Source organism: Nocardia pseudovaccinii, assembly GCF_050942345.1.
In the GTDB taxonomy this organism is placed as follows: Bacteria; Actinomycetota; Actinomycetes; order Mycobacteriales; family Mycobacteriaceae; genus Nocardia; species Nocardia pseudovaccinii.
In genome coordinates this window covers 5,443,714-5,559,056 of record NZ_CP192074.1, presented here as the reverse complement: position 1 = coordinate 5,559,056, position 115,343 = coordinate 5,443,714, and the positions used below count along the sequence as shown (strand labels likewise).

73 protein-coding genes and 10 pseudogenes (1 of these 83 running past the window's edge) are annotated in these 115,343 nt (G+C 64.5%); 48 read left to right on the top strand and 35 right to left on the bottom strand.

What is annotated here, in order from left to right; translation table 11 throughout:
* Positions 1–172 precede the first annotated feature (172 nt).
* From arc to ACQPZ2_RS24970, 4 genes are all read left to right on the top strand, one after another.
* Positions 173–1,933 (top strand): proteasome ATPase, encoded by a 1,761-nt coding sequence (gene arc / locus ACQPZ2_RS24985; RefSeq protein ID WP_433520669.1) that lies wholly within the window; start codon positions 173–175, stop codon positions 1,931–1,933.
* An 835-nt stretch (positions 1,934–2,768) separates the two neighbouring features.
* Entirely contained in the window at positions 2,769–3,419 is a 651-nt protein-coding gene (locus tag ACQPZ2_RS24980; RefSeq protein ID WP_433520668.1) for a TetR/AcrR family transcriptional regulator, read from the top strand.
* Positions 3,397–4,917 (top strand): ArnT family glycosyltransferase, encoded by a 1,521-nt coding sequence (locus ACQPZ2_RS24975; RefSeq protein WP_433520667.1) that lies wholly within the window; start codon positions 3,397–3,399, stop codon positions 4,915–4,917. Before ACQPZ2_RS24980 ends, ACQPZ2_RS24975 begins: the two co-directional genes overlap by 23 nt.
* 111 nt (positions 4,918–5,028) lie before the next feature.
* The gene (locus ACQPZ2_RS24970) at positions 5,029–5,466 is read left to right on the top strand and encodes a VOC family protein (RefSeq protein ID WP_433520666.1); all 438 of its coding nucleotides are present in this window, start codon (positions 5,029–5,031) and stop codon (positions 5,464–5,466) included.
* A 19-nt stretch (positions 5,467–5,485) separates the two neighbouring features.
* Here ACQPZ2_RS24970 and ACQPZ2_RS24965 read toward each other — a convergent pair whose 3' ends face one another.
* Positions 5,486–6,634 (bottom strand): lipase family protein, encoded by a 1,149-nt coding sequence (locus ACQPZ2_RS24965; RefSeq protein WP_433520665.1) that lies wholly within the window; start codon positions 6,632–6,634, stop codon positions 5,486–5,488.
* Between the two features lie 147 nt (positions 6,635–6,781).
* On the bottom strand, positions 6,782–7,657 hold the full coding sequence (locus ACQPZ2_RS24960; protein WP_433520664.1) for an LLM class F420-dependent oxidoreductase: 876 nt from the start codon (positions 7,655–7,657) through the stop codon (positions 6,782–6,784).
* A 164-nt stretch (positions 7,658–7,821) separates the two neighbouring features.
* On the opposite strand from ACQPZ2_RS24960, the gene bla reads away from it, so the two are divergent.
* Positions 7,822–8,730, top strand: a complete 909-nt coding sequence (gene bla, locus ACQPZ2_RS24955) for a class A beta-lactamase (protein WP_433520663.1) — start codon at positions 7,822–7,824, stop codon at positions 8,728–8,730.
* Positions 8,731–8,780: 50 nt separating this feature from the next.
* Here bla and ACQPZ2_RS24950 read toward each other — a convergent pair whose 3' ends face one another.
* Positions 8,781–9,500 carry a peptidylprolyl isomerase gene (locus tag ACQPZ2_RS24950; RefSeq protein ID WP_433520662.1) on the bottom strand — a complete coding sequence of 240 codons (720 nt, stop codon included), beginning with the start codon at positions 9,498–9,500 and terminating at the stop codon, positions 8,781–8,783.
* A 402-nt stretch (positions 9,501–9,902) separates the two neighbouring features.
* Here ACQPZ2_RS24950 and ACQPZ2_RS24945 point away from each other — a divergent pair, with 402 nt between their 5' ends.
* Positions 9,903–11,645 (top strand): CocE/NonD family hydrolase, encoded by a 1,743-nt coding sequence (locus ACQPZ2_RS24945; RefSeq protein ID WP_433520661.1) that lies wholly within the window; start codon positions 9,903–9,905, stop codon positions 11,643–11,645.
* On the opposite strand, the gene ACQPZ2_RS24940 is transcribed toward ACQPZ2_RS24945, so the two are convergent.
* Positions 11,642–13,093 carry a PLP-dependent aminotransferase family protein gene (locus ACQPZ2_RS24940; protein WP_433520660.1) on the bottom strand — a complete coding sequence of 484 codons (1,452 nt, stop codon included), beginning with the start codon at positions 13,091–13,093 and terminating at the stop codon, positions 11,642–11,644. The genes ACQPZ2_RS24945 and ACQPZ2_RS24940 overlap by 4 nt on opposite strands.
* Before the next feature lie 122 nt (positions 13,094–13,215).
* Here ACQPZ2_RS24940 and ACQPZ2_RS24935 point away from each other — a divergent pair, with 122 nt between their 5' ends.
* The 11 genes from ACQPZ2_RS24935 to ACQPZ2_RS24885 all read left to right on the top strand — a co-directional run bounded on the left by ACQPZ2_RS24935 (position 13,216) and on the right by ACQPZ2_RS24885 (position 24,329).
* On the top strand, positions 13,216–14,052 hold the full coding sequence (locus ACQPZ2_RS24935; protein ID WP_357475590.1) for a nitrilase-related carbon-nitrogen hydrolase: 837 nt from the start codon (positions 13,216–13,218) through the stop codon (positions 14,050–14,052).
* A gap of 16 nt (positions 14,053–14,068) precedes the next feature.
* Complete coding sequence (gene hydA, locus ACQPZ2_RS24930; protein ID WP_433520659.1) at positions 14,069–15,490, top strand: dihydropyrimidinase; 1,422 nt, start codon at positions 14,069–14,071, stop codon at positions 15,488–15,490.
* Positions 15,491–15,528: 38 nt separating this feature from the next.
* Positions 15,529–16,566, top strand: coding sequence for a TIGR03842 family LLM class F420-dependent oxidoreductase (locus tag ACQPZ2_RS24925; RefSeq protein WP_433520658.1), 1,038 nt, complete (start codon positions 15,529–15,531; stop codon positions 16,564–16,566).
* 79 nt (positions 16,567–16,645) lie between these two features.
* The gene (locus tag ACQPZ2_RS24920; RefSeq protein WP_433520657.1) at positions 16,646–17,536 is read left to right on the top strand and encodes an ABC transporter permease; all 891 of its coding nucleotides are present in this window, start codon (positions 16,646–16,648) and stop codon (positions 17,534–17,536) included.
* A complete protein-coding gene (locus ACQPZ2_RS24915) occupies positions 17,533–18,441 on the top strand; it encodes an ABC transporter ATP-binding protein (RefSeq protein ID WP_433520656.1) in 909 nt (302 codons plus the stop codon). The genes ACQPZ2_RS24920 and ACQPZ2_RS24915 overlap by 4 nt, the downstream gene beginning before the upstream one ends.
* The gene (locus ACQPZ2_RS24910; protein ID WP_433520655.1) at positions 18,438–19,214 is read left to right on the top strand and encodes an ABC transporter permease; all 777 of its coding nucleotides are present in this window, start codon (positions 18,438–18,440) and stop codon (positions 19,212–19,214) included. The genes ACQPZ2_RS24915 and ACQPZ2_RS24910 overlap by 4 nt, the downstream gene beginning before the upstream one ends.
* Positions 19,211–20,353, top strand: a complete 1,143-nt coding sequence (locus ACQPZ2_RS24905; protein WP_433520654.1) for an ABC transporter substrate-binding protein — start codon at positions 19,211–19,213, stop codon at positions 20,351–20,353. The genes ACQPZ2_RS24910 and ACQPZ2_RS24905 overlap by 4 nt, the downstream gene beginning before the upstream one ends.
* Positions 20,354–21,661: an aspartate aminotransferase family protein gene (locus ACQPZ2_RS24900; RefSeq protein ID WP_433520653.1), complete on the top strand. Its 1,308-nt coding sequence runs from the start codon at positions 20,354–20,356 to the stop codon at positions 21,659–21,661. It begins immediately after the preceding gene.
* Between the two features lie 39 nt (positions 21,662–21,700).
* Positions 21,701–23,233 carry an ArnT family glycosyltransferase gene (locus ACQPZ2_RS24895; RefSeq protein WP_433520652.1) on the top strand — a complete coding sequence of 511 codons (1,533 nt, stop codon included), beginning with the start codon at positions 21,701–21,703 and terminating at the stop codon, positions 23,231–23,233.
* A 13-nt stretch (positions 23,234–23,246) separates the two neighbouring features.
* Positions 23,247–23,621, top strand: coding sequence for an arsenate reductase family protein (locus ACQPZ2_RS24890; RefSeq protein WP_433520651.1), 375 nt, complete (start codon positions 23,247–23,249; stop codon positions 23,619–23,621).
* A 27-nt stretch (positions 23,622–23,648) separates the two neighbouring features.
* The gene (locus ACQPZ2_RS24885; RefSeq protein WP_063037160.1) at positions 23,649–24,329 is read left to right on the top strand and encodes a TIGR00266 family protein; all 681 of its coding nucleotides are present in this window, start codon (positions 23,649–23,651) and stop codon (positions 24,327–24,329) included.
* A gap of 214 nt (positions 24,330–24,543) precedes the next feature.
* Here the strand turns inward: ACQPZ2_RS24885 and ACQPZ2_RS24880 are convergent, their stop codons facing one another.
* A complete protein-coding gene (locus ACQPZ2_RS24880; protein ID WP_433527517.1) occupies positions 24,544–25,053 on the bottom strand; it encodes an NUDIX hydrolase in 510 nt (169 codons plus the stop codon).
* Positions 25,054–25,127: 74 nt separating this feature from the next.
* Positions 25,128–26,183, bottom strand: a complete 1,056-nt coding sequence (locus tag ACQPZ2_RS24875; RefSeq protein ID WP_433520650.1) for a tyrosine-type recombinase/integrase — start codon at positions 26,181–26,183, stop codon at positions 25,128–25,130.
* Positions 26,184–26,473: 290 nt separating this feature from the next.
* Between ACQPZ2_RS24875 and ACQPZ2_RS24870 the strand changes: the two are divergent.
* Positions 26,474–26,842: pseudogene (locus ACQPZ2_RS24870) on the top strand (transposase family protein); the annotation flags it as partial.
* A gap of 101 nt (positions 26,843–26,943) precedes the next feature.
* Here the strand turns inward: ACQPZ2_RS24870 and ACQPZ2_RS24865 are convergent.
* From ACQPZ2_RS24865 to ACQPZ2_RS24855, 3 genes are read right to left on the bottom strand one after another with little or no spacing between them, the layout of a single operon-like run.
* Positions 26,944–27,933, bottom strand: coding sequence for a tyrosine-type recombinase/integrase (locus ACQPZ2_RS24865; protein WP_433520628.1), 990 nt, complete (start codon positions 27,931–27,933; stop codon positions 26,944–26,946).
* Positions 27,930–28,868, bottom strand: coding sequence for a tyrosine-type recombinase/integrase (locus ACQPZ2_RS24860; RefSeq protein WP_433520629.1), 939 nt, complete (start codon positions 28,866–28,868; stop codon positions 27,930–27,932). The genes ACQPZ2_RS24865 and ACQPZ2_RS24860 overlap by 4 nt, the downstream gene beginning before the upstream one ends.
* Positions 28,865–29,935 carry a tyrosine-type recombinase/integrase gene (locus ACQPZ2_RS24855; protein WP_433520630.1) on the bottom strand — a complete coding sequence of 357 codons (1,071 nt, stop codon included), beginning with the start codon at positions 29,933–29,935 and terminating at the stop codon, positions 28,865–28,867. Before ACQPZ2_RS24855 ends, ACQPZ2_RS24860 begins: the two co-directional genes overlap by 4 nt.
* A 332-nt stretch (positions 29,936–30,267) precedes the next feature.
* Here ACQPZ2_RS24855 and ACQPZ2_RS24850 point away from each other — a divergent pair.
* Positions 30,268–31,315: pseudogene (locus tag ACQPZ2_RS24850) on the top strand (ISL3 family transposase); the annotation flags it as partial.
* 76 nt (positions 31,316–31,391) lie between these two features.
* Here ACQPZ2_RS24850 and ACQPZ2_RS24845 read toward each other — a convergent pair.
* Both ACQPZ2_RS24845 and ACQPZ2_RS24840 read right to left on the bottom strand, forming a co-directional pair.
* The gene (locus tag ACQPZ2_RS24845; RefSeq protein ID WP_433520649.1) at positions 31,392–32,150 is read right to left on the bottom strand and encodes an FAD-dependent monooxygenase; all 759 of its coding nucleotides are present in this window, start codon (positions 32,148–32,150) and stop codon (positions 31,392–31,394) included.
* Positions 32,042–32,761, bottom strand: a complete 720-nt coding sequence (locus ACQPZ2_RS24840) for an FAD-dependent oxidoreductase (RefSeq protein WP_433520648.1) — start codon at positions 32,759–32,761, stop codon at positions 32,042–32,044. Before ACQPZ2_RS24840 ends, ACQPZ2_RS24845 begins: the two co-directional genes overlap by 109 nt.
* 57 nt (positions 32,762–32,818) lie before the next feature.
* On the opposite strand from ACQPZ2_RS24840, the gene ACQPZ2_RS24835 reads away from it, so the two are divergent.
* The 10 genes and pseudogenes from ACQPZ2_RS24835 to ACQPZ2_RS24790 all read left to right on the top strand — a co-directional run bounded on the left by ACQPZ2_RS24835 (position 32,819) and on the right by ACQPZ2_RS24790 (position 38,534).
* Positions 32,819–33,529, top strand: a complete 711-nt coding sequence (locus tag ACQPZ2_RS24835; RefSeq protein WP_433520647.1) for a TetR/AcrR family transcriptional regulator — start codon at positions 32,819–32,821, stop codon at positions 33,527–33,529.
* 532 nt (positions 33,530–34,061) lie between these two features.
* The gene (locus tag ACQPZ2_RS24830) at positions 34,062–34,559 is read left to right on the top strand and encodes an ABC transporter ATP-binding protein (protein ID WP_433520646.1); all 498 of its coding nucleotides are present in this window, start codon (positions 34,062–34,064) and stop codon (positions 34,557–34,559) included.
* Positions 34,560–34,589: 30 nt separating this feature from the next.
* A complete protein-coding gene (locus tag ACQPZ2_RS24825; RefSeq protein ID WP_433520645.1) occupies positions 34,590–34,769 on the top strand; it encodes a hypothetical protein in 180 nt (59 codons plus the stop codon).
* A gap of 47 nt (positions 34,770–34,816) precedes the next feature.
* Positions 34,817–34,960 (top strand): hypothetical protein, encoded by a 144-nt coding sequence (locus ACQPZ2_RS24820; protein ID WP_433520644.1) that lies wholly within the window; start codon positions 34,817–34,819, stop codon positions 34,958–34,960.
* A gap of 13 nt (positions 34,961–34,973) precedes the next feature.
* A complete protein-coding gene (locus ACQPZ2_RS24815) occupies positions 34,974–35,654 on the top strand; it encodes an ABC transporter permease (RefSeq protein ID WP_433520643.1) in 681 nt (226 codons plus the stop codon).
* Positions 35,651–35,815 (top strand): hypothetical protein, encoded by a 165-nt coding sequence (locus ACQPZ2_RS24810; RefSeq protein WP_433520642.1) that lies wholly within the window; start codon positions 35,651–35,653, stop codon positions 35,813–35,815. The genes ACQPZ2_RS24815 and ACQPZ2_RS24810 overlap by 4 nt, the downstream gene beginning before the upstream one ends.
* Complete coding sequence (locus ACQPZ2_RS24805) at positions 35,815–36,084, top strand: hypothetical protein (RefSeq protein ID WP_433520641.1); 270 nt, start codon at positions 35,815–35,817, stop codon at positions 36,082–36,084. Before ACQPZ2_RS24810 ends, ACQPZ2_RS24805 begins: the two co-directional genes overlap by 1 nt.
* 18 nt (positions 36,085–36,102) lie before the next feature.
* Positions 36,103–36,813: pseudogene (locus ACQPZ2_RS24800) on the top strand (sensor histidine kinase); the annotation flags it as partial.
* Positions 36,814–36,849: 36 nt separating this feature from the next.
* The gene (locus tag ACQPZ2_RS24795; RefSeq protein WP_433527516.1) at positions 36,850–37,473 is read left to right on the top strand and encodes a response regulator; all 624 of its coding nucleotides are present in this window, start codon (positions 36,850–36,852) and stop codon (positions 37,471–37,473) included.
* Positions 37,474–37,853: 380 nt separating this feature from the next.
* Positions 37,854–38,534 (top strand): TetR/AcrR family transcriptional regulator, encoded by a 681-nt coding sequence (locus tag ACQPZ2_RS24790; protein WP_433520640.1) that lies wholly within the window; start codon positions 37,854–37,856, stop codon positions 38,532–38,534.
* Here ACQPZ2_RS24790 and ACQPZ2_RS24785 read toward each other — a convergent pair.
* The 4 genes from ACQPZ2_RS24785 to ACQPZ2_RS24770 all read right to left on the bottom strand — a co-directional run bounded on the left by ACQPZ2_RS24785 (position 38,522) and on the right by ACQPZ2_RS24770 (position 40,932).
* Complete coding sequence (locus ACQPZ2_RS24785; RefSeq protein ID WP_433520639.1) at positions 38,522–38,773, bottom strand: hypothetical protein; 252 nt, start codon at positions 38,771–38,773, stop codon at positions 38,522–38,524. The two genes, ACQPZ2_RS24790 and ACQPZ2_RS24785, sit on opposite strands and share 13 nt — an antisense overlap.
* The gene (locus ACQPZ2_RS24780) at positions 38,749–39,069 is read right to left on the bottom strand and encodes a hypothetical protein (RefSeq protein ID WP_433520638.1); all 321 of its coding nucleotides are present in this window, start codon (positions 39,067–39,069) and stop codon (positions 38,749–38,751) included. Before ACQPZ2_RS24780 ends, ACQPZ2_RS24785 begins: the two co-directional genes overlap by 25 nt.
* Before the next feature lie 627 nt (positions 39,070–39,696).
* Positions 39,697–39,918, bottom strand: a complete 222-nt coding sequence (locus ACQPZ2_RS24775) for a DUF732 domain-containing protein (protein WP_433527515.1) — start codon at positions 39,916–39,918, stop codon at positions 39,697–39,699.
* Positions 39,919–40,107: 189 nt separating this feature from the next.
* A complete protein-coding gene (locus tag ACQPZ2_RS24770) occupies positions 40,108–40,932 on the bottom strand; it encodes a transposase (RefSeq protein ID WP_433520637.1) in 825 nt (274 codons plus the stop codon).
* A 382-nt stretch (positions 40,933–41,314) separates the two neighbouring features.
* Here ACQPZ2_RS24770 and istA point away from each other — a divergent pair.
* A pseudogene (gene istA, locus ACQPZ2_RS24765) lies at positions 41,315–42,088 on the top strand (IS21 family transposase); the annotation flags it as partial.
* 6 nt (positions 42,089–42,094) lie between these two features.
* On the opposite strand, the gene ACQPZ2_RS24760 reads toward istA, so the two are convergent.
* The 3 genes from ACQPZ2_RS24760 to ACQPZ2_RS24750 form a co-directional block, all read right to left on the bottom strand.
* Positions 42,095–44,194 (bottom strand): recombinase family protein, encoded by a 2,100-nt coding sequence (locus ACQPZ2_RS24760; RefSeq protein WP_433520636.1) that lies wholly within the window; start codon positions 44,192–44,194, stop codon positions 42,095–42,097.
* A gap of 287 nt (positions 44,195–44,481) precedes the next feature.
* Positions 44,482–44,967, bottom strand: a complete 486-nt coding sequence (locus tag ACQPZ2_RS24755; protein WP_433520635.1) for a helix-turn-helix domain-containing protein — start codon at positions 44,965–44,967, stop codon at positions 44,482–44,484.
* 189 nt (positions 44,968–45,156) lie between these two features.
* Positions 45,157–45,405: a DUF5372 family protein gene (locus tag ACQPZ2_RS24750; protein ID WP_433520634.1), complete on the bottom strand. Its 249-nt coding sequence runs from the start codon at positions 45,403–45,405 to the stop codon at positions 45,157–45,159.
* A gap of 41 nt (positions 45,406–45,446) precedes the next feature.
* Here ACQPZ2_RS24750 and ACQPZ2_RS24745 point away from each other — a divergent pair.
* Together ACQPZ2_RS24745 and ACQPZ2_RS24740 are read left to right on the top strand one after the other, a co-directional pair.
* A pseudogene (locus tag ACQPZ2_RS24745) lies at positions 45,447–46,235 on the top strand (Mu transposase domain-containing protein); the annotation flags it as partial.
* Between the two features lie 49 nt (positions 46,236–46,284).
* A pseudogene (locus ACQPZ2_RS24740) lies at positions 46,285–46,614 on the top strand (ATP-binding protein); the annotation flags it as partial.
* Positions 46,615–46,690: 76 nt separating this feature from the next.
* Here the strand turns inward: ACQPZ2_RS24740 and ACQPZ2_RS24735 are convergent.
* From ACQPZ2_RS24735 to ACQPZ2_RS24725, 3 genes are read right to left on the bottom strand one after another with little or no spacing between them, the layout of a single operon-like run.
* Positions 46,691–47,134 (bottom strand): DUF6262 family protein, encoded by a 444-nt coding sequence (locus tag ACQPZ2_RS24735; protein WP_433520633.1) that lies wholly within the window; start codon positions 47,132–47,134, stop codon positions 46,691–46,693.
* Positions 47,131–49,290: a tyrosine-type recombinase/integrase gene (locus tag ACQPZ2_RS24730; RefSeq protein ID WP_433520632.1), complete on the bottom strand. Its 2,160-nt coding sequence runs from the start codon at positions 49,288–49,290 to the stop codon at positions 47,131–47,133. The genes ACQPZ2_RS24735 and ACQPZ2_RS24730 overlap by 4 nt, the downstream gene beginning before the upstream one ends.
* The gene (locus ACQPZ2_RS24725) at positions 49,287–50,468 is read right to left on the bottom strand and encodes a tyrosine-type recombinase/integrase (RefSeq protein ID WP_433520631.1); all 1,182 of its coding nucleotides are present in this window, start codon (positions 50,466–50,468) and stop codon (positions 49,287–49,289) included. Before ACQPZ2_RS24725 ends, ACQPZ2_RS24730 begins: the two co-directional genes overlap by 4 nt.
* Positions 50,469–50,592: 124 nt before the next feature.
* Between ACQPZ2_RS24725 and ACQPZ2_RS24720 the strand changes: the two are divergent.
* From ACQPZ2_RS24720 to ACQPZ2_RS24700, 5 genes and pseudogenes are all read left to right on the top strand, one after another.
* Positions 50,593–50,772: pseudogene (locus ACQPZ2_RS24720) on the top strand (ATP-binding protein); the annotation flags it as partial.
* 306 nt (positions 50,773–51,078) lie between these two features.
* Positions 51,079–52,149, top strand: a complete 1,071-nt coding sequence (locus tag ACQPZ2_RS24715; RefSeq protein WP_433520630.1) for a tyrosine-type recombinase/integrase — start codon at positions 51,079–51,081, stop codon at positions 52,147–52,149.
* Positions 52,146–53,084: a tyrosine-type recombinase/integrase gene (locus ACQPZ2_RS24710; RefSeq protein WP_433520629.1), complete on the top strand. Its 939-nt coding sequence runs from the start codon at positions 52,146–52,148 to the stop codon at positions 53,082–53,084. The genes ACQPZ2_RS24715 and ACQPZ2_RS24710 overlap by 4 nt, the downstream gene beginning before the upstream one ends.
* The gene (locus ACQPZ2_RS24705) at positions 53,081–54,070 is read left to right on the top strand and encodes a tyrosine-type recombinase/integrase (RefSeq protein ID WP_433520628.1); all 990 of its coding nucleotides are present in this window, start codon (positions 53,081–53,083) and stop codon (positions 54,068–54,070) included. The genes ACQPZ2_RS24710 and ACQPZ2_RS24705 overlap by 4 nt, the downstream gene beginning before the upstream one ends.
* A 124-nt stretch (positions 54,071–54,194) precedes the next feature.
* Positions 54,195–54,452 (top strand): annotated as a pseudogene (locus ACQPZ2_RS24700) (ATP-binding protein); the annotation flags it as partial.
* Positions 54,453–54,528: 76 nt separating this feature from the next.
* On the opposite strand, the gene ACQPZ2_RS24695 reads toward ACQPZ2_RS24700, so the two are convergent.
* The 7 genes from ACQPZ2_RS24695 to ACQPZ2_RS24665 all read right to left on the bottom strand — a co-directional run bounded on the left by ACQPZ2_RS24695 (position 54,529) and on the right by ACQPZ2_RS24665 (position 60,107).
* Positions 54,529–54,744: a hypothetical protein gene (locus ACQPZ2_RS24695; protein ID WP_433520627.1), complete on the bottom strand. Its 216-nt coding sequence runs from the start codon at positions 54,742–54,744 to the stop codon at positions 54,529–54,531.
* A 1,082-nt stretch (positions 54,745–55,826) separates the two neighbouring features.
* Positions 55,827–56,054 carry a hypothetical protein gene (locus ACQPZ2_RS24690; RefSeq protein WP_433520626.1) on the bottom strand — a complete coding sequence of 76 codons (228 nt, stop codon included), beginning with the start codon at positions 56,052–56,054 and terminating at the stop codon, positions 55,827–55,829.
* A gap of 44 nt (positions 56,055–56,098) precedes the next feature.
* A complete protein-coding gene (locus ACQPZ2_RS24685; RefSeq protein WP_433520625.1) occupies positions 56,099–56,872 on the bottom strand; it encodes a MerR family transcriptional regulator in 774 nt (257 codons plus the stop codon).
* Between the two features lie 33 nt (positions 56,873–56,905).
* Positions 56,906–57,676, bottom strand: coding sequence for a hypothetical protein (locus tag ACQPZ2_RS24680; protein ID WP_433520624.1), 771 nt, complete (start codon positions 57,674–57,676; stop codon positions 56,906–56,908).
* On the bottom strand, positions 57,673–58,764 hold the full coding sequence (locus ACQPZ2_RS24675; protein WP_433520623.1) for a hypothetical protein: 1,092 nt from the start codon (positions 58,762–58,764) through the stop codon (positions 57,673–57,675). The genes ACQPZ2_RS24680 and ACQPZ2_RS24675 overlap by 4 nt, the downstream gene beginning before the upstream one ends.
* A 550-nt stretch (positions 58,765–59,314) precedes the next feature.
* Complete coding sequence (locus ACQPZ2_RS24670; RefSeq protein ID WP_387282948.1) at positions 59,315–59,815, bottom strand: YbaK/EbsC family protein; 501 nt, start codon at positions 59,813–59,815, stop codon at positions 59,315–59,317.
* Positions 59,805–60,107, bottom strand: a complete 303-nt coding sequence (locus ACQPZ2_RS24665) for an ArsR/SmtB family transcription factor (protein ID WP_433520622.1) — start codon at positions 60,105–60,107, stop codon at positions 59,805–59,807. Before ACQPZ2_RS24665 ends, ACQPZ2_RS24670 begins: the two co-directional genes overlap by 11 nt.
* A 146-nt stretch (positions 60,108–60,253) precedes the next feature.
* On the opposite strand from ACQPZ2_RS24665, the gene ACQPZ2_RS24660 reads away from it, so the two are divergent.
* From ACQPZ2_RS24660 to ACQPZ2_RS24645, 4 genes and pseudogenes are all read left to right on the top strand, one after another.
* Positions 60,254–61,171 (top strand): helix-turn-helix domain-containing protein, encoded by a 918-nt coding sequence (locus tag ACQPZ2_RS24660; protein ID WP_433520621.1) that lies wholly within the window; start codon positions 60,254–60,256, stop codon positions 61,169–61,171.
* Between the two features lie 72 nt (positions 61,172–61,243).
* The gene (locus ACQPZ2_RS24655) at positions 61,244–61,855 is read left to right on the top strand and encodes a dihydrofolate reductase family protein (protein ID WP_433520620.1); all 612 of its coding nucleotides are present in this window, start codon (positions 61,244–61,246) and stop codon (positions 61,853–61,855) included.
* A 399-nt stretch (positions 61,856–62,254) separates the two neighbouring features.
* Positions 62,255–63,172, top strand: a pseudogene (locus ACQPZ2_RS24650) (IS5 family transposase).
* Between the two features lie 488 nt (positions 63,173–63,660).
* Positions 63,661–63,939: a hypothetical protein gene (locus ACQPZ2_RS24645; RefSeq protein ID WP_433520619.1), complete on the top strand. Its 279-nt coding sequence runs from the start codon at positions 63,661–63,663 to the stop codon at positions 63,937–63,939.
* Positions 63,940–64,595: 656 nt separating this feature from the next.
* Here the strand turns inward: ACQPZ2_RS24645 and ACQPZ2_RS24640 are convergent.
* Both ACQPZ2_RS24640 and ACQPZ2_RS24635 read right to left on the bottom strand, forming a co-directional pair.
* Positions 64,596–65,411 (bottom strand): annotated as a pseudogene (locus ACQPZ2_RS24640) (DNA-directed RNA polymerase subunit beta); the annotation flags it as partial.
* A 383-nt stretch (positions 65,412–65,794) separates the two neighbouring features.
* Entirely contained in the window at positions 65,795–68,356 is a 2,562-nt protein-coding gene (locus ACQPZ2_RS24635; RefSeq protein WP_433520618.1) for a helix-turn-helix transcriptional regulator, read from the bottom strand.
* A gap of 719 nt (positions 68,357–69,075) precedes the next feature.
* Here ACQPZ2_RS24635 and ACQPZ2_RS24630 point away from each other — a divergent pair.
* Complete coding sequence (locus ACQPZ2_RS24630; RefSeq protein ID WP_433520617.1) at positions 69,076–69,270, top strand: hypothetical protein; 195 nt, start codon at positions 69,076–69,078, stop codon at positions 69,268–69,270.
* Positions 69,271–69,370: 100 nt separating this feature from the next.
* On the top strand, positions 69,371–69,955 hold the full coding sequence (locus ACQPZ2_RS24625; RefSeq protein WP_433520616.1) for a dihydrofolate reductase family protein: 585 nt from the start codon (positions 69,371–69,373) through the stop codon (positions 69,953–69,955).
* A gap of 287 nt (positions 69,956–70,242) precedes the next feature.
* Here the strand turns inward: ACQPZ2_RS24625 and ACQPZ2_RS24620 are convergent, their stop codons facing one another.
* The 3 genes from ACQPZ2_RS24620 to ACQPZ2_RS24610 all read right to left on the bottom strand — a co-directional run bounded on the left by ACQPZ2_RS24620 (position 70,243) and on the right by ACQPZ2_RS24610 (position 75,330).
* Positions 70,243–73,041 (bottom strand): helix-turn-helix transcriptional regulator, encoded by a 2,799-nt coding sequence (locus ACQPZ2_RS24620; protein ID WP_433520615.1) that lies wholly within the window; start codon positions 73,039–73,041, stop codon positions 70,243–70,245.
* 306 nt (positions 73,042–73,347) lie between these two features.
* Positions 73,348–73,797: a pyridoxamine 5'-phosphate oxidase family protein gene (locus ACQPZ2_RS24615; protein WP_433520614.1), complete on the bottom strand. Its 450-nt coding sequence runs from the start codon at positions 73,795–73,797 to the stop codon at positions 73,348–73,350.
* 414 nt (positions 73,798–74,211) lie between these two features.
* Positions 74,212–75,330: a CBU_0592 family membrane protein gene (locus ACQPZ2_RS24610; RefSeq protein WP_433520613.1), complete on the bottom strand. Its 1,119-nt coding sequence runs from the start codon at positions 75,328–75,330 to the stop codon at positions 74,212–74,214.
* A gap of 1,106 nt (positions 75,331–76,436) precedes the next feature.
* Here ACQPZ2_RS24610 and ACQPZ2_RS24605 point away from each other — a divergent pair.
* The gene (locus ACQPZ2_RS24605) at positions 76,437–77,045 is read left to right on the top strand and encodes a dihydrofolate reductase family protein (RefSeq protein WP_433520612.1); all 609 of its coding nucleotides are present in this window, start codon (positions 76,437–76,439) and stop codon (positions 77,043–77,045) included.
* A 316-nt stretch (positions 77,046–77,361) separates the two neighbouring features.
* Positions 77,362–77,886, top strand: a complete 525-nt coding sequence (locus ACQPZ2_RS24600; protein WP_433520611.1) for a hypothetical protein — start codon at positions 77,362–77,364, stop codon at positions 77,884–77,886.
* 228 nt (positions 77,887–78,114) lie between these two features.
* On the opposite strand, the gene ACQPZ2_RS24595 is transcribed toward ACQPZ2_RS24600, so the two are convergent.
* Positions 78,115–78,879, bottom strand: coding sequence for a hypothetical protein (locus ACQPZ2_RS24595; protein WP_433520610.1), 765 nt, complete (start codon positions 78,877–78,879; stop codon positions 78,115–78,117).
* A gap of 600 nt (positions 78,880–79,479) precedes the next feature.
* Between ACQPZ2_RS24595 and ACQPZ2_RS24590 the strand changes: the two genes are divergently transcribed.
* Genes ACQPZ2_RS24590 through ACQPZ2_RS24580 form a run of 3 tightly spaced genes read left to right on the top strand, consistent with a single transcriptional unit; the run spans position 79,480 to position 115,047 of the window.
* Positions 79,480–80,106 (top strand): hypothetical protein, encoded by a 627-nt coding sequence (locus ACQPZ2_RS24590; protein ID WP_433520609.1) that lies wholly within the window; start codon positions 79,480–79,482, stop codon positions 80,104–80,106.
* A 9-nt stretch (positions 80,107–80,115) separates the two neighbouring features.
* The gene (gene ribA, locus ACQPZ2_RS24585; RefSeq protein WP_433520608.1) at positions 80,116–113,892 is read left to right on the top strand and encodes a GTP cyclohydrolase II RibA; all 33,777 of its coding nucleotides are present in this window, start codon (positions 80,116–80,118) and stop codon (positions 113,890–113,892) included.
* A gap of 18 nt (positions 113,893–113,910) precedes the next feature.
* Positions 113,911–115,047: a hypothetical protein gene (locus tag ACQPZ2_RS24580; protein WP_433520607.1), complete on the top strand. Its 1,137-nt coding sequence runs from the start codon at positions 113,911–113,913 to the stop codon at positions 115,045–115,047.
* Here the strand turns inward: ACQPZ2_RS24580 and ACQPZ2_RS24575 are convergent.
* Positions 115,007–115,343: the 3' portion of a type II toxin-antitoxin system VapC family toxin gene (locus ACQPZ2_RS24575; protein WP_433520606.1), read on the bottom strand. It continues 83 nt past the right edge of the window; the window shows 337 of its 420 coding nt (coding positions 84–420); the start codon falls outside the window, past its right edge — the gene reads right to left on this strand; its stop codon occupies positions 115,007–115,009. The two genes, ACQPZ2_RS24580 and ACQPZ2_RS24575, sit on opposite strands and share 41 nt — an antisense overlap.

The following is a 115,343-nucleotide window of genomic DNA, read 5'->3' as shown; positions in this document are numbered from 1 at the left end:
AACCTTTCGGTTCGGTCGGCGAAGCACGTCGCCGTGGACTGGTTAGGGCAGGCTAACATGGTGTATCCGCCGTCGACCGCAGCCCAGATGTGATCACGACGAAACCATGTCGGAAAGCGAGAACGGTTCGCGCCCGGTAGCGTTAATAGACCGGGACTGGGAGGAGCAGCACATGAGCCCCATCGAGAATTCGGATTCGGCGGCCTGGAGAGAGCTCGAGGCGGTACGCGCCGAAGCGGCTGCTCTTCGAAGGCAACTCGCCGATTCGCCGGATCGCGCACGGGAATTGGAAGCCCGCATCGATTCGCTGACCATTCGCAACACCAAGCTGATGGACACCCTCAAGGAAGCGCGCCAGCAGCTGGTGGCCCTGCGCGAGGAGGTCGATCGGCTGGGTCAGCCACCGAGCGGGTACGGAATTCTGATCGGTGTGTACGAGGATCAGACGGTCGACGTGTTCACTTCGGGCCGCAAGATGCGCTTGACGTGTTCACCCAATATCGACACCTCGACCCTCGAATACGGTCAGACCGTCCGTCTCAACGAGGCGCTCACGGTCGTGGAGGCCGGAATCTTCGACGCTGTCGGTGAGATCGGGACCCTGCGCGAGATCCTCGACGACGGACGCCGGGCGCTGGTCGTCGGGCATGCCGACGAGGAGCGCGTGGTGTGGTTGGCGGGTCCGCTGGCCAAGGTCGCCGAGGTCGATGATCTCGACGATCCCGATTCGCCGATCCGCAAGCTGCGGCCGGGTGATTCGCTGCTCGTCGACACCAAGGCCGGTTTCGCCTTCGAGCGGATTCCCAAGGCCGAGGTCGAGGACCTGGTACTCGAGGAAGTCCCCGATGTCGACTACAGCGATATCGGTGGTCTCGGTCGGCAGATCGAGCAGATTCGCGATGCGGTGGAATTGCCGTTCCTGCACAAGGATCTGTTCCGCGAATACGCGCTGCGCCCGCCAAAGGGTGTGCTGCTCTACGGTCCGCCCGGTTGCGGTAAGACGTTGATCGCCAAGGCCGTTGCCAACTCGCTGGCGAAGAAGATCGCCGAGGCGCGCGGTGAGGATGCCAAGGAAGCCAAGTCGTTCTTCCTGAACATCAAGGGCCCCGAGCTGCTGAACAAGTTCGTGGGTGAGACCGAGCGCCACATCCGGATCATCTTCCAGCGCGCACGAGAGAAGGCGTCCGAAGGTACGCCGGTGATCGTGTTCTTCGACGAGATGGATTCGATCTTCCGCACCCGTGGTTCGGGCGTGTCCTCCGATGTGGAGACCACGGTCGTGCCGCAGCTGCTCTCGGAGATCGACGGTGTCGAGGGTCTCGAGAATGTCATCGTGATCGGTGCGTCCAACCGCGAGGACATGATCGACCCCGCGATCCTGCGGCCGGGCCGTCTCGACGTGAAGATCAAGATCGAGCGGCCGGACGCGGAATCGGCACAGGATATCTTCTCGAAGTACCTGGTCGAGGACCTGCCGTTGCATGCGGACGATCTCGAAGAGTTCGGTGGCGACAAGGGTCTGTGCATCCGCGCGATGATCGAACGGGTCGTCGACCGGATGTACGCCGAGAGCGAGGACAACCGCTTCCTGGAGGTCACCTACGCCAACGGTGACAAGGAGGTCCTGTACTTCAAGGACTTCAACTCCGGCGCCATGATCCAGAACATCGTGGACCGCTCCAAGAAGTACGCCATCAAGGCCGTACTCGACACCGGCAACCCGGGCCTGCGCATCCAGCATCTCTACGATTCGATCGTGGACGAGTTCTCCGAAAACGAGGACCTGCCCAACACCACGAATCCCGATGACTGGGCCCGCATTTCGGGTAAGAAGGGCGAGCGGATCGTCTACATCCGCACCTTGGTCACCGGTAAGAACGCCAGTGCCAGCCGCTCGATTGATACCGAGTCGAATACCGGGCAGTATCTGTAGGTCGGTTGACTTCGAGGGCTGTGCTTCCAGTTGGGGGCACGGCCCTCGATTGGGTTCGGGCGAGCGGATCGTCTACATCCGGCTGCGTCTGATTCACCGGTAAGAACGCCAGTGCCAGCCGCTCGATTGATACCGAGTCGAATACCGGGCAGTATCTGTAGGTCGGTTGACTTCGAGGGCTGTGCTTCCAGTTGGGGGCACGGCCCTCGATTGGGTTCGGGCGAGCGGATCGTCTACATCCGGCTGCGTCTGATTCACCGGTAAGAACGCCAGTGCCAGCCGCTCGATTGATACCGAGTCGAATACCGGGCAGTATCTGTAGGTCGGTTGACTTCGAGGGCTGTGCTTCCAGTTGGGGGCACGGCCCTCGATTGGGTTCGGGCGAGCGGATCGTCTACATCCGGCTGCGTCTGATTCACCGGCAAGAACGCCAGTGCCAGCCGCTCGATTGATACCGAGTCGAATACCGGGCAGTACCTGTAGGTTTCGAACCGAGGGCCGCGCATCCATTCGGGAGCGCGGCCCTTCGGCGTTTCGGGGTTCAGTCTTCTGCGGTGTAGTCGCGAATCACGCGGCCCTGTCCCGCACTTTCTGTGCCGACGCGGCGTCGAATTCGGTGCCTAGTTTTGTCGATGGCGGGCAGCCCGGCGATCGCGGAACCGTGTGCTCCCTCCAGTCAGCGGTAGATCGACCAGGGGGGTGGGGCCACCCTCTGGGCGCGCTACTGAGCATGCTGGGGTGACTCCAGGTGATTTCGAAGTCATCCCTGCGGGGTAGGCGGGGGTCATTCTTGGGGTTGATGTGGGGGTTTGGGCGGACGGGTTAAAATTTGGCCATGCGGCCAGAAAATGAGACGGGTGGTCGGCAGCGGTCGTTCATCGAGGAGGCGCGGCGGCGGCAGATCATTGCCTCGGCGGTGGAGGTGATTTCGGAGGTGGGGTACGGGCGGGCTTCGCTGGCGCGGATCGCGAAGCACGCCGGGATCTCCAAAGGTGTCATTTCGTATCACTTCGCCGGGAAGGACGAGCTGATGGAGCAGCTGGTGATCCAGCTGTATGTGTCCGGTGGCGAGCACATAGCGCCCGCGGTGATGGCGGCGGACGGGGCCCGCAATCAGCTGCTCGCCTATATCGGGGCGAATCTCGGCTTCATCGATGCGAACAAGAAGTATGTCGCGGCGCTGACCGATGTGGTGCTCAATCTGCGTGATGCGGATGGAAAGCCACGGTTCGCTTCGGCGGAGGGAGAGCAGGAGATCATCCAACCGCTCATCGACATCATGCGGGAAGGCCAGCGCACCGGCGATTTCGGCGAATTCGATCCGGCGGTCATGGCCAAGTCGATTCGCGATGCCATCGATGGCGCGGCCGGACGGGCGATTCGGGAGAAAGACTTCGATATGACGACGTACTCGGCGCATGTGTGCCGACTATTCGATTTGGCGACCCGGAAGGGGGGACGTGATGACCACCGTGGTGGAAAGTAAAGTGCGACAGGAAGGCAACGCCGGAGCGACACCGCCGTTCGCGTGGCTCGGTGTCGGCGCGATCGCCGTGTTGTCGGCGATCATGCTGTTCGCATCACTCGGACGGTACGGATACTTCGGTGACGAACTGTATTTCCTCTCGGCCGGGCGTCGGCTCGGATTCGGCTATGCCGATCAGGGCCCGCTGCTGCCCGCGATCGCCCGCCTGATGGATGTGCTGGCACCGGGATCACTGGTGGCACTGCGGATTCCGGCCGCACTGGTCACCGTTGCCGCAGTGCTGATCAGTGCCCAGATCGCCCGGGAGTTCGGTGGGTCGCGGACCGCGCAGGTATTGAGCGCGACCGCGTATGCGACCTCGCCGTTCCTGCTCGTGCAGGGAACTCAGTTGGCCACCAATACGATTGATACCGCATTGTGGGTGGTGATCAGCTGGCTGCTGATCCGGTGGGTGCGCACCCGCCAGGACAGTCTGTTGCTGTGGGCCGCGCTGGTCACGGCGCTGGATATGCAGGTGAAGTGGCTGATTCCATTCTTCTGGATCGCCGTCGCCATCGGAGTGGCGATCTACGGACCGCGCGAGTTGCTGCGGCGGCCGGTGCTGTGGGTGGGCGCGGCTTTCGTTGTCCTGGTCATGGTGCCGACGCTGATCTGGCAGGCCCGGCACGACTGGCCGCAGCTGCGATTGGGTGCGGTGGTCGCGGCGGAGCAGGCGACGATCGGTGGCCGCTACACCTGGCTGCCACTGGCGCTGATCGCGGCCGGGCTGTTCGGCGGTGTGCTGTTGGTCGTGGGAATCTGGGCGCTGTTTCGCTCGGAGGCGTTGCGGCCGTACCGATTCCTCGCGCCGCTGCCACTGCTGCTGGCCGTGGCATTCGTCGCGACCAACGGTCGCCCCTACTACGCGGCGGGCTGCTACGCGGCGATCATGGCGGCGGGCGCGGTGCGCTGGACCGAGTACACCCGACGATGGCGAATCTATGCGACTGTGCCGCTGGTCGCGACTTCGGTGGCGATCGCGGTGTTCACGATGCCGTGGCAATCCGAGTCGTCCATCGATCCGGTCGACAGTCAGGCCGATGCCGGTATCGAAATCGGCCTGTACGGCAAGTTCGGCTGGCCCGAGCTGCGCGAGGCGACCGCCGACGCATACCGGGCTCTCCCACCGGCCGAGCGTGCGAATGCGGTGATCGTCACCGATTCCTATTGGCAGGCAAGCGCTTTGGATGTCGACCGGAATCGCTTCGGCCTGCCCGCCGTCTACAGCCCCAACCGCGGCTTCGGATACTTCGGCACCCCACCGGATTCCGCGACAACGGTGCTGTGGGTCGGCAATGCCGAAGACGAAATGCGTGCCACCTGTAGCGAACTGACCCCGGTCGGTCGGGTCGACGCACGCCTGGGCTACCCGGACGTCACCCGCAATGTCACCATCTGGCGCTGCACCCCAGGTCAGCACTGGTCACAGGTCTGGCCCGATCTGCTTCGCCTCGACTGACCAGCCGCATTGTCCGATTCGTTCAAGATATCCGAACACCACCCGCGTTGACTGAACCATGGCCGGGGCCGAACCGCGCCGAGCTATGGTTCGAGGATCAGGAGGATCGGTATGAAAACGAATGTCCGCGCGATCACCTTGGCGGTAAGCGACCTCGAACGGTCGCTGCGCTTCTACCGTGACGGCCTCGGTCTCTCCTCACCGGGCATTATCGGCACCGAGTTCGTCCGCGACGAGCGGAACCCCGGTGGGGCGGTCGCCATGTTCACCCTCGACAACGGCCTGATCCTGTCCCTCTACTCGCGCACCGACCTGGCAATGGATGCGGGCGTCGCTCTCGACCGAGTCACCGGCTCGCCGATGAGTCTCGGCTTCTTCGCCGACTCCCGCGCGGACGTCGATCGCATCCTGCAACAGGCCGAACAAGCAGGCGGGACCATCGTCCGCCTGCCCCTGACCCGCCCATGGGGCATCTACGCGGGCTACTTCGCCGACCCCGACGGTCACCTGTGGGAAGCGGTGTACTTCGTGAAAGGTATTTCGGATTGATATCCGTTGTGCCACCGTGCTATTCGGTAGTGAACAGACCGGTGAGAAACGGGATCAGCTGGGGCCAGGAGGCTTCGACGATGCCCAGGTGGTCGGTGGGGTAGCTCTGGAACCGGTATCGGGTTCCGGAGGCGCTCAGCTGGCCCAGGAGGACGGCGGTCGAGGGGAAGGGGACGGTGGTGTCCTGCTCGCCCTGGGTGATGAGCAGCGGCTGTCGGTAGCCGGAGGTCGGTACGGCCAGGTAGCGGGTGAGTAGAGCGGTGAAGTCGGCGGTCAGCAGCGGTTTGTTCAGCAGCGCACCAAGGGACAGGCCCTGGACCTGGGCGGGCCAATTCGATACGCACGAGGTGGCCAGGCGTTCCATCGCGGCGATACCCGTTGGGGTGTAGTAGCTTTCGATATCGGCAGCAGGGTAGGCAATGCGCATGCCCTCGAGTACCGCGGCGACGTTATCGATGAAGTCATCGAGGACGGGGACGCGGGGTATGTAGGGACCGGCGAGTGCGATGGCCTGCTCCACGTTGGCGGGTGGTGCGAGCGCGGCGGTGCCACGGAAGTCGAGTTCGGGCGCGTAGGTCGGGGCGAGGGCCCCGGTGTTCAAGGCGGCGTGTCCGCCCTGGGAGACGCCCACGACCGCCCAACGCGTCGACAGGTCCGTATCGGCGGTGCGCGCGGCGCGGACGAGGTCGATGGTGGCGGTGGCTTCGGTGCGGGATTGCAGGTAGGGATGCGGTGTCGCGGCACCGGCATTCAGGCCGACATAGTCGGGTGCGACCACCGCATAGCCTCGGTCCAGCAGACGATGCAGATACGAGGCATCGGGCCGGGCCTTCATGGTGGTGATTCCGCACTGCGGGCCCAAGCCGCTGGTGCCGTGATCCCATGCGATCACCGGCCAACCCCCAGGCGGCGGTGCCCCGTTCGGGGTGAGCAGCAGTCCGGTCGCCGTCGTGGCTGCGCCGGTCGGGCCCTCGGTGACGTATTCGAGCACCGAGACCCGATCGAACCCACCCCAACCCGCTGGCTGTGCGGTCGAGGACACCAGTCCGCCCACCGTATCGGCGGCATGTGCGCCACCCGCGCCCGTTACGGCCAGTATCGCGGCTGCCAGCGCTGTGAGACCCGCCCGCAGGGGAATGCGATCGCTGTTCCGACAGTTCGCACGCATAGCTGCTCCTCTGCTCGGTACAGGATGTCAGCAGACTATCGAGAACCCGCCATCGGCGGTAGGCGAAGTCGGGTCGCTTGCCCGCATCGAGATCGGATACGGCACATGCCCTTTCGCATTGTGAAAGAGCATGTGCCGTAAGGGCGCTTAACCGAGCTCGGCCAGTTGGGTTACCGCCGGTGCCATGTCCTCGATCCACGCCGCTGGGGACCCGGTGGTCGGGATAATGATCACGGTGTGCACGCCGAGTTTGGCGTAATCGGCCATCTGACGGACGAATTCGTCGCGATTGTCCGGATTCGGACGCGGATTATTGGCCATGATGGTGATGCGGATATCGTCGAAATCGCGCCCGACATCGTCGCAATGGCGGCGCAGGACGTCGAGTTTGTGGCCGACATCCTCGGGGGCGGAACCGAAGAGATTGCAGGCGTCGCCGTACTGCGCGACCAACCGCAGCGTTTTGCGTTCGCCGCTACCGCCGATGAGCACCTTGGGCCGGTTGATCGGCTGCGGCGAGCACAGCGTCTCGGCCAGCTGGTAGTGCTTGCCGTCGAAGGGTCCGTTGTTCTGCGGGTCCCACATCTGCTGACAGATGCGCAGCGTCTCCTCGAGGCGCTCGAACCGTTCGGCGATCGGCGGGAACTGCACACCGAGGCCGCGATGCTCGCGCTCGAACCAGGCGGCGCCGAGGCCGAGTACCGCGCGGCCGCCCGACAGGACATCGAGGGTGGTGACGATCTTGGCGAGCAGACCGGGATGCCGGTAGGTCACGCCGGTGACGAGCAGGCCGAGGTTGATACGGGAGGTGTGCGCGGCCAGATAACCGAGGGTGGTGTAGCCCTCCAACATATTGGACTCGGCCGGGAGGCCGGTCGGCTCGATCTGGAAGTAGTGGTCCATGAACGACAGCCAGGTCGCACCGGATGCCTCCGCCGCGGCGCCGACCCTGGCCAACTCACCGGCAATGGCGGTGGTGCCGCCGTCGATATCGAAGATCGGTAGGTGAAAACCGAGTTCCATGAAGTGATCCCCTGGTACTAGACGATTTTGCACTGCCAACGCTATGACCTGGAGTGCACTCCAAGTCAAGTCTGGCAATGTGGAATTGTTGCCGACGCAGGAGTTCGGGTATTGATGGGATGACCACCGTAGATGGCTGACCCCGCCGCAGCGGAAGGAAGGCGATGACGCTGATACGACCGACCATCAGCCGCCGCACGCTATTCGCGGCGGCGGCGTTGCTGCCGTTGGCCGGATGCGCGACTGACGAGGGTGCTTCGCTTCCCGCGTCCATCGGGCCCACCGAGAATCACCACGATCACCTGACCGAGCTGGAGCGAAAGTTCGACGCACGTCTCGGCGTGTATGCGTTGGCCACCGGCACGGGCAGGACCATCGCCTATCGCGCGGATGAGCGTTTTGCATTCTGCTCGACCTTCAAGGGCTTGGCGGCGGCAGCCGTTCTGCAGCGTAATCCATTGTCGCACTTGGATACTGTCGTCACCTATACCGAGGCCGATCTCCTGAAGAATGCCGCCATCACCCCGCAGCATGTGGCATCGGGCATGACGATCCGCGAGCTGTGTGACGCCGCCGTCCGGCATAGCGACGGTACCGCGGGCAATCTTCTGCTCCGTGATATCGGTGGACCGGGCGAACTGACCGCGTACGCGCAAAGCCTCGGCGACACCGTCACCCGAATGGACCGAATCGAACCCGCGATCACCGAAGCTACCCCGGGTGACCCGCGAGATACCAGCTCACCGAGGGCATTCGGCACCGACTATCAGAAGATCGTGCTCGGCGACGCCCTACCGGAGGATAAGCGCGTTTTTCTGCGTGGTCTGCTCGAACGCAATGCGACCGGCGCTGGCGCCCAACGCATTCGAGCCGGGGTACCACAGGGTTGGATCGTTGCTGACAAGACGGGGACGGGCGACTACGGCACGCTCAACGACATAGCGATCGTGTGGCCGCCGAACGCTGCTCCGCTTGTTATCGCGATCATGTCCAGTAAGGCCAGCAGGGACGCCGAGTACAACCAGGCTTTGATTGCCGAGGCCGCCGCATACGTCGTCGCCACACTCGGCTGAGCGGCGGTGGCGGTGTCGCCGGAGACGACACCGCCACCAGCTCATGTCGATCAGCCCTGAGCGGTGGTCACCGAATTCAGGACGACATCCGCGTTCGGGCGACCGTCTTCGCCGCCCACGGCGCCCGCATTGGCGACCCGCGCCAGAACATCCATACCGCCGGTGATCTTGCCGAACGGAGTGTAGTTCGGCGGCAGCTGCGAATCCTTGTAGACCAGGAAGAACTGGCTGCCATTGGTGTCGGGACCGGCGTTGGCCATGGCGACCGTACCGGCCGGATAGGTGGCGCCGTCCAGGTTCTCGTTCGGGAACTGGTAGCCCGGACCGCCTGTTCCGGTGGCGGTGGGATCACCGCACTGCAGGACGAAGATGCCCGCGGTGGTCAGGCGGTGGCACTGGGTGTGGTCGAAATATTTCTGCCCGGCCAGGAAAACGAAGGAGTTCACCGTGCGCGGTGCGCGAGCGGCCTCCAGGGCGATATCAACTGTGCCGCAGGTGGTTTCCAGCTGCGCGGTGTACTTCGCGCCCGTGTCGATCGCCATCGCGGGCTCGCTGGCCCACTGCTTGCTCTCGGGCTTGGCCGAATCGGGGGCTACGCATCCGGCGACCGGTGCGCCCGGATCCGCCGAGACCCCGCCCGCCGCGAAGATCGCGAGAGTGGTGCCGACGGCGAGTACACCGAGGCCCCGTAGCAGGGCAGTCCCGACTCTGCGATGCTGCCTGATGGGCTGATGGTGGTCGAATTGCCGCACCTGCACTTCGCTGCTCACCGGTCAGGATCTCCTTCTGTTGTGTATCGCATCGGGTGATGCTGAGCGGATCATTCCATCTCGACGCTTCCAGCGGAACGAGATGCGTATTGCGACTGTGTGGCAATGGAAATCCGCGGATGTGCGGCGGGTGGTCGGTTAGCATGGCTGCGGAGGCGCATCTGATCGGCTAACTGGTTCGGCACGCATCGACTCCGGCTATGACATCGCCTCCACGGGAGGTGTATCAGCTTGTCCGGATACGTATTTCGCTGGTGTACCGCGGTGGTGTGTGTAGGCGCACTAGTGGGTGGATGCACGGCCAGCACCGAGACGAAATCGACCTCGCAAACAGGTGCCTGGCCACCCGACGATGACCGCGGCACATGTGCGGTCGACAAGCAGGCCGACGTTCCGGCAACGATGGGTGACGGCACGGTGCTGCGCGCGGATGTGTACCGCCCGCAGACCAGCGATCCGGTGCCGGTGATCCTGATGCGCACCCAGTACGGCAAGGCCGCCGCGCAGATCCAGCCCTCGCGCTATCGCACACCCGACTGGTTCGCCTCGCACTGCTACCTGGTGGTCATCCAGGACATCCGCGGTATCGGCAGCTCCGACGGCACATTCACCGAATTCGGCAATGACACCCACGACGGCTACGACTCCGTGGAATGGGCCGCGCGACTGCCCGGTTCGAACGGCAAGGTCGGCATGTACGGCTCGTCATATGTCGGTGCGACACAATGGCTGGCGGCCATCGAGACGCCGCCGCATCTGACCACGATCGTGCCCGCGAATACCGCCTCCGACTACTACGACGGCTGGACCTACGAGGGCGGCGCCTTCCGACTCGGCTTCGTCGAACCATGGGCCATGGGCACCATCGGCGCGGAATCCGCCGACCGACGTGACGACAAGGCCACCGCCGACCAGCTGCGCACGGATCTGCGGAACATCACCTCGTGGCTGAATTACCGTCCTTACAAAGACTTTCCGCCGCTGCAGCCGAATAATCCGGCCGTCGCTCCGTGGTACTTCGACTGGATCCGGAACTCTACGCGCAACGACTATTGGAAGCAGTGGAGCATCCGCGACCGCTATCCGAATGTGCGGGTGCCGGTGCTCGATATCGAGGGCTGGTACGACGCATTCCTCGCGGGCGGCATCGAGAACTTCACCGGCATGGTCGAGCGCGGCGCCGGCCCGGCACGGCAGGACCAGCGATTGGTGATCGGTCCCTGGGACCACCTCGGCTGGGGACGACCCACCTCGATGATCGCACCCCGGCTCGAGCAGCTCGGACCGGTCGGTGACAGCCCGATCAACGAGTTGATGCTGGCGTGGTTCGACCACTTCCTCAAGGGCACGGATAACGCAGTGGCGGGCAAGCCTCGTGTCGACTATTTCCTCATGGGTGCCAATCGATGGAAGTCGGCACCGGGTTGGCCGCTACCGCAAACACAATGGAAGGAATACTTCTTCGCCGACAGCGGCGCCAACGCTGTTGTCGGTCGGGTCGGCAAACTCGTCGATCACGCGCCGAGCGGGCCCGCTCCGGTCGACCGGTATGTCTACGACCCGGCCGCGCCCGCACCGAGTATCGGCGGACATTCGTGCTGCTCGGTCGGATCGGGTCCGCAGGGCCCGTTCGACCAGACCGCGGTCGAGCAGCGTTCGGATGTGCTCACCTACACCACCGACCCGCTCGGCGCCGATACCGAGGTGACCGGCCCTATTGTCGTGAAACTGTGGGCCTCGTCCACCGCGCCGGATACCGACTTCGTCGCGCGGCTGGAGGTCGTCGCACCCGACGGATCGGCCGTCAACCTCAACAATGGGATCATCCGTGCCGCGTTCCGGGATTCGTTATCGGATCCGACCCCGCTGGTGCCCGGCCAGCCCTATGCGTTCACCATCAAGATCTGGCCGACCAGCTACCAATTCAAGGCGGGCGATCGAATCCGGGTGGCCATCAGCAGCAGTGACTACCCGCAATATGCGCCGAACCCGAATACCGGCGAACCCTTCGGCGACAGCGCCCGCACGCAGCCCGCGACGCAGACGATCTTCAAGGATGCCGAGCACCCGTCATCGGTGCTCGTGCCGGTAATCCCAGCCGGTGACAATGGCGCCACCAGCTTCGATATCGAGCCCGGATCCTAGGCGCGGCGAACGCGGCGATAGGTGGGGGCCGCGGTGGTCGCGGCGGCGAGCTCGCCGGTGAGCCAGCCCAGCTCGCCGTCGGTGATCGCGGCGACGGTGATGCGCAGGTGGTCACCGTGCGGGTGATCCTCGACCTCGAAGGGGCGGCCGGGTGCGGCCTTGATGCCCGCGGCGGCCAGGGAGATCATGGCCGCGTTCTCGTCGGTGACGGGGAGCCACAGGTTGATGCCGTCGCCACGGGCGACGGCGACGCCCTTGCGAGCCAGCGCGCGGCGGAGTTCAGTTGCGCGCCTGCGGTATTCGGTGCGGGCGGCGGCTACGGCGCGGACAGCGGTGTCGTCTTCGAGCATGGTGAGCAGCAAGCGTTGGAGCAGTCGGCTGGTCCAGCCGGGGCCGAGCATGCGCCGCTCGATCATCGGATCGAGCAGTTCCGCGGGGCCGCCGACCACCGCGAGGCGCAGGTCCGCGCCGTGCGATTTGGAGTAGGAGCGTATGTGTACCGTGCGGCTCGGCAGTCGCGCGCCGAGGGAGCGCAGTGTGGTGGATGCGATGCCCGCGGAGTGGTCGTCCTCGATGACGAGAGTGTCAGTACCGGTCAGGATTTCGGTCAGTTCGCGGGCGCGTGCGGCGGTGAGCGAGACGCCCGTCGGATTCTGTGCGCGCGGCTGCAGGATCAGCGCTGCGGCGCCACGTGCCCGCTCGAGATCCGCTGGCAGTAAACCGGATTCGTCCATGCGAACCGGAAGAGGCCGAGCCCCGATCCGGGCGAGCAGGTCGAGAAAAGGTGGGAAGCAGGGATCTTCGACCGCCACCGCATCACCGAGCCGCACATGGGTGGTGAGCAGTCGATCGATGGCATCGAGCGCCCCGTCGACGACCGCGAGCCGTTCGGCGCGGCAGGGCCAATCGGTGCGCACCTTGGCGGCCAGTTCCGGCAGCACGGCCTCGCCGAGATAGTCCGCGGCGAGATCATTGTCGCGTCCATGCTCGGTGATCGCGCGCAGCGCGGCGATCAGATCCGGTAGGAGCTGCGGATCGGGGGTACCGCGAGACAGATCGATGCGGAAGGCGCTGTCCGAAGGCGGGTGCAGGCGCTGATAGCGGCCGGTAGGCGGGGTCGCGCGGGAGGTGCTGCGTTCGCCGACGAAGGTTCCGGCACGTCCCCGCGCCACGATCGCGCCGGTGGCGGCCAGCGCGCGCCAAGCCTGGTTGACGGTAGCGGGGGACACCCGCAACTCGCGGGCGACCTCACGCACGGTCGGCAGCCGCGATCCGGGTTCGATTGCTCCGGAACGTATCCGGCGGCTCACCGCGGCCGCGATTCCGGCGGGGGTGCGATCTTCGAGATCCGCGTTGAACAGGCCGGACCGAGCCGCGCCGGTGGCGGGCGCGGTGTCTCGCAGGTCGTCTGCGGGCACCTGCGGCGCGGTCGTCGGATCGAAGTTCACAGCGTCATTCTGCGTCGGGCACAGCGCCGGAACGAAGACCGGCCCCAAGGTTTACGGCTACGAAACTGTTTCCGCAATCTTGTAACACAACCGAATTGGATCTCGGTGAAGTATAACAAAGCATGGGAATCGTTCGAGCGGCGCTCGTCCAGACGAACTGGACGGGTGATAAAGAGTCCATGATCAAGGCGCACGAGGACTACGCACGCCAGGCCGCCGCACAGGGCGCCAAGGTGATCTGCTTCCAGGAGTTGTTCTACGGCCCGTACTTCTGCCAGTTGCAGGACACGAAGTTCTACGACTACGCGGAATCGGTGCCGGGGCCGACGACGGAGCGCTTCGCCGCCCTGGCAAAGGAATTGGGTTTGGTAATGATCCTGCCGGTATACGAGCAGGAACAGCCCGGGCTGCTCTACAACACCGCGGCGGTCATCGATGCGGACGGCAGCTACCTCGGCAAGTACCGCAAACACCATATTCCGCACGTCAACGGCTTCTGGGAGAAGTTCTACTTCCGGCCCGGAAATGTGGGCTGGCCGGTCTTCGATACCGCCGTCGGCAAGGTCGGCGTCTACATCTGTTATGACCGGCATTTCCCGGAGGGCTGGCGCGCCCTGGGCCTGGCCGGCGCGGAAATCGTCTTCAACCCCTCCGCGACCTCGCGTGGCCTGTCCGGTTACCTGTGGAAGCTGGAGCAACCGGCCTCCGCGGTCGCCAACGAATACTTCATCGGCGCCATCAACCGGGTCGGCATCGAGGAATACGGCGATGACGATTTCTACGGAACCAGCTATTTCGTGGATCCGGAAGGTAAATTCGTCGGAGACGTCGCCTCGGACACCGATCCCGAACTGGTGATCCGTGACCTCGATATGGATCTGATCAAGGTGGTGCGCGACCGCTGGGCGTTCTATCGCGATCGCCGCCCCGACGCCTACGGACCGATGGTGGCTCCCTGAGGCTGGTGATATCGATATGACGAAGACATTCATTCACGGCGGCACGGTGGTCTCGGCCACCGGATCGCAATTGCTCGATGTGCTCGTCGACGGCGAGACCATCGTCGCGGTCCTGCAGCCTGGCGCCACCGCATTGGGCGCGGATCTCGCCGGGTCCGCCGATGCGGTCATCGACGCGACCGGCAAATATGTGATTCCCGGCGGTGTGGACGGCCACACCCATATGCAGCTGCCCTTCGGTGGCACCGAGGCCTCCGATACCTTCGAGACCGGCACCCGCGCGGCCGCCTGGGGCGGCACAACGACCATTGTCGACTTCGCGGTGCAGAAGCCGGGGGAGCGGGTGCAGGACACCCTCGGCCTGTGGCACGAGAAGGCCGCGGGCAACTGCGCGATCGACTACGGCTTCCACCAGATCATCGGTGAGGTGAACGACGAATCCCTCAAGGGGATGAGCGAATTGGTGGCCGAGGGAGTCACCAGCTTCAAGTTGTTCATGGCCTATCCGGGTGTCTTCTACTCCGATGACGGTCAGATCCTGCGGGCCATGCAATCGGCGGGCGATCTGGGCGCGCTGCTGATGATGCACGCGGAGAACGGCATTGCCATCGATGTGCTGGTCGAGCAGGCACTGGCCCGCGGTGAGACCTCGCCCTATTACCACGGTGTCTCCCGGCCGTGGCAGATGGAGGAGGAGGCCACCCATCGCGCGATCATGTTGGCGCAGTTGACGAATGCGCCGCTGTATGTCGTGCACGTCTCGGCCAAGCAAGCGATGGAGCAGATCGCCGCCGCGCGGGCTAACGGGCAGAACGTCTTCGGTGAGACCTGTCCGCAGTATCTGTATCTGTCACTCGAAGAGCATTTGGGCGCACCGGGTTTCGAGGGTGCGAAGTGGGTGTGCTCGACGCCGCTGCGATCGAAGGCGGAGGGGCATCAGGACGAGCTGTGGCGCTATATCCGCACAGGTGATGTCACATCGGTGAGCACCGACCACTGTCCCTTCTGCATGAAGGATCAGAAGGAGTTGGGGCTCGGCGACTTCAGCAAGATTCCCAACGGGATCGGCGGTGTCGAACATCGGATGGATCTGATGTTCCAGGGCGTCAAGAACGGGCTGATATCACTGGAGCGCTGGGTCGAGGTCTGTTGCACCACACCGGCACGCATGTTCGGCATGTATCCGCGCAAGGGCGTCATCAGTCCGGGCGCCGACGCCGACATCGTCATCTATGACCCGAACGGGCACACCAGCATCGGGTTCGGCAAGACCCACCACATGAATATGGATCATTCGGCCTGGGAGGGCTTCGAGATCGATGGACACGTCGACACGGTGCTCTCGCGCGGCCGCGTGATCATCGACGACGGCTCGTATCTGGGCAGTGCCGGTCACGGCCGGTTCATCGCCCGCGAACTGTCGCAGAACCTGATCTGACCCGATTGGCCTGATTTGACCTGATTGGAGAGTGCCGCATGGATATCGGTGTGGTGCTGCAATGCACACCGCCCGCCTCGCGGGTGGTCGAACTGGCCAGACAGGCGGAGACACACGGCTTTTCGCATGTATGGACCTTCGATTCGCACCTGCTGTGGCAGGAGCCCTACGTCATCCACAGCCAGATTCTGGCCGTCACCCGCAAGGTGGTCGTCGGCCCGATGGTCACCAACCCGGCCACCAGGGACTGGACGGTGACCGCGTCGACCTTCGCGACGCTCAACGATATGTTCGGCAATCGTACCGTGTGTGGTATCGGCCGCGGTGACTCCGCGGTGCGCACCCTCGGCGGCAAACCGACCACGCTGGCGACATTGCGGGAGTCCATCGAGGTGATCAGGGAACTCGGCAACGGTCGTAGTGCCCGCATCGGCGACACCGTGGTGCGCTTCCCGTGGGCGAGTGCGTCGCGGCTCGAGGTGTGGGTGGCCGGATACGGTCCGCGCGCACTCGATCTGACCGGCGAGGTCGCCGACGGATTCATTCTGCAACTCGCCGACCCGGATATCGCCGCGTGGACGATCGCCCGGGTGCGGGCGGCCGCGGAGAAGGCGGGGCGCGCGCCCGGATCGGTGAAAATCTGTGTGGCGGCACCGGCCTACGTCACCGACGGATCCGATGCCGCGACGGCGCATGCCCGGGAACAGTGCCGCTGGTTCGGCGGCATGGTCGGCAATCACGTCGCCGATATCGTCGCGAAGTACGGTACCGACGGCGATATTCCGGACGCGCTCACCGACTACATCGCGGGTCGTCAGGGCTACGACTACAACGAGCACGGCCGTGCGGGCAATACCCATGCCGAGTTCGTGCCGGACGCCATCGTGGACCGCTTCTGTGTCATCGGCACGCCCGATGAGCAGTTGGCTCGGCTGCACGAGCTGGAGAAGTTGGGTGTCGACCAGTTCGCGGTCTATCTCCAGCACGATGCCAAGACCGCCACATTGGACGCGTACGGGGAGTCGGTGCTGCCCAGGCTGGCGCATCCGGTCACGGCGACGGCGGGTGTCGAGTGATCGCCTCGGCAGCGGCGGGGTGCTGTGAGCTGGTCGAGAGGCGTCTCGCGGAGCCGGTTCCGGTGTCGGCGGGTGATCGATGAGAGCGGGAGCTTTGCGGGCACGGCAGGTCGGCTACGCGGTCGGTGCGCTGGTGCTGGTGGTCGCGGTGTGGGAACTCGTCAAGTACTTCGTGCCCGAGCGCGGGGTGAGTGTCGGCGACACCCGGATTCTGCCGCGCACGAGCGACGCTGCGTTGCCGCACGTCTGGTCGGTCATCACCGTGCTCGGTGACAAGGACGGCGCAGGCACGGTCGGCGGAACACTGCTGCGCACAGCGGGATTCACCTTCGGGCTCGCGCTGCTGGCATTGGCGATCGGCACGGTAGTCGGTATCGCGCTCGCGGTGGTGATGCAGCGTTTCTCCTTCGTCGAGCGCGGATTGCTGCCCTACATCGTTGTCTCGCAGACGGTTCCGTTGATCGCCCTGGCGCCGCTGGTGGCCGGGTGGGGCGGGAAGATCGTCATTGCCGGTGATCCGTGGCGGCCATGGATGAGTATCGCGGTCATCGCCTCGTATCTGGCCTTCTTCCCGGTGGCGGTCGGGATGTTGCGCGGATTGCAGGCGCCGTCCAAGGCATCGGTGGAATTGCTGCACAGCTACTCCGCCAATTGGTGGGAGACATTGGTGCACTTGCGGTTTCCCGCCGCAGTGCCGCATTTTCTGCCCGCCCTGCGCCTGGCCGCCGCGGCATCGGTGATCGGTGCCGTGGTCGCGGAGATCTCGACCGGCACCGCGGGTGGCATCGGCCGCCAGATCATCGTCTTCTCCCAGCAGGCCACCGGCGACGCGGCCCGGCTCTATGCGGCTGTTCTCGCCGCCGCACTGCTCGGTGTCGCCGTGACCGCCGTCGTCGGCTTGGCAGAAGTGGCACTACGTCGTTACAGCCGTCCCGCCGGGACGCGCGGTTCTTCAGGAGGTACCCGTTGACCGGGAAAGTGGAATCGGCCACCACGGGTAGCGATGCGGCCGACGAGCAGATCCAGGCGCCGGATCCGGGTTTCGTCGTGGCGGAGGCCGAAGGCGTCGCGGCGGTCGATCTCACCGATGTCGGCAAAATCTTCGACGCGGGTTCGGTGACCGCGCTCACGGGTGTCTCGCTGAAAGTCCTTGCGGGGGAGTTCGTCTCGCTGATCGGTCCTTCGGGCTGCGGCAAATCCACCCTGCTGCGCATCATCGCCGATCTGGAACGACCGAGCAGCGGCACCGTGACCGTGCACGGCAAGTCCGCGCGGCAGGCCAGAATCGACCAGGATTACGGCATCGCCTTCCAGCAGGCGGGTCTGCTGGACTGGCGCACCGTCACGGCCAATGTCGAATTACCACTCGAGTTGCACAAGGTTCCGAAGGCCGAAAGGCGCTCTCGCAGTGCGGAGCTCCTCGAGATGGCCGGTCTCACCGATTTCGCACACCGCTATCCGGCGGAACTGTCCGGCGGTATGCAACAGCGCGTGGCGATCGCCAGGGCGTTGGCCCGTAAACCTTCGCTGCTGCTCATGGACGAACCATTCGGGGCGCTGGACGAAATGACCCGTGAACGCATGCAGGGAGAGTTGCTGCGCATCGCCGGAGAGACCGGTGCCGCAGTGGTTTTCGTGACGCACTCCATTCCGGAGGCGGTGTTCCTGTCCGACCGCGTGGTGGTCATGTCACCGCGGCCCGGCCGTATCACCGAGATCGTGCCGACCGGCGGCTGGGGCCGGGAGGCGGGTGTCAGCGGTGACGATATTCGTTCCAGCGAGGCGTTTTTCGAGGCCGTCGCCGTCGTCCGCACCGCACTGCGCGGCGGACACGAGACCGCCGACATCATCGTGGCGGGACAGGATCCGCAATGAAGACGTGGCTACCACCGGTGGTATTCGGTGTCGGCGGATTGGCGCTGTGGCAGGTGCTGACCGTCGTGGCGGGTGTGCCGCCTTTCCTGCTGCCCGCGCCGACCGCGATCGCGAAACAGTTCACCGAGAACTTCGACCGCATCGTCGATGCCGCGACCGCGACCGGTACGAACGCTCTCATCGGCCTGCTGATCGGTACGGTCCTCGGCATCGTGGCGGCCATGGTCGCGGTGCGGTTCCGGCTGGTCGAGGGGCTGTTGACGCCGCTGGCCGCCGCGGCCGCCGCGGTGCCGATCGTCGCGCTCGCCCCGCTGCTGAATTCGATGTATTCGACCACCACCGATACCCCGCGCCGCATGGTCGTGGCCATCGTGGTGTTCTTCCCGATGTTCGTCAGCACCGCCCGTGGCCTGCGGCAGGTGCCGCAGGTGCACGCCGATCTGATGACCTCGTATGCGGCGGGCGGCTGGCAGATCACCCGCACGGTGCGGTTGCCCGCGGCACTGCCCTACCTGTTCACCGGTCTGCGCATCGCGGCGCCGGGCGCGGTGATCGCGGCCATTATCGCCGAATACTTCGGCGGCCTGCAGAACGGCCTCGGCAGCCGAATCACCTCCGCCGCGGCGAATACCGCCTATCCGCGCGCGTGGGCCTATGTGGTCGGCGCCATGATCGTCGGCCTGCTCTTCCTCGCCGTCGTCCTGATTCTCGAACAACTGACCCGCCGACCCCGGACCATCCTGATCCGCGACATCTTTGGGAGATCGAAATGAGAACTGCCACAGGGCGTTTACGCGCTTGTCTCGCGCTTGCCGCATTGGCGGCGGCCGCGCTGACCGGCTGCAGCACCACCGACAATGGCTCGGGAACCACCGCAGACGGCCTGACCAAGGTCCGCCTGCAGTTGCAGTGGTTCAAGCAGGGGCAGTTCGCGGGTTATCTGGCCGCCGTGGATCAAGGCTTCTACAAGGAGCAGGGCCTGTCCGTCGAAATCCTCGATGGCGGAACCGATATCGTGCCGCAGACGGTACTGGCCCAGGGACAGGCCGATTACGCGATCGCCTGGGTACCCAAGGCGCTGGCCTCGCGCGAGGCCGGAGCGGGTATTACCGATGTGGCGCAGGTTTTCCAGCGCTCGGGCACCAAGCAGGTGTCGTTCAAGTCCGACAACATCACGGGCCCGGCCGCGCTGCGCGGTAAGACCGTCGGAAACTGGGGCTACGGCAACGAATTCGAGCTGTTCGCGGGCATGACCAAGGCGGGCATCGATCCGTCCAAGGATGTCAAGCTGGTCCAGCAGCAGTTCGATATGAACGCCTTCCTCGCCAGGGACATCGCTGCCGCCCAGGCCATGTCCTACAACGAATACGCCCAGCTGCTGGAGACGAAGAATCCAGGCACCGGGAAGCTCTACACCGCAGACGATTTCGCCACCATCGACTGGAACGACGAGGGCGTGGCCATGCTCCAGGACGCGATCTGGGCGAATTCGGAGAAGCTGAAGGATGCGAAATACCAGGACCAGACCGTCAAATTCATCGCGGCCTCGCTGAAGGGCTGGGCGTTCTGCCGCGACAATGTCGACAAATGCCGCGATATCACCGTCGCCGCGGGCAGCACGCTCGGCGCCAGCCACCAGCAGTGGCAGATCAACGAGGTCAACAAGCTGATCTGGCCCTCGCCCAACGGGATCGGCATGATTGACAAGTCCGCTTGGGACCGCACCGTCAAGATCGCCAAGGAGACCAAGAACCAGGAGGGCGTCACGGTGCTGAAGCAGGATCCCGATGCGGGCGCGTTCACCGGCGAATACGTCACCAAGGCACTGGACTTACTGAAATCCGGTGGAATCGACGTCACCGGAACGGCATTCGCGCCGCAGCAGGTGACACTGACCGAAGGCGGTAAATAGGTGGTCGATCATGTCTTCTATCCCTGGAGCGCCCAGGCGACCCTGAATCCGGTACCGATTGTCGGCGCGTCGGGGTCGTGGTTCTGGGAGGAGAGCGGCAAACGCTACCTCGACTTCTCCTCCCAACTGGTGAATGTCAATATCGGCCACCAACATCCGGATATCGTCGCGGCCATTATCGATCAGGCACAGAAACTCGCGACCATCTCGCCGACCGTAGGCAACGAGGCGCGCAGCGAACTGGCCCGGCTGATCGTCGAACGCGCACCGGGCGAGCTGAACCGGATCCTGTTCACCACCGGGGGTGCGGAGGCCGTCGAACATGCGGTGCGGCTGGCCCGCAGCTACACCGGCCGTACCAAAATGCTCGCCGCCTACCGCTCCTATCACGGCGGCACCGGCGTCGCGATCGGGCTGACCGGTGAGCCGCGCCGCTGGGGTGCCGAGCCGACCAATGTCGACGTGGTCCGCTTCTTCGGGCCCTACCCCTACCGATCCCCGTGGGGCTCGAGCACTCCAGAGGAAGAGACGACGGCGGCGCTGAACCACTTGCGCCAGGTCATCGAATTGGAAGGGCCGCAACACATTGCGGGCCTGATCCTGGAGACGGTGGTCGGCACCAACGGTGTGCTCGTGCCGCCGCCGGGCTATCTGGCCGGTGTCCGGGAACTGTGCGACGAATTCGGCATCGTGTATATCGCCGACGAGGTGATGGTCGGATTCGGCCGGGTCGGTGAGTGGTTCGCGGTCCAGGCCTTCGATGTCGCGCCCGACATCATCACCTTCGCCAAGGGCGTGAACTCCGGTTATGTTCCGCTGGGCGGTGTGCTGATGGCCGAGCGGATCGCGCAGCGCTACGACAATACGGTGTATCCAGGCGGACTCACCTATGCCGGACATCCCCTCGCCTGTGCCGCGGGCATCGCCTCGATCACTGTCTTCGAACGCGACGGCATTCTCGACCATGTGCGCACGGTCGGCGCGGATGTCCTCGGAAAGGGCCTGGCGGAGTTGGCGTCTCGGCATCCGAGCGTCGGCGAGGCGCGCGGCCTCGGGTTCTTCTGGGCGCTGGAGTTGGTGCGCGATCCACACACTCGCGAGCCGCTCATCCCGTTCGCGGCCGCTGGTTCCGGCGCTGAACCGATGAACCGGGTCACCGCTGCCGCCAAGGAACGTGGGTTGTGGCCGTTCAATGCGGGCAACCGCTTCCAGATCGCGCCGCCGCTGACCACCTCGGCCGACGAACTGCGCACGGGCTTGGAGATCGTCGACGAGGTGTTGGAGGTCGCCGACGAATACGTGGGGTGAATCGCCTGCGGTCCACCTCGCAACTCCGCGGGAGCCGACGTGACCGACACCGCCGATCGTCAGGAGCTGACCGCCGCCGAGGCGCGCCCGCCGCTGGCGACCGTGGGCGTCGGTGTCATCGCCGCGGCGTCCGCGGCCGTCTTGGTGTTCTCGACCAGCCGCTATGACTACTTCGGCGATGAGCTCTACTTTCTGGCGGCGGGTCGGCGGCCGTCGTTCGGCTATGCCGATCAAGGTCCGGTATTGCCGATGCTGGCGTGGTCGATGGACACGATCGCACCCGGAAACTTCTTCGTGCTGCGGCTGCCCGTTGTCGCGCTGACCGTCCTCGGCATCGTGCTGTGTGCGGTGATCGCGCGCGAACTCGGCGGCGCGGCGGCGACCCAGGTGCTGGCCGCCCTCGGCTACGCGACCTCACCGTTTCTGCTGCTCCAAGGCAAAATGCTGACCACCAACGCGGTCGACACCGTGCTCTGGGTGATCATCACCTGGCTGGTGGTGCGCTGGGTGCGGACCCGCCGCGATCGCCTGCTGCTGTGCGCTGCATTGGTGACCGCGGTCGATATGCAGGTGAAATGGCTGATTCCGTTCTTCTGGATCGGCGTCGCGGTGAGTTCGCTGATCTTCGGTCCGCGCGAACTGATGCGGCGGCCGCTGCTGTGGTTCGGCGGTGTCATCGTGGTCGCGGCGACCGCACCGTCGCTGATCTGGCAGGCGCGCAACGATTGGCCGCAGCTGTCGATGGGCGAGGTGATCAGCGGCGAACAGGGCATACTCGGCGGCCGGGTGCTGTTCGTGCCGCTCGCGGTGCTGCTGGCGGGGTATCTGGGAGCGGTGCTGTTGGTCTGTGGCGTGTGGGCACTGCTGCACAATGCCTCGCTGCGGCCGTACCGGTTCCTCGGCGTGACTCTGCTGATACTCGTCGCCGTGTTCCTGGTGATCGGTGGCCGGATCTACTACGTCGCCGGAATGTTCGGTGTGGTGCTCGCGGCGGGTGCGGTCGGTCTCGTCGAATTCGCGGGTCGCCTGAATCTCGCACCGAGACGCATGGTCTCGGTGGCCGGTGTGATGCTTGCCGCCATGGCCACGGGCTATGTGCTGTGGTCGACGCCGTGGCGCGATGCCGCGCACGTCGAGCCACCCGCCGATGGAGCCGAGGCCGCCATCAATATCGGCGTGTACGGCGAATTCGGTTGGCCCGAACTGACTTCCGCCGTCCGGCAGGCCAATGAATCACTCAGCGCGGCCGAACGCGCCGACGCCGTCATCGTGACCGACACCTACTGGCAGGCCAGCGCCCTCGACCAATTCGACCGCGATCGCCTTCCACCGATCTACAGTCCGAGCCGCGGTTTCGGCTACTTCGGCATGCCACCGGACAATGCCCCGGCTGTCATTGCCGTCGGCGTGAACGACGCCTTCCTGCACTGGGATTTCGACCACGTCGAACCAGTTGCCAAGGTGGACAGCCGAATCGGCTATCCGGGCAACACCCAGAACGTCACCGTGTGGAAATGCACCGGCCTGCGCCACCCGTGGTCGCAGGTGTGGCCGACCTGGATGCACCTGTAGGTACGCTGCGACCATGACATCTGGGCAAACCGAGATCTGGCACAACCCGCGGTGCAGCAAGAGCCGCAATGCCACCGCACACCTGGACGAGGCGGGCGTGGAGTACACGGTCCGGCGCTACCTCGACGATCCGCCCACGGCGGCGGAATTGCGAACCGTGCTGAAGCGGCTGGGCGCCGAGCCGTGGGATATCACTCGCACCGGTGAGCAGATCGCCAAGGATCTGGGCATATCCGGCTGGGGACACACCGCCGCGGACCGGGAGCGCTGGATCGAGGCGCTGGCGGCGCATCCGCAGCTGATCCAGCGGCCCATCGTGCTCACACCAGACGGCGGCGCGGTCGTCGCGCGCGATGAGCAGACCTTGGAATCGCTGGACCCTTCGTAGCCGAAATAGCCGGTAGGGTCGGCATTTATGAAGGTACAACTGCGTCATAGTCCGGCCTCCGCGGTCGCGCGGTGCTTCCTGGCCGGCGGCGAGCCGATGCGGGTCGAGAGCGGCGCCATGGTCGCGCATTCGGCGGGAGTTTCGTTGCAGGCCAAGGCCGAAGGCGGCATTCTCGCCGGGCTGAAGCGTTCGGTGCTGGCGGGCGAATCATTTTTCGTCTCGACCTTCACCGCACCGCCGCAGGGCGGCTGGGTGGATGTGGCGCCCGCACTGCCAGGCGACATGCTGAACCTGCAGATCACTCCCGATCGGCCGTTCTTCATCAGCCGCGGCGGTTGGATCGCGAACTCGCACGGCGTGCAGGTCGAGGGCAAATGGGGCGGTTTCGCGAATCTGTTCGGCGGCGAGGGCGGCTTCGGTCTGCGCGCGCACGGCGAAGGTGAGGTGGTCGTCGGCGTGTTCGGCGCGATCGATGTGATCGATCTGCAGCCGGGCGAGCCGATCACCATCGATACCGGCCATGTGGTGGCCTATGACCTGGCCATGAACTTCACCATCCGGCGCGCGGTATCCGGGCGTTCCATCCAGTCGCTGAAGTCGGGCGAAGGCTTCGTCTTCGACTTCACCGGACCCGGCCGGGTGTTGCTGCAGACCCGCAATCCGGGCGCCTTCGCGGCCTGGGCGGGGTCGGTGGCGTCCTCGGGTTAGTCGCCGGTTTTCACAACCCTCTTACCTGCTGGACACCTAGCTCATGCAGAATGCAACTTTCATATCGGGTCCAGCAAGGGAATGTACATGGAGCTCCTCGAAGTCGTCGCCAACCTCCTCACCCAGGTCATGGGTGCTATGAGCGGTAGCGCCGCCTGACAGAACGCAGGCTCATCGGCCCATCAGGTCCTCGACCTGGTGGGCCGATGGTGTTTCAGGCCAGCAACCGGTCGGTGAGGATGCGGGTGTCCGGGACGAACGGCCAGGTCGGGTCGTCCAGATGTGCGCGCAGTTCGGCATCGGTCCACCACCAGCCGTCCACGATTTCCTCGGGCTGGTGCCGGATGGGCCCGTCGTAGCGCAATTCGTAGGCGAACAGATGGCAGCGCATCGGTGCGCCATGCCAGATGCCGTCCCAGGACGCGCTGGCCCGCAGGGGGAGCGGTGGTGATTCGACGGGCACGACGATGCCGAGTTCCTCGGCGAGTTCACGCAGCGCGGTCTGCGCCGGGGTCTCGCCGGGATCGACGACACCACCGGCCAGGCAGTCGTGCATACCGGCGAAGACCATCTTGGTATCGGTGCGGCGGTGCACATAGACGCGTTCGCCGTCGCCGGAGCGAACGAGCACACCCGCACTGGCATGCCAGATGCCGTCGCGATAGACGGTGGCCCGGTCGGCCGCGCCGATTTCGCGGCCCGCGGCGTCATAGACCGCGATCATCTCGGACTGAGGGTGCACCGACACCGGTCGAGAGTAACCTGATCTTCGCACGCCACATCAGCGTGTTCATAGCGTCATAGATTACACCCGTCGACCCCTCTCGGAGCAAGCGGATGGCGAACTGTCCGTGCGAGTGGATGCGGCTGTCCGGTCAACGCGACCAAGGCTTCTGCGACCTCCACGATGCTGGCCCGGGTGTATATCGGTGTGGCGCCGCCGTTTCCGGACTGCGCGTGACCGGCATAGGCACGAGCAATGGCTTCGTTGAACTCGCGCTCGACGTAGGTGAGCGTCGTGTGACGGATCCAATGAGCCGATACCTGCAGGCGCGCTGCCCAAGGCAAATGGGCTCGGATCCGCCCGCTCAGATAGTCATAGCGTCGTGCCGTGATCGGGCGCCCGTTCCGGTAGCGCAGAACCCGAGAGGTAGCTCCCTCGCCTCCACGTCTGTCAACGTGCTCGACCAACTTGCCCATCAGAAGAGGCGAGATCGGTTGGCAGCGAACGGTTTCCCCCTTCTCGCGCAAACGGATAAGACAGTCTTGCGGCTCGAGGTCAGGAACCTCCAAGTTCAGAGCGCCTGCTCGTCGACAGGCCGCTTCGACGTGAAGGCGCACAATGAGCGAGTCCAGTTCGGTGTCGTTTCCGGTGGTCGCCGCCACCTGCCCGATCTCGATCACCTGTTCTCTGGTGAGGGCATGCCGCGAGCCATTCAGTCGACGGGGTTTCGCCACTTTCCGTGCGGGGTTGTCCGAAGGACTGATCAGTCTGTCGGCCTCGGCATGCTTGTAGATGCATCGAAACGCCGCCACCATATGGGTTGCCGCGCCGCGTCCATCGCGCGAGTTGGATCGGACGACCGCTCGGCTGCGGTGCTGTTGCACGAGTTCGCTGATCTCGGTCGAGCTGGGTTCATCGAGCCGTTTTGTGCCCCAGGCTGTTTCGATGACACGCCAGTAGGACGCGTAGTTCTTGACCGTCGTAGTGGGCAGCGAGGTGCGCAGCTTGGGGATGTACTCGCCGAATGTCGGCATCTTGGCCGAGCTGCCGGCACTGGTCGAGAGGTGTTGGACACTGACGCCCAGCCGTGTCGCGATCAGCGAAAGCGCACTGGTCAGGTCATCGCTCATGGCGTCCGGGCCAAAGGCCGGGTAGATAATTCCATAACGCCACCGCGACCACCGGAATCGGAAATACCACCAGCATGTCCCGTGCCTGGTCGGCCACGACCAAGGCTCGGTCGTGCGGATTCAGATTGGATTGATGGCGAAACGCTGCTGGAAGCCGTAGATATCCGTTTGCTCCTACAGCCCAACGGCTGTTCCGCACGCATCGAGCAACGACCATCCGATGATCCCCTTCGAACGAAACATTCTGCCCTGCTGCCCATTCGAGAGCTTTGAGGCTTGACCGATCGGACAGGCGGCCGTGGTCATCGACAGTTGCTGTCGAGCAATGGGTGCACGGATACCACCAGCGGACAGTGACGGACGTGCCGATCGACGGTCGGCCGGTGGTTGTGCGAGTGCAGGTTCGTCGGCTGTTGTGCCCAACGGTGGGCTGCCGCAGCACGTTTCGTGAGCAGGTGCCCGGTGTGCTGGAGCGGTATCAGCGTCGCACCGCCCGGTTGACCGGGCAGGTCCGGTCGGTGGTGCGGGAGCTGGCCGGGCGGGCCGGGGTCCGGCTGCTGGTAACGCTTGCCGTGGGCCTGTCGCGTCACACCGCGATACGGGTGCTGCTGGACATTCCACTGCCCGAGCGGCCGGTGCCGGAGGCGGTGAGTGTGGACTTATCCCGAGTCGGGGATTATCCCGATGTCTGGCGGATTGATGTGGGAGTGGTTGTGCGGCGGTGTTTTTCGGATCGGTGGCGTTGTTGGCATCGGAATATTCAGAGGTTCTCCAGGAAGGCGAGTAGGTCGTCGGGTGGCCGGTAGCGGCCGGGCTTCGAGGTGGGTGATGTGGTGCGGGCCAGGGCGCGTTCCTTGATCGCCATGTCGGCGTGCAGGTAGGCGGTGGTGGAACGGGGGTCGGCGTGGCCCAACCAGAGTGCGATGACCGTCGAGTCGACTCCGCTGCGGAGCAGATTCATCGCGCAGGAATGACGGAGGGTGTGTGGTGAGATCTTCTTGCCTTCCAAGGACGAACAGTATTGGCGGGCAATGGTTGTGCAGAGTTTGAGTCGCGCTTCGACGCCGTCGTCGCTGAGGCGGCGGCCTGTGCGGGTGGGGAAGGCGGGCTCGTTGGGGCTGCCGTGCCGTTCTCGAAGCCAGACGCGCAGGACAGCGGTGGTGGCCGGGGTCAGCGGGACGCAGCGTTGTTTGCGGCCTTTCCCGCGGCAGCGCACGTGTGCGCCGGACCCGAGTTCGATGTCGCCGCAGTTGAGTCCGGTCAGCTCCGACAGCCGCAGCCCGGTCTGGACGGCGAGCAGCAGTAGAGCGTGGTCACGGCGCCCTTCCCAGCGGGAGCGGTCGGGCGCGGCAAGTAGAGCGTCGATCTCCTCGGGCTGCAGAAACGACACGACCGTCTTGTCGAAGCGTTTCTGCGGGATAGCGAGCACTTGCTGGATCAACTCGGCATGTTCGGGATGGCGCAGTGCCGCGAACCGGAACAGTGACCGCAGGGCCGCCAGCCGCGTGTTGCGGCTGCGGGCGCTGTTGTGGCGGCCGGTTTCCAGGTGCTGCAGGAACGCCGAAATCACCTCAGCATCAAGGTCTTTCCAGTCCAATGCTGAGGGTGTTTTGCCGGTGCGATCACAGACGAACCGCAGCAGCAGCTGAAAGGTGGTGCGGTAGGAGGTGATCGTGGCCGGGCTGGCTTGGCGCTGGTTGACCAGCCGCTCGAGGAAAAACAACTGCAGAGTCGGGGCCAGGAGAGTCATCGACGGTGTCCTTCTGCATGCTGGTTCTGCAGTCGTTCGGCGGCCAGGGACAGCAATTCCGGTGCGGCGGACAGATACCAGTAGGTGTAGATCGGTGCGCGGTGACCCATGTAGGTCGACAGTCGCGGCAGCAACGCCGTGACGTCGTCGCCGCTGCGATACCAGCGCACGAGTGTGTGCACCGCGAACGAATGACGCAGGTCGTGAATGCGTGGGCGAACCGACGAGCCGGAACCGACACGTGAGGTTTCCACCAGCCGCCGGAACAGCAGGCCGAAGTTGGCGTAGATCATCGCGGTCCCCTTGCCGGAAACAAAGAACGTCCGGCTCACCGGCTGCGGCACCTGCTCGTCGCGAATCGCGGCATAGGCGGCCAACGCGGCCGCCGCGGTGGGGTCGAGTAACACTTCGCGGGTCTTGGTGAATTTCGATGCGCGCACGACCAGCACGCCCTCACCGCAGCCGACATCGTCACGGTCGAGGGCTATCGCTTCTCCCACCCGGATCCCGGTGCAGGCCAGCAGCCCGATCATTGTCTCGACCGTCGCCCTGCGCAGCGGGGATGGCACCACCACCGGCACCGCGCGCAGCAGCGCCTGAATGTCTTCGGAGGAGTAGATGAACGGCGGATTCCAGCGCTGCCGGTGAATCACCAGGCCCAGCGGAGGGATCTCGGTGGCCGGGTCGATGCCCGACATATAGCGGGCGAACCCGCGCACCACCGTCATCCGGCGCGACCAGATCGAGCTGGCCGGGCCGACGTCGCGGCGCCGAACCCAGTCCAGGGCAACAGCAACGGTGATCGTGGTGACTCCGGCCGCATCGAGATGATCGACGAAACGCGGCAGCAGCCGGTGCGCCTCGGCCAGCTCGTGGCCAAGCGCCCGACGCAATTGGAGATAATCGGCGGCGTGAGCGGCGAAGTCGGTGCTCATGATCGCGCCTGCGGCCAGGGTTGCACGACCGCGGCCAACGCGATGCGGTCGATCTTGGCGTAGTCGGAAGTCGTGCCCAGATCCGAGTGCCGCAGCACCTGCGCGATCTCGACCAAACTCACTCCCCGATGCAGCATTTCAGTGGCTAGCCCGTGGCGCAGCCGGTGCCCGCCGACCGGGCTCACCCCGGCGCGGCGACAGGCCCGGTAAACGATCCTGGGGATGCTGCTGGGATGGATCGGCCGTGGCGGCGCATACAAGGTCAAGATCACCTCCGGGCAACTGCAGTGAAGCCGGTCGTGGCGCAGATACTCCGCGACAGCTGCACCCACCTGACTCGGTAACGGAAGTCGATCCACCCGGCGCGCTTTGCCGCGCACCGCGATTTCCCCGTGCCGCCAGTCGATATCACCGAGTTGGAGGGCTGCGACCTCGCCGCTGCGCAATCCCAACCGGGCCAGCAGCGTCAATACCGCGTAGTCGCGGCGCCCGCTGGTCGTCGACCGATCACAGCTGTCGAGCACCGCGTCGACCTCGGCGGCACTCGGGCCGCTGGGCAGCCGGGTGCCCCGCCACGCCGCGACCGGCGGCATCGCCACGCCGAGATCGGCATCGAGCCGGCGCCGCAGATAGAGAAACCGCAGCAACGCGCGCAGGTCGGCGGCTTCTCGTTTCGCCGACTCCACCACCAACCGGGCACCGGCCGCCAGCAGAAAGGCGTTGACTTCCCCGCCGGTCAGGTCCTCGTCGCCGACATCGCAACCCAGTCGCGAAGACCTTTGCGCCAGAAACCGTTTCGCGAACCGCTCGTATCGCAACACCGTGGTCGGCGCCAGACCGCGTTCATCGACCAAATGCTGACGATAGTCGGCCAGCAACCGATCCCGCGCGGTCACCGCCACCGGCACCACGGCTGCGATCACACCCCGGCCCGCCAGAAACGACAGCAGCACCGCCGCAGTCGCCATCGTCGGAACCCGGCGCTGACCCTGACCACGGGCAGCGGCGAAGAACTGCTCGACCACCGCCGGCGTGAGATCCTGCGCAGCCACATCAGCACTGGCCATCCACCGATTCAACTGTCCCATCAGCCTCAAATGCTGGGCAATCGCAGTCGGCTTGTTTCCCCGCTTCTCCAGCTCCCGCTTGAACCCGCCAGCGAACCCCACCAGCGGACCCCCATCGGCTACCCACCTGGTCGTTCCCATTGTTGCTCCTCTCCGACGCGAAGACACCCTGCCTCCGCAACCAAAGAGTGCGACGCCCGAACTTACTCCGAGTGACAAACCACCAACCCGAACCAATCACCCAGTGCTACAACCACTCCCACGTCAATCCCACCAGACATCGGGATAATCCCCGACTCGGGATAAGTCGAGTAATCCCGATCTCGGGATTAGTCGACGATTTCGCGTTGCGGCGCCGCGACCGTTACGGCACCGTGGTAATCGATCCGGTCACTCACGCCCGTATCGACGTGCTGGAGGACCGGAAAGCCGGCACCTTGGCCGAGTGGCTGGCCGGTCATCCGGAGGTGCGGGTCGTCGTTCGTAACGGATCCACCACCTATGCCGGGGCTGTGCGCCGGGCACTGCCGGCCGCAACGCAGGTCAGCGACCGCTGGCACTTGTGGCACGGGCTGGCGCAGGTGGTGGAGAAAACGGTCGTCGCTCACAGTGCCTGCTGGTCGGCCGCGGCACCGAGGTATCGGCAGGTCCAGGGCGGGCTCACTACGCTGCAGCGGTGGCAGGCGGTGCACGAGCTGCTCGATCAAGGTGTCGGATTGCTGGATTGCTCACGGCGGCTTGGTGTTTCGCTGAACACGGTCGAACGCTACACTCGCGCGCCGGAACCGGAGCGGCTGCGGCGCCCGCCGCAGTACCGGGCCGCGTCTGGTCGATCCATACCGCGATCACCTGCGCGCCCGTCGTGCTGCCGACCCCGGCGTGCCGGTCCTGCAACTGCTTGCCGAGATCAAGGCCCTCGGTTATACCGGCGGACAGAATCTGCTCTACCGCTACATCAACCAGGGTCGCCTGGACAGCGACCGGATCTCGATCTCGCCCAAACGCGTGGCCCGATGGCTGCTGACCCGGCCCGATGACCTGCCCGACACCCGCCGCGCCCAGCTTGACCAGGTCACCGCCACGTGCCCGGAGATGACCGCTCCGGCCGAGTTGGTACGCGAGTTCGCCCAGCTCATGGCCGAGCGGCGTGGCAGCGACCTCGACAGCTGGGCCAAACAGGTCCGCGAGGCCGGCCTCACCGAATTCACCCCGTTCCTCACCGGCCTGGACCAAGACCACAACGCGGTGGTCGCCGGCCTGACCCTGCCCTACACCAACGGCCCCTGCGAAGGCGTGAACACGAAAACGAAGCTCATCAAGCGCCAAATGTGCGGTCGGGCAGGCTTTTCGCTGCTTCGACACCGAATCCTATTGGGGTAGAACAGGATCGATCTACTACCACCGAATTTGGGACAGACCCGAATTTGGGACAGAGCCGTTGTTCTTACAGTCCCACTTACGCAGCCGGACCGAACCAGGTTTGCTTGGCTACGTTCAACGTCTCGTACGACCCTCCCGGAGCGACAGCCCATGCGATTACACCGTCCGGGCGTATCAGCGCCGCCTCGAGGTCGGCGCGGCCGGTCGAGACCACGTCCGGGGGGCCGATGTAGAGCGGGCCGCCTGCCCGAGTCAGGTCCGACAGTCGGACATGTGTGCCGTCGGCATATGTCAGTTGCAGGTCAGGGCAATACGTGCCGGCCAGCTTGTGGTCGACCTCGTACGGCAGTTCGTGGCGGATAGTGAGTCCGGACATCAATTGGCCGAAGTACCGGACGACGTCGGGAAAGTCCATGAGGTCGGACATCACATCGCGCAGGGCGTCGGTATGCGGACCCGGCCGCAGCAACGCTGACTGCGCACGAGTGTTGTGGAGCACAGCCGCGCCGACAGGGTGACGTTCGGCGCTGTATGTGTCGAGGATGTCTCGGCCAGCAGCCAGCTTCCAGCCGAGATTCACTGCGTCCATCAAGCCGAGGTTGAGCCCTTGGCCCCCACTGGGCGAGTGGACATGAGCTGCGTCGCCGGCCAGGAACACCCGGGCATTGCGGTAGTCGGTGACTTGACGAGCCAGGTCGGTGAAGCGGATGCCGTCTCCTACATCGGTCACGGTCGCATCCACACCGGTAACCCGTTTGACGCTGGCCTGCAGCTCCTCAGCGGTGATCGGTCCTTCGTAGCGTTGCGGGTCGTCGAAGTCGAACGTGGCGACCATGCCGTGGCCGTAGTAGAGCGTGCCCTGGTCGAGCCGACCCGGGTCCGGCAGTTCCCGCTGACCTGTGCCGCCACCCGTCGTACTGTCATCAATGGTGCAGTGCCAGGGAAGTCGAATCCAGCGAGCTTGCGAACCGTGCTGCGGCCACCATCGCAGCCGACTAGATAGTCGGCTCGTAGCCCGTTGGCGGTGACACCGTCAGCGTCCTGCTTGAGTGAGGTCAGCTCGAATCCGTAGCGGATCGGCACATCGAGACTGCGGGCGTAGTCGAGCAGGATTTTCTCCAGCTCGGATTGCCAGATCATGTTGGCGCGCCGGTCCGGTTCCTCTTGGACGTCTTGGGCGATCTTGAAGATTGACGCGAAGTGACCGTTCGCGCTGCCGTGGTCGCGCAGCTTGTCCGCGCGTCCCTGCTTGTCGTGTACGGCAAGTTCGGGACCGAGGCCTCGGCGCGTGAGCGCCTCGGTGGAGAGCGGTCCGATGCCTCTGGCTCGCGGCTCGCCGGAGGGGCCGTCCAACTTCTCGATGACCACTGGCTCGGCACCCGCAAGTTTCAGTTCCGCGGCTAGAAGCAGTCCCACTGGGCCGGCTCCGACGACGATGACCTTCACGATGGACCTCCCGGGCACAGTGTTCGCAGTTGTCGCAACTAGGCTACACTGTGCGCAGTGGATGTTGTCTGGTCACGGTCCGAGCGAGCCACGCGTGGCCCCAAGCCGGCGCACAGTCGCGCCGAGATCGCTGCAGCGTGCGTATCGCTCGCCGACGCCGAGGGCCTGGACGCAGTGTCGATGCGGCGGGTAGCGAGCAAAATGGGCACCGGAACAACATCGCTGTACCGCTATGTCAGATCGAAGGATGATCTCTTCGACTTGATGGTCGACCAGGTCCTCGGGTCCGAACCCTTGCCGACACCGACCGGCTATTGGCGCGAGGACCTACGGTTTCTCGCACAGTGGAAGCGCAAGCTGATGCTCGATCACCCGTGGATGGCCGAACTGTCCGGCCGGCCGGCCGTCGGACCGAACGGGCTGCGAGTCCAGGAGCGGGGGTTGCGGGCTGTCGACGGCTGGGGCCTATCGATCGATCAGATGATCATCATCGTCGAGTCGATGGACGCCTACGTACAGGGCTACGCGCTGCGCGAACTGGCCGAGCAGGCTGCGACACGGCGCTCTGGGCAGGACCTGGACGCTTGGATGGACGCGCACGAGTCCTACGCGCGAACAGTGATCGAAACAGGCCGGTTTCCACTGGTCACTCGGGCATGGTTAGACGCGCGTGAGCCTCATGCCGCCGACCGCGCCGAACGAGGATTCCATCACGGCGTCGACCGGCTGCTCGACGGCTACGGCGTCAGCATGCGCCACGCCAGATAGCCCCAACTCGATTACACCTACGGAGCAAGGGTAGGGCCTGGGCACGACGGACGACCCTCTCACGGAAGAGACCGGACAGTCTCTTCGGGTCAAGAGTCAACCGAAGCCGGGGCAGTCCCTTTTGCGGCTCGAACGGCGGTACGCGGAGCTGCTGGCCGCCCAGGAAAGCGCCCGGATGGCTTTGCGCCGCGACGCCGCCGACCTTCCGGTCCCGGAGATCGTGTACCGTGCCATCCGAGCACAGCTCGGCACTGTCGAGGTCCTGCCGGACAAGCGGTTCATGGACCTGGGTGGAGTCCGGCAACCGCAGGCCCAGGCCGAAGCATCAGACCTCGACCGCGGGAGATCTGGTCAACCGATCGTTCATGTGTGCGGCCGGGCTCATCGCGGGCACCTCCATTGGTGAGCCTTTCCCACCCGTGGAAGCGGCCACATCAACCGATCGGCTGATGCCGTCCTCCACCCCGGCCCCTACCGTTTTCTAGCCGCGGAGTCGATTCACCGCGCCCGCTCCGGGACCCACACTTCTCCCATGGCAATCATCGAGGTAGACGGCCTCGTCAAACGCTACGGCGACCACACCGCGGCGAACGGGGTCAGCTTCGCCGTCGAGCAGGGCGAGATCTTCGGCATCCTGGGGCCCAACGGGGCCGGCAAGACCACGACCGTCGAGTGCGTCGAGGGGTTGCGCACTCCGAACGGCGGAACGATCAGCGTCTGCGGCCTCGACCCGCAGCGCGACGAAGGCGAACTGCGGCAGATCCTCGGCGCCCAACTGCAGGAAAGCGAACCGGCCGACAAGCTCGAGGTCGGCGAGGCGATGGAGCTCTACAGCTCCTTTTATCGCGAACCGGCCGACTGGCGCGAACTGGTCAACGTCCTCAACCTCGGCGCCAAGCTCGGCACGCAGTTCCGGCGGCTGTCCGGAGAGCGGCTGTCGATCGCGCTCGCGCTGCTCGGCAACCCGAAGGTGGCGGTGCTCGACGAGCTCACCACCGGCCTCGACCCACAGGCCCGCCGTGACGTGTGAGAGCTCATCGAGCACATTCGAGACCGGGGAGTGACGATCCTGCTGGTTACCCACTTTATGGAAGAGGCCGAGCGGCTGTGCGATCGGCTGGCCCTGATCGACTCCGGCCGCGTTGTCGCCGTGGACACCCCCGCCGGTCTGGTCTCGAAGGTCGACGACAGCAAAGGATCCGCTTCCGGCCGTCCGCACCGCTGGACCACTCCGTCCTGACCGCCTTGCCCGAAGTTTCCACCGTCGAGCGGGCCGGGAGCCAGCTCGTGGTGACTGGCACCGGCAACCTGTTGCTCGCCGTGACGACCGTGCTCGCCCGCAACCAGATCACCGTAGCCGACCTGCGGGTCGAGCAGACGACGTTGAACGACGCGTTCGTCGCGCTCACCGGCCGCGCCATCGAATCCTGAGGAGACCCGACCCATGCCTGCCCTGCTCCGGCTCACCGCCACCGAAACGGAGCTATTCTTCCGCGAACTGATCGTCGTCTTCTTCGTGCTGGCCTTCTCCCCGATCCTGCTCGTTATCCTCGGCCTGATCCCCTCGATGCGGGAATCCAACGCGGATCTCGGCGGTGTCCGGCTGATCACCCTGTACCTGCCGATCGTCATCTCAATGGGCATCTCGCTGTTCTCGCTCAGCGGCTTGTCCCAGCTGTTCGCTTACTACCGCGAGAAGGGTGTGCTGCGCCGGATGCGGACCACTCCGGTCAAGCCGTCGGTCATGCTCGGCGCGCAGCTGCTGATGGCCACGGTGCTGTCCATCAGCACGATGCTGATCATGGTCGCCATCGGCCACTTCGCGTTCGACGTGGAGTTCCCGCAGCACCTGCCCGCGTTCCTGATCAGCTTCCTGCTGCTGGCCTTGGCGTTGTTCGCGATCGGCCTGCTCGTCGCCGCGCTCGCGCCGTCCAGCAAGAGCGCCAGCGCGATCGGCTCCCTGGTGTTCTTCCCGCTCGTGTTCTTCGCGGGACTCTGGCTGCCGCGCGCCAGCATGAACAAGGTCCTGCTGACGATCAGTGATCTGACCCCGCTCGGCGCTGGCGTCCAGCGCTACAGGACGCCACCGCCGGTCACAGGCCGCAACTACTGCACCTGGGCGTGATGCTAGGCTGGACGGTACTGGCCGTCAGCCTCGCTGTCACGCTGGTGCAGTTGTTCTGGAAGGTGCCGGACGGCCTCCCGACCATTCTGGGTCTCTCCGCCGCCGCCTTGCTCTGGATGCTGCGACGCTTCGCCCCGAATGGCACCAGAACTATCCGCTGATGGGCCTGTACTACTCCGGGTTGATGATCCTCGTCGCCGGTCTCGTCGCCATCGCTCCTTGGTACGGCTTCTTCGCCTTCGTCGGCTACCCCGAGGCGTTCCAGTACCTCCAGGGACGCTGGCGGTACGCGGGCGCCGCCGCCACCGCGATGATTTCCGCGGCAGCGTTCCTCGGCGGTGCGGCCGCCATCAACGCCGCCGACATGTGGTGGGTGTGGCTGGCCGTTGGCGCGGTGTCGTCGGTGCGCTCTTCTACTTCGTGGAGATGAGCAGCCACCGCAAATGACATGCAGAAACAGGCCCTTCTCGAGCTGCACGAGGTCAACGCCAAGCTGGAGACCGCCCTGGCCGAGAACGCCGCGCTGCAGGCGCAGCTGCTCGTCCGGGCACGCGAGGCGGGCGTCCTGGACGAGCGGCAGCGGATGGCCCGGGAAGTCCACGACACGCTCGCCCAGGGTTTGGCCGGGATCCTGACACAACTCCAGGCCACTGGGCAGACGCTGGGCGACCCTCAGGCGTTGCGGCGGCACCTCGCGAACGCCACCAACCTGACCCGCGAAAGCCTCATCGAGGCCCGCCGCACGGTCCAAGCGGTGGAGCCGTCGGTGCTCGCCCAGGCTCAGCTCCCGGACGCGATCGGCGACGTGGCCCGGCGGTGGTCGGAGGTCAACGACGTCTACGCGGTGCTGACCACCACCGGAGACGCCCGGACGATGCACACCGACGTCGAGGTGGCGCTTCTCCGCACAGCGCAGGAGGCGCTCGCCAACGTGGCCAAGCACGCGCGGGTCGGCCGGGTCGGCCTGACTTTGTCGTACATGGCGGACCAGGTGACCCTCGACGTGCGGGACGACGGGGTCGGATTCGAACCGAACACCAAGCGCGCCAACGGTTCCACGAACGGTGGCTTCGGCCTCGCCGGTATGCGGCAGCGCGTGCAGCGGCTCGCGGGCCGACTGTACATCGAATCGGAACCGGGGCGTGGCACGGCGATTTCGGCGACCGTGCCAGGCCATCCCCGCCGGTGGCGCGGCGTGATCTCCCTATTGATCGTCGACGACCATCCGGTGGTGCGGGACGGGTTGCGCGGGATGTTCAGCGCCGACCCCCGCTTCGAGGTGGTCGGCGAGGTCGGCGATGGCGCCGCGGCGATCGCCGCCGGCGAGCAGCTCCGACCGGACGTGATCCTGATGGACCTGCGGATGCCGAGGACCGACGGTGTCACCGCCATCAAGGAGCTAGCGAAGCGTGGAGTTTCCGCGCGGGTGCTGGTGATCACCACCTACGACACCGACGACGACGTCCTGGCCGCCATCGAGGCCGGCGCCACCGGCTACCTGCTGAAAGAAGCGCCGAACGAAGAACTGTTCCGCGCGGTGGAGGCGGCCGCGCAGGGGCAAGCGGTGCTTTCCCCCACCGTCGCGACCCGGCTCATGGGGCAGGTACGGCAACCCGCGTCCGAACCTCTGTCCCAGCGTGAGCTCGAGGTCTTGGAGCTGGTCGCCGCGGGCTCGACGAATCGCGAAGCAGCCGAACGGCTGTTCATCAGCCAGGCGACGGTCAAGACGCACCTTTTGCGCGTCTACGCGAAAGTCGGCGCCAACGACCGGGCGGCCGCTGTGGCCGCCGCGTTCTCCCAGGGCTATCTGACACCGTAGACGGACTGAGGCTCGTTCGGTTCATGGGCCATGGCCTGGGTGAGCGTCTGAGACCTCTGGTTTCGGGTGTGTGACGCTCGAGATTTGAGTAAACTCTTGGTAGAGCAGTGATTGCTGAGATCAATTGCTGTACCAGGAGTTCGGTTGTCACCATCGAGTATTGCCGTGTGTTCGTCGTGCCCGACTCGCGAAAAAGCACCGGGGCATCGGTGTGGGGGAGTGTTCGTCGTCGACGACTGATGGGCAGTGGGCCATACTCGAACCGCTGCTGCTATCGCCGGGTAATCGGGGTGGAAGGGGTGGGCCTTTACCGGTTGGTGAACGGAACCGCTCGGGTCGCGTGCACGGTGTCGGAGTCGCTGCTGGGTACGGTTGCGGTTGTGCCCCGAGAGACGTTGACCAGAGACCAGATCGTCACGGCGGCGGTGGCAGTGTTGGATGCCGAGGGTGTGGCCGGATTGAACGTGCGCCGGCTCGGCACGCAGTTGGGTGTCGCTGCCACGGCGATGTACTACTACGTCAGGAACAAAGACGAGTTGGTCACTCTCGCTGCCGATTCTGTCTGGCAGGAACTCGAGCTGCCCGACCCTGCGGTGACCGAGTGGCGTTGTGCTGCCACCGTACTGGCCCATGAGCTGCAGTCGATGATCACCCGGCACTTCTGGCTACTACCTGCCATGAGTACGCACTTGATCTACGGCCCGGGTAAGGCCCGGTTCGACGACTGCTGCCTGGCCGTGTTCGAGGGCGCCGGGTTCGCGGAGGCGGAGGCGGACCATGCCGCCGCGACCATGCTGATGTTCGTCATCGGCGCGGCACAGGGATCGGCCGCCGAACGCGCCTGGCAGGCGCGGGTGCGCCGCAGCGGAGTCGACGAAGACGCACGACAGGCCGAGACCGTGGCCTCCATCGTCGAGACCGCGCAGCAGTTCCCCCGACTCCTGGCACGCCTGAAGGCATCGCCGGACAGCGTCGAAACCCTACCCGGCGACACGGGATTCGAGTTCGGGTTACGCACGGTGCTCGACGGTCTGCAGGCTCGGCTGGATCACGAGAAGTAACGGCTGGCCGAGGGCAGGGTGAGCAGCACGATCACCGCGAGCGAGCCCGCGGTGGCCAGCAGCCACCGCGCCACGATCGCTGGTCGATACCACGACGGCAGGGTATCGACTCCCGCTTGCAGCACCGCGCCGATATCGAGTTCCCGGACCCGTGGATCGTCGAGTTCGGCGAACGTGGACACCGTCATCCGCATCGCGAATACCTGCATGGTGGTTATGAAGCCGACTCCGAGCAGCACCAGTGGCTCCGCCCCCACGACAGCACCCGCCCGATCCCGGTCCCGGACAGATTGAGTACCGCCAGCACGACCAAAACAGCCGCGATCGCATACCCCGCGACCAGCGCCCCGCGTCCCTCGTCCAACCGGACCCCGTACTCGGCAAGCACCTCCGGCGCTACTCCACGCCGCACCACTTCCGCGTCCATCGCGCGCTGAGCCCGCGGCCCGGCCGACCGGTAGGAACCAAGCATCACTACGAACAACCCCGCCAACCCCAGCTGCAACAGACACGCCATCGCCACGGCAACAGGCACGGCACCCTCCCGAATAGTTTGAACTAAGATAAAATCGAGGCTACCGGCATTTTTAACTTTGCTCAACTCATAAACCTGCAGACTCGGCATCACTGGAGTTGGACAGCCCTCCGCCGCCGGTTCGTCACCCTCACCGGGCGATGGCGACCGATCACAGCAGTCGACGGAACCGAGTTGTTCAACATTGCCACCGTGATAGTTACTCGATATCGGTGGCGCACCAACAGGATTCCCAACCGGTGGATGACCCTGCAACCAGTCTGACGACAGAAACCGTGGAGAGACCGTTGCGTCGAGAGGCGCACGGCGGGTTCGGCGAGAGGTCCGGGAACGGACCGGGAGCAATCCCGACACCGCGCCCCGGGCGTACTCAGCGGTGACGGATTTGCTGTATCTGGGGCAGTCCCTGGCGACGGCCAGCAGTAGGGGACGCGTTAATGTGCCGGACTCCTGCGGTGTGCCTGTCGGACAAGGGCGCCCGGACCGGTGGCGAGATCCGCATACTGCAGGCTCACGCCAAAGTGGCGCGCCGAATGCGATCCAGGTCTGCAAGCGCGTGAAGCTCAGAGGGACGAAGCCAGCCCGGATGGTGACGACATCCGGGCTGCCCTACAACCGGGCGAACAGTCAGCGTTCCGCGAATCTCGGGCACAGGTCGTTCTCGGCCGCGACGACCCAGTTGGCTGCGGTCTGCATCGTGTCCCCGTTGTCCCGCATCTCTATGACGATATCCGTCGCGGACTTACCGGAACGGCGCTCGTCGCAGATCGCGTACCCGAGTTCTACGGCCGCGTCCTGGACGGCGGCGTTCGGATGATCGAGCACACCCACTGCGATCAAGTCATGGATAAAGTCGGTCTCTGCGATCGGGCGTGCGTCCGCTGTGCCGGCAAGCAGGTCGGAGCGATCGCGAGAGCGATTGCGGCGGCAGCGATGACGACCGCGCGCCAGTTGTTCTTCCTGATCAATTCTCCCTTGAACCGCATCTGGAATGACGCCGCTTCACCCTAGCCTTTGACTCTGATGCTCCTATTCTTGTCATGCGGTAGCGAGCCATGCTCGGTAGGTGTTGGCGAGTTCGTCGTTGCGGGCTTGGCCGCGTTCGATGCGGGACAGGGTTCCTGGCCAGACGCCGAGATGCCTTGCGGCAGCGGTGAGAGTGATGTTGAGTCTCTGGCGTCCGGGACGCAGGTCGGCGTAGTCCGGGATTGAGATGGCGCGGGTCAGCAACCGATAGATCTCGCGGGCGATCGCGCGTTTGAGTAGGCGCAGAATCTCCGGTTTGGATCGGCCCGCTCGCGTCTGCCGGGCTACATATGACTTCGTCGGCTCATGCTTGGACATGCGGACCAGGGCGATACGGTGCAGCGCATTATTGGCTCCACGATCACCACCGCGCGAAAGTCGGTGTCGCGTAGTCTTTCCGGAGGATGCCGGCATTGGAGCTGCGCCGCACAGAGCGGCGAATGAACTCTCACCCCGCAGCCTTTCCGGGTTATCGCCGGCGGTGACGAACAACTGGGCAGCGGTGTCAGGACCGACGCCGAGAGCTGAACGCAGAGCAGGACACAGAACCACGGTCAATTCGTTGAGCTCGGCGGTGAGGGTGTCAACCTGCTCGTTGAGGAAAGCGACTCGATCGGCGAGTGCCTTTGCAGCAGTGAGTATTCCAGAGATCATCTGCTCGGCATGAGCGCTGGGACGGGTGCTGGTGAGCTCGGCGATGAGCTCTTTGGTGGTGTGTCCGCGGAATCTGGCGCGCACCGATTCCGGCGCGCTGACGAGCACCGCCTTGATCTGGTTGATCGAGGCAGTGCGGGCCTTGACCGCCGAGCGCCGCGCACTGAGCAGTGCTCGGACCACGCTGGTCCGCTCGTCCTTGGGCTCTGACCACCATGCCCGGACAACGCGGCCCGCACTGCAGCATAGGAGTCCGGAGTGTCGGACTTACCTTTGCATCGTCGCGCCGCGCGATCCGGACGGCAGACCTCGACAACCGGAATACCCTCTGCAGCAAGGGCTCTGGTCAATCCAGCGCCATAGCTGTCAGCGGTCAAGTAATTCCCCCAGGTGAGGGCGTTGTCCGTCAAGTAATTCCTCCACCGGCGCTACTGGCCGTCACGTAATTCCTCCACCCTGGCGGTGTGTCTGCTGGGGGTGGGCCTCGCACATAGGTTCGCTTCTTCTCGAACGGTTGTTCCCCCGGGCGAGAAGAGGCGGTGAGATGGCGAGGAGAAGTTTCTCTATGTTCGATCTTGTCGAGCTCTACACGCACTGGCAGGCCGGTCGCGGGCAGCGTGAGATGGCCGCGTCGCTGAATATCGATCGCAAGACGATCCGCAAATACACGGCTCCGGCGATCGCCGAGGGCATCACCCCGGGCGTGACGCCGCCGTTGACGGCCGAGCAGTGGGCGGCCAAAGCGGCGGAATGGTTTCCAGCACTGCATGATCCGGCCGCGCGGGCACTCACCTGGCCAGTGATCGCAGAACACTCGGACCAGATCGAGCAGTGGCTCGCTGCCGAGGTGACGGTGGCAACGATCGCACAAAGACTGCGTGACGAGCATGGTCTGGCCGCGTCGGAATCGTCGGTGCGGCGTTGGGTGGCAGTGCATTTCGCCGACGCGCTCGCTCGGGAGAAGGTGACCGTGGCGCGGGGTGCGGTGGAGCCGGACAGCGAGGCGCAGATCGACTACGGCAAGCTGGGCATGTGGTGTGATCCGGCCACCGGCAAGCGAGTGGCGGTCTGGGCGTTCGTGATGGTGCTGTCGTGCTCACGACACATCTTCGTGCAGCCGGTGCTGAAGATGGACCAAACCTCCTGGTGCGCATCACATGTCGCGGCGTTCGAGTTCTTCGGCGGGGTACCCGCCCGGCTGGTGATCGATAATCTCCGCACCGGTGTCGACAAGCCCGATCTCTACGATCCGAAGCTCAACCGCACCTACGGCGAGCTCGCGATCCATTACGCCACGCTGGTGGATCCGGCACGCGCCGGGAAGCCGAAGGATAAACCTCTGGCTTCATACTGCGCTCCTTGTGGTTGATGCGGTGGTTGTTGTGGTGGCGGGGGTTGGTTTGCGGGGTGGGCGTCCGGGTCGTGGTCGGGCGAGGTCGGGGCTGGGGAGTTGGTAGAGGTATTCGCCTTTGTCGTTGGCGCGTTTGCCGGTGAGCAGCCCGCTGTTGCGCCAGGTCTTGACGGTGTTGGGGCTGATGGCCAGGTGGCGGGCGATCTCGTTGAGGGTGAGCAGTCCCTGGTCGCGCAGTCGTTGGGTGTGGCTGCGTAGCTGGTAGGCGTGGCGGATGTGGCGGATGATGCCGAGGTGGAGGGGTCCTCCGGTGCCGCTGGTGAGTCCTTGGTTGGTCAGGATGGCGGCGATCTCGGAGTCGGTGTGTTCGTCGAGCAGTGTGTCGACGGCGGTGACGACTTCGGTGGGGGTTTGGCGGATCTGCCAGGAGGCCAACGGGATTGGCAGGGTCAGTGTGTGGTCCTGGCCGCCGCGGAGTCTGATGTGGACGGTGATGGTGGTGTCGTTGCGGGCGAGCGTGGCGTCGGCGATCAGCAGGCGGACAACGCGTTTGCGTTCGCGCATCGGGGTGTTGGGGTTGTTCCAGAGGGCGGGGAAGTCGGCGGCCAGGGCTGTGATCGCGTCGCGTTGGGCTTGGTCGAGGGGCCCGTTGTGGCTGTGGTGGGCGCGTTCGTAGGTTTCGGTGGCGTCGTTGAGTTCGCGCAGGGCAGCGTTCCAGGCCGCTTCGAGTTGGTCGGCGACCAGGCGGTTGGCGGGGTCGACCGCAAGGTAGCGGCGGCGGGCGAGGTCGGCATGGTATTGGGCGCGTTGGACGGTGGTGGCGCGGATGCGGTCGGCTTCCTCGGCGCGGGCGGCCAGTTCGTCGGAGACCGCGAGGGCGGTCTGCAGGGCCAGTGGGGTGAGGGTGTCCAGCAGCAGTGTGCCGACGGCGGCGTCGATCGAGGCGCCGGGGACGCGCTGGCAGATCGCCTTGCCCCGCGCGATGCCCTCGGACTGGCAGACGTATTCGGGCGTGAGTTGGTCTTTGCGCTGGTGGTAGCGGACGGTCATCCGGCCACCGCACTTGCCGCAGATCACGAGTCCTTGCAGCAGGGCGGGGCCCTCGCGGGGTGGGCTGGCGCGGCGGTCGGTGCCGTGGGCGGTGGCGTTGGCGGCCAGTCTGGCTTGGTTGGCCTCGAACCGTTCCCAGCCGATGTAGCCGACGTGGGCGTCGGTGATCAGCACGGTCCATTCCTCGCGTGGGAGCACGCGGGTGCTCTGCCCGCCGCCGGGCTTGCGCGCGTGGGCGTGGCGGCCGTAAAAGAACGCGCCGGCGTAACGGGGGTTGTGCAGCACCTGCAGCACCCGGGAGTGCTCGAGCTCGCCCCAGGACAGCTCGCCCTTGCGCGGCCCGGTGGCCAGGCGGCGGGGGAACAACAGTTCGTCGGCGGCGAATGCCTTGACCACGGCCAGGGCGGACCCGGTCGCGTCGAAGGTGTCGAACACCCGCGCCACCGCGCCTTGGACGCTGGCGTCGGGATCGAGGGTGACTGTGCCGGTGCCGTCGCGGACCAGGCCGACCGGCAGCGGCATGACCAGCTCACCGCGTCGGGCCTTGGATAGTTGACCGCCCCGCAGCCGCGCTTTGAGAAAGTGCAGTTCGGCCTCGGACATCGTGCCTTTCAAGCCGAGCAGCAGCCGGTCGTTGAAGTCGGCGGGGTCGTAGAGGCCGTCCTCGTCGCAGATCAGGGTGCCGGTCAGGGCGCAGATCTCCAGCAACCGGTGCCAGTCGGTGTTGTTGCGGGCCAGCCGGGACACCTCCAGGCCCAGCACGATCCCCGCTCTGCCCATACCGACCTCGGCGACGAGGCGCTGGAAGCCTTCCCGGTCGGCAGCCGAGGCCCCGGACTGGCCCTGGTCGGTGTCGATGACAATGATCTGCGACTCGGCCCAGCCCAGGGCCACTGCCCGGCCGCGCAACGCGTATTGCCGGGTGGCGGACTCGGTGTTGGTCAGCACTTGCTTGAGGCTGGACTGGCGAACATAGAGGTAGGCGTCACGCCGCAGGTGCTCGTGGCCGACCTTGCCTGCCGCGTTCGCGGCGAGGGTGTGCATCAACTGCTCCTTGATCGTGTGGTGCGCGCAGGCAAGCCAGCGCCATGCCGGCCATCACCCGAACCAACTCATCGGTCCGGCCTGATGGCACGATCGCTTGCCTGACAGGGATATCTCGCGAATTATGTTGCGGGGCAACGAGGATCTGCTGTTGCGTGGTGAGCCAGGCGGCCATGCCGCGCCCGGCCAGCACACCCCAACCCAGCCGGTGCCCACCGGGCCGACCGGACAACACGGCCCGCCGCAGCCGCTCGTATCGTTCCGCGGCGCCCTCGCCCCGCGCGGGTTCAGGGGCCGCTTTTGGGTCCCTCCTCGAATTCGGTGCGGCGGCGCTCGAGCGCCCGCTCGACCGACCGCGGGTGCACCCGGATTCCGAACCGCTGCTCGATCCGCTCGGCCAGTTCGCCAGGCCGTCTGGCAGGGTCGGTGGCCAGCAGCTCCTCCAAGTGGTCGATGACCTCGGCGGTGAGCTTGCGCGGCCCTTTCGGGCCGGGCTTGCCGGGCACCAAGGCGGCCGGGCCGCCCTCGGCCAGCGCGGCAGCGGCCTGGTAGAAGGTCTGGCGGGACAACCCGAACGCCGCCGCCGCGCGGGCGACCGGCACGCCATCGACCTCGACGCGGCGCACCATCTCGTACTTGACCTGCACCATGTCCCGCGCGTCGAAGAACTCCGAGGACGCGAACCGCTCGTCGGACACTACCTCCGGGCGCGGGTTCAGCGTCCGCGACTCCCGCAACGCCCGCGCCTTCTGATCCTCACGCCGCTTGGCCACGCCAACCTCCACCCTTCCATGTGTCAATAGGATTCTGTCAACACGATCAAGGAAGCTAGCCGAGAAGCACTACGAAAGTCCAGTCATATCAAGGAATTACTGCCTGCCATCTCAGAATGTATCGGACGCTATCCAACCTCTCGGCATAATCTTCCTGACACTCGCGGCGTAGTCTGATTGACAGGCCGATCACGCCGAGTGCAGCTGGGAGATCATGACGGCGAGGGCGAGTAGATCGCCGACCCGGAACGCGCAGCGGCCCGCCGCCATGATCACGAACGGGTCCGGCTCGGCCGCGTCGGTCCAGGCAGTGGGCAGGGACTTCAACTCGCCGCGCTCGTCGTGGAAGCACACCCGGTCCTCGCCCCAGTTGTTGCGCAGCGCAACGAACTCGAACTCCCGCCCGCACCACGGATGGAAGGGATGGGTTACACGCACAACACGTCGCGTATCAGGGGCATCGGGTGCATTCGACGACTCGGTCCAAACCGCGGGTGGAACGCCCGATGCAGTATGTTCGCGATTCCTTCTGGCGCGGAAGGGAATTCACCAGCATCATACATATGCAAGCCGAAGCCGTCCGCTGGAGCAGCCAGGTCGCCGGACTGCGGAAATCCCGTGCTCTCGACGGCGGGCAACCAGCGCGGGTGTTCGCCGCGGTCGAGGCCGCCGCGTTGGCGCCGTTGCCGGTGGCGCCGTTCGAGATCTCGGCGTGGTCGACTGGCATGGTGGGCCTGGACACCCACATCAAGATCGGAAAAGCCCTCTACAGCGTGCCGTGGCGGTTGATCGGGCAGAGGCTGCACGCCCGGACCTGCGGCGACATCGTGCAGATCTTCCGAGACCAGCACGTGGTGGCCACCCACGTGTTGCACTTGTCCGGGCGAGCAACGAATCTCGAGCACTACCCGCCGGAGAAGATTGCCTTCCATCTGCAGGGGCCGACCTGGTGCCGCAAGATCGCCGCCGAGATCGGTCCCGCCTGCGAACTTGTGATCGGGGAGTTGTTGTCGCCCAACGCTATCCATCACCTGCGCGCAGCGCAGGGCATCCTGCGGTTGCGGGAGAAACACGGCCTGGACCGGGTCGATGCCGCCTGCGCCCGCGCGATCGAGGTCGGTGACCCGTCCTATCGCACTGTCAAAGGCATCCTCGCCGCCGGCACCGACACCGACGACCCGGTCACCGACCTCGCCAGCCGCCACGTTGCCTCGGTGCCGGCGTTCCTGCGCGGCCCCGACCAGTTCGGCGACCACCCCGCCGCCTGAAACCACCCCCTGTCCGTCAAACACTTTCCACTCTTTTAGGAGAATCCTCATGTCATCCATCAGCGACCCCGGCCTGCGCAACGTGTTACGCGCGCTGAAACTCACCGGCATGCTCGACACCCTCGATGCGCGGCTGGCCCAGACCCGGGACGGGCAGCTCGGGCACCTGGAATTCCTGCAGGTCCTCTGCGAAGACGAGATCGCCCGCCGCGAAACCAACGCTCTCACACGAAGAATCAGGCGAGCCAAGTTCGAAGAACAGGCCACCTTCGAGGATTTCGACTTCGCCGCCAACCCGAAACTCCCCGCCGCTATGATTCGTGACCTGGCCGCGTTGCGGTGGCTGGATTCCGGGGAGTCGGTGATCTTGTTCGGGCCGACCGTTATCATCGGTTTGTTTTGATTTCGGCTTGTTTCCGCAGGTAGTGACCTTCTTTCGATTGATGTGATGATGGTCAGCAGGGGCCGATGGTTTTGGCTCTGGTGTGTGGGGTGGGGTTGCCGCGGCGGGTGAGTTCGCGGCGCAGGTCGAGGTTTTCGCCGTGGGCTTGTTCGAGGGCCTCGCGCAGGGCTTGGATTTCGGCGCGGTGTCGTTTCTTCAGTTCGGTGATCTGCAGGCTGAGTGTCTGGACGAGGGTGTTCTCCGAATCCGTTGGGGGCGTGTCAGTTCGGATCGGTTTCGCATTGGCGCGTAAGCGTTCGATGCGTGCCCGCAGGTCGGGGTGGTTGTAGAGAAAGGCATGGGAGACGCCTGCTTCGCGCTGGACGGCCTGGAAGGTGACGGGCTCGCCGCGTTTGAGCAGACGCCGGATGGCTTGCTCGGCATCGTCGGTCTTCTTGCCGGACTTGGCTTTCGCGGCGGCGACCAAGGCCGCGGTGCGGTCGGATGGGCTGGTCACGGTCGAGTTCTTCCGGGGATGGGGCCGAGGGTGAGTGAGACTGGTCCGGTGGTGCTGTCGCGGCAGCCGCCGCCTTGGACGGCGCGGCCGGGGTCGGCGGGCAGGGCTTCCAGCAACCGGGCCAGAGCCTGCCGCTCGGCGTGACGCTGGGCGAGCCAGACGTTGTCGGCAGGCATCGGTTTGCCGTGCCGGTTGGCGAATTCTGTTGTGGCGCGGTCGATCAGAGTCGTGGTGTCGTCGAGTTGGCGTTGCAGCGCCGCCCGATGGGTGGTGTCGGTTGCGAAGACCGAACACGTCAAGCACGCATTTCCCTTGTCACACTTTTGAAGTGGCGGCAGCAGACACCAGCCGTTGGGCAGGAACCGGTCCGCGCGGTCGAACAGGTGCATGCTGTCGTGATCGTCGCGGGAGAATTGGATGCGGGTGCCATCGGCTTTGAGCTTCACCGTGGCCAGGAACGCCTGCTCGGCGTGCTGTTCGCGGGCCGCGATGTAATGCATGGTCATCGTCGGGGTGGCATGGCCGGCATAGCGTTGCAGCACGTGGATCGGCAGGCCGAGCTCGGCCAGCCGGGTCAGGCGGGTATGGCGGAAGCGGTGGGTGTGGCTGAGCTGGACCGGGCGGTGTTGGCCGTCGGTGATTTGAACCAGGTTGTCGAATTCGCGCAGGATCCAGGCATAGCTGCCCGCTGGGTAGGGTTTGTTGCCGGTTCGGTTGCCGCTGCGTTGCATGAAAAGGAACTGTGGCTGCCGGTCGGGGAACTGTTCCCGGATCCATCGTCGCTGTTCCTCGATGACCTCGACGACTTCCTGGCCGACCAGGATCGTGTCGGGTGCGACGTCGATTTTCGTTTGCGCGTAATGGAATCGGGCGATTCGTTCGCCGTCGGTGTCGGCGACGGTGGATTCCGGTGGGGCGGACAGGCAGTCGAAGGCGCAGGTGCGGATCTCGCTGGAGCGGCGGCCGGTGAGGATCTGCAGCAGGATCATCCGCATGGCCTGCGGGTTGTTCAGGCCGCGGGCGAACACCTGTGTTCCGTCGTCACGGGTGATGGTCATCTGCTCGTCGCGTGGTAACCCGATGACCGGCAACGCTGCTGTGATTTGGGCCAGGGCGTGGTCGTCGACGTAGTGGGCGTCGTTGAACTCTGGGGTGTGGGGAATCCGGGTGACCTGGGCGAACCAGCTGGCGGCATGCGCTGGGGTGATCCGGTCCCAGGGCGAGGGACCGAACATGGCGCGGGTTTCACTGGGGTTGGCGGCGATGAAGGCCATCAGCTCTGCTACTGCCCGCAGGTCGTCGTTGATCAGTCGCGGATGCACCTGTTTGCCGAGATCCAGCCGACTGCCGGGATGACGCAACCGGTTGCGGGGGTCTGCCGCCCAGTGCCGGAACTCCGCTGCCTGGCGCGCCGCGAGGGCCGGGTCGCCCAGCACCGAGGTCGGATCATCGACGCATCCGGTGAGCCAAGTATCGAAGCGACGCAAGCATCTGAGTCGTTCCTGGCTGACGGTGGTCCAGCGCAGCGTCCCAGCCTCCAGCGCGGTTCCTAGATACCACTTCACCGCCGCCCGCAGCCAGGGCTGAGTGATCTCGCCGGGGATCGTGCCGTAATTGGCCAGGGGTTCCCGCTGCGACAGCGGGATCCGTGGATCGCAGCGCGGATGCCAGTAGTCCAGCTCCCACCACGGACCATCGTGGCAACGGGCCAGCAGAGCCAGTCGCGCGAACCGGAACAGGATGCGCAGCCGGGCGCGGACACCCTTGTTCGGCAGCCGTCCCAAGCGGCTGCCGTAATACCAGCCCTGCAGCGTTGATGCTGTGTCCCAATCCATTTCGCGGATCGAGACCGGAAACGGTTGGTCCTTCTTGATCGCGTGGCGAACGATGCAAGCCAGATGATTGATCGCCAGCACCGACGACCGAGTGCCATCCTGCGCCTGCCAATACGCCATCCACGCCAGTTCGGCAGCCATCCGGTCCGGCAGTCCTGTCAGGATGATGTTGTGGTCTTTGAGTTCGGTGAACGCCTCCCAGTTCTCGACCTCGGGTCCGATGATCGGTCCCTGCCATGCCGGTGGGAGCTCACGCCAGAGCCGCCAGATCGGATCGACCGCGTCGACCGGACTCAGGAACGGTGGCCGGGTCGCGTTCACTGATTCACCTGCCAGCCCGCGGCATAGAACTTCCAGTTCGCCGCCGCCCGCAACGCCTCGTCCTCGCAGACCCAACCGTATAGATCGAGAGTGGTCTGAACGTGGGCGTGACCAAGCCGACGGGCCACCACCCAATCCGGCGTCCCCGCCAGCAGCAGAGCGGACGCGTGGGTATGCCGGAACCAATGCGGCGTCCAACCCTTCGGTCCGATTCCTTTGCACCGCAACGCATTCACCTTGTCTCGCACCGTCCCTTCCTGCAAAGGCGCCAGCAGCGGCGGCCGGTGCAGATTCACCAGCAGCGGCGAGTCGACCGTGACGAGCAGGCCGAGATCGGTTGCGCGGCAAGCCAGATAGGTCAGGTAGTCGGCGAGCAGTCGCTCCAGGTCGGCGCCGACATAGACCCGGCGCGGGCGCATCATCTTCACCCTCGCCCCGTTTGCGTTGTCCTCGCGCGGCACGATGTCGACGAACGCGGTGCCGCCCCGACCGAGCACGAAATCGCTGATGGCAAGCCCCAAGACCTCACCGAGCCGGGCGCCGGTCTCGGCGAGAATCGCGAACAGCAGCCGATCCCGCAGGTTCCCGGCCCAATCGCCTGTGGCGTGGTCGGCGACGGCGCAGCCGTCGAGGATGGCCTGGACCTGCTGCGGCAGCAAGATCGGTGGCCGCGCATGGTGGCGTTGACGGCGGACCCGCACCAGCGACGACGGCGCCGGTGCCGAACGGGCATCCAGATGCGCCAGCAGCCCCCGCGCCGGCATCCGCCGCGGCGTTCCCCGCAACAACCGGCCCGCGACTGGGACCCCGAACACTTCCTGCTGCCAGCGATAGAACGAAATCAACGCGGCCAGACGAGCTTCCAGCGTCGCCGCGGACGGCTGCTCCTCAGCGGGAACCAGACGGTACTCGACCGTGCGGCCGTTGCGCAGCCATGACAGGAACCCGGTCACCGCCGGGACACCGACCTCTCGCCACCGGCCGGTCTCGTCGCGATGTTCGAGGAAGGTCCACCACTGCGCCAGCGCGGTCGCATACCCGCGCACCGTGTTCGGCGACCACAGGTGCCGATGAGCCTCGATCCACTCCTCGACCGGGCCGACCGTCCGATACGAAGCGTCGACCACCGTCCACGTCCGCGCACCGCCGGACGGGCGCACCGCAATCCCATAGGCCACCAGAGCCATTCCCTCATCACGTTGTTGAAGCCCTACTGATAAGCAGGCAACAACGAGACCCGATGCCCACCAAAGATGTTCGTCGTGAACATCGATGAGGACGGGTCAGCTCCCGGTGATAACGGTCGGGGTCGGGAAAACCCATGTGGCACAAGCACTCGGACACGCTGTCGCCCGACGCGGCGGCGACGTCCGCTTCGCCAAAACCTCACGGGTGCTGGCAGATCTGGCCGGCGGTCACGCAGATCGTTCCTGGGGCAAACGAATCCGCGAATACACCAAACCCCACGTGCTGATCCTCGACTTATCCCGAGTCGGGGATTATCCCGATGTCTGGTGGGATTGACGTGGGAGTGGTTGTAGCACTGGGTGATTGGTTCGGGTTGGTGGTTTGTCACTCGGAGTAAGTTCGGGCGTCGCACTCTTTGGTTGCGGAGGCAGGGTGTCTTCGCGTCGGAGAGGAGCAACAATGGGAACGACCAGGTGGGTAGCCGATGGGGGTCCGCTGGTGGGGTTCGCTGGCGGGTTCAAGCGGGAGCTGGAGAAGCGGGGAAACAAGCCGACTGCGATTGCCCAGCATTTGAGGCTGATGGGACAGTTGAATCGGTGGATGGCCAGTGCTGATGTGGCTGCGCAGGATCTCACGCCGGCGGTGGTCGAGCAGTTCTTCGCCGCTGCCCGTGGTCAGGGTCAGCGCCGGGTTCCGACGATGGCGACTGCGGCGGTGCTGCTGTCGTTTCTGGCGGGCCGGGGTGTGATCGCAGCCGTGGTGCCGGTGGCGGTGACCGCGCGGGATCGGTTGCTGGCCGACTATCGTCAGCATTTGGTCGATGAACGCGGTCTGGCGCCGACCACGGTGTTGCGATACGAGCGGTTCGCGAAACGGTTTCTGGCGCAAAGGTCTTCGCGACTGGGTTGCGATGTCGGCGACGAGGACCTGACCGGCGGGGAAGTCAACGCCTTTCTGCTGGCGGCCGGTGCCCGGTTGGTGGTGGAGTCGGCGAAACGAGAAGCCGCCGACCTGCGCGCGTTGCTGCGGTTTCTCTATCTGCGGCGCCGGCTCGATGCCGATCTCGGCGTGGCGATGCCGCCGGTCGCGGCGTGGCGGGGCACCCGGCTGCCCAGCGGCCCGAGTGCCGCCGAGGTCGACGCGGTGCTCGACAGCTGTGATCGGTCGACGACCAGCGGGCGCCGCGACTACGCGGTATTGACGCTGCTGGCCCGGTTGGGATTGCGCAGCGGCGAGGTCGCAGCCCTCCAACTCGGTGATATCGACTGGCGGCACGGGGAAATCGCGGTGCGCGGCAAAGCGCGCCGGGTGGATCGACTTCCGTTACCGAGTCAGGTGGGTGCAGCTGTCGCGGAGTATCTGCGCCACGACCGGCTTCACTGCAGTTGCCCGGAGGTGATCTTGACCTTGTATGCGCCGCCACGGCCGATCCATCCCAGCAGCATCCCCAGGATCGTTTACCGGGCCTGTCGCCGCGCCGGGGTGAGCCCGGTCGGCGGGCACCGGCTGCGCCACGGGCTAGCCACTGAAATGCTGCATCGGGGAGTGAGTTTGGTCGAGATCGCGCAGGTGCTGCGGCACTCGGATCTGGGCACGACTTCCGACTACGCCAAGATCGACCGCATCGCGTTGGCCGCGGTCGTGCAACCCTGGCCGCAGGCGCGATCATGAGCACCGACTTCGCCGCTCACGCCGCCGATTATCTCCAATTGCGTCGGGCGCTTGGCCACGAGCTGGCCGAGGCGCACCGGCTGCTGCCGCGTTTCGTCGATCATCTCGATGCGGCCGGAGTCACCACGATCACCGTTGCTGTTGCCCTGGACTGGGTTCGGCGCCGCGACGTCGGCCCGGCCAGCTCGATCTGGTCGCGCCGGATGACGGTGGTGCGCGGGTTCGCCCGCTATATGTCGGGCATCGACCCGGCCACCGAGATCCCTCCGCTGGGCCTGGTGATTCACCGGCAGCGCTGGAATCCGCCGTTCATCTACTCCTCCGAAGACATTCAGGCGCTGCTGCGCGCGGTGCCGGTGGTGGTGCCATCCCCGCTGCGCAGGGCGACGGTCGAGACAATGATCGGGCTGCTGGCCTGCACCGGGATCCGGGTGGGAGAAGCGATAGCCCTCGACCGTGACGATGTCGGCTGCGGTGAGGGCGTGCTGGTCGTGCGCGCATCGAAATTCACCAAGACCCGCGAAGTGTTACTCGACCCCACCGCGGCGGCCGCGTTGGCCGCCTATGCCGCGATTCGCGACGAGCAGGTGCCGCAGCCGGTGAGCCGGACGTTCTTTGTTTCCGGCAAGGGGACCGCGATGATCTACGCCAACTTCGGCCTGCTGTTCCGGCGGCTGGTGGAAACCTCACGTGTCGGTTCCGGCTCGTCGGTTCGCCCACGCATTCACGACCTGCGTCATTCGTTCGCGGTGCACACACTCGTGCGCTGGTATCGCAGCGGCGACGACGTCACGGCGTTGCTGCCGCGACTGTCGACCTACATGGGTCACCGCGCACCGATCTACACCTACTGGTATCTGTCCGCCGCACCGGAATTGCTGTCCCTGGCCGCCGAACGACTGCAGAACCAGCATGCAGAAGGACACCGTCGATGACTCTCCTGGCCCCGACTCTGCAGTTGTTTTTCCTCGAGCGGCTGGTCAACCAGCGCCAAGCCAGCCCGGCCACGATCACCTCCTACCGCACCACCTTTCAGCTGCTGCTGCGGTTCGTCTGTGATCGCACCGGCAAAACACCCTCAGCATTGGACTGGAAAGACCTTGATGCTGAGGTGATTTCGGCGTTCCTGCAGCACCTGGAAACCGGCCGCCACAACAGCGCCCGCAGCCGCAACACGCGGCTGGCGGCCCTGCGGTCACTGTTCCGGTTCGCGGCACTGCGCCATCCCGAACATGCCGAGTTGATCCAGCAAGTGCTCGCTATCCCGCAGAAACGCTTCGACAAGACGGTCGTGTCGTTTCTGCAGCCCGAGGAGATCGACGCTCTACTTGCCGCGCCCGACCGCTCCCGCTGGGAAGGGCGCCGTGACCACGCTCTACTGCTGCTCGCCGTCCAGACCGGGCTGCGGCTGTCGGAGCTGACCGGACTCAACTGCGGCGACATCGAACTCGGGTCCGGCGCACACGTGCGCTGCCGCGGGAAAGGCCGCAAACAACGCTGCGTCCCGCTGACCCCGGCCACCACCGCTGTCCTGCGCGTCTGGCTTCGAGAACGGCACGGCAGCCCCAACGAGCCCGCCTTCCCCACCCGCACAGGCCGCCGCCTCAGCGACGACGGCGTCGAAGCGCGACTCAAACTCTGCACAACCATTGCCCGCCAATACTGTTCGTCCTTGGAAGGCAAGAAGATCTCACCACACACCCTCCGTCATTCCTGCGCGATGAATCTGCTCCGCAGCGGAGTCGACTCGACGGTCATCGCACTCTGGTTGGGCCACGCCGACCCCCGTTCCACCACCGCCTACCTGCACGCCGACATGGCGATCAAGGAACGCGCCCTGGCCCGCACCACATCACCCACCTCGAAGCCCGGCCGCTACCGGCCACCCGACGACCTACTCGCCTTCCTGGAGAACCTCTGAATATTCCGATGCCAACAACGCCACCGATCCGAAAAACACCGCCGCACAACCACTCCCACATCAATCCGCCAGACATCGGGATAATCCCCGACTCGGGATAAGTCGACTAATCCCGAGATCGGGATTAGTCGACGATTTCGCCATGCGCGAGCACACCGCCATGCACGCCGACGACCTCTACGAACTCATCAGCGACCGCGCCATCAACGGCAAACCGCTGATCCTCACCTCGAACCGGGCGCCCAAGGACTGGTATCCACTGTTCCCGAACCCCGTCGTCGCCGAGAGCCTGCTCGACCGGCTCATCAACACCAGCCACCAAGTACTGATGGACGGCCCCTCCTACCGGCCCCGCAAACGACCCGGACGACCCACCAACTAACCCGCCCCAGCAGCCTCGCTACGCTGACATCGAGGCCCGCCAACTGGAGGAATTCCGTGACGGCAGGCCGGGGGAATTACGTGACCGTCCACACATAGCTGCTGGTTCCTTCCACCCCGACCACACGAGGAACGCCATGACGGCTGAGGAACTCGACGGCCGAGCGATAGCCCGATTCGGTCGTCGGGAACTCCCGATCAGCCACCGGCTGACCGGTAACCGAGATTACAGCGAGATGGATTGTGTCGATATAGGTGTCGGCGCCGCCGATGATCTCGCACGGGTCGGTCATATTGCTGGTCCTGCCTTCCGAGATGACGGTGACAGCACACCGGCCACGCGGACAGACAAGACATTGACGAGGCGAAACCAAGCCCCTATTAGGTCATCCCCACGCGGCCGACATGCTCGAAGCGTTTCCGCCCGAGCCGACGGACCAAAGTCAGGACAACCCAGCAGGGCGTCAGTCAGTGATAGAGCAACGACCCGAACGGGAACGCATCACATCATCAATGTCGGTGATCTTGGAATTCAGTGTGTGGCAGCTGGTGGGCTGTCACAGTGCGAGGCGCGAATACTGCTGCGTCCCGTGAAGGAGGTGTGACCGGAATATGGCAGAAAGCGGCAATGGCCTTCTGCCTGGGGGCTGGTCACGAGCTTCGTGCAGCGGTGGGACAGCCGGGAGCGCACCCGCGCCGCCGACTTGCGCTATCCCGTGGACGCCTACCTGCGTCGCGACGGCCGAATCGTGATCCTGGACGGAATCCACCGACTCTTGAAAGCCTCTGGGCCGTCCCCGATGAATAAGACCAGGTGGTCTCGTCATCGGGGACCGCTCACCTCCCTCACAGAACAGGCACATATGCGGGTGCGCGTCCTGGAGCCGCACAGGTTCGACACTATCGCCGTGCCCGCACCATCGAGCGCGGACCCCGGTGACTACTGCCCCGACCGAACCCGACGACATCGCATAGCTGTCAAGGGGCGATCGGGGGGGTAGTGGTCGGCGTTAACGCAGCGACGCCCTGGGGTACGTCCCAGGGCATCGTGAACTGGTTGTGACTGTTGCTGTTTCTTTCCCGCGCTGGCGCTGTTCAAGTTGGCCGCGGACTGTTTCGGTGCCCGTCAGCCGCTGACGTGGGCGGTGCGGTCGGAGTGCTGTCGGTAACTCCAGGATTCGGGAGTTGTTGACAAGTGCAGCATGTGCACGCGAACTGACAAGTAGCTGTGCCGTATCCGCCCGAAATTCGGCCGATATTGCGGCGACACCAGGCGCTCGGTGATCGAACACCTCGTGCGGCCTACACCTCGTGATCATCGGAGCACCGCTCGATCAGCAGCACTCTCGCGCAACGGGCTGTTTCTTGGTTCTTCTCACGGATTGCTGTTCTCGGCGCTGGTTCCCTTGCGGCGAGCGGCGCGCGTTGTCCGGCGTAACCGGATATAGGTGAATACGCCCTGTATTACGACTGCGATCGCCAGGCTCGACACCACACCAGCGGGTGCCGCTCCCGCGGCGACCAGCAGACAGCAGATGACGGCACCCAGTCCTAGCGGCAGCGTCGAGGCGACGGCGACGGACAGGCGAGCCCAGTGATTCATGGAATTCTTCCCTTGCACGGCACAGGATTTCAGTAGGGGCGGTTTTATTCTCGGGTGGGATCGTGGCGCGCGTGGTCGAGGTAGTCCGCCAATGCCCGCCATTCATCGGCGGGTGCGGCGGGATCGCGGGACATGGCAGCCGGGTCGTCACACCAGGCGCCGCGAACTCCCGCCGAGACCCCGGCATCCTCACCGGTGAACAGCGCACTCAACTCATCCATGCGGCGTGCCAGACGCCGAACTCGGTCGTCGGCGGGATCCACCCCTTCCCGCCGGTGCCGATCGGCCCTGCGATAGAGCTCCGGCCATTCGATCTCCAACAGATAGTGTTTCGCGGGGCCGAGCGCCGTCGCCCGATCACCGAGTCGTCGTTTCTGATCGGTATCCAGATGCCGGCTCAGTACCTGCTCGCTCGCCGAGCTTGCACCGCCGATCGTCTCGAGGGCCTGTAACAGTGTCTCGGGTGTCGCGCCCCGTTCGGTCACCATTTCGGCAGCGAGCCGCACCAGTTTCTGCCGCACCGCCTCCAGTGCCGCAAGAGACGCCTCGACACCACGCAGATGGTCACCGATGACCCGGGCCGAATCGACGCCCGCGTCCAGGCAGACAACGATCGTGTCCAGGCTCAACCCCAAACTACGCAGCGCCAAAACCTGATACAGACGAACAAGATCGTCGTCGGTGTACTCCCGATACCCGCTAGGCGTCCGCTGTGACGGACTCAGGACACCGATCGCATCCCAATGATGCAACGTCCGCACCGTCACACCACTCGCCTCGGCAAGCGGTCCGACTGTCCAGCCTCCAGAAGTATTCACCCCCTCACCATGCACCCTCACGCCACGTCAGGGTCAAGCAGCGGGAATCGTTGCGGTGCTGTCGGGCAGCGGGGTTTCGGCGGGGGTGGTGGTGTGTGGTGGCTGGGTCGGTGGGCGTGGTGATCGCTGTGCGGTGGTGTCGCGGTGTTGGGGATTGTGTGGTTCGGGGGCGGGGTGGTGCTCTGGGTGGTGCATGGTGGGCTTCGGGGAGGGGTGGGAATCGGGTTGGTCTGGGTGGGTGGTTTTGTGCAGGAGTGCGTCGATGCGCCAGGTGAGGGCGTTGGTGAGTTGGTCGGGGCGCAGCGGTGTGGTGTCGTCGGGTTGGGCGGCGAGGATGAGTTCGTATGCGGTGGTGAGGAGTTCGGCTGGTGTCCAGTCGGTGCCGGTGGCGCGGTCGATCGCGGCGACCAGGCGCGGCCATGCGGGGTCGTTGATGACGCAGTGCGCAGTGTGCTCGCCGATGATCTGGTGGAGTTCGGTGCTCCAGTCGGGGTTCAGGTTGCCGGTGCTGGTGAGGTCGGCGGTGTGGAGTTCGAGCTCGAGTCGCGACCACAGAGCGGCAGCGGGCATGTCGTCGGGCAACGGTCGTAGCGCGGCGGCGTGGGTCAACCGGGTGTGGATGTCGATTCCGGATCGGTGGGCGACCTCGATCTTGTCGGCGAGGATCGGCCACCACGGGTCGGTGAGGATGCGGGAATCGAGGCGCGTGATCAGCGGCGCCCACTTGTTGGCGGGCAGGTGTATATCGCCGAGGGTGTCGGTGACGCGGGTGTCGAGGAGTTGTTGGTGTTTGCGTTCGCTCACGGGGTAGCGGGCGGGTCCGGTCGGGCGTGGATCGCGGTCGTCGATGTGTAGGGAGGCCCGCCACACGGCGAGGTCTTCGAGCAGGCGTGGGTCGGATCCGACGAACGGGCGTGCCCACTGCGGTGCGGATGCGGGTGTCCAGGTCTGGACGTCGTCACGGATTTGGGTGGCGAGGTCGGGTGACGATGCGAGCGCGGGCAGCGAGTTGGGTGGAGTCGAGTTCCGCGCGCAGCCCGCGGGGGGATCCCGGATACCCACGGCAGTGATGCGTCGGTGGTGGAGTGCGCGCCAGAGGGATCCAGACGCCAGTCCAGCACGGCGGCAACATCATCGGCGGTGTCGAGTTCACGCGTGTTCGCGGCGGTGCGTAAGGCGGTGATCGGGTCCCGCCCGGATAGCGCGATCATTGCCAAGTGTTGACGCAGGACGGGGTAGGCGGGGCTGTCGGTGAGATTGGGATGCACCGCTTCCGCGGCGGCGTCGAGGTGTTCGAGTTCATCGGCGCCGAGGGCCTTTTCGGCGGCGACACCGAGGGTGTCGAGGTAGATATCGAGCGCGCGCCCGATTCGCTGGTGCGGATCGAGGGCGTCGCGCAGCACGGTGCGTGCCGATTTTTGTGCGCCGTCGCGCCCGAAAATGCGCAGTAAGAGCTCGACAGCGGTGCGCGGAAACACGGCCGGTTCACTCCAAAACGAGCTCTCACTGCCATCCAACGCGGTCGGTATATAGACGTGGTTGGCGTGGATACCGCGGGTGAGTGCGACGTAAAGCTGTTGCAGGGATTCGTGTCCGGTGAGCGCGACATGGCACGAGTCGGCGGTGATTCCTTGCGCGGAATCGATCGTTGTCGCGTACCCGAGGCGCACATGCGCGGCGACGTAGTCGGCGGGAAGCCGCACGCTGTGACCGAGTGTGTTGTTCGACCGCAGATGGGTGGCGGTCAGGCTGTCATCACGGTGGACGGCAGTGACGGTCCAGGCGTAGCCGTTGCGGACCCGATCGGTGTCACCGAGGCGCAGTGCCGGTTGTTGCGGCGGGTGCGGATCGTGTCCCCAACCGAGGCGTGAAGCCCGTCGGCGAGAATACATTCCGCGTCCACGACACCGCCGTCGCGGGCGATGCGGTCGGCGCGGGCGCGGGCATTGAGTTCGGTGACGATGTCGTGGGTCGCGGCGAGCATGATGGCATCGCGGCCGGCGAGGTGGTCGGTGATCCAGGCGGTGTAGGCGTCGTCGTGGGTGGCCCCGGAGTGTCCGGCGTGGACGCGGCCGTTGTCCAGATACCAGCCGAGTGCAGCTGGGTCACCTTCGCGTAGTTGCAGACTGGCGGTGGCTTCGGCGTTGGAGGCGAACCGTACGACGTGGGTGCGGGCATGGTCGCTTCGGGTGCTGCGGCGTCCATGTCGGTATCGGCGCCGCCGGCTTCGATTGCCGCGAGCTGGTGTGGGTCGCCGATGCAGCGGATCGTCGCGCCGCGGTTGTGCAGGAATCGCCGATTTGGATCAGCGTCTGGTTGTACCAGGGATGATCGACTTGCTTGATGAGTTGTTGGACATCCATCGTCTGCAACGCGGAAAACATTGGCTCATAATTGATTTGGTAGCCGAAACCGGGCTGGGACACGGAAACTCCTGACTGTTCAGTTCGCGGTGGCGATGTCGGCGATCCGGGGGTTGGCCAGGCGGAGGTAGTCGTCGGTGGCCAGGGCGATCGAACGGTCCAACCGCGCTGCGTTGAAATACAACTCGGGAAGTGCCAGGAGTCCGGTGTCGGCGACGACGTGTAGGTGTGGGTGATAGCTGAACGGGAGAACGGTGCCACTGACCGAGCCGGCCAGCTCCTCGGCCCGATCCTTGCTCGCGAATCCGGCGTAGGTGCCGTCGTGCAGCGCCTTGATCGCCCCTAGGTCGAGCTGGGCGTCGCCGGGCACCACCGCCAGGACGTAGCGGGTGTTCTTCTTGCCCGCCTTGACCATCACCACCAGACACTTGGCCGCCTGGCCCGCATCGTGACCACGCAACGCGCTGACCAGATCGGTGCGGCCTTCGGGCGGATGCTCCAGCACGCGGTATCGCGCGCCGCCGGAATCCAATTCGGCTATCAGCCGCGCGTACAGACCGCCGCCCTGCTCACCACTCACCACTCAACATCTCCTTGATCTGCGCGATACGGTCCTCGTCACGCTGGTAGAAGACCCACTGTTTGATCTTCTTGCCGCGGATCAAGCCCGCCTGGCTGAGCACGCGCAGGTGCTCGCCGCACGTCGGCTGACTCACCTCGAGCTTCTCGGCGATGAACAACGAGCACACCCCGTCCTCGACCAGGTCCCCGTCACGTTGCGGCGGGAAATGCCGCATGGGATCGCGCAACCACTCCAGAACCTGCAGGCGCTTGTCGTTGGCGAGCGCTTTGATGACGTCGGTCTCGATCACTTAGTCATTATGCTAATTAGCTAACCTGCTGTCTATAGGGAAACGCGAGCGACTTCCAGCCGGTGCTGAGCCTGGTCGCCAATCGTGAACGTTTGTCGTGGAGAGGATGTGGCAATGGGTGACTCGATGGTCGCGAGTCGTGGAAGATGGCGGACACGAAAGGGTTCCCACCTGGTATAAGCCGGATGGCGCCGTGGGTGGACTTCGACAAGACTGGCCCTGTGCGCTACGTCGGCCGAGTCCCTGCGCCGCCGCTGGATCGGTTCATCGACGATATCTACTGCCTGACGGGGATGCCGCGGCACCGACGGATGAACGTGCCGCCGATGCCGTCGGCGCATTTGTTTCTCAATCTGGGTGGGCCGATTCGGCTGCGGGATTCGGATTCCTCGGCGGCGCCCGCCCTGTTCGTCGATGGATGGTTCATGGGCGTGTGGACCAGGCGGTTCGTGGTCGAGTATGCCGACTGGGTGCGGGTTGTGGGGGTGCATTTCAAGCCCTGGGGGCTCTCGCCGTTCATCGGTATGCCCGCGACCGAACTGCGGGACCGATGGGTGCCGGTCGATGCTGTCTGGCAACGGTCGGTGGAGCGAATCCGAAATCAGGTCGGTGATGGCACGTCTGCCGATGAGATGCTCGGGGTGGTGGAGCGGGAGTTGCGTTCGCGGCTGCCCGAGGACTGGCCGCGGGGCCTCGACCTGGTCCGGCACACCGGCACCCGGTTGGCGACCTCGCACGGCACGGTGCCGGTCGGCGCGTTGACGGACGCAATGGGCGTGAGCGGCAATCACCTTGCCGAACAGTTCAAATCGCACGTCGGGATCACCCCGAAGCCTATGGCGCGGATCTACCGATTCGCGCAGCTCATCGTGTCCGTCGACGCCGAGCGCCCGGTCGACTGGGCGGAGGTGGCGCACTCGGCGGGCTACTTCGACCAGGCGCATTTCAGTCGTGAGTTCAGGGCCTTCACCGGTCGTACCCCGACCGAATACTTGGCCCTGCGTCGCCGGTTCCCTGTCGATCGGGGCTTCCCGCCGGATCTCGGCCCGATGCCCGCCGATTGATTTTTTACAAGCCGCGCCGCGCCGCGCCCGACAAGATCGGATAGGACAACGCACGAGCCTCGAGGAGCATCAGTGGGTACCGTAATCATGCACAACGTCGTCTCGGTAGACGGTTTCATCGCAGACAAGAACGACGACGTCGGCCCGCTGCACGACTGGTACTTCAATGGTGACACGCCCATCACGGCCGGCATCGACGAAAAGTTCGACCATTCCGGAACCGGCAGCCGCTTCAAGGTCTCCGCCGCCTCAGCCGAATACGTTCGCGCCATGTGGGAATCGATTGGCACCATCATCATGGGCCGCACCCTCTTCGACCTGGTGAACGGCTGGGAAGGCCGCCCGCCCGCAGGGGATCACGTGGTTGTCGTCTCACACCGTCCCAAACCCGAAGGCTGGCACCCCGAAGCCTCCTACCATTTCGTCGACGACGTGACCGCTGCGGTAGCCAAGGCATGCGAACTGTCCGGCGACCGAACCATCGCCGTGAACGCCGGCGAGGTCGGCGGCCAGATCTTCGCCGCCGGCCTCGTCGACGAAGTAGCGATGGACGTGGTGCCGGTCGTATTTGGTTCCGGCAAACCCTATTTCGGCAGCATCGACGGTCAACACCGACTGGAAGATCCGCACGTGATCATCCATGGCGAGGGCGTACTTCACCTGAAGTTCCGAGTCCGCAACTAGCCCGCACACGCACGGGCAACCCGCGCACAATGCCACTGCGGTCTACAGCTCAAACGTTGCCGTCGTGCTAGCACCGGAGTCGTCTACAACCATGCGATGGGACGCAGCTTGGTCAACCAGAGACTCCGCCGCGCCCAACGCGGAGCAATCGACGCAGGACTTAGCGTGATCGAACACGCGATGGTACACGTCTCACCGGTGTCGTGCGGTGCGTTCCAGGCGTGATCAGCCGGTCGCCCGCGCTGGGCTGCGAGCGCATGACCACTTGGGCGTGTGTCGAAGTGAGTTGAAGGGTGGCACCGCTGTGCGGTGCCATTCTTCATTTGTTTTGTGAAAGTGGTTGTCTGCGTTGGCATATGGGTGAGGTCTCCGGTAGATGGTTTGTCGACCAAAACGAACATGAATACCGGAGACCTCGTGGCCAGCGTAGCGGTGGCGGGGCGGGCGGATCTGACCGATGCCCAGTGGGCGCGGCTGGAGCCGTTGCTGCCCCGCGGCAGGAAAGCGGGCCGCCCGCCCGTGTGGACGGAACGGCAGCTCATCGACGGGATCCGGTGGCGAACCCGGGTCGGGTGCCCGTGGCGTGATGTGCCCCCGCAATACGGGTCCTGGTCGGCGATCTACGGGGTGTTCCGGCGCTGGCAGCGGGCCGGTGCGTGGCTGGTGATCTGGAAGTTGTTGCAGGTCTTCGCCGATGCGGTGGGCGCGATCGGGTGGCAGGTGAGTGTGGATTCCACGATCGTGCGGGCCCACCTCCACGCTGCTGGCGCCCGCCGCGAGGGTGCCGGCCAGGCCGAACCACCGGGAGGCTCGAGCCTGCCGATCATGGTCTGGGACGGTCACGGGGCGGTTGGACGAGCAAGCTGCATCTGGCGTGTGAGCAGGGCTGCCGAGTCCTGGCATTACTCCTCACCACTGGTCAAGCTGGTGACAGCCCGCAGTTCACGGCCGTGCTCGACGAGGTCGAGGTCGAGGTCGAGGTCGCCGGTGGACGGCCACGGGTGCGACCGGATCGGGTGCTGGCCGACAAGGCGTATTCCAGCCGCGGCAACCGGGAATGGCTGCGGCGCCACCGGATCAAGGCAACCATTCCCGTCCCGGCCGATCAGGCCGCCCACCGCCGACACCGTGGCCGCGCCGGGGGCAGACCACCCGCATTCGACCCGGTTGTCTACCGCGACCGCAACGCGGTCGAACGGGGCATCGCCCAGCTCAAACAACACCGCGCCGTCGCCACCAGATATGACAAACTCGCCCGTCCGCTACCTGGCCACCATCCACATCGCCGCAATCAACCAATGGCTCCGAACCCAATGAGGGCGGGCCCTCGGCCCGCCCTCACCCACTTCGACACACGCCCTGGCAGAGTCGACTGTAGCCCAACGGTTTGCAGACACCGAGTCACATCAAACGGGGGGCGTCGCGGAGCGATTCATCTGGCGTCGCACCAATGCGGGGCAGCCGCGTTCCATGTAGTTTCTCATCCAAATGCGCTTCAAGCATACGCGTGTGGAACTCGATTACCACGACCATCAAGGGATGGTGTTTGGGTTTTGCAGACCCAATGCCTATGTGGGTGCCAAGGTGGCCATTCAACGCAATATGGGGAATGTCGTCCTGCGGCCGCGATGCCGCAGCCTACTGATTCTCACCGTCGGTCAACGTGCAGTGGTTCTATTGGGCCTACGAATAAAAACCTGATCGACTGAAATCTGTGTTTCTGATCGTGCATTTGGCCATGCGGAACGCATTCTGCAGAGGTCTGGACCATGCGGACCCCGGGGTGTCGGCGTCGCGGACGAGCCTTGGGTCGCGGCGCCGGTGCCAACACCGCCCTGCGCGACGCACAACTGTTGCGCGACAAGCTCGTCGCGGTCCGAAACCGGGATATCGAACTGGTCCAGGCCATCGGTATGTACGAGCAGACGATGCTCCGCTACAGCGCGGTTGCGGTGCGGGAGTCGCTGCAGGGAATGAACGACAGTGGCCTCGATCTCGAGCCGATTCGTCGTACCATGGCAGCGCCGGGATGCGTACCGCGATGCGCGGCGTGGATTGTATGCCCGCGCTCAAACGCCGCATAGCCCGCTCCCTCCAACGCACCCGTGACTGACAAGCCGAGCAGTAGTAGCCCAGGATTGCCCAGTGCCATGAACACGTGGCCTCGCCACCCGAAGGCGAGGCCATGCGGAACGTTGTTATCGCCAGTGAGCAGCCAAAGCCGTGCCCGCCGGGTCATCTGACTTTTATAATCCGCGAATGACTGTGCGACAGCGCATTTGACGAATGCAGTATCTGATCGTTCCTGCATTTTCGCCGCAGAACCGTGAATGATGGACGCAATGCTCGAACCTCACGGGCAGTTGACAATTCGCACTGACCTCGGCATACCCGAAGGTGTTGACGAAGTCCCCTGCAGAACCGCATCTCCGGAGACCTGCTCACCGTCTTCGGTGCGCGGGTGTTGGCGGTGACCCGATCCGGTACTTCTGTGTGCGGTGCCACGGAAGCGATCGGCGCGCATCGAACGGGCGAAATCTATTCGTGGGCAGATCATTTCATGATCACAGCACCCGTGACGACGGAAACCGCGCAGTCTATCGACAGGCATGCGTTCGCCGTTGTAAGCAGGCTCGTCGCCATCGGTGCCTTCGTCACATCCGGTGGCCGCGCGGTGCAACTCTGGCAGTACTGCGCCCCGGGACTGTCAAGGTCGGACGGCCCAGGGGCGATCGTGTGATCAGTTCGCCAGATCGTCGACGGTCGCGGCTTCGTTCCTGGACAGGTTGATGCCCAGGTTCGCGGCCGCGCGCTCCAGATCCTCATCATCGCCGTCGCGCATCTCGATCGCCGCGCCGTCCGAAGACAGCACCTCGACGTTGAGGCACAGCGACTGGAGCTCCTTCAGGAGCACCTTGAACGACTCCGGAATGCCCGGCTCCGGAATGTTCTCGCCCTTGACGATCGCCTCGTACACCTTCACGCGACCGACCACGTCGTCGGACTTGATGGTGAGCAGCTCCTGCAGCGTGTAAGCGGCGCCGTAGGCCTGCATGGCCCAGCACTCCATCTCACCGAAGCGCTGACCACCGAACTGTGCCTTACCACCGAGCGGCTGCTGGGTGATCATCGAGTACGGACCGGTCGAACGGGCGTGAATCTTGTCGTCGACCAGGTGGTGCAGCTTCAGGATGTACATGTAGCCGACGGCCACCGGGTACGGGAACGGCTCACCGGAACGTCCGTCGAACAGCGTCGCCTTGCCGTTGTCGTCGACCATGCGCTCACCGTCGCGGTTCGGCAGGGTCGAGGCGAGCAGACCGGTCAGCTCCTCTTCACGAGCGCCGTCGAACACCGGGGTGGCGATGTTGGACTCGGCCGGGGCCGCCAGCATCTCCTCCGGCAGCGCCCTTGCCCAGTCCGGACGGGAACCGTCCGAGGCACCGACATTCCAGCCCGCCTTGCCGATCCACCCGAGGTGGGTCTCCAAGATCTGGCCGATGTTCATACGACGCGGCACACCGTGGGTGTTCAGGATGATGTCCACCGGGGTGCCGCTACCGGTCAACACCCCCGAGAATCCGGGATACCGGAGAACGTCCGACTCGCGCGACGTTCGCGTTACTGAGGTTGTTCGTCAGAAACCTGTTGAGCCACGCGGCAAGCGGCGAGAGCTTGCTCGCTACGTTCGGAGCGACCGCTTCCCGAACCAACGCGGCGGCCGTCGCCTCCGGTCCCCGTAGCTTACTGAACGCAGCTGCTCCGGCCCCGGCCGTAATCCCTTGCAGGACAGCATCGGCCGTATCGTTGCCACCGGATGCCGGGCCCAAGCCCTGCCTGACCGCCGTACCCGAGCACTGGCCGACGATGGGAATTCGGGATGAAAGTAACTGTCCGGCAATGGCACCGACAGGGCCGCTGAATGCTGCCGACTCCACATTATCGCAGTCTTTGTGGCCGGGGTCGACGTGCCGCCGTGCGAGTGACCAATTCCTGTGCATCGGCGGGGACGAGAGTGATGATATCGGCCCTAGAGTTGATCATCAGCTTGCTGAATATCGAGGCGATCTGGGCGTCCACCGTTTTGTAGGAAGTACCGCGACTGGCGGCTATCGCAGCGTTGGACCAGCCTGCAGCCGCGAATACCGCCACCTCGCGTTCGGCAGTCGACAACTCACTCCACGTGGATGGGCGTTGTTGTCGTACCGGGTGGTCGATGGCCAGCTTCTTCAATGACAAGGTGCCGAGCGCAAGTCGGGCCACTTCATCGAACTCGGGCCGAAGTAGTGCGCCGTCGTGCTCCGCAGCGTTGAAAGCCTGATCGCCGAGGACATCTCGCGCTATAGCGATCGCGTTGTCGGTTTCGGTCGAGAATGGTCCGAGGTTGGCGATCTGCACTCCCATTTGCTGCCGCACTGTACCGGCGCCACCGGTGAGATGTGCAATCTCCGTCGCAGCGTTGAGCACCGACTCGGGTTGGGGGCCCTGCTCGACGCGAGTGTCGGTGACCACCCGTGCCAGTGTCCACGCGCGGATATGAACCGCCCAGACGGCTCCCCAGCGGTCGCCCATCGACAATTGATTCGCCAGTGTGGCACGTCCGATGGCCAACGCATGGTGTGGGTCTCCGTGTTTGGTCAGCGCGATGACCCAGGCCAACTCGGCCCACGATTGGGCCCATCTCGCACCTGATCGGGTAGCACGGTCGAGATAGCCCTGGGCGATCTCCAACGCCTGTGCCGCTGTGCCGAGCAGTCCGGCCGCCAAAGCCTGGAACAATTCGCTCATCGCCGCACTACTACGGTCTCCGACGCCGAGGAAATGCCTCCGGGCGCGAGCGAGCACCAGTACCGAGCATGGATCGCTGGCGAAAAGCAGTTCGGTGCCCCGCGCGAAGTCTACCGGTGCGGGTAGACCGAGGTCTGCGGAAGGATCGTGACGCCAATCAGCATCGTATTTCGCGTTCGCGCAGCAGGTGGCAACGCATTCATCGAGTATGCGTGCGGCGTCGTCGTGCATACCCTGACACATGGTGACCCATGCGGTCATCGCTAGCGCGGCGGTTTGTAGTTCGACCGGCTGCGGGTCGAGGCTGCGGGTTGCCTCCAGGGCGCGCATCGCCCAACGGCGAGCTTCGCGCAAGGACCCCAAGAAGAACGGCAACCGGAGCGCGATCAACCCGGTGGCGATCTCGAGTCCGATGGCGGCGTCCCCCTGCGTCGTGAGGCTACTGTCCATCGCGATGAGCAGGTTGTCCAACGCCGCGCTGGCCCATTCGAGCATCTGTTGTTCATCTGGACCGAACCATTCGGCGCCAGCGTGCACAACCTTGTCTCGGTAGTAACGCCGGTGCCGCGAGGCCAACCGTTGCCACTCGGCGCCCGCCGAGCGTTCACGCAATCGATGCTGGGCGAAGACGCGCAAAGTTTCCAGAAGTGAATACCGGACCTTGCTCGCTGTCATATGCACCGTGACCAGCGATCGGTCCGCGAGGCGGTCGAGAAGTCCCTCGATCTTCTCTCTCGCGATGCCCGTGTCGTCGTCCGCGCATATGGTCTCGATTGCGTCGAGTTCGGCGCCTACATCGCGTCCGGATGTGCCGGGCTCGTTGTTGTGGTTGCTGTCGTAACCGGCTGCAAAGACAGACAGTCTTTCGAAGAGCAACTGTTCGTCGTGACGACACAGATCGAACGACCATGCGATGACATCGTGTATCCGCCAGTGTCTGTCGTCGGCACCGACCCTTGGTTCGTGCGACCAGCTCAAACGTCGGTCGCCTTCGGTGCCGCTGAGATCGCTGAGGATCATCCGCAGCGGTTGGCGCAGCAGCCGGGCCGCAGCGAGTCGGATATAGAGGGGGTGGTTGTGCAGGTGCCGGCAGATGGATTCGGCCAACGCTGCGTCGTCATCATTAACGATGCTGTGACCGGCCAAGGTCGCTCGGGTCCGGAACAAGGCGAGAGCTTGTTCTGGCGAGAGTGCGGGTACGGGCACCATCTGCTCATCGATCCAGCCGATTGCCTCGCGGCTGGTGGCGAGGACCGTCATGGCTGGTACTGCATCCAGCAAGTCGGCGATCACTTGAGCGACACCGGGCAGGACATGCTCGCAGTTGTCCATGACGAGGATCGTCTGCGGAGTCCGGCTCGGGCTATCGGTTCTGGTGAAGGTGTCGATCAGCGCATCCCAGCTTGATCGGTTGGAGAAGTCGACGTCGATGATCGAGTGGGCGAGTTCGTCCTCGACGGCGGTGGCGTCCGCGCCAGCGGGAAGCCGGGCGAGGCGTACCCAGTGGATCTGTACGGGGCGGGCTTTTCGGTAACGGTGGACAGCTTCGGCCGCCAGTCGAGTTTTGCCGATTCCGCCAGACCCGATCAGGGTGATCAGCCGTGTCGACGACAGAAATAGCGTGGCGATCCTTTCCAGCTCACGTTCGCGACCAACGAAATCGCTGGTTGCTGTTGGAAGAGAAGCTCTGACGCGTGGATGTTGCCCTGACACAGCGGCAGATTAACCGGCCGGTCGGCGTGACAGCGATCGAATCACCTGTATATACGCCACGATACCTATGTCCGGCGTCTATCTACCGGTGGCTCGGTAAAGCGGACTCGCCCATCTTGGTAACCAGTGCTCAACACTGTTCGGTCGGCGAGAATTTCCACACAGCACACTACACTTCGGTAATTTGATTCTGTCCGGCTGAGCACAGATATGTATATGCGCACCCGATGGTTCTTCAGTACCTATTCGGCCATGCTTGTCGCAATTCATCGTCCTTGGAGTGGAGCGTTGGTGCCCGGAGAGTTGGAGTTGTTGGTTGCCGAGCGAGATGGCTGTATTCGTCCCGGCCGGGTGGCGGCGACTGGAGGCATGGTTCGCAATGACCGTCATACTGGAGCCCTATCCCCGCGAACGGCTTCCGGTGTGGCTGGCGGCGCATGTCGGTCGTGCCGAGTTGCCGTCGAGACTGTCCCCGGCAGGCAGCGGCCGGGGGCGAAGGCCGACGGGGGTACGCTGTGTACAACACCGGCGCAGAGGCGCCGAACCTTTTTGCGGGCGTACCGGATTGGGTGGCTGATCCGGTGCTCAACGCGCGCGCCGCGACCGGACTGCGCTCGAGTGCGTGAGTACATCGTGAGTCGCGGCTTCGACACCGCCGGGTATCCGCTGCCGGAATTGGCGGCCGATCGGTTCCGTGTCGGCTGGATGGTGTATATGCCGTGCCGCCGGGCCTGATCGTCACGGACCGAACAATCTTCTACGTCGCCGACGACGGCGTGCTCGAAAAAGCGCTGTCATCGGTGAACCCCGCGGGCTTCGTCACCGAGTTCGAGGAACGTTTCCGGCGCTGCCAGGTCGGTGATTGGCTACCGAGAATATACATCGCCATCGAGAAGTGTTGCTCGAGCAGGTGATCGCGAACCTCCTGAATCCCGGCACCGATGCACGGCCATTTCTCGAGGCCAGAGGTTCAGTGCGCGCCACTCAGGCCGCAGCATCGAAAGGAACAAAGTGATGCGCAAGATTGTCGTCACCAACATCATGTCCATTGATGGCTACTACGAGGGCCCTGGCGGCAACGTCATGGCCCTGCCGATGGATGCGTCGTTCGACCGCTACAACCTCGAACGCATCAGTTCGGCCGACACCGTCGTGCTCGGCGCCAATTCCTACACCCTCTTCCAAGGCTTCTGGCCGGATATGGCCACCGATCCGTCTGCCTCACCCACCAACCAGGATTTCGCCAAGCGCTACAACGAAATCGACAAAGTCGTCATCTCCGACCAGGCCGCACCGCCGCCCGCCGATCACGCGTGGGCCACAACCACGCGCATCGTTCCCCGCGCCGAGACCCGCGTCGCCCTCGAGGTCCTGAAAGCCGAATCCGGCAGCGACATAGTGATTTTCGCCAGCCGGACCCTGTGGAACAACCTCATCTCCACCGGCCTGATCGACGAACTCCACCTCATGATCGGTGCCACCCCGCTCGCTGACGGCACCCCAACCTTTACCGCATCCGTCGAAGGCCTGCGCCCCGTCGAAACTCGCACCTTCCCGGACTCCACTAACATCCTTATCCGCTACCAACTCACCCGGTAGCCCTTCATGAAGCGCAGCGGCGCGGACACGCCGGACCAACCTGCTTTCACGAGCGGCGCACCGCGACAGTCCCCACCTCGTGTCCAACCGCAGCTATGGACCACCCGCCAGCCGACGTGGCATGGACCAGCCCTGGGTTTCGAGAGTCCGAAACCCAGGGCCTTCCCACGCCGACTCCCGTGATCAACGAGACATCGTGGTTGCGATGGCTTCATCGAACCCTGCGATGTACCGAGCGATGCGAAGGCAATCTGTCCGGCGCCCAATCCCGCGAGCGGGTGAGATGGTCATGTTCGAGTTCTCGTCCCAGGCAGCGGCATGTAGCCGACAGACCACCGCGGGTCCGCTGGCCGTCGGCTGCCGGCCAGCCGACTGCGAGCTTCTCGCTGGACCACCGATCGTTCAGCGTCGGGAACGAAATGGACGATCTCGCGCCGCGAGGAGACCATCAGTTTGGTTCGAACTGCGGCCATCTGGCCGCGAACGGTACCGATCGAGGTCCCGCGGCGGGCGGCGATCGCCTTGTTCGTCCAGCCCGCTGCGGCCAGGACTGCAATGTGTTGCTCCGCGCTCGTCAGTTCCAGCCATTGCGAATTGCTGGACGTACAGGACGGGTGTGTCTGCTCTTGGCTGTTCCCATCGAGCGGATCTACGACTACGCGTACCAGCCCACGCTGATCGAGAACCAGTCGTGCTCCACTGTCTCGTGCGGACATGAAGGCCTCATGCCCGAGCAGTTCGCGGGCCAGCGAAAGTGCGGCCTCGGCGCATCTTGCGAACTTCACAAGGGGGTAGACCCCGGCGCCGAAGCAGGTCCGCAATGAATCAAGTGCACCGGTCAGCCTGGCGACCTCGGCGGCGTCTGTGATTCGGCGCGGATCTGTATCACTTCGGTTCGTGAATTCCCGGGCCAGCACGCACGCTCGAAGCATGATCGCCCAAGGCGCGCTCCACTGGTCGTCCATCGCTATCAGATAGGGTGCCGACCAATTGATGATGTTCAGAACTCGATCGGGATTGTCTTCGATCAGGTAGACGGCCTCGAGCAGACCTGCCCACGCCATTGCCCAGTGCGAGTTCTTCATTGTGGCGCGAGCATGGAACTGTTGGATGGATCGACGGCCTTGCTCGGCGGTATCGAGATGTATTGCTGCCAAAGTCGCTGAGAGGTCGCACCGCGCAGCAAAACCCGGTTGGCCGTCGCGCTCGAATTTGTCACGGGCGCGGGTCAACACTGCGACAGCGTCGACGTCGTGGTGGACCATCCAGAGCTCGTACCCCCAAGCCAACTCCACCGCTGCCGGCAGTCCGATATCAACAGCTGCGGTATCACGCCACCGCAGATGATCGCTCGATGCGATGTCGCAGGAACTAACGCAATGGTCCAGCAATCGCTGCGCCTCGTCGTGCATACCTTCCTGAAACGCATGCCATGCCAGTAACGTTGCGGCCCGTAGTTGAAGCTTTGTCGGTGCTGCAGCAGCCACCAATCGAGTACCGGTCAGGGCATGTTCTGTCCAGTGCCGGGTTTGCCTCAGCGACGGCTTAGAGGCGGTAGGCAAGGTCAATAGAGCGACGCAGATCTCCAGTCCTGCAGCAGCTTTGGCGGGTGATTGGAAACTCGCTCTTATCGCCAATAGAACATTCGAGCGATTGGATCGAAGCCAATCCCTCAGCTCCTCTTCCCGTGGTCCGAACCAGTCGATCGCGAAATCTGTGAGCCTGTCGCGGTAGTAGTGCAGATGCCTCCGCACCGGATCGCCAACTGCCCGGGATGGACGATCCCGCAGACGTTCGCTCGCAAATACCTGCGAGCACTCCGACAATGCGTAGCGTGGCTCTTGGTGCGAAAGATGCACAGACACCAGTGACCGATCCACCAATCGGGCGAGTAGTCGGCCTATGTCATTGCGTGACAACCGGCCAGCGGTAGCGGACTCGGATCGGGGGTCGGGCATATCGGAGCAAACGGCCTCGATCGCAGCCAATCCGACGCCGACGCCAACATCTGCGGAGGCGTCCTCGGGGTGCACATCGCTGCCCGCAGCGAACACCGCCATACGCTCGAACAGCAAGCGTTCGTCATCGCTGCACAGGTCGTAGGACCAGGCGATCGCATCGCCGATGCCGCGGTGTCGCTTCTCCGCGCCGACGACTGGTGTGCTCGGCCATCGCAACCGCCTGTCTATCTCGATCTCACCGTTGAGCTCATCGAGGATCACCCGGATAGGGCGGCGAACCAGGCGGGCCGCTGCCAACCGTATGTATAGGGGATTGTCGTGCAGGTGACGGCATACTTCGGTCGCTGTCTCGACCTGATCGTCGGCTAGCGGCTGGCCGACGATCTCAGCCCGGTGTCTGAACAACGCCAAAGAATCCCGACGCCGCAACGGCATCACGGGGACCACCTGCTCGCCAACAATTCCAAGCGATTGACGACTCGTTGCGAGCACTGTCAGTCGCGGCAACTCGGCCAGCATGCGCGCGACCACGAGAGCGATTCCTGCGTGCACGTGTTCACAATTGTCGAGAACGAGGAGTGCCTGCGATCGGCCGGCAGTCGGGGGGGTATGGGTGAGCGCGTCGACAATGACGTCCCAAGCCGATCGACCGAAGGGCGAACCCCCGGCCACTACGCCGGCGATCTCCTCCTCCAGCGCAGCAGAGTTCGCCTCCTTCGGCAACGATGCGAGCCAAACCCACCGCACCGGCACGCCAGAGGCCTTGCGGTACCGGCGAATCGCCGCCGCCGCCAGTTGGGTCTTGCCGATCCCGCCCGGCCCGCACAAGGTGATCAGCTGGCGTGTCTTCATCAAGAGCAGAAGTACCGTGTTCAGCTCCGTATCACGGCCGAGGAAACCCGCGCCCACCATCGGGGGTTCGGTCGTGTGGCGAAAGTTCTTGTTCGACAACGCGTCACCCCAGACGCGGTACACCGCGTGCTCGTCTCTGCCCGCACTGCCATAGCGCCGGAGAAGAGACTCGGAGTTCGTTGCCGTTGAAAGCGTGCAGTTCGAGCGTGTAATAACCTTCCGCGGTGAGCTGTCGTGCTTCTCGCATAATTGCAGGTCTCGTCTTTCGCTCATTATGAATTGATACCGAATCCGCAGTGTGTGGCGGTCGGTGTTCTTTCGACCAGCTCGGCGTTATCCGCTGACTGCGGTCTAGTTCGGCCGGGCTGATCGGTTTATGCGTGCTGGCGCTCGTTCGCTATTGACACTCGAGGTCGGGCGACTCATGATGTTCGACGGTGCCCTCAGGGAGAGCGGGTGGATATCGGGGCACAGAGCGTGCGCAGCAGCCCTCGTCGACAGGTAGCGGGTCGGCGCGCACGACTGATATCGCTGGTCGAAGGGAGCCTGGTCCGCGAGGTCTGGCATTCGAGTTCTGGCTTACGGTGTGGCGTGATTCGTGTAGACGCGATTCGGGATGACGAAAACGAGGGTTCCGCGTTTGTCTCGCATCGCCTGGTCGTAGGTCTCCCAGTCCTGGGCGACGCCGGCCTGAGCGAAGATTTCGCGGATAAGAAGCCGGTGTTGTTCGGCGTCGATGCCAGGATGCGGTTCGTCGGGGCCGATCAACTGGGCCGCCCCTTCGACGGTGGTCCACTGCCAGCCGCTTCGGATGGTGAGGGTAATGGTCGGATCCGCCCGCAGGTTGGCAAGTTTGACGGTGGCACTGGGCGATACGAATGCGACGGTGTCTGTTCCGGTGACCGGATGGGGTAGCACGGCGGCATTGACGACGGTGGCGTGCGGTGAGCTGTCCGCGCGCAGGGTGACGGCGACGCACAGGCCGTATTCGAGTGGCACGAGGTCTGCGAAGGACTTCAAATCTGTCACGGATGCTCCTTGGTTGTGGTATCGGGTGGTCAGATCAGGCGGCATCGGATGCCTTTGCCGGGCACCGGCGCCCAGCGAACGGCCATTCTGCGGTATCACCCGGCTCTTGCCGCAAGCCCCCCAGTGCGATATAAGTTGAAGAGGGGAGCAGGGGCTCAAAGACAACGGTGATGCGCGATGTCGACGGCCTCGATTCTGGACACGCCGGTGCCGTAGGCTGTATTCGGTCCGAAAGCAGGCGCTGGCGATTGATATTGCAGATGCGGCTACTTCCGTGTTGGGTGCATCGTTAGGCTGACCGGTCAGGACAGGTCGGGTTGTTCGAACATTCCGCCGGTACGCTCGCCCTGAATGTTCGGTGTCCAGCGGCCGGTAATACTGGGACCGCGAGGACGACTCGGGTCATCGGAGGCGTCAACCTATGTCGGTGATGGCACGGTGTTCGGACTCCGATGGTGTAGCCGAGGTTTCGTTGTCGGCCGCGCGCAATTGCGTGTACAGCGAGGTGATTCGTCGGGTGGTGGCGTCCTGCTCGTTGTCGGGGAGTTGGGTGAGGCGGTCGAGCAGTTCGCCGGCGCAGAGGTATAGCTGATCCAGCGGGTCGAGATAGTGCCCGTCGGCCCACCGGATGCGTGCCTCGGCGCAGCGATGCAGCAGCATGATCTCCCTGGTCGGGCGATTGCCGCTGCTCGGCTGACCGTGCAGCGTGTGCAGCCAATACATTTCGGCGAGTAGCAGTTCCGGCAGCAGGACCCGCGCCATGATCTCGTCCGCGGTGACCGACCCGGCGCGTTCGTGCTCGGCGACGACCGCGAGCGACTGTGCGATTCCGGCGAGTTCTTCGACCGTGGTGCTCGACATCCACAGCCGCAGACCGAGGGCGTCGGCCCGTTGCTCGAGTTCCCGCACGTCCGGCAGTGCGGTGCCGTCGAGGAGGCGGCGCCACCTGGGCACGGAAACCAGGCGGGCGATGTCGGCCATGATCGACCACCACAACCGTAGGTTCATGTTCGCGTGGTTCGTGTGCGCTACCGGCTGCTGGTGGTCGGTGGGTAGCGCCATCTCCGCGGCGCGTCGGGTCAGTTCCGGCGCGGTGAGCACGGCGAGATCGATGCGAATTCTGTTGTCGCGCAGATAGGTGAACATCCACCACAGGACATGCGGCTGCAGCCACTGCCGCCCCTGCGAACACGCGTAGGAATCGCGGAACATGTGGATGATCCGGTCCGGCCTGGTCAATTCGTCTCCGCGCATTCGGACATCACGAGGCTCTGGTGGCTTTGTGCGACGGCCGCCGCCTTGTGTCCCGTGGCTCACTCTGTACAACGAGACGAGCGAAACCGCCGACCAGGTGCCCTCCAACAGGAAGAAGCCCCAACCGCCGTCGCGGAATGCGAGCGCGGCGAGCACGGCGGAACCGGTGGTATTTGCGACCAGGTAGCGAAACGAGGTGTCGCGGGTCGCGCCGACCTGCGCGGCGATGAACGCGCCGAGCAGCAGCAGCGCGCCCGCTATTTGCAGTGCTTGGTTCAATATGATCAGCCTTTCCGGGGCTGATCACTCAGGAGCATCAAATGCAGTACCCAACGACCCGCGCACCCTCTCCACTGACTCATCGTCGAATCAGCACGCGAAAAAGTATTGTTCGGTAGGTATCAGTGCGACATCGGTATGGCCTTAGATGTTTACGCTCCCGGTCTCAGCGTGAATTGTTGTGCTGCTCTTACGATTAGTGTGTGTTTCACCACCATCATGGTGTGGCACTCGCGGGTCGGTGACTTGGGGGTAGCCGTCATGGTCCTCGACGATCAGGGCGTAGGGAACCCAGCCGGGTTTTTCCTTCGCGCCGGGATCGTCGAGACGAGGGTCGATGAAGGTGTAGGCGACGTACCAGTTGTGGTCGACGTACCAGTTGTGGTTGTCCCCCTCCGGGGCCCGGCACGCGGGACAGGTACATCGTGTCGATGGGGCTGGTGGGCAGTGTGATGCCGCCCTCGATCGCGGGTGATAGCCCACGACCAGCGCGCTTCCCGCCATTGATGTCGCCGCTCGATGCTCAGGTGGATTCTCGCGAGACCCTCCACGACGCAGTTGAGCGACGCGCGAAGTTTGCTGGCGCAAGCCGGGACTCGAACGTGGGCCGCGCCGAGTGAAAGCACCTTACATAACACCACGCGGCATGTCGGCGTTCGGAGCCGATGCATGTCGCCGTTGATACTTCCCGCCTGTGCCGACTCGCGGTGCTGTCGATTTCGGGAAGACTGTGCCTCCCCTCTTCAACTTATATCGGACCGGGGGGCTTGCCGCAAGGCCCGGGTTGTACCGCAGAATGTCGGTTCGCTGGGAGTGGTGCCCGGCAAAACAGTCGAAAGCAACGTCTATCCAAAGGAATTCCATGCGGATCCACGCACGTTTGCGCATCAGCGCCCGCGCCTGCGCGACAAAACCCAGTGGCTGGCCGCCGCAGGTAGCGGATCCGGTCCACGCTATCGCTATCGCTATCGCGTCAGTCGCACACCGCGGCCGCAGTGTGGTGAGTGGTTTTGCCGGTAGCGGCATTCATGAATTCGGATCGTCGGACGGCGGTGGGCTCGTGCTGGGCCGTCCCAGCGTGGCATGAAACAAGAGGAGGCTCGGGAATGAGTATCGTGACCGCAAATTTGGCAATTTCTCTGGACGGCTTTACTGCTGGTCCTGGGCAAGACGCCGACCATCCGTTCGGTGTGGGCGCAGATGCTTTGACAGCATGGATGTTCGAAACTGGCCAGCCAGGACGGGAACAGGACGGAAAACTGCTGAACGACCTGCATGCCGGAACCGGTGCGCACATCATGGGCCGCAACATGTTCGGTCCCGGCCGAGGCGAATGGGACTTGGACTGGACGGGATGGTGGGGTCCTGAGCCGCCTTACCACGCACCGGTATTCGTGCTCACGCATTACCCGCGCGCTTCGTTGACGATGCAGGGTGGTACCACATTCACCTTCGTCGACGACGGCATCGAGTCTGCGCTCGAACAGGCACGAGCCATCGCCGGTGGCAAGAATGTCGAGATCGCCGGTGGAGCCGCAGCCGTCCGGCAATACCTCGTAGCTGGACTACTCGATGAGCTGGTCCTGCACCTGGTGCCCACCGTGCTCGGCGGTGGTGAGCGGCTCCTCGATGGCGTAGACGGCGTCGAACTCGAGCCGGTGGAAGTCATCGCTTCCCCCACCGTTACTCACCTGCGGTACCGCGTGCACCCCTGACCCGCACCGAGGCAGCTGCTGAACAGACGCAGAGGACCGCCCGGCCAGCGACTACCGGGCCGGTTCTTGCGATAGTCGCGAAAGGTGATAGGCCGCAACCTTTCCTGATCAGGATGCGGAGTGGTGCGGCAGTTGCTGACGGGCGAGTGCGACTGAGTGGCTGCACGGATTCTGCCGAACCCGCATCCTGTCCTACGGCGACGGGTGACGGGCGACGGCAAGAGATTGCTAAGCCGCCCTGAGTCACGACCTCGATGGAATAGTCCGCACAGCAGCTGAGTTGAAAACCGGTGTCGGCGGTAGGCTGAGGCACGCCATGGAGATCTGCCCACCCACCACGGTAGAGGACGACATCGAGGGCGTTCCGTTCATCGGCATCTTGAATGAACACTCCGACCGAGTCCGCATCAGCCACGACTGCTCGTTCGACCTCCAGCTGCCGGGCCAAGGCGCGGCCTCATCCCGCCAGGTGATCGGGCCGGAAAGTAGCCCGGCGGCGGTCCAGACAGGCCTGCGACGTTTGCGGGAATTGTCAGCGCGGCTCGAGCACGGGCCGTGGTGGCGGTTTTTGCTGTGGTTGTCGGAGTCCGGTGAGACCGAGTTCGGCTACGACTACGGCGACGAGCCGTTCCCGGACGGCCAGCTGTTCGCGCCGGAGATCTACCGTTCGGACTTGGAAGCCTATCCGCGGCAACGACTTCCGGTTTGGTTTGCCGCATATGTCGGTCACGGCGACCGGCAGACGCGTGGTCCGCGGTCGGCGGTGACCGCGGTGCGTGCTGGTGGAGCCGATGGGTGCGGCCGCAGGAGATGTCGAATCAGCTGCCGTATCTGCCGGTGATGTGGGCCAGATGGGCGGTGTTGTCGGCAGCGTTCGCTGCGGTCGGGTCCGCGAAGGCTGCCGTCGTTGGGCTGGTTCGAGAGTTCCGGGCGGGCCGGGTCGACGCTGTACGTGCTCTCGGGGGCGCGTGCGGTGCTGTCGGGCGGAATATGGAGTCCGCCGGAGCTGGACGCCGTGTACAACGAGAACGCGCCGATGCTGCCTGCCGCCATCCACGTCGCGGAAATATCAACCAATGACTCCAAAACCAGTGGTGGCGGGCCAACCGACCGCCGCCACCACTTCGAAACACGCCCTAGTGGCCGGAGCGAAGGCATCGACGAGACCGAGCGAGTTGACGCAGTTGGGTGTATAGGCACCCGATGGTTTGTCACTACCTATCCGGGCATGCTTGTTGCAATTCATTCGGACTGAAGGGGTGTGCGTCGATCGCGATGGGTCGATTGGCAACTGCTGTATGTCCGAAGGCTTGCGTTCGAGGCCGACGATGACGTTTGTGCGAGTGGTGCGGTGTGAGATCGCGATCTGGCGCCTTATCTCCTCTGCCGTCGGCGCCGGTGTCGTAGGTCTTTCGACGTATGGAGGAAGTAGTTTGTCGCGTTCGTCCGCCGGGGACGTTTGTTGTGCGTTGGAGGAGTCGGTGTGAGCGATGAGGTTCGGCTGGATCCCGAGATGCTGCGGCAGGACAGCGCCCAGTTGACCGAACTGAGCGCCCAAGTCAGTCGTATCTACACCCGGTTGCGGCATGGCGCGCACGATGCGGACGGTTGCTGGGGCGATGACGATCTCGGCGTGGCCTTCGCCAGGGACTTCACTCCTCATCTCGATCAGTTGCTGGCCGGTATCCAAGCAATGGAGCAAAACATGCGCGCGACGGGCGAGCAAGTCGCGAACGCCGCCCACGACTTCCGATCCCAGGATCTCGATGCCGCGGATCGAATCCGCCGGACGGCCGACGAACCATTGACCTTCGACAACGGAGCGCAGATGCAACCGAGCTCCATATCCGCGCAGAGCATGGAGCCGGACCTCGAGCGGAAGCATGAGAACTTGCCTGCTGCAACCGTTTCTGCCCCGGCGGCTGCGGACGTTGTAGCGCGGCCACCATCTGTTTCCGATCAAGCTGCACAGTCGAGGTCCGAACCACTACCGGTGAAGCCCGCTGGACCGGCTGTGGCGCAGGAAGGCCCACAGACAGCGGATCGTCGGATACAGCAACCCGATCGGCCGAGTAGTACAAATCGACCGAGTAGTACAAAGCCTGCCTGGGATCCGAATCGCCGGTCCCGGCCCGCGGAGGTGTCGCCGCCGCCCCTTGGACGGGATGTGCCTCGTACCCCGCTCAATGTCGGCTCCGGCGCGACACCCGCGCGAAATCCGAGATCTGGCACCGTTGCGAACCGGGGAGTGCCGTGGGCTGGACCACCCGCGCGGGTGCCTCGCGGGTCCGCGTCCAGTGACCAGGTTCCGACGAGCCCTCGATCCGATGTCCCGCCTCGTTCGCCTCGAGCGGGCCAGCAGCGTAACCCTGCTCAGCGACACGACAAAGAACGGCCGACCGGCGAACGGCGGGCGTCGCCGGTTCTTGTCTGGTTGGCTCGGAGGCTGGCCGACCGGCATGGGGTCGTAGTCGTCGGCTTCGACCTGCCAGACCTGCAGGAAACGCCGGTACGCCAGTTCGCGGCGGCGGTGGATCGAGTGCTCACCGACTACCCGATGATCGAACTCGAGGTCGTCTCGGTGGCCGAGCTGGACGACAACGCCACCGCCCAGTGGCGGCGGGAACGGCATGACTCCGCCATCGCTCGGTCGATCACCCTCGACCAGCGGGTCGCCCGTACACCGGATAGAGGCACCGAAACAACAGTAGCCGGAACCGGTTTCGACGAGCCGACGGTCTACGTGGCGACGGTGCGCGAACTCGGTCTGGCACTGAACGACGCTGGAAACGATGTAGCCCGTTCCACCGCCCAGCGCACCCTTATCACCGAGTACTTCCGGCGGGTGGCGGGGCAATACACAACACTGGCCGAGCTACTGGGTGGGTATCGGCGTTGGCGTGCGGAGCTGTCCGGCGCCACCGGCGAGCACGGTGGCTTCGACATGCGCCGTGCGTTGGGTGCGGCATTCGCTGAAGTTGTACTGCTCGGTGAGCAGGCGAGTGCGCCTGCGAAAGCGTTGTACGGTGCACTGGTCGACGCGGTAGCCCTGTCGGGTTAGGTGGCGCGAGTGAGGGAATTGGAATCGTCGAATCCCGTTGTGGCAGTGCGGGAAACGTTCGAGAGCTTGCCCGAGTTCGTGCGGCGGCCGATCGAGATGGTGGTGTTCGGCGGCGATCTGCCGAGGGCTGATATCTCCCGGATGCGGCAGTTCGCCGCAGAACTGCGGGAGGAAGCCACGGCTTTGGCTGAGCACGCCCAGGATGTGGGGATCGTCGGGACACGGCAGGATTCGGTCGGTGTGTTCGGCGACCGATTGCGTGCAGCATTGCGCTCGCACCAAGACGGCGCGGGCACACTGAGCCAGCAGGCTCTGACGTTGGCGGACCAGATCGGTGGTGCGGCCAATGACGCGGAGAAGACGTTGTGTGTGATGTTCGCGTTCGGTATCGAGTTGGGTTACCGCGTCATCGTGATGGTGCAGGCTGCTTGTGCTGCGGGTCCGGCAGCGCAGGTGGCGGCGGGGCCGGCGGTGCAGGCGGCGTTGACCGAGGGGCGGGCTGAGGTCGAGCTCATGCGTGCCGGGCTGAAGGAGACCTTTGGTCTGCTCGCGGCGAATACGATGGCCCGATTGTCGGCGTTGGGGCCGGTAAGGTTCGCGATGACGGCGGGGCGAGCGGCGCTGTTGCCCGTGGCTGTGGACGGCGGCGTGCAATTGCTGCAGGCCGCGGCCGGATACCGGAATCTGTCTCCGATCGGGGCTGATCGTGCGAACCCGATGGGGATGGACCTGACCTCGATCCTTGTTGCGGGGGTGTCGGGCGCGGGTGGTGCAGTGGGTGGCGCGCTCGCTGCCCGGTTCGCACCGGCGGCGATTCCCCAGATGCAGACCAGTAGAACGCTGGCCGGACTGGTGCACGGGATCGCGGGTGCGGGTGCGGGTCTGGGCGCGGCGGCGATGATTACCGGCTGGCCGCAGGGCTTCGACCATATCCTGGCGCCGCTACTCAACGGCGCATTCGCCGGGACCGTTCATGCCCAACCCGGCGTGCACTCCAGGCCTGGTCCTGATGCGGGCCTTGTGCCCGACGGTAACGCGGCGTTCACCCGGACTGATCTCCCCCTGGCCAAGCCCCCGGTGAAGATCACCGTGGAGTCGAGGCAAGCGTGGGAGACCGCGCGACAGGCATGGACCGGTGCACCGGACACGGCACCGACCCATAGCGTGACGCCACCGGTCGAGGTGGCCCCGGACTCTGTGCTGGTGTCTGCCGGCTCGGTAACGCAGGCAGTCGCCAGCCCGGAAACCGCGGCGCCGCAGCCGGTTTCCGGGCAGGTAACCGGCGACGGGCACGGAATGTCCACCGAACAGGCCCACATCTTGGGGAAGGTTCTTGATGCGCGCAACGCGCTGCTGAATGCACCGGCATCGACGCACCCGATATCGGGCACCGAGACCAGCGGGGCCGGACCCATCGAGGCGCCGCAGCGCCGAGACTCCGCCGAACACACGCCTGCACCCCGGTCGCCGCAAGGTGGGGCCGGTGTGCGTCCACACCCGCCGACGGCCGATACCGCAGCGCACCATCCGACAGACGCCACGACGAGTCGGGCAAACGAAGCCGTCCCACCGGGGGCGGTCACCGGTATGGAAACAACTGTGCCGCAATCGATTTCGATCGAACCTTCCGGGCACGAGGCTGCCGCTCCGGTCACGCAGCAGACAGTGGCCGGGCAACAAACCGGCGGTAACGAGTCCGGCAACGTTGCCGACCACAGCCCGCCACGGGTGGCGGTCGGCGCGGAAACGGCTGAGCCACCGAAGGTTCCAGTGGCCACCGACGAGCACGCAGTCGGCCCGGAAACTGTCGGTACGGACGGCGCAGGTCCGGCCGCCGAAGAGCAAGGCTCCGCCGCGGGGCACGACACGACAGCGGGGGAGTCAACGCAGCGGGTTGCCGCTGATGACATCGGTGCCGAAACGACAGGTGGCGCCGGACGGGAAGCGGCATCTGCTGATGATGCGGGCGTGCATGCTCCCAGTTCTCGCGATCGTGCTGAGGACGTGCTGGCCGATTTTCATGCGCGCTCGGGCGATCATGTCCCGGAGGCGCTGAGGTTGTCGAATCTTGCGGACGAGGTGTTGCAGGCGGGGTTGTTCCACGATGACGCGCACGAATCGCTGATCGCGGGAATGGAGATCATCAGACGGCAGACGGCCGATACGGCACCAGGTGGGATGGTGTTGCGTGGGCCGCAGCTGGAGGGTGGGTTCGAGATGGACCGGCGGCCGGCGGAGTTGAAACCGGGGCAGGGCAAGACGTTGATGTTCATGTCGTATTCGCTGCAGCAGGCGGTGCGTCACGGGTCGGCGTTGCTGGTGACGACCGCGGACGGTTTGGCATACCGGGAGTTCGTCGGATATCGGAAAGTGTTGAGCGGCTACGGGATCGACGTGTTGCGGGCTGATCCGGAGACCGGGTTCGGTCAGGTGACGCCTGGGCGTCCCACGATCGTGGTGGCCACCGGTGAGACCGTCGGGCATCTGTGCAATGCGGGTCATCTGCCGCCGAGGCGGGTGGTGATCGATGAGATGGATGCGATCATCGACCGTGGGGAGAAGACTTTCATTCGCTCCGAGATGGCCGCGCATGCGTCCGAGGCGACCGCGCGGGAGGTGTTCGCGGCGCATGACTTCCTGGCCGAGGCTTTGGCGCCGTCACCCGAGACGGCCGTGTCGGCTGATGGATTGAGGGGGCTGTCGCATGAGGATTTCGGTCTGACCAGGTTGGCTGAAGAGGTCGATGTGGAACTGCCCGACGGAACTTTCGGGGTCGGGACCGAGTATTGGTATGAAGGCCGGGTCGAACTGACCCCTGCAGGCCGCGAGCGTGTCGAAGCATTGCCGGGTGGGTCGCGGTGGTTGGAGGGCATGGGTTCCTCCCGGCTCGAGGTAGCCGCGGCCGCTGAGTTCACGGTCCGTAACAAGACTCATTATGTGATGGACAAGGGCAAGATTGTCATCATCGATCAGGCTGAGCATGGCCTGCAACGTAATCCGAAGACCTCGAGTGAATCACGGTGGAGCGCCGAGCCGGGCAAGGCGAGCCTGGCGCAGGCGGTGGAGGCGAGGGAGATCCGGACAGCGGAGTCGATCGGGGTGAGTGCGGGGTCGCACGGGATCGTGGTGCGTGCCGATCCCGACTCGGCGAAGTCCATCACCGCAGCCGAGATCTATGGTACTGACCGGTTTTTCGATCATGTGACCGGTGCGTCGGGCACCTTGACCGACCTCGGTGACGTCCTCCAGAGCGTGTACGGGCTCGAGGCACCGCACGCGATCGATCCGTTGAAACCGTCGCGGTTGCTGGAGGGCCAGCCCGACATACACGTGGATATCCGGGCAAAGCTGAATGCGATCGCCGGATACGCCCACGAGATGCGGGCCGACGGGCAGGGGCGTTTCCAGCTGATCCTGTGTGATCGCAATGATCTGGTGGACAAGCAGGTTCTGGCGTTGCGGCGGGCAGGGGTGCCGCGTGAGGCGATCGAGGCGGTCGACGCCGATCGGATGAAGAAGTGGGACGACCCGGAAGCCGAGCTGCAGAAGGTGTTCGACGCCGCCGGTGGCCAGGGCAAAATCTTGGTGATCAACCGCCAAGGCCAGCGGGGCGTAGATATTTCGGTGTCTGATGCGGTGCGGGCCAAAGGCGGCATGCATGTGTGGACGACCGAGATTCCTGAGCAGGCCTACATTTATAAGCAATCCACGAACCGCACCGCTCGCAACGGCGACCCCGGTACCGCGCAGGCGATGATGTCGCCGCAGGACAGCCTGATCCGTAACGCCATGCACCTGGACGGGGTTCGCGAGGCGGTGGTCCGCTACGAGCAGGCAGTTGCCGATCATCGTGCCGATCCCACCACTGCGACCCACGACGCCGTCATCGAGTCGAGCGACAAACTCGTCTCACTCGTGCCGATGCTGCAACAGCATGCTCATGAGCAGGCCACCGCCGCGTTCATCAGCCGATACGCTCCGATAGCTGGCGAGCAAGCCGCCGCCCGCCAGCCGTCGTTCTCACCCCATGCAGGCATCAGCGAACCGAATCAGCTCGTCGACCGGCTTGCTGGAATGCTGGAAGAACCGGCTCCGAGTGCCGCTGCGGCCGCAGCGGCCGATCACGACGCCCCGGACTCGGCCGAGACCCACATCGCGGGCACCGACGATGCACTGCCGAACTACCCGCAGTTCGAGTCCGCCACGGTGGAAGCGCTGTGGCAGCAGCTGGCCTCGTCACCCATGCCCGGCGTTCCCTACACGTTCGGCACCGTGCCATATACGTTCAGCCTGGAGACGCAGACACTCGATCAGCTCGTCGCACGCCGTGATGCGCTTGCCGCGCAGCTGGATTGGCGTGGTGACCGGATCGAGGGCGTCGAAGGTATGCGCGATGTCGCGATTGCGCTGACCGGTGCCCAGCGTGATCTCGCCGACGCGATCGGTGTGTTGCCCGCGGAGATCACCCCGGCTGTGGCACAGCGGATTCTCGCTGAAACAGTCGCCGAGCACCTGTCCGGTCTCGACACCGCCGACCACTCGGGCGCCGCGGCCGCCGCTGACGACGCGGCCGTCGCTGATCCGACCGGTCCGGCCGCGCGGGTCGACGCCATGGCTGTCTACTATCTGGCCACCGCGGCCCTGCTCGATCTGGTCACCGAGATCCACCGACGCACACCCAACAGCTGCGTCAACAACGGCGTCGCCGTCATGCGGGTGCTCTGCCCGAAGAACAAGGATCGGTTCGTGATGCCGCCGGGCGGCCTCCCGCTGGCGGGCCACGACAGGGGCGCGATCAGGAGGTCGTTCGCTGGTGTAAAGCCAAGGCAATTCGACTCGTTGGACGACGCAGTCGACTCCTTGAAGCAGCGTTCCGGCGGCATCCAGGTCTTGGTCTACACCTGGAAGCACACCGAGGCAGACGCCGCCGGCGACCATCTAGTTCTGTTGGTCAACGACAGCCAGCCCGGTGAACAACCGAACCTGGTCGTAGTAGACCTCGCGGTAGACGTGAACGGTAACTTCGACTTCGACCCACACGACCTTATCGATCGACGCGCCCTGCTCGACAAAGCCGTCGCACTCGACATATGGAAGAGCCGCCAGCAGAAATTCATCGACGGGCTGCCGGAGTCCCAGCGCGTCTTCTTGTCCATCGACTTCGACCGAGACGGCGAACTCGTCCCCGTCCACGACCTACATACCGACGTGTCTGCGGAGCGGATCCAGGAGATCGACGAGATCGGCGAGGCGGTGTTGTCGACAGCTATGCCGGCGCGGGTCGGCAGTCGGCCACCCGACGATCAAGCCGGTGCCACCACACCAGCGCTGCCGGACTCGACGGCTCGACCCACGACCTCGGTCGCTGACCTCAGAAGGTCACTGCGCGAACGCATCCCTGCTGATGGCGAGGTGATCTACGTCGGTGCCGAGAACGACAACGGCTCCGCCGGATACGAAGTGCGACGTTTCACGGCACCCACCGGCAAGGCCATCTCCGTGCTCACCATCCGTATGTATATCGCGGACGGTGGCGCGGCGACCAGAACCGGACAGCTCGTTCTCGCCCACACGAACCTCGCCGCGGACCTGATCCTCAACCGAGGTGACGAGCTGCTGAGCGGTGATCAACTGCTGGTCGATGTGGTCACCACCGACGATCCCACCGCAGCCCAGCTGAGTATCATCGTCGATCAGACGGCGAACCCGGATACGTGGCATCCGCAGGACACCGTGCCGACCTTGGCGCAGCGGCTGCGCGTCCAGCTCGGCCTCGACCCCGGCACCGGGTCGACGCTGGAACCCGCGGACCTGCGGCGCATCAGCAACGACATCGCCCGCGCCAACACCGGATCGTCATTGCGTGGCTTGCCTGGGACCCGACGCTTCGGTCGCACCGCATTGCGTGCCGCGGCCGATTCGGCCGGCCAGGACGCGGTAGAGGACTCGTTGCGGGACGGTAATCGGTTCCTGGTCGGCGCGGATCCGCGAGACAACGCGTACGGCACCTTGATCAACGCCGGGAACGAGCGCGGCCGCCGGAACAACTGCATTGACGCGGGACTGGCGGGGATCGCGTCCTTCTACGGCGACCCGCAAGCTGCGCTGCCCCTGCACATCGAGGACGGCGACGATGTAGCCGTCGGTGAGCTGCAGGGTGTTGGCCGGGCCCAGCGTTTCCTGGGCGAAATCTTCACCAAGGTCAAAGGCCGCACGATCGAAGCGCAATTCGACGCGCTCCATGACCGCATCGATGACCTGGGCGAACTCGCCTCGGCACTGATCCACATAAAGTTCACCCCAAGTAGCGGCACGCATGTGCTGCTGGTGGTGTATCCACGCGGTGCGCACGGACCGGTGTGGTGGGACCCTCAATCAGGCAACACCTGGGACGAACCGCCGTCGCACCTTGTCGATGTCGCTCGCGAGATGTCATTCATCATCCGCGAGCCGTCCCCTGAGGAATCGGAGTCTGGCACTCGCGATACCGCCCCGCACCGCACCGGTGAACTGGTCGAGCGGGAGGGGACCGGGTCAGGTTCCACCGCATCTGGACAGACACCGTGGAACGATCGAGCTCGGTCCACGCCGACCGAACCCGACGCGGAGGCACACCACAACGGGCATGGCACCGAGCTCGAGGAACCTGGCGGGGGGATCAGTCGTCGCCCGCACGCAGGAGCGGGATGGCGTTCAGCAGAGTCATCGCATCCGGCGCTCGAAGCAAGACTCGCGAGCCTCGGAGATGCCGTGAGAAACGTTGTGGTGGTGGGTAGTTCGGCGATGGCCGCCACTTTCCCCGGTAGGGCGCGACCGCCGCACGATACCGATATCTCGGTCCCGGAAGGCATGCTGGGCCATCTGAGGGAACAAGGGTGGTACGAACGGCGATTCTCAGACGGGTTCGTCCTTGTCACCAACGGTGAGATCGAGGCCGCCGTCGGGTGGACCGGTATTTCCCACGAGGATCTTGCTGCTCGCGGATGGCGAACGGACAGCGGCATCCAGGTCGCCGGCCTGTCCGATGTCACCGCCGCGAAATGGCGACGGGGACTGGGGAAGGACATGACCGACCTGGACTGGATACGGTCGACGCTACTCGATCCGCAACGACCGCCACTGCCGGAGCATGTGCTCGAGCGTCTGATCCGGAAGATTCAGAAGACCCTGCCGGACTGGGTGCTCGAGCATCCGTATGCTCCGGTGGCCGTGCGGCTTGCCGCTGACGGCATGTATGCCATCAACGCGATGTATGGCGATCCTGATATCGGAGTCATACTGCAGATTGTCGGCGAGCTGGAAAAGCCCGAATTCTTGGTGCCCGCCTCATACCACAATGGGCACGGTCTGGAAGAAGGTTTGCGGGGGCTGCGACGTCACATGGACAATATCGGAGCGGGTGCACTCGAACGCCTGCTCGCCGTGGCGGCTGATCTCAACAGTGATTTGAAATTCGGTGGCGGCCGGATGGCGGATAACCCAGAAGCCTATGACGAGCTGGTATCCGCCAAAATCCTGGAGCGCCGAGCGCTCGCTCTTGCTCCAGAGGCACGAGAGGAAGCGCGGATACTATTCGAGGCAGTCGTGAATACCTCGTTCAGCCAAGCCACTGGGGAACAGAAAGGACGTTTTCATCCGAATCCGATTGTGCGAGCAGTATGCGGTATCGACCTGCAACATCTTTCGGAGTATGACGGGCTGGACGCAGCCCGTTCGTTGGCTCCCGAAGATATGGCTTCCCGCCGCACAGCCCGGTTCTACTCGCAGATACTCAGCCGGGCGTTGCGGCAAGTATCAGCCAGACTCGTCACACTCGAAGATGCGTCTCTTTTTCTGCACGAGCATCGCAACCTGCACCCCATCATGGAAGACGGTGCCCGGTCCGAGTTCAGCCTTGGGCAGGCGCTCGGCACCTTCTACCTCGGTAACGCAAAGTTCACGCGCCTGGGATACCAGTATCCGATCGGGTGGACGCTGGGTGATGACCGGGTCCGCGCGTTGCACGCCGAGGAGTCCGCACGCATCGGCGAGAAGCTGTTCGCCAAACGATGGACACCACACAACGCCGACGAGGCGATAGCCGATCACACCGAAATCCTCCGCCGCCGGGCCCTTCATCTGGCGCATTCCGCACCTGTCGTTGCTGGTTTCACGCCGTCCGACACCAAAAAAGCGGTGGAAGCGACACGGGAAGGCACCGGCCGGGCATCGCTCACACCGACACCGTGGAGCCGTCGAGAGGACAGCACGTCAAACCCAGCACTGTCGGCCGACCCTGCGGCCGGCGGTTCGCCCGAGTCGCCGGCAGCTGCCTCTACTACTACGTCCGACACTGAACATGGGGGAGCGGACACTGACCGGCAGCAAGAAGATCCGTCGCGAACCGGTGCTGTCGACCGTGTGAATCCGTTGCTTGTGCGAACCGGTCCGTTCGGTTCGCCGCGGCTCGATCGTGTCGAGGTCGCGGATATGGTTCCGGCGGCCAACCATGCGGTGGAGTTGTGGCGGGCCGATATTGCTCAGATTTTGGAGATGATCCGGAATCCGGAGCGGTGGAGCTTCGATGAGATCTTCGAAAGCTATCTGCGGGCTGGGGCTGAGGTTCGTCGGGTGTGGTTGCCTGTGCGGGCCATCGTGCAGTCGGATCCCTATGGTTTGCCGGGTATTTCGGAGGCGTGGCAGGAGGTGTCGAGGATTGTTGCGGTGGCCAGGTTCGAGATTCAGTCGAATGGAGAGCTTGGTGCGTGGGTTGCGGAGTCGTACCGGAATCGTGCGGTCTTGACTGTTGATCCCCGGAAGCGTGCGTTGCTGGAGCGGGTGTACAACGATTTCCGTGCGGCTGGCTCGGAACTTTCGAGCGAGGACCGAGCGAGGATCGCGTCGATTGATTCGAGGATCGAAGAGCTTCAGGTTCGTTTGCAGGCGAACAAGACCGAGGCGCTCGCCGCGACGGTGGTCGAGATCAGTGAACGCGAGTTGGGTGGTTTGTCCGTCGATGATCCCGGTGTTATCAGAACGGGCCCGACCAGTTATCGTCTTCAGCTCGATACGAATATGACCGGTAGTGGCCAGTCATGGTTGTCGCGGTTGGACAGCAGTGCTGCGCGGGAGCGTGTTTATAGGGCTTCGACGGAATTGTGTCGTGGTGGGGAGTATGACAATACGGATGCCGCCCTCGAGTTGGTCGCATTGCGTGCCGTGCGTGCTGAACTGCTGGGTTTCCCGAATTATAGTGCGTTTATCGCGGATCAGGAACCGGTAACTCCCGATGTGGCCGCAGCAGTCCTGAAGAAGTTGACACCGCACCTGGCGGTTGCGGTTCGTGACGCTCTTGGGGAGGCGGCCGAGGTGGTTGGTCGTGATCATCTCGAACCGTGGGATGTCACCTATGCGCTGGAAGCTGTTGCGGTGAACAGCTCGGGAATCGATCACCGGGCGTTGGCGCCGTATCTGGAGCTGGAACGGGTGCTGAAGAAGGGTGTCTTCGGTCTGTCTGAGCGGCTGTTCGGATTGGAGTTCGTCGAACGTGACGACATACGGGCTCATCATGCCGATATTCGGGTTTTCGAGGTGCGGGACTCGGCGGGCAATCCGGCCGGGCTCATATATTTCGATCCTTATCAGAGGCCGGGTAAAGAGGGTGGTGGAGCTATTACACCGGTCTTGGATAAAGCTGATGCATTGGGTCAGCTCCCGGTATCGCTTGTTTTCACGAGCATCGAGAAGCCGCAGGATGATGCTGTCACTCTGCTGCCGTGGGCTATGGTCGTCTCCGTTTTTCATGAGTTCGGTCACGCGCTCAACGATCTTCTGGGAGAAGGCGCTAACGAGGTTTCGGGCCGGCGGATACCGCGTACCTGGACCGAGTTTCCTGGAATGCTTGCCGAGAGATTTGCATCTCTGTTCCTGTCTGAATTTGCAGTCCATTATCAAACCGGCAAACCGATCCCGGCTGAGATGGTAGACAGAATCGTTGGGTCACATAACGAAGGCCGGCTGTTCGTGCAATCGGAATGGCTGGTGCGTGGTCTTTTGGATATGGCATGGCATGAGCTGACGTCGGGCCGGATACCGTCGGGTATCGATCTGCTATCTGCAGTGAAGAATTTTGAGGATGCTGTTCTGTCGGCCGCTGGCCTGGATCTCCCGGCGCTGCTCGATTCCTGCCCGCTGCAGACCTTCGGACATCTGTTCACGGACTATCCCGGCGCAATGTACACGTACGCGTGGAACGAGATCCTGGCTGAGATCGCGGGGAGGGAGCTCGAGCGTGTGGTGGCGGAATACGGCGGTCTTACTCGTGAGGTAGGTGAGTGGCTGACCGAGAATATATTTCGCCATCAGGAACTGTTGCTTGATCAGGTGATCGCGAACTTCCTGAATCCCGACACCGATCTGCGGCCTTTCCTCGAGGCCAGAGGACTACTCGGATCACCGGACCGCAGCCCCGCACAGGACGTGCTCGACGGTCGCGTCGGAGCCCGGCCGGGTGATCACGCCGAAAGCAACATCGAGGCGGCCGGCTGGGCTGCCGATGTCGCCAGGTTGGCGCGGGACATGACCGATGGCGACCTGCTGGCGGCAGCGGTGTACCAGGATCGTCTGGCCGAGGTTCGGGTGCGGCATGGTGACATGACGGTCTTGCGCACCGTCGCCACCGCCCGGCGTGCCGCGCAGGAGCGGTTCGAGAGGCTGTCCGCTGAGCTGGACCAGGCGGCCGATGGGTGGGGAGCGCAGGCCGATCGGCTCACCGCGGATTCGAGCTACCTTGTGCGATGGTTGGGCGCATTCGATACCAAGGCACTGGAACTGGCCGACGCGACATTGGCGGCCTGGCGCCGTGCTGCTGAGCCACGAGTGCGCGGAGATTGGGATCGGCCCGACGGCCGCGAGCGGCTCCGCGCGTTTCTGAACCGGCATAACGGTGGGCCGCAGTCGGTCCTGCGGGTCGTTACCTTTTTCCAGCAGGGACTCCGCGCCCTGGAACCTGCGCAATGGCAGCGGGTCGTCCGGGGGGCCGCGGGTGGTGCGCTGTCTCGTTTGCCTGTGTGGTTTATGCAGTCGATCGTCGGCCCGGATACAGCAGTGACTCTGGCCGGTGTCCTGGACGTGCCGGATTCCGACATCGAGCGGGCCCCGGCACATGAGTGGATCGCTGACGTGGTGCCGGAGTGGAGCCTGCTGGGAGAGGCGATCGGTCGAACGTCCGAACCGGGGCGCCTGATCGAGCTGGTGACCGATTATCTCGAACTCGCCCGGTTGATTGAGATCCCGTCGCTTCTGGACCGAGAAAGGAGACTGCTCACTCTCCTCTCCGAGATGGAGAACGAACTCAGGCTCGCTCCAACTGCTGCGGGTGAAGCCGTCGAGCCCGAGCTCGTGAAGTTGTCGCGCCGCCTGGATCGCCTCGCGAGGGTGCGCGGGCTGCGCGACCGTTGGCTGGAACTTGCCGGTGAGGAACCTGCTGATGCGAGCTTCGCCATGCCTCGCTTGCGACGCGAATTGGCAGAACTGACAACGGGTGTCACTGCGGATCTGCGTAACGCGGGGATGCTCCCGTCCGGTGTCCGCCTCACCCGCAGCCGAATTCGGAAAGTGATATACGACTACAACTTCGAGCGGTGGGACGATGTGCCAGGAGCAGACAGTGTCGCCACTCCGGCTGTGGGCCGGGACCTGCCCACACGTGCCGCGCGGTATCGCAGGCTCGGCGAGCTAGTGGAATACATCGGCGTGTGCCAGCGATCGGAATCGGCGATCGATGAACGGTTGCGGATGTTGCACAACATTCGCGAAACGCTGAGCGCGGAATATGCGCCGATGGAACAGAATTCACGCCGCTGGGTGCCGGCCGGTGAACCGCGCGAGTTCCGGCCGGAGCAGCCGGACACGTTGCGGGAGTGGGGCGAGCGGATCACGGAAGCGGCCGGCGAACGCCGATATCTGTTCGAGGTGGCGGTGCGGCGGGCTCGCCGGGTGGGTGTGCCTAACCCGGAGCGGTTGAGTCCACGGGAGCTGGCTCGCGAGGTGGACGAACTCGTCCAGTGGGCGCACGGCTTCCAGGCCGCGACACGGTATTCGCCGGTAGCCGAGCCCGAGCAGGAGCTGTCGGAACGTGTCGCTGCCGCCGGTGACATCATCCGTCGCGACCTCGAGTTGTTCGATCACGGGCTCGTCGCGGAGCGCGCCACGCGCGCCATGGCGGCCACTGCCGTCGCGCGAGAACTGCTGACGCAGAACGTGATCGAGGCCAAGGGTGGGCGTTGGCTGGCGCCTCAGGTGGCGGTCGTCGAGGCGGACGGTGCCCCGCCCGAGGTCTACGCTGCCGGATCGGTCGCGGCGCTGGATCGTGTGCTGGACGCGGTCGCCCCTCACGTTCGCGCCGAGCTTTCGGAGCGGGGAGCGCGTTTCCACTACACCGAGGTGGCGGTCGACGAGCAGGGTCGGGCCTTCCTGCGTGACATTCGGAGGGACGTCGAACCTGGAGTGGCAGAGGATATTCCGGACGCCGGTGCGGTCCGCGAGACTGCTGTACCGACGTCCGCTGATTCGACGCCGGATACCGCGACGGACGAGGAATGGGCCGCGGCGCACGCGGCCATCGAAGATCAGCTCGAGGCCTGGCGGCTCGAAGGGACCGTGGGCGAGCCGATCAACGACTATGTTGCGTTCTTGCCATCGGGCGACGGGGGCCGGCTGGTAGTCGCCGCGCCGGCGGGCCTGCACCGCCGGGTGCTGCTGGACGTGGTGATAGCGGATGCGAGATTCGTTGCGGCGCGGTGGCATCCACGGTTCGATCGGCAGTACCTGCAGGTGACACCGGGTGCCGAGGGGCTGGAGGTGAGCGAGGTCTCCGCCCGCATCGCCGAAGGTGAATACCGGGAGCCGACCGACGCCGAAGTCGAGGGCATCCTGCTCGACGAGTACCTGCGGTTCCGTCGGCTCGGTTTGATCTCCGAGACCTTCCGCGACTGGGTCGGTCAGCTGGGCAAAGACGTTTTCTACCGAAAGGCCGAAGCGCGCAGATCGCGCGCTACCCGACACGTCGTGGTCGCCGGCCAACTCAAGCGAGACGGTACGTTGCAGGCGTTCGGCTACGCGGCCGAAAAGAATGCGGCCGACAAGAATTCGGGCATGATCACCGATCTTCCGCATCCGGCGGCAGTGCTGATCCGGACCGTCACCCGTCAGATCGCCCTGCCTGCCGAGTCGACCTCCGTTGAAGCGGGCCGCGTCGTCCTCCGTGGTGAGGTCGATCTCGGTGTGCTGAAACCGGTGGTCGAGATCGTCCTCGACGGTCTGCTCTGGCGCGTGGCGCCACCACGTGGGCTCGGCGATGCGGGCGACGTCCTGAACGGATGGCTACAGGGCATGTCGGATCGCGATCCCGACCGGCTGCTGCGGCGGATCGAGGAGGCGGCGGTCGCGGGCGAAGTGCCCGATACGACGCAGGTGAGTCCATCGGCCCAGCCGCGTCATTTCTGGGAGCTCTCCGTAACAACAGCTTCCGAACAGATCACGGTCGACCTCAGTCGTGCCGACGACGGCTGGTCGGCTGTGTCGACAGCGCCGCCCGGGCATCAGGGTGCGTTCGAGCTGATCGTCGAACCCGACCTGCCGCCGCTGGTGTGGCGGGTGACAGCACAGGTACGCGAGGGGATCAGCGATGCAGCGCTGCACGAACCCGTCGATTTCGACTTCACGTTGTCCCCCGAGGATGTGCGCCGATACGACGATCTCGTCCGGGACGCCGACGCTGCCGCGGACCGGCTGGATGTGTGGCACCAGGCCGGCGAGGCGATGGCCGTTCGCCTCGGCCTAGCCGACCACGACGCCCCCGAACAAGAAACTGTCGAGGCGTTGTGGGACCGGGTGCGTGACGAGCGGGCAAGGCTGGCCGACGACCGCGGTATCGATCCCGCAGAGATAGCATCGGTCCCGTTGTCGGACCAGGGTTTCCGCGCTCGGCGTGACGAGATCGCGCGCCGCGAAGCCGATCTGCGCGAGTATGCCGACCTGGCCGCCCAGCGTGCTGCAGCGGCAGTTGAGTTCTCCGATACGCAGCGCCGTCGCGACAGCTTCCTGACCGGTCGGGCCGTCGCCGCCGATCTGCGGGAGCGCGGAGCGGGGCACACGGTGAGCGAAGGGATCGGATATGTCCCGGGCCGGGCGGGCGGCGGTCTGCTGCTGGTAGCCGCGCCGCCGGGCGGCCATCTGTCGAGCCTGCTGTGGCTGGCCGCCGAGCGCTCCGAATTCGCCGACGCACTGTGGCGAGACGGGCTGCGCAAGCACTACCTGGAGGTGACCGTAGGTACGGACGGCCGCGTCGAGGTCCGCACGGTATCGGCTGCCGAGGCCGAGGGGCACCGTCGCCAGCAGTCCGGCACCGAGATCCTGGCGCACCTGTTCGACCACTACCTGAGTTTCCGAGCGGCTGGTGCCACCCCGCTCGCCTTCCGCCGCTGGCTCGGTCAGCTCGCGATCGAGGATCCGCTCCGTGATCTCGAGCGGCTGGCGTGGCTGGGCCACCAGATGGTGCGGGCGGAACCCTCGATCGCCCGGACACATCCCGCATACGTGTTGCATCGGCTGTGGACTCGGCAAGTGCCGCCCTTGCCCGCCCCTGCGCCCGAACTGCCGCAACGACCGGATATCGTTCTGACACAGGCGGATCTGGGCGAGGGCATGGCGGTGGAACTCCCGCTCGAACACGTCGATGGGATGTGGCGCATCGCACCGGACCGCGGTTCCGAGATCGGAGCTGTGCTGGTACGGCACTTCCCGAATTTGTGCGCCACCTCCACCGATGCGCTGGTGCAACGACTCGGGGATTTCCTGCGTGATGACAACACGTGGCATACATCCACTGTGCGCGAGCTGTTGACCATGGCAGAGGCATGTCTGCCCGTGGCGGCTCTCGCCGCGATGGAGGGGCCCGGCCGGCCTCGGATCGATATTCCCGCCGACGTCGTGGGTCGTGTTCCGGCCGCCGGCTTCTACGGCGATGAGATCTCCCGTTGGGCGCACGCGAACTGGCGCCGGAACGGATTCCGGGACGCTGCCGCGATCGTGGCGCACGTGCGGAGAAGCGGCGGAACCATCCTGGGCGCAGTGGATTACGGGCACAGTGGTGCGCACGCGTTCACCGTGCTGCGTGAGCGCGGTGTGACCGTCGTTGTGGAGCAGGTCGCCCGCCTCGATGCCGATGGCGTGGTACACACCTCGCGAACGGTCGTGCGCGGTGAGATCGCGGTGGACGCGTGGGTGGCCGAGCTGACCCGCAACGCGGGCAAGGATGCCACGTACTACGGCATAGCGTTCAAATCCGATGGGACGCCGGAGCTTCCGCTGCTGCCCGGTCAGGAGCCCACCGGCCGCCGGGGACGCGATTTCCCTGTTCGGCCGCTGCGCGGGCGTCCCCCCGAGCGAGGACCGCCCGAAGACGGCGGGGAGCTGTTGCCCGAGGTTCCCGCGCGGAATCTCGATGAGGCCCTGGGACAGCGGGTTGAGGCCGCGGATCGGCTGCGGGCGGTGACGGCTCGGCTGGGTATGGCGTCGTTCGAGCCGGACGTCGCGGCGCTCGAGGCGGCGAGCGAGCGGATGCGGCGTGCGCGTGAGACGTTGGCCGGGTTGCTCGAGGTCGATCCGGCGGAGTTGGCGGATCGGCGATTCCTGAGGGAGTCGGTCGTGCGATTGCAGGCTCATCTGCGATCGCTCGATGACGCCGGCTGGGCGCGGGCGGCCGAGATCGCTGCGTCGGCCCTGCGGGTGTGGGTCGTCGATGCGATGCGTTTGGAGAACGACGCGCAGGAGGCGTTCGCTCGCGCCATCGAGGGGGACAAGACGTTGGCCGCGTCGCTGCCTGCCCGGCAGGCTGCGGAGAAATCCCGGCTCATCGAGTGGACTGGCGCGCCGGAGCGGGACGAGCGCCCGCCTGTGTCCGAGGCCGGTCCGTTTGCCGAACTGCAGCGATTGGCGGGCGTAGCCGGAATCGTTACCGCACGCCTGGTGACCGGCATCGTCGAGTACCTCGAAACAGCAGTGCTGGCAGACGATGTCGCGGTATGCGTGCAACTCGACCGACTGATCAGCGATTACCACGACCGCATCGAATCGGCCGCCGAGACGCCTGGAGCACGTGTCGCGGATCCGGCGACTCCAGTGCACGAACGGCTGACAGCAGCCGGGTCTGCGGATCCGGCTGCCCACACGGGGCACCTGAAGTCGACGACAACCGCCGGACTGACACCGTGGTCTCTGAACCGCGATCGGATCGGAGTGTCTGCGACGTGGACCGGGGTCGGCCCGTTACGCAGCGAACATTTCCCGCCTCCTGGGCGGCGGATGGAAACCAACGATCCGGAAACCAATGCGGCGCTGTGGATATCTTCGCTGTGGATGGCCGATGTGGCCAACCGGGCACTGAACCGGCTCCGCGAGCAGTGGAATGCAGCGGACACTCCTGAGGTGCAGCGTCAGCTGGTATCGGAGCTGTACTTCTGGATATCGAATGAGCGGTACCTGCACCAGGTCTGGGCGGTCGAGCGCGACCCGAATGCGATGGGTATCGATGGAAAAAGGGATCCCGGATACTACCGGACCCGGTTCACTCGCGGCATAGCAGATACCGAGTACTACGGCGACCTGCGCTGGTTGCGCGCCGGGGTAAAGCGTGATACAGAGAACGGTAACTGGCGCGGTGGCATTGGAACACAGGCATTTTGGACGACAACCGCCATCGGACGCATTCTCCGTAATAGGATAGCCAACGAAGGGGAAGACGTTGGCGCGCACGTCAGTTTTCTGCAAAATGTAGTCGAACTCCCTGACGGTACCCGCGTCGATGGAAATTGCGTGCACCGGCTAGAGAACGGCATGTTTGTTATCAAGACCGCGTCGGCTGAGGATCAGCAGCTGATATTCGATGCGGCGATGCCGGAGGTTGCGATTGTCATTTCGCAGCGCTCACCAGATACAGTGCTCCAGACTATACGACGTTTCGCCAACGTAGTATACCTACTCTTTCAAGCGCCGTTGATTATTCGAGGCAGCGATGCAACTACATGGATTTTCGCTGCCACCGCGATAACCATGGCGCTCGATCGTCCGGTGCGATTGCCGCACGATCTCGATTCGCAGGCCAAGTCGCGTAGTCAGTCGGACTTCAACGGGTGGTTCACCGATGTCCTGGTCCGCGGGCTGCGCGCGTCCGGCACGGTACCCGAGACTTTTCGGCGGCCGCCGATCGACCCGCGCAGTGTCGAACTCTTCAATCGAGGAGTGGCGGCATTGCGTGAGCGGCGAACCGTGACCGAGCTGCCGCCCGCATCCGATATCGAGCAGTGGGTTGCCGGAGCAGACCTGGGTTTTCTCGCTGGGCCGTATGCAGTAGTCGATGCGCTTACCCGAGCGTCCCACAATCCATTGGCGGAAGCCGGGATGGCTGTCGTCCACAGCCCGGAGTGGCAGGCGAGCCACAGCAGCCTAAAACAGGCGATAGCGGCTAGGCTCCGATCGATTGCGCGCTTCACGGACCCGGATTTCAGTCTGGCATACCCAGACAATGTGTTCGGCAACGAGTGGGATATCAGTCCCGATCTCTTCGACAGCGACAGTCGGGATATTCGCCGCGACAACGCAAAGATGTTGCGAAGAATCGCCCACAGGTTGGAAACCGATCCTCGGTACACCTTGCCCGCCGCCAGCCAGGAAGCACAGGATCATGCGTTTCAGATGCATACGAAGTACGCCGGTTTCCGCGGACAGCAGGTAATCAGGCTGGGCACGGCGCCCTGGAGCTTGAATTCCATCGCAGAAGAACTCGTGCGCCGATTGCCGGAGGATGTCGGGCCGGATATGGCGCGAGAGGTGATCGACGCAGTGATACGGGTAGTCGAAATTATTGCTCCGACACCTGCGAAATCTGACGCGGCGATCGTCCTGAGTCTGCGCGAGGCGGTGAATGGTCAGCTGCGACTGCGTGTCCAACTGGATTACAATGCTCGCGGCGCGGCGCCGAGTCCAGCGACGTTGAACCTCGCCATGGCTGGCACCAACTGCAGTTTCCGTATCGAAGAATCGCACCCGGTCTCCGTTACTGAGCCGTATTCGCGCCATCGAGTCGTCCTCGATCTTTCCGGCCCGATCGCCGACGCTGATCGGGCCCGGCCCGAGGTCTCCACTCGTCTTGCGAGTCCGGTGCCGGTACCTATCACCGTGGGTGCCGAAGCCGGGGCAGTGCGCCGGGCGCGTTCTATGGTCAGGGGCGAGCTGAGTGATCCGGAGTCCGTTGAGCGATATGCGCCGATCGTCGGCGAGTTGATCAACCGTTGCGGCGTATCGGACGTACAGATACGCAGCGAGCAGCGAGATACGTCGGCAGACACCGCTCGGACGAGCCCGGATACGCCGCGACCGACACCGTGGACCCCCTCGTCCATGCCCCCGTCGTCGAGCACCAACATGCCACAGGTCGTGGCCGTCGCCACGGAGGCGGAGGGGCCCGTCTCGCGCCGTGATGCCCTTGTTGCGCAACGTCCCGAGGCGCGCCACACCACATTTCTCGCCGGACAATTCCAGACTCCGGAATTGGTGATGAACAGTAACGATCTCGCGCGCCTCGCGGGGCTGGGGATCTATGCGCTGTGGCAGGCGCATATCGGTGATCGTGGGTCGGCGAAACTCCGTAGTCGATGGCCGCGGGCTGGTACCGCGGCGGCTGGCCGCAGGGTGCTGTTGGAGCTGTATGCGTGGGTGTCGGAGCAGCGCTATCTGCACGCGGTCCGGATGTCTGACCGTAAGAACGGGTCGGCGACCGGCGATATGCACCCGGCGGTAGCTCGTCGTGATCGCATCGGTGTCGACCCAGACAACTTCCGTCACCGGCTGGTGGACGGCGAGTCGAACATCGACATGTTCGGGGTGCGGGGTCGTGAGCTCGCGGACGCCGAGTTCGACCCGGCGGAAGGGCTATGGCACGGCAGCGCGGAAACCCTTGCGTTCCAAACGTTTCGCCGTATCGGCGAGCAGATCAAGGAACGATTCGCGGCACAGGCCCCGGACGCCGAGGTGCTGCAGAACATCGTGGAGCTGATCGACGGAACCCTGGTGAACGGCAACACGCTGATGATCGGCGCGGCGGCGGCGGAGGCGAGCAGCGCCAAACAAGCGGCCACGCCGGGCAGGATCGATCCGTTCGATCGGAATGCCGACAAGATCGTCACCGTGACGGCGAAACCGGACGACCAGCGCCGCATCTTCTCCGCCGCTATCGCGGAGCTGGCTGTGCTGTTCGAAGAACAAGCGCTGCGTTCCTCGGACACTTATCGGCGATTCGCCAACATCGTGTATTTGTTCTTCCAAGCGCCGATCTTCCATCGGGGGAGCGACGCCACTATCCGGATATTCACGACGATCGTCCATGAATTCCTTTTCGGGGAACCGTTGACGCTGCCCCACGATGTGGACGTCCAAGCGTACTCGCGCACCCAGCAGGATTTCATCGCGTGGTTGATCCAGGAGCTCGATACCGCCGAGTTGCGGGATGCGCGTATGTGTATGGAGCGTGGACTCGATCGCGTTCACGCGGTGACCGGGGCGGCGGTGGGCTCATTGCAGCCTGCGCAGATCATCCCGCGGGGCGTGTTGTCGCTGGCGGCGCAGCGGGCCACCGGTGGGATCTTCCGGCAGGCCGCCACGTGGGGACTGCTGGAACAGAAATTGTCGACGCGGCCTCCTGGCACGACTTTCCTGGTCGTGCATTGGTCTCCTGACCTCATCGATGCGTCCCCAGCTGACTTCACCGATACACGCTCCGCACACACAACTGTGCTGACCAGCGGTCAGGCGCCTGGTGTCGTCGAGTTCCACGACACGCGCAACAACACCATCCACGAATACTCGATCGGCCGGCGCCCCAGCACCTTCCCACCGGACAGGCATCGCCTGGTCGTGATCGAATACGACCCGGACGGCAATGTGGTCCCGTCGACGGGCCCCGCCGTGCTACCCCCGCTGCCGATAGCGGACACGGATGAACATCTCCCGCCCGGCGACACACCCGAACACGGTGCGATATCTCCGGAAAAACAGAGCTTCCTGGAGTGGTATCGGCGGCAGGCCAACGATCCACCTGAATCGCAGCGGCTTGCGCTCATCAACTATCTCGACTTGCACGGGCTGCTTCCCGCACAGGTTGAAAGATGGATCGCTTTATGGGGCCTGCCTCTGGTCCTGTCCGGCTCGAGTACGCGGCAGGCACCCGACCCGACGGACGAAGAAAAATACCGCGGCATGGGTGGGTGGCTCGGCGCGGTTCGCGTGCACCGTGGATTGGACGTTGCTGAGCTGGCCGTAATTGCAGGTGTGGATGTTGGGTTGTTGGGGGATATAGAGCGTGGTATTCATGCGAGTGCCGAGGTTTTGCGGGCGGTGTTCGATGCGTTGGGTGTTTCTCGGGAGGTCGCTTTTGTTGCGGTGGAGAAGTGGCAGCCTGGGTTGGCGCATTATTTTTCGGATAAGGTGCCTGATCCGGGTGATGAGAAATTCGGGTCGATGGCGCGGTGGTTGCGGACGGTTAGGCAGCATCGTTGGTTGAGTTTGGATGATTTGGCGGTTGCTGCGGGGGTCGATGTTGGGTTGTTGGGGGAGATGGAGCATGGTATTCATGCGAGCGCTGAGGTTCTATGGGCGGTGTTCGATGCGTTGGGTGTTTCTCCGGAGCTCGCTTTTGTTGCGGTGAGGAATTGGCAGCCCGGGTTGGCGGATGCCGTGGTCCGGATGCTGGCTCTCGACTGGTTACGGCCCCGGCCGTCGGCCCGGTCACTGGACGATCGACTGGGCAGCGGCACCCGTCGGGTTCTGGATCGCTATCCGGGGTCCGCGAGCAGGGCGCGGTCGCTGTTTCGTGCGTTGGATCCGCCATTTCGTGGGCTGGATCTGCGGAGTTCTCGCGATAATGCGGATGTGCTGCCCGCAGTGCTCGATGACGCGTTGCAGACGATAGCCCGTGGGGTGCCGAGCGAGCACCTTGCACCGATAGTGGACTCGTGGGATCTGGCACCTGTTGCGCGGGAGGAGATTCTCGAGAGGTTGCACGAGATTCGTTCCGGTTCGGCGGCGAGTGGCAGCGGGTTTCCACCGAGTTGGCGCCAGGACACCGTGCCGGTCGCACGGATCGAGTATCGGCTGGCTCTCCCGACACTGATGGGCCTGCAAACCGATCCGCGGAACGTTTTGGCGGCGGTCAGACTGTGGGATATGGCACTGCACGGTCCATGGGATTCGTTGCTGGAGCGGATAACCGAGCATGCGCGAAGTGAACTTGCCGAGGCCGTCACGCATTTCGGCCGGTCCCTACCTCCCGCGCATTATGCGAGCGTGGTGCGTGCGTTCGATATCGGTCCCAAGGTCAAAGCGGCGATTCTCGGTTCGCTACGGCTGGAGGGAACCTGGGCGGATCCCCGAGGAGAACGAGCACTGGAGTCCGCGGCCGCGGCGGTCGTCGACATCGTCGGTGCGGACTCGTCCGCCCTGAAGCGGATCGATGTCGGCTCCCGCCGCTTCCAAGAGGAGGCCGCTGTTCAGCTGGCTCGGTTCGAGGAGCACAACCCGTACCTGTACTACCGGCCGGACCATGTCGAACTGCACCGGCCGGGACGTTCGACATTGCGGGGTTCGCTCACCGGCCGCTTGCCGAACGCCATAGCGCAAGCACGCCGAAGGGCCGTCGATCCCCTCGCCGGGCCGGGTGCGCGACCGCCTGGCGATCCAGTGGTGGTCCATTCCTTGCCCACCGAGGAATGGGGCTTGGTGAGCCTGCGCGTCTACGATTCACCACTACCGGGTGAAGGGCCCGTCGTCGGGATCGTGGTGGGTAGCCCGGACCAGTTGCGGGCTCGGCCGCCGTTGGTGCGGGTGCATTCGCGCTGCCTCTACGGCGACGTCCTCCATTCCACCAAATGCGATTGTTACCGACAGCTGGTCGGTGCGCTCGAGGCGATGCGGCGAGAAGGCGCCGGCGTGCTGCTGTATTTCGATGAGGGCAGAAGAGGGAACGGTCACGAGGGTCGCGGCGTCGGCTTGTATCTCAAGGCCCAGGCATACCGGCTCGAGGACGAAGGTCACAACACGGTGGAAGCCTTCGACGCGCTCGGCCTACCGTACGATGTTCGCCGCTACAGCCACGGTGCCCTCATACTGCGTCACCTCGGATTGGATGAGGTCCGTTTGATGACCAACAATCCGAAAAAGATCGCGGCGTTGGAAGAATACGATATCCGCGTGGTGGATCGGGTTCCGCAGTTCTACTTCGGCGAGAACCGCGACGATTACCTCGGCGTCAAAATGAAAGAATTCGGCCACTTGTTCAACGCTGACGATTTCCGGGAATCGAACCAGGAAGAACGTATCGAGCGAGTGGATTCAGACGAACGGGATCGGCCACGCGCGGCGGTGGCCATGGAAAGTGGTCCAGCTGTTCTTCCCCCGCTACCGATCGCGGATGCCGACGATGTAATTCGCGCGCTTGCCAGCGTCATCTCGGACACCTCGGTAGTGGATACGGGCGAAGATCGACCGATCGCGGACACCGGCGAACACACTGCGACATCCCCCGAACGAGCGCGTTTCTTGGAGTGGTATCGCAATCGTTCGGCGATCTCCACGGGGCAGCCGCATCTTGGACTCGGGCAGTACCTGCGGATGTACAAGCTGTCCCGTGAGCAGGTCATGCGGTGGCTGGACTACGCTGACCTGGACGCTTCGGAACTGGGCGCCCTGGACTTCGCCGCACTGTTGCCCCGGCCGAGTGCGGCTGATGTCGCGCTGACATGGCTCACCGACGTCCGCCGCTTTCTTGTGCTGACAGCTGGGCAAATGGACCATTTGCTCGGCGCGCCTGCCGGTACGTGGGAACGTGTCGAACTGGGCGAGGATCTGGATATCAGCTACCTTCGCGCGCTCTTGCGCCGGATCCCCGGAGCGCGTGACCTGTATCTCGATGCTGCGGTTCACTATCCCGCGCTGCTGACGAAATCAGGCGCTCCTGCATTCCCTGAGGGCTATGGTGAGGTCACCGCATACTGCAAATTCTTGCGCACGGAATCCGGACTTTCGATACGGAAACTGGCCAGATCGGCCGGGCTGTCGTCCAAGAGCATGATCGATGCAGTAGAACGGCTGTCTAATCGCCCGACGCCGTCAACGATTCGTGGTTATCTCCAGCATGCCCCAGGGCATCTCGAGGTCGCGTATGAAGATGTCGCCGAATATTTCGAATACTTGCCCCGGGAAACATTGGAATTTCCCGATGTGCGAGAAACGGAATCCTTCGGTGAGTACCTGCAATATTTCGGTCGTGTGAATCGACTGACGCAGACGCACGTGTGTGCGGTATTCGGGATAACGGCCAGAATGTATCGGCGGCACGTGGAAGTGTGGGGGACGCACCTGCGGGGCATCGAGTTGACATTGTTGCGGATCTATAATCGTGCTCTGCACCGGGCAGGTCCTTGGAACAATGTTGCCGATGCATGGGGCCTTTCGACATTCATGGACGCGGGTTTCTTCGCCGCCATGCGTGCCAGGCTTGCTGATCTCTCCGATCCGGAATCCGCCGAACGCGTTCTGGTGCTGCACTTCGCCGAAGGCATATCTCTCGCCGAAGCAGCCAGCCGGCTGGCTATATCCGCGGACACTGCCGGCGGCCTCGCCTCGGAAGCAATCGATCGTCTCCGTGACGCCTTTACCGATCTGCGGGGTGCCGGTCTCGACCCCGCTGTTTATGAATCCGCGGATGTTGTTCGGCCTGCAGGCAAATTCTCGGCCGATCGCGCGGCCGACATCGATGACCTGCCGCACGGAGCTGAACACCATGCCGCGGTCCGTACCGCAGCCGAATCCGATCTCCCCGAGCTGGTTTCAGAATTCGGTGACGAAGCGTTGTTCCGTGATCGGTTGGCACGTCAAGCGGCTGGGAACGGAGTGCTCCTGGTTGCTAGGCAGGGAGCCGAGCTGGTCGGTACCGGCTATCTGTGGCTGGAAGCCGCGGAGGAACAACCGATCCGTGACCGTCTGCCGGGTGTGCCGCTGGTGATGGGTCTGCAGGTTGTCGAGCGGCGTCGGAACATCGGCATCGACACAGAGATACTCGTCGAGTTGGAGGCGTTGGCGGCTGGCGGGGGCCATTCCCGGGTTGCCCTGGCCGTCCGGGTCGACAACTACGACGCCGCGCGGCTCTACCGCCGACAGGGATATCAGGACTGGGGCCACGGCGTCATCGAACGTATTGCGGTGGAGTCGTTGCCGGACGGTCGCATCGTGCCGATCCCGGAGTCGGAAATCTGCCATGTTGTGGTGAAATCCCTATCCGTCGAGTCGCCGATTCAGCCGAACTCAGCCCCGGAACTCGGATCCGGTGGATCGACGCCCTGGTCGCGCGAACTGCTCGACGGCACGGGCGGTCGTGCACTCGCCGCGCAAGCCGATCTTCCGTCGCATGAGCCGGAAGTCAGTGCGGGCGCGCCGGATATGGCAGCGATGATCGCCATCGCATCTGAAGACGATGAGGGGCATGGTCCTTCGGACACCGGTTCGACTGGCAGGCGGGAGGCGGCGCGCCAAGTCATCGACCAAGTCGTCGAGTTGTGGGAGGAACGGCTGCGGTCACCCGGTGTGGACGTCGGACGCAGGTCTGTGGCGGCACGACCGGCGGACGGTGCCGACTATCGAATGTGTTTCGAGCGCGGTGCGGAGCGGGTTCGCTTGGTGACGGGCGCGCGGGTGGGGACGTGGGAGGCTGTGCACGTTCTTGATCGCGGAATTCTTTCGTTCCCTGCACAGCGGGCGACGGGTGGGATTTTTCGTGAGGTCGCCTTGTGGGGGTTGTTGGAGCAACAACTGGCGAATGATCCGGTGGGGACCACGTTTCTCGTGGTTCATTGGTCACCTGCGGTGCTGGACGTGCGAGTGGATGGGTTGGTGGATACGCGGTCTGCGCACACCGTTGTGTTGTCGCGTGGTGATCGTCCCGGTGCGCTCGAGTTCTATCAGACACGCGACGACAGCCTGCACGAATACTCGTACGGAAGTCGGCCTCCTGGCGTTGCTGTGCCGCCGGATGGTGATTGTTTGGCCGTGGTCAAGTTCGATCCTGCGGGAAATGTTGTCGATCTGCCTGGTCCGGCTGTTCTTCCTCCGCTGCCGATCGCGGACACCGACGATGTAATCCGCTCGTCGGACAGCCGTCACCGGTACGCCTCGGTGGCGGCAACGAGGCTTGCGCCCACGGATATCCCAGATCCTGCCGATTTCGCGGACCGCGGTTTTGGTGAATGGTTGCGGGCGGTCAGGAAGCGCTTGGGGTTGTTGCAACAGGATGTCGCGAGCCGTATCGGCTGTAACCACTCGGTTGTGAGCATGGCCGAGAATGGAGTACAACTTGGCCCACGTTTTCTTCGCGCATGGGCCGATGCCTTGGGTATACCTATCCAGGTCATGAGTTCCGCCGTGCAGCAGTTCGAACCAGGGTGGTGGGATTATTTCGCCGAGGCGAAACCCGATCCGGTGGATCCTCGAATCCGGTCGATAGAGGGTTGGCACCGGGCTGCACGCCACCGGGCAGGCCTCGTACAGGGAGAACTCGCTGCGCTTATGGGAGTCACTCGGGAGGCTGTGCTGCGGGCGGAGAAAGGCGGCGGTATGACCGCTGCATATTTGCGGTCGTTCGGCGCGGCTCTGGGCTACTCATACGCGACATTGCATTCGGTCGCGCAGGAGCACGCTCCGCAGCTTGCGGACTATTTCGCCCCGACGAAACCGGACATCGAGGACCCCCGATTCCGGGAGTTCGCGGATTGGCAGCGGGCGGCGCGCGATCAGAGCTGGTTGACACGACAGCAGCTGGCGGACCGCATGGGATACTCGCGCGCCAAAGTCAAGCGCGTGGAGTTGGGTGGCAAGGCCACTCTCGGATATTTGCGCGCATTGGGTCGTGCCCTCGGTATGTCGGATGGATTCTTGCATCGCGTTGAGCACCGTTTCATCGATACCGATCCGGTGAGCCGGCGTATTCGGACGATGGGCGACTGGTGTGAAATGCATAGGAGGAAAGCGGGGCTGACACAGATGGCGTTGGCCGAACGCATGGAGGTCGCCCCGACGACCGTCCGGCAGGTGGCTGCCGGCGGACGGGTAACCGCATCCTTTCTGGAGGAGTTCGGTGCGGCATTGAATTGCTCGTTCGAACAGCTGCGTTCGGCCACGCAGAAGTACGATCCTGATTTGGCGGACTATTTTTCCGAGACAACACCGGACCCCTGGGATAGTCGGTTCCGAACAATAGCGGACTGGCACATAGCCGCCCGCCATCAATGCTGGATGACTCAGCTGCAGTTGGCGCGTGCTATCGGGTGCCCTGAGCGAACAGTCTGGCGTGCCGAGGCACGCGGTGAGGCGTCAGTCGAATATCTCGAATCATTCGGCCGCGCGGTTGGCATGCCCGAGGAGTTGGTACAGCGGGTAGAACGGCGTTTCATGGATCCCGATCCGACGGATCGGCGGATGCAGACGATGGCCGACTGGTGTGCAGCAAATCGACTACATGCCGGGTTGACGCAGCAAGAACTCGCCGATCGTATGGGGTGCGAACAAAGCGAGGTCGCAGCGGCGGAGAGCGGCGGCAATATCGCGGTCCAGTATCTGCAGCTGCTCGGTATTGTCTGTAACATTCCGGATGACCTTCAATATTCCGCCGCAGCGCGTTTCATGCCGAATATCGCAGAATACTTCAGGGCACCGATGCTGGACGCTGCGAATCTGCGACACAGAGGTGTCGGGGGATGGCTGAAAGCCTATCGAATGCACCAGGGTTTGCCGGTGGAGGAAGTCGCAAAGCGCACGAAGCGTACACTGCGGCAGATTTCCGAGGTCGAGAACAGTGACATTGTCACACCGTACGATTTGCGTCATTTCGGTCGCGCGCTCGGTATCTCCGAAGAAGGCCTGCAGATCGCCGCCCAAGAGTTCGGGATTCAGTACCCAGTGCAGGTGGACGAGTCGGAGTGGCCGGGAGCCGCTGTCGTCGGCGACTGGCTCAAAGACGTCCGTGTCCGTCACGGAGTATCGCAGCGAGCTCTCGCGGGAGATATGGGGTACTCGGCGACCGCGGTGGGGAAGGTGGAGGGCGGCGTCGGCGTAACGCTCGACTTCCTGCGCTCGTGGCGGGATGCGCTCGGTATGGACGCGGGTGTCTTCAGGCGAGCCGTTCGACGATTTCTCTTGGAGGGTCGAGCGGAATTGCCGGAGGATGAGAAGTTCTGGCGATTGATAGATACCAGGCGTGGCTCGTCGGAAGAGCGGGCGATCAGAAATGAGATATTCGAAGAATATGATTGGATTGCGCGCTCAGCCGCGAGGGTGTGGTGGGTGCGGAGGATGCCCCGAGAGGACGTCGCTCAACGTTTCCGTGAAGCGATACTGCGCGCAATTGCGCTGCACTTCCCGGGAAGGTCGTTCGCTACTCATGCGTGGGGTGCGTGCCGCGGCAGATATCGGCTGCTGATATTCGAAGCCGATTATCCCGGTCTGGAACGTAAAAATTTGGCTCAGGTGATGTCCGTTTACTCGTATAGGAGCGCCTATTATGAGCAGAAGGGAGTCATGCCGATTGTCGAAGAAATCGCAGAGGCTAAAGGAATTACCCTCGAGGACGCGCGCGATGCGCAACGTGTAATAGATACGAGGACTATTTCGATCGAGGCCTCGATGAAAGAAGGCGACAGGCCCATCCAGATCGCTAGCGCCGTCCCTGACTCCGCGGCGCCAGAATTCGATATTTCCGATCCGGACGATCCTTTCGCAACTGCTCTCCGCGACGTGCTGTCAGATCTGCCCGGCGCGACCCAGTTGGTTGCGCTCAACTTCATCGACGGCGTTCCGTTGGAAGAGGCTGCCGACCGGCTCGGGATCGAATATGGCAAAGCGCAACAGATTATCGAGACAGCAAGCGAAAAGCTGCGCGAAGGCCATACGGCAGGCAAATTCTCGACCGATCGCGCAGCCGACATCGCCGACGATCGGAAGCCGGCTACACCACCGGTCTTCGAGCCGAGGGGTGAGAACCGGAATACGCCACGAGCGCCGGATCTCTCGCCCGAGTCGCGGGCAACTGCTTCTGCAACGTCCGATGCTAAAAATAGGAAATCGGGGCGGCGGGTCGAGTTGTCTGGTGGGGGTTCGGTGTCTGGTGGGGCGGTGGATTGTTATGTGCGGTGTCGGGATTGGGTGTGGGCGCGGTCGGGTCGGGCTGCGGTGGGTTCGGCGCCGCTGTTGGTTGGGCGGGGTGTGTTGCCGTGGTGGGTGCAGCGGGATTTGGGTGTGGATGCGGTGATCACGGAGTTGGCGTCGTGGGGGTGGGTGGAGCGGGAGTTGTTGCGGCGGCGGGAGAGCGGGGAGCCTGATGCGACGGCGTTGGTGTTCGCGCAGTTGGTGGCGGCCGACAGGGTGGTGCGGTTGTCGGATGTGGGGCCGGGTTCGCATGCGGTGGGGTTGTCGTTGAGTGCGACGAATCCTGGTGCTCTGGTGTTTTTCGATTCGGTGAGTGGTGTTGAGGTGGAGTATGTGCCGGGTGCGCGTCCGGAGGTGTTGACGCGGTTGATGGGCGAGGCCCAGGGGTGGGTTGGTGTCGTCATCGATCACGAGGGCGAGGTTGTGGGGCTTCCTGGTCGTCCGGGGTTGCCGAGGTGGCCGGTGGCGGGTGAGACGGCCGGGGATGCGATGCGGGCAGCGCGCCTTGCCGAATTGCTAGGGCGCACTGAGTCACTCGACTTCGAGGCGGCCGCAACCGTCGTCGACGACGCTATGCGGGTGCATCCCGCGGCAATGGACCGCTGTCTCGCCCGGCTCGGTGAACAGCAACGTATCTGTGTGGAATTGCGGTACCGGCAGGGTCTTTCGGTGACCGAGATCGCGGAGCGACTCGGCAAGCTTAGGAAAACCGTCAGCAACACACATGTGGCCGGGGTGCGGCGTTTGGCCGAGATGCTGCCGGCCGAGCTCGACCGACCCGCGCGGCTGGCCGGGTTGCTGCAACGTGCCGGTACGCTCGGTTACCGGGATGCCGCGATGGTGGTCGAGGATGCGTTTCTGTTGTATCCGGACGAGGTGACCCGTTGTCTGGCAAGGGTTTCCGAGTTGATGCGTACCTGTGTGGAACTCACGTTCCAGCAGGGGCTGGGTCGCGACGAGATCGCAACGCGTCTCGGGCGCACCTCGGACGCGGTCAAGCCGACGTTGCATCGGGCCGTGCTGCGGCTGGTGGAAATGCTGGCCGCCGAGCTCGATCGGCCGGGCCGGTTGGCCAGGCTGCTGGCCAGGACAGAACCGCTCGAACTCGACGACGCTCGGATGCTCGTCGAGGACGCCGCGGTCGTACACCCGGAGCTGTTGCAGCACTGCATAGATCAACTACGCACGCAGTGGGGGCGGCAGGTCGCCGAGCAACGGTTCCAGCGCGGTCTCGAACCGGGTGAGATCGCTGCGGCGCTCGGCAAGACCGACGATGCGATCTACGAGGTGGAACGACGGGCGATCCGACGGCTGGTCGAACTCCTGCGCACCGAATCACAGCGGCCGACTGACGCGGCCGAACTGCTGGCCCGAGGCGGCTCGCTGACCACAGCGGATGCGTCGGCCGCACTCCGCGCCGCGCACACCGAATATCCGCAGGCGTTGCGGCGCTGTCTGGACCGGCTCGCCGACAAGCAGCGGTGGTGTCTGGAACTGCGCGTCTGGCAGCACCAGGGCGCCGATCGCACCGCGGCGCTGCTCGGCATGACCGCAGCCAGTGTCGTGGCGACACACCTACGCGTCGCCCGGCGGGTGATCGGTTGGCTGGCAACCGAACTGGACGGGACAAGTGCGGTCACCACGGCCGCAGAGGGCCGTTCGCCGGAAGCGACCAGTTTTCGGCGTTGGTACGAGCGACGCGCGCACGAATCGGCGGCCGGATCGGCGGTGCAGAGTCTCGGCCAGTACGCCCGCATGCATTCGCTCGGCAAGGCCCAGGTCCAGGGGTGGCTGACCGCCCTCGGCGCCGACCCGGGCTGGTACGTCACCGAAGCCGATACGCCCGTTCCACATCCACGCTCCTTCGACACCGTCGTCCAGTGGCTCGGCGCGGTCCGGGTCTATCTGGCGCTGACCTTCGACCAGATGGACGACCTGTTGGCGGGCACACCGGGGACATACCGCGCGATCGAAGCGGAAATCATCGAGCTGACGGCCGATCGCCTCCGAGCCGTCTTGCGCAACGTCCCCGATGCGCGCTCGCTGTATACCGAGATCGGGCACCGCTTCCATCCAGATCTCGCGGATCGGCCGCACACCGGCGCGTATCTGCGGAGGTTGCGTCGGTCCGCGGGCATGTCGCGGCCGGAGTTGGCGGCGGCCGCCGGAGTTGCGGAGAACACGGTCCGCAGATGGGAACGCGCGGACTCGATTCGGTCGGTGCACCAATTGACAACGTATCTGGGCGCGTTGGCCACGCGCGATGCCCGCTACACGCAGGGCAGCGGCACCTTCGGCGAAAGCCTTCGGTTCCTGCGTAGAGCGGTGAGCTGCACCGTCGAGCAACTGTCCGACGCGATGCACGTGCCGTCGCAGGTGATAGTGGATCTCGAAGCGGGGCACGGCCGCCCGGCGCTAGAGTTGGTCGCCGCCTACGTGCGAGCCGTAACGCCGGGCGCGGCACGCTACCCCGAGGGCTATTCCCGTCCGAGTGAGTATTTGCGTTATCGGCGCGAAGCCGCAGGCTGGACCCAACAGCAACTCGCCGACCGCGCCGGCCTCACCAAGCGCCAGGTGAGGGGGTGGGAGGCAAGGGAATACCACCCCGACCCGGAGTCCGTGGCGGTATGCCTCCGAGTTCTTCCGGGGGCGGTGCCGTACCTCGAGGTGGTGGCCGCCTTTCCACGGCTGGCGAGAATCAAGGCTCGCCTGCGCACGAGTCCGGTCGCGGTCCGCACACCTCAGGATCCGTCCGGTGATCGCAGTGCCGCGGGTGACGGCTCGACTGCACACCGGACGCCCAGCGGGCACCCGGCAAATCAGTGCCCCGAGTTGACCATGCGCTTACACAAGGAGCGAACCGGCCGGACAGATGTCATCGTGCCCGCAACGACCAGCCTGGCCGGACGGCCGGTGATGCTGTGCGCGGCTTTCCTGCATGGTCATTCGGATCCGCGACATTTGACACCGCGCGAGCGCCCAGTACGGTTTGCGGTCGACCCGAGGCGGTCGCATCTACCGCTCATGCGGGCGTTTACCCGCCTGCTCCATGTCACACCGCCCACGGCGCGTGACGGTGTCTCCGTCATGGTGTTCGACGGGACACACACCGTCGACGAACATGGCGTGAGCGGGCACATGTATCGGCTGGAGTATCGCTGCGACGCGGACGGCGGCAACGGTCATATCGAACTGCAGGATCCCGGTCTGCACCAGCAGGGCCCGTGGCGGGCGACCTCGCACCTGGCCGACCTGCATACGATCTGGGCGATGGCGTTCGATCGGCGTGGTCGGGCGCTCCCGTTGCCCGGCGACGATGCCACCACGTTGCCCAGATTCAATGTGGGACACGACATTCCGGAGCCCCCCGAGGTCCCGGCGCTGCCGCCGGTTGCGCGGGTGAACCCGTTGCTGGACCGGACCGGCCCGTTCAGTTCGGTGCGGCTGGATCGGGTGGAGGTTGCGGATATGGTTCCGGCCGCTAATCGTGCGGTGGAGTTGTGGCGGGCGGATATTGCTCAGGTTTTGGAGATGATCAGGAATCCGGAGCGGTGGGGTTTCGATGAGATCTTCGAACGTTATTTGAGGGCTGGGTCCGAGGTTCGTCCGGTGTTATTGCCTGTGCGGGCTATCGCGCAGTCGGATCCGCATGGTTTTCCGGGTATTTCGGAGGCGTGGGGGGAGGTATCGAGGATCGTTGCGGCGGCCAGGCATGAGATTCATTTGAATGCGGAGCTTGGTGCGTGGGTTGCGGATTCGTACCGGAATCGTGCGGCTTTGACGGCTGATCCGCGGAAGCGCGCGTTGCTGGAGCGGGTGTACAACGATTTCCGTGCGGCCGGCTCGGAACTTTCGAGTGAAGGCCGGGCCAGAATCGCGTGGATCTATGCACGGATCGAAGAGCTCAAGGTCCGCTTTCAAGAGAACAAGAACGCAGCGATCGCCGCGACAGTCGTCGAGGTCGATGAGCACGAGCTGGCAGGTGTGTCCATCGATGACCCGGGTGTCACCAAGACAGGCCCGAACACCTATCGTCTTCAGCTCGAGACATGTATGTCTGGAAATTTTCAGACGTGGCTGTCCCGGCTGCACAGTAGAACTGCGCGGGAGAAAATATATCGGGCTACGACGGAGCTGTGTCGCGGTGGGGAATACGATAACACAGACGTGATGGCCGAGTTGATCAGGTTGCGTGCTGAGCGTGCTGAGCTGCTGGGTTACCTTAATTATAGTGCGCTTATCGCGGATCAGGAGCCGGTAACTCCCGATGTGGCCGCGGCAGTCCTGAAGAAGTTGGCACCGCACCTGACGGCTGCGGTCCGTGACGATCTTCGGGAGGCGGCCGAGGTGGTTGGTCGTGATCATCTCGAACCGTGGGATGTCACCTATGCGCTGGAAGCTGTAGCGGCGAACAGCTCGGGCATCGACCGTCGGGCGTTGGCGCCGTATCTGGAGCTGGACCGGGTGCTGAAGAACGGGGTCTTCGGGCTGTTCGAGCGGCTGTTCGGGTTGAAGTTCAAGGAATGTGACGATATACGGGCGCACCATGCCGATATTCGGGTTTTCGAGGTGTTGGACCGGGCGGGGAATCCGGCTGGGCTCATATATTTTGATCCTTATCAGAGGCCGGGGAAGCATGGGGGTGGGGTTACGACGCCGGTTTTGGACAAAGTTGAGGCATTGGGTCAACTTCCGGTATCGCTTGTTTTCACGAGCATCGAGAAGCCGCGGGATGGTGCTTTTACTCTGCTGTCTTGGGAGAAGGTCGTCTCTGTTTTTCATGAGTTCGGGCACGCGCTCAACGATCTTCTGGGAGAAGGCGCCAAAGAGGTGTCGGACAGGCGGATACCGCGCACCTGGACCGAGTTTCCTGGATTGCTCGCCGGTGAATTCGCATCCCTGTATCTGTCGGAGTATGCATTACATTATGAAACCAGGGAACCGATTCCGACGGAGATGGTGGAAAGTGTCACCCGCATTGCTCGGGGGCCGCGCGCGTTCGCTCTTGCCAGAGAATTGGGAACCACATTACTTGATCTTTTCTGGCATAGTCTGACTCCGGATCAAGCGCCGTCGGGTGGAGATCTGCGACCAGCGGTCAAGGAGCTCGAGGATGCTGTCTTGACGTCCGCTGGTCTTGATTTTCCCGCATTGCTGGACTTCGTACCGCTGCAGACCTTCGGGCATATTGTCGTCCATGACTATGCCAGCACGTTACTCACTTATGTGTGGAACGAGATCTCGGCCGAGCTCGCCAGACAAAGGCTCGAGCAGTCGATCACCGATTCGGGCGGTTTCACTCGTGCGGTCGGTGATCGGCTGACCGCGGAGATATTTCGCCATCAGGAGCTATTGCTCGATGAGGTGATCGCGAATTTCCTGACTCCCGACACCGATCTGCAGCCATTTCTCGAGGCCCGTGGCCTGCTCGGACGCGATGCCGAGGTAGGGTCGCACGTCGCGTCCGAAGACGATGAGGAGCACGTCGTCCCAGACGCTTAGCCGGCTATCCGGCGGGAGGTGGCACGTCGGGCCGCGAATCGGGCCGACGAGTTGCGGCAAGAACTCGCTGATCGACTGCGGCCACACGGCATCAGCGCCGACGAGCTGTTGCGGGTCGGTTCGCCCACCTGGGAGTCCTGGTTCAGTAAGTATCGGCGGATTCGCGCGGATCTGGTTGAGATGCTCAGTATCGAGTGCGGTCATGTCGCGGACGATGATTGGATCCACCATGTGTTGTTTCACCAGCAGCAACGGGGGCATGCCACACCCGAGTTGACAAGTGCCGGAGAAACTTTCACCGAAGTTGCCGCGACCGTGCGGCTTGCCGACGAGATTCGGCGTCTGGCCAGGTGGGCTGAGGCGGTCGAGGCCGTGGAGGCGGAGTTGGCGCGTCTTGCCGGATTTGATGATCGGATCGAAGTAGCGCATCGCCTGCAGGCACAGGCTGACTCGCTGTACGCACTGGGCATAGCCGTAGAAGACTACGAACGAGTGCTTGGCTCGCTCGGGCCTTCGTATCGGCATATCTTTTGGGCCGCACAGCAATACGGCCGGCCGACGTGGGATGCACCGGCGGGAGCGGCACTGCTGGTCGCTCGGTTGCGGCGCCTGCTGGCCACTGCCGGTGGTGCGGACGATGTGGTGGCCGTCGAGGAAGTGCGGGGATTGCTGCATCGAGCGACGACGGTTGCCGACCTCTACGAGTCGGGTTTTCGCCTGAACGCCGATTTGGACGCTGCGATCGAACATTCGATGTCGGTGCTGTCTGGTGTGTCGGCGGCAACGCCCGAGCCCTCGCCACGCTTGTCGACGCCCACACGGTCGAGCGAAAGTTTGACGCGTGTACGTGAAGTCCTGTCCGCGGCGCGAGACGATGTCGCGCGGCGGAGGCGAGCCGAATCCGTCGCTCTGCTGGACGGGCTCGGCAGGGAGTTCGAACTCGACCTGCCTGCGCTCGACGAACTCGGTGCGGGCTGGGAAGAACTGATGCGGTTGACGAGTCTGCAATCGACAAGATCCCAGCGGCTCGAAACCACGATCGGCCTCGTGCACGGAATTGCCCGCGCTCGAGATCAACTCGCGCGAATCGTCACAGGTTGGAGTGCCCGAGTTGTTAGACCGATATCACGGTCAAGAACGGATCCAGGCCTTTGAAGTCATCCGCGTTGCGGGTGAACAGCGGTAGATCATGCACCGATGCCACGGCCGCGATCATCAGGTCCATCTTGCGTGGTTTGGGGTTTCGTCCCGCTGCGACCACCAGTTTCGCCATGGAGGTAAACCGCCGTGCCGCCGCGGACGCGAAGGGCAGCGCATCGAAACCATGCTCGACCTCCAGCAGTCGCTCGGTGCGCACTGCCAGCGCTTCCGGTGTGGCGGCGACCGCGATGCCCAAGCCCAGTTCGGCGAGTGTGATTGTGCTGATCCTCGCTCGAACCGGCAGTTGGGCC

Coding starts and splice junctions, on each gene's coding strand:
- ACQPZ2_RS24920 (WP_433520657.1), top strand. CDS start 16,646: ATGAGAGCGGGAGCTTTGCGGGCACGGCAGGTCGGCTACGCGGTCGGT.
- ACQPZ2_RS24855 (WP_433520630.1), bottom strand. CDS start 29,935: ATGGCCAGTGCTGATGTGGCTGCGCAGGATCTCACGCCGGCGGTGGTC.
- ACQPZ2_RS24675 (WP_433520623.1), bottom strand. CDS start 58,764: ATGTATTCTCGCCGACGGGCTTCACGCCTCGGTTGGGGACACGATCCG.
- ACQPZ2_RS24935 (WP_357475590.1), top strand. CDS start 13,216: ATGGGAATCGTTCGAGCGGCGCTCGTCCAGACGAACTGGACGGGTGAT.
- ACQPZ2_RS24980 (WP_433520668.1), top strand. CDS start 2,769: ATGCGGCCAGAAAATGAGACGGGTGGTCGGCAGCGGTCGTTCATCGAG.
- bla (WP_433520663.1), top strand. CDS start 7,822: ATGACGCTGATACGACCGACCATCAGCCGCCGCACGCTATTCGCGGCG.
- hydA (WP_433520659.1), top strand. CDS start 14,069: ATGACGAAGACATTCATTCACGGCGGCACGGTGGTCTCGGCCACCGGA.
- ACQPZ2_RS24660 (WP_433520621.1), top strand. CDS start 60,254: ATGGCGGACACGAAAGGGTTCCCACCTGGTATAAGCCGGATGGCGCCG.
- ACQPZ2_RS24885 (WP_063037160.1), top strand. CDS start 23,649: ATGAAGGTACAACTGCGTCATAGTCCGGCCTCCGCGGTCGCGCGGTGC.
- ACQPZ2_RS24625 (WP_433520616.1), top strand. CDS start 69,371: ATGCGCAAGATTGTCGTCACCAACATCATGTCCATTGATGGCTACTAC.
- ACQPZ2_RS24890 (WP_433520651.1), top strand. CDS start 23,247: ATGACATCTGGGCAAACCGAGATCTGGCACAACCCGCGGTGCAGCAAG.
- ACQPZ2_RS24965 (WP_433520665.1), bottom strand. CDS start 6,634: ATGCGTGCGAACTGTCGGAACAGCGATCGCATTCCCCTGCGGGCGGGT.
- ACQPZ2_RS24805 (WP_433520641.1), top strand. CDS start 35,815: ATGGGCCTGTACTACTCCGGGTTGATGATCCTCGTCGCCGGTCTCGTC.
- ACQPZ2_RS24975 (WP_433520667.1), top strand. CDS start 3,397: ATGACCACCGTGGTGGAAAGTAAAGTGCGACAGGAAGGCAACGCCGGA.
- ACQPZ2_RS24715 (WP_433520630.1), top strand. CDS start 51,079: ATGGCCAGTGCTGATGTGGCTGCGCAGGATCTCACGCCGGCGGTGGTC.
- ACQPZ2_RS24960 (WP_433520664.1), bottom strand. CDS start 7,657: ATGGAACTCGGTTTTCACCTACCGATCTTCGATATCGACGGCGGCACC.
- ACQPZ2_RS24600 (WP_433520611.1), top strand. CDS start 77,362: ATGGAGATCTGCCCACCCACCACGGTAGAGGACGACATCGAGGGCGTT.
- ACQPZ2_RS24880 (WP_433527517.1), bottom strand. CDS start 25,053: ATGATCGCGGTCTATGACGCCGCGGGCCGCGAAATCGGCGCGGCCGAC.
- ACQPZ2_RS24970 (WP_433520666.1), top strand. CDS start 5,029: ATGAAAACGAATGTCCGCGCGATCACCTTGGCGGTAAGCGACCTCGAA.
- ACQPZ2_RS24710 (WP_433520629.1), top strand. CDS start 52,146: ATGAGCACCGACTTCGCCGCTCACGCCGCCGATTATCTCCAATTGCGT.
- ACQPZ2_RS24815 (WP_433520643.1), top strand. CDS start 34,974: ATGCCTGCCCTGCTCCGGCTCACCGCCACCGAAACGGAGCTATTCTTC.
- ACQPZ2_RS24705 (WP_433520628.1), top strand. CDS start 53,081: ATGACTCTCCTGGCCCCGACTCTGCAGTTGTTTTTCCTCGAGCGGCTG.
- ACQPZ2_RS24695 (WP_433520627.1), bottom strand. CDS start 54,744: ATGACCGACCCGTGCGAGATCATCGGCGGCGCCGACACCTATATCGAC.
- ACQPZ2_RS24760 (WP_433520636.1), bottom strand. CDS start 44,194: ATGCACACCCTCGCCGCGAACGCGGCAGGCAAGGTCGGCCACGAGCAC.
- ACQPZ2_RS24905 (WP_433520654.1), top strand. CDS start 19,211: ATGAGAACTGCCACAGGGCGTTTACGCGCTTGTCTCGCGCTTGCCGCA.
- ACQPZ2_RS24860 (WP_433520629.1), bottom strand. CDS start 28,868: ATGAGCACCGACTTCGCCGCTCACGCCGCCGATTATCTCCAATTGCGT.
- ACQPZ2_RS24925 (WP_433520658.1), top strand. CDS start 15,529: ATGGATATCGGTGTGGTGCTGCAATGCACACCGCCCGCCTCGCGGGTG.
- ACQPZ2_RS24875 (WP_433520650.1), bottom strand. CDS start 26,183: ATGAGCGATGACCTGACCAGTGCGCTTTCGCTGATCGCGACACGGCTG.
- arc (WP_433520669.1), top strand. CDS start 173: ATGAGCCCCATCGAGAATTCGGATTCGGCGGCCTGGAGAGAGCTCGAG.
- ACQPZ2_RS24830 (WP_433520646.1), top strand. CDS start 34,062: ATGGCAATCATCGAGGTAGACGGCCTCGTCAAACGCTACGGCGACCAC.
- ACQPZ2_RS24620 (WP_433520615.1), bottom strand. CDS start 73,041: ATGAGCGAAAGACGAGACCTGCAATTATGCGAGAAGCACGACAGCTCA.
- ACQPZ2_RS24690 (WP_433520626.1), bottom strand. CDS start 56,054: ATGAATCACTGGGCTCGCCTGTCCGTCGCCGTCGCCTCGACGCTGCCG.
- ACQPZ2_RS24910 (WP_433520655.1), top strand. CDS start 18,438: ATGAAGACGTGGCTACCACCGGTGGTATTCGGTGTCGGCGGATTGGCG.
- ACQPZ2_RS24605 (WP_433520612.1), top strand. CDS start 76,437: ATGAGTATCGTGACCGCAAATTTGGCAATTTCTCTGGACGGCTTTACT.
- ACQPZ2_RS24865 (WP_433520628.1), bottom strand. CDS start 27,933: ATGACTCTCCTGGCCCCGACTCTGCAGTTGTTTTTCCTCGAGCGGCTG.
- ACQPZ2_RS24945 (WP_433520661.1), top strand. CDS start 9,903: ATGGGTGACGGCACGGTGCTGCGCGCGGATGTGTACCGCCCGCAGACC.
- ACQPZ2_RS24845 (WP_433520649.1), bottom strand. CDS start 32,150: ATGGTCGCCACGTTCGACTTCGACGACCCGCAACGCTACGAAGGACCG.